The organism is Streptomyces ovatisporus, assembly GCF_042653885.1.
Classification (GTDB): Bacteria; Actinomycetota; Actinomycetes; order Streptomycetales; family Streptomycetaceae; genus Streptomyces; species Streptomyces ovatisporus.
Genome location: NZ_JBHSFH010000007.1, coordinates 638,709 through 750,120 on the forward strand (window position 1 = coordinate 638,709; position 111,412 = coordinate 750,120).

Sequence of the window (111,412 nt, forward strand, 5' to 3'; positions counted from 1 at the left end):
GGAGATCTGCCGGGAGGAGCCGGACGTGCCGCACATGCTCGCCGCGGTCGCCGAAGGGGCGGGCATCACGCTGGTCACCGAGAGTTCGGTGGCGATGCTCGACGTTCCGGGGGTGGTCCTGCGCAGACTCTCGGGCTCGCCCAGCGTCGGACTCGATCTGGCGTGGCGCCGGGACAACGTGAACACGGCGCTCCATACGTTCGTCGAGTTCGCCCGCTCCGCCGTGGCCGCCGCGGCGGCTTCCGGGCCGAGGCCCGCCCAGCCCCGGATGGGGTAGGGCCGGCCCCGTGCCGCCGCGCTCACTCCAGGGGCGAGTCCTTCACCAGCAGAGGCGTCTTCTGTGAGCGCTCGTTGATGCTGAACCTGCCGGTGACGCGCACCGAGAACGCCTGCGGCGCCTCGGTCTCGACCTCGTAGCCCATCCGGTAGACCTGCGTCAGCACCGTCTCCCCGACCCGCGCCTCCACCTCGGCGGCGGGTGCCCCGTCGCGTACCTTCACGCGCAGCTCCATGCGTTCCGAGGGTGAGCCGTGGTCGAACAGCGCGATCTGTACGCCCGTGACGTCGGGGTCCGTCAGGGCTGCCTCCTCGATCTCCTGCGGGGTGACGAGGATGCTCAGGAACTTCATCTGCGGGTCGTCGCGCCCCAGGACGCGCAGCGCGGCATCCGTACGGCCGCATGAGCAGGCGGTGAACTCGCCCCGGTCGCCTATGCGGTAGCGCAGCACGGGGTTGACGCACTCGGGGTGGAGATTGGTGACGAGTACGAGACCGTCGTCGAGCTCCACGTGCTGGTACGGCACGAGGTGGAAGGTGTCCAGGTCGCAGCCGGGCCCGTTGTGACCGATCACCCAGGTCTCGGTCGAGCCGTAGCAGCCGTACAGCTCCGCGTCGGGAAGGATGCGGCGGGTGGTTTCGAGCGCGGCGGCGCCGAACGGCTCACCGGTCCAGAGCAGTTTGCGGAACCCGGGCGAGATGCCCGCGGCCACGCAGGTCTCCAGCAGGTGCGCGATCTGACTCTGCGTCGCGTTGAGAGCCGTCGCGCCGAGACGGTGCACCATGCCCATCCACTCGGGCAGTTGACGGTCCTCGATCGCGCCCAGCGGTACGGAGACCGCTCCGGAGGAGTGGGCGAGCGCGTTGAAGAACGCGTGGGAGGAGCAGAGCCTCCCGGGGGTGTCGTAGTTGACCAGGACGTCGTCGGAGTCCAGCGGGTCCCAGACCTCCCGGATCTCCCCGATCATCTGTCCGCTCGGCACGAGGCTGAGTTTGGGCGCGGACGTGGTGCCGCCGCTGCCCAGCACCAGCGAGCCGTGACCCCGGGCACGCGCGCGGCGCACGGTGTCGGGCAGCGCCGAACGGAAGTCGTCCTTGGTGAGGACGGGGAGGTCGCCGAGGCGGGGTGCGGGCAGCGACCGGGCCTTCTCGTAGAGCGGGCCGAGCGAGGGCATGTCGTCCATGCGGGCGAGGAGTTCGCGTACACGCCCCGCGTCCAGTGGCTCGCGGCCGCTCGCCGGGGTCGGTTCTTCGGAGGCAGTGAGGGACATGCGGGAGGTCTCCCGTCGCACGTTGCCGCAAGGAGCACGGCAGGAAAGCAGGACTCCCCGAGTGCGCCACGAATCACAAGAGTTGTCCAAGAGAACTTCGCACGCCGTGAATAAGGCCGTCTTATTGCGCCAGTTCGCGGCGGTGCGGGGCCGCAGGACCGTCCGGCTCCATAACGAACGCTTCTGGCGAGGTTCGAGGTTCGTATTGGACGGCCCTCCCGCCGTGCTGCAACATTGCCACCGCTTCCGGCACTTCTGGGCGATGGATGGTTTCGCGGACCGACCAACCGCGAAAGCATCCATCTTTTCTGCGAATTGAGGGGTGGCTCGTGCTCGTCCGGGACCGTGCGGGACTGGAAATGATGCGCTGCGCTCAGGAGGAAGTGCGTTCGCTGCGGGGGAATCCCGTCCCGGACGATTTCCACGGGGGAAAGCTCGCCGCGGTCTGGGCCCGGGCGAGGAAGTCCCCCGCATTCCGCGGACTCCCCGAGTTCTCGTGGGAGAACTTCGAATCCCTTCCCGTCATGACGAAGGAGGGACTCAAGTCGGACCCCTGGCACTATGCGGTGACCGACGTCTCCGGCGCTGCCAAGTACTACGAGACCACCGGGACGACGGGGCGCGTCACCCCCACCCCCCGCCTCGCCGAGGACGTCATCTGGAACACGGTCTCCGTGGCCGAGGCGTGGCGGTCGATCCTGCGTGACGGGGACCGGGTCGCGGTGCTGCTGCCCTCGGACGTCGTACCGGTCGCAGACCTGATCGTCTCGGTCTGCGAGTACCTCGGCCTCCCCCACAGCAGGCTGTATCCGTTCGCCACGGGGATCTCGGACTGGGACCGGCTGCTCGGCTTCTGGGAGAACCTGCGGCCCACCACCCTCTTCGCCTCCCCCGGAGTCGTGCTGCAGCTGACGCGGCTGCTGAAGCAGCGGCAGCTGATGGCTCAGCACAGTTCCGCCGTGCGCGACATCATGCTTCTCGGCGAGGTCAGCACTCCCCCGCTGCGTGCCAGGCTCGGCCAGTGGTGGGACGCCACGGCACACGACGCCAGCTACGGCAGCACCGAGACCGGCACCCTCGCCGCAGCCTGTCCCCGGGGGAGGCTCCACCTGCTCACCGGCACCAACTACTTCGAGCTGGCCACCGATCAGGGCCTGGTGCCCCTGCCCGCTCACGGCAAGGGCCGGCTGGTCGTCACACCGCTCAACCTGTACGCACGGCCGATGCTCCGGCTGGACACCGGCGACGATGTCGAGATCGACACAGGGGGATGCGACTGCCCGGACCGCGCCCCGGTCGTCGTCGTATGCGGCCGCAGCAGCGAGACCATCGAGATCCACGGCGCCCGGCTGACGATCCTCGGGGTGGAGAACGCCGTGTACGGAGCGACGGAGGCCACCGGCTACCTCGTCGAGGTCGACTCCACGGGCCAGTTCGGCCGCCTGCTGCTGGAGCGCGGCATCGGCGCCGACCGGGCCGCCGAGCCCGCCGCGATAGAGGAACTGCAGCGGCTCTCGGAGAACGAACTGGGACTGCACTGGGACGCGGTCGTGTTCGTCAACTCCCTTCCCAGCACCACCAAGAGCGGTGGTTCCCAGAAGAGCTGGAAACGCTCGAACATCCGAGTGGTGGAGCCCGCCTGATGAGCATCCCGGCCCCCGCACAGAACCGCCCCGCCCCCCAGGGGCAGACAGGCACCGGCGAAGCGGACCTGTGGTGCACCTATGCCGCGACGCGCACCCTCGCCTGGCTGGGCCGTACCGGCGAGGCCGTGAACGCCGACGCGACCGCCCGCTACCTGCGCAGCAGACGCAACTCCGACGGCGGCTACGCGTGGTCGGCGGGCATGCCGTCGGACGCGTGGGCCACCTTCTACTGCACCCAGGCACTCGGCGACCTCGGCCTCCCGCTGTCCGGGCCCGAGGCCACCGCCCGGTGGCTGGACGGGACCTGGACGGGGGAGGCGTACGCGATGTCGCCGGGCCAGGCCCCGGACGTGTGGGCGACCCACTTCTCCACCCGCAGCGCCGTCCTCGTCCCGGGCGCACGGATCCCGGAGGGGAAGAAGCTGCTGGACTGGCTCGGCGGCCTGCAGCGACCGGACGGCGGACTGACCTGGAGCCCCGAGTCGAAGACCTCCGACGTACGGGCCTGCCACTACGGCGCCGCCGCCTGGTACGCGCTCGACAGCCTCTCCCCGGTGGACCTTCCGTGGGACGTGCCGGCGCTCGTCCGCTGGCTGGGCGCACAGCAGAACAACGAGGGCGCCTTCCGGTTCGCGCCCGGCGCAGAGGTCCCCTGCATGTGGGCCACGTACCGGGCCACGGCGGCGCTGAAGATCCTCGGGGCCCGGCCGCCCCGCCCTGTGGAGCCGTGGATCCGCGAACGCCGGGGCGGCTCGGGCGCGTTCGTACGGTGGGAGGGCTACGAGGTCGAGGACGTATGGGCGTCGTTCTGTGCGGTGGGCGCGCTGGAGGCGGTCGGTGCGCCGACCGCGGACATCGGTGACGCCGTCGTCGCACGGATCGGCAGGCTCGGCTGCGAGCAGGGCGGATACACCTACCGGGAACCGGAGTCGGCGGCCGACGTGCTGAGCACGGCGGCCGCGGTGCTCGCCGACGAGGAGACCTCCCCCGCCCGACCGGGGCGCACGGCCTGGCTCGAGAGCTGCCAACTCCCCAACGAGGGCGGCCTGATGTACATGCCCGCCCGCGGCAGCGAGATCCGCTGCACCCTGTGGGGGCTGACGGCCGGTGCCTTCGCCGGTGCCGGACACGAGGGCGCACGCCGGCGCGTCGCCGAGTGGCTGCGCACCGTGCAGAACCCCGACGGAGGCTTCGGCTTCTGGGAGGGGCGCGGTTCCGAACTGCTCTCCACGGCCGCCGCCGTCGGTGTCGTACGCCGGCTCGGTGCCACCGTGCCGCAGCTGCTGGACGCGTCCGCGCTGCGCGGGTTCGTGGCACGGTGCGTGCTCACGGACGGGGACGGAGCCGCGGCGATGCCCGGCACGGAGCCCACCCTCCGGCAGGGGCTCCAGGCCCTGCGGATCCGCCACGGCCTCGACGACGCCGATCCGGCTGCCCTCACCTCCCTGCTCGGCAGGCACCGGGTCCGCGGAGGCGGCTGGGCCAACAGCGGGGCCCGGCTGCCCGACCTGCTCTCCACCTACGAGGCGGTGGCGACCGCGGACCTGTACGGACTCGACGTCGACACCGCCCATCTGCGCCGGTTCGTCGAACGCGTCCAGGGCGAGGACGGCACGGCGTGGAGCCCGCTGGCCCCCTCGGGCGGCGGCCCGCTGGCCGACGCGCTCGGCGTGCTCCTGCGGCGCCGCACGGAAGGCGCTCTGCGCACGCTCCCCGACCTCGTCCTCTCCTGACCAGAAGGCCCCCATGCCCACGATCGAAGTCAGCAGCCCCGCGCTCCCCGTTCCCGCGCGCCGCAGTGTGGCGCTCAGGCTCACGCGCTGGTTCACCAGCCGTGGAGTGCCCGCCGGTCACGTGGTGGTCCGCTTCACGACCCCGGACCCCGGGACGGTCTTCAGCGGCGGGATGCCCCTCGAAGCGCTGCCCCACGACGGGGAAGGTCTGCACCACGCCTCGGTGACGGTGTGCGTCGGTCCGGAGCGCGACGAGGAGTTCCGCTCCGGACTCGCCGAGGAGATCGCCTCGGCCCTGGGGCTGACCCCGGGCACTCCCTTCCTCTACATCGAGTTCCGGGAGACCGATCCCGGCCACGTCTATCTGGGTCACCAAGGAAGGCTGCGACGGGCATCCGAAGCTCTCGCCGCCGCTGAGGGAAAGGCACACCGATGAGCAGCCGAACCGTTCCCGCCTTCGACGAGACGCTCTCCCGAGTACGGGAGGTCCTCGGCGAACTCCTCGGCGACGGCGTCAGGTCCGCCGGTCAGGACGAGGAGCTGACCCGGGCGCTCGGCGACCGCTACGACAGTCTCGCCGCGCTCGAGTGCGTCTCCAGGGTGGAGAACGCCTTCGGCATCGAGGTCGACTTCGTCGCGCACGACGTGCGCTACTCCTTCGCGACGCTCGGGCGGATCGCCGAGTTCGTCCAGGGTGAGCTGGAGGACCTGGCCGTACTGGGGAACAGCGGATGAGCACGGGCACGACCTCCCCGCCCCAACCCTGTGACAACGCTGTCCCGTTCGCCACCTCCGGGCACACGGGCGAGCCCGTGCGGTGGTGGCGGACCCGCGAACAGCTGCGTGCGGAAGTGGAGTTGCTCGTCGACACGGTGATCGGTGACGTCGGCCAGGTGGTCGCCCTCGCCCCGCCGGAGCATCTCTTCGGCCGGCTCTTCGGCGTCGAGCTGCCCCGGATGTACGGGATCGAGGTCCACTCGGCCTGGCAGGACCCCGTCGTGCCGCCGGCCTGGCGGCCGGGCGTACCCACGCTGTTCGTCTGCCTGCCGGCGAGCTGGCTTCCGCTGCGCAGCCTCGCCCCGCGCATCGCCGAACTCCCCCGCGCCGTCGCCCTCCACAGCGCCGGGCCCACCACCCCCCACACGCGGCGACTGGTGAAAGCGCTGCGGGACAGTCCGTTCGAGGCCGTGGAGCTGTTCGGGTCGACCGAGACGGGCGCCGTGGCCGCGCGGGAGATCACGCCCGGCGACGCGGAGCAAGGGCCCTGGTCGCTGCTGCCCGACGTGGTCGCCGAAGTGCCCGGGCAGCCCGGCGGGTCCTGCCGGCCGGACGAGCCCTGGGGCCCGGGCGGAGGCGGTGAACACCGGCTCACCGTCCGGTCCGGGAGGATCGCACGCCGCGACGGCGAGGACGCCCCGCCCGCCGTCTGGCAGACGGGCGACCTCGTACGGCCCGCCGGGGAGCGGCGGTTCACCTTCGTGGGCCGTGCCACGCGGCTGGTGAAGGTCAACGGACTCCGCTGCGACCTCGGACTCGTCGAGCAGGCCGTCCGGGCCGCGCTGCCCGGCCTGGACGTGGTGTGCCTGCCGACGCGGGACGCCGTACGCGGGGAACACTACGAGCTGGTCTACGCCGCCTCCGGCAGCCTGGACCCCTCCTCGCTGTGGCCGCGGCTGCGCCGCGCGCTCGGCGACGCCCCCCTGCCCCGGTCGCTGCGCCGCGTACCGCACATCCCGCGCAGCTCCACCGGCAAGCCGCAGCTGCACCTGCTCACCGGCGCGGCCGCTCCTTCCGCCGGGCCGGCAGGTGAGGGGAGTTGACGATCCCGACGGAGATCCACCGCGAACACCCCTGCCCCGTGGAGCAGTTGCTCTCCCGTACCACCCCCGGGAGCAAGCTGCTGCTGACCGGGGACGAGGAGCGGCGCATGCGGGCCGGGGCCTCTGCCCTCGCCCGAATCGCCGCGGAGCGTCCGGTGTACGGACTCACCCGGGGCTTCGGCCCGTTGGCGGAGTACGCAGCGGACGAGGACCCGCGGTCGCAGGGCCTCGCCCTGCTCGACCACCTCACCGCCGGGCAGGGCGAGCCGCTGCCCCGCGACGTCGTACGCACCATGGTCTGGCTCCGGCTGCGGGGCATGGCCAAGGGGCACTCGGCGGTCGGCGCGGGAGTGTGGCGGACGCTCGCCGCTCAGTGGAACAGCGGGCTGACCCCTGTCGTCCCGCAGGAGGGAAGCCTCAGCGCCAGCGGCGACCTGGTGCCCCTCGCACACGCGGCGCAGGCTGCCGCGGGCCGGGGCTGGGTGTGGTGCGAAACCGACGGCGGGAGCCGTCAGGTGCCGGCCGCCGAGGCGTTGGCGGCGGCGGGTCTCGATCCGGTGCGGTGGGACGCCCGCTCGGCGCTCGCCTTCGCCAACGGCTCGGGAGCGTCGCTGGCCCGCGCCATGCACAACCATGTGCGCCTCTCCGCCCTCGCCAGGGCCGTCGCCTCCGCCACCGGCCGGCTGGCCGGCCTGCTCGGCTGCAACACCGAGGCATACGCGGACGCGCTCTCGGCCGTACGGGGGCATCACGGGCAGCGGGTCGCGGCGGCGTGGATACGGGAGGAGCTGCCGGCCGTCGGCAGCGAGGCCGGCACGGGCGGCGGACCGTCCTCCCCGCCGCGCAGACTCCAGGAACCGTACTCCCTGCGGTGCGCGCCGCAGGTGATCGGTGCGGTGCTCGACCAACTCGCCGCGCAGGGCGGCATTCTGGCTGCGGAGGCCGAGGGCTGCACCGACAACCCGGTCCTCGTCGAGGACGACGTCCTGCACGGCGGCAACTTCCATGCCGCCCCCGTGGCCCTCGCCAGTGAGCAGCACGCCCTGTGCGTGCACCAGATCGCCTACCTGGCCGAGCGGCAGCTGGCGCTGGTACTCGACCCTGAGCACAACGGCGGACAGCCGCCGCTGCTGGCCGAACAGCCCGGCCGCCACAGCGGTTTCGCAGGGGTCCAGATCGCGGCCACCTCGCATCTGGGGGCCGTGCGGCAGCGGGGATATCCGGCGTCCTTCACCCCCGTCCCCACGAACCTCGGGAATCAGGACCACGTGCCGATGGCGCTGAACAGCGCGAACACGGTGGCGGAGATGCTGGAGCGGTCCTGGTGGATCGTCTCCTCGCTGTGCCTCGCCGTCACGCGGCTCACTCACCTCACGGGGGCGGCGAAGGGCCGGGGCCTGTGGCGCCGGCTGGCCGAGGAGTGGCCGGAGCTGACGCGCGACCGTCCCCTGGCCGCCGAGGTCGCCGCGGAGGCGGGACGCATCGAGGCCCACTACTCCGGCGCCGCGGAGCGCCGCGGAGCGAACGACGACGAGCAGGAGTACAGCCGGTGCCCAGCCTGACACTCGGAACCGAACGCGCCGCGGCCCAACAGCCGCAGTGGGAGGACGCCGAGGAACTCGCCCTGGCGGTCAAGGAGTTGGCATCCCGGCCGGAGCTGGTGAAGGCGAGCGACTGTCACGCTCTGCGGCGCCGTCTCGAACAGGCCGTCCACGGCGCGGCGTTCGTCGTACAGGGAGGGGACTGCGCCGAGCGCTTCGCGGACTCCTCCCTCCGGCCCGTGCTGGGCAAGGCGGACCAGCTGAGACGGCTCGGTGCTCTCGTGCAGCGGGTATCGGGACGCGAGAGCGTCCTCGTCGGAAGACTCGCGGGGCAGTACGCCAAGCCGAGGTCGAGCCCCACGGAGACCGTCGCGGGGCACGGTGAGCTGCCGGTCTACCGCGGTGACGCGGTGAACGCCCCCGAGCCGCACCCGGAGGCCCGCCGCGCCGACCCCCGCCGCCTCCTGCACGCGTACGACCACGCGCTCGAGGCCCTTCAGGCTCTCCGGCAGCCCGGAGCGGAGGTCCGCACCGGAGCCGGTGACCAGGCGGACGAGGAGAGCGCGGCGGTCTTCACCAGCCACGAGGCGCTGCTGATGGACTTCGAGCGGCCGCTGGTACGGGAGGACCGGAACGCGGGGGGCTCCTACGGTTCGTCCGCCCACATGCTGTGGATAGGCGAGCGGACCCGTCAGCTCGACGGTGCGCACGTCCACTTCGCCGAGCAGCTGAACAACCCCGTGGGGATCAAGCTGGGGCCGTCGGCCGACCCCGCCGAGGTGCGTGAACTGTGCGAACGGCTCGCGAAGGGCAGACCCGCCGGGCGTCTGACGCTCATCAGCCGGATGGGACGCGCGGCGGTGACGGAGCGGCTGCCCCGGCTCGTGGAGGCGGCCGGCCCGTACTCCGGCAGGGTGGTCTGGCTGTGCGACCCGATGCACGGAAACACCGTTCCGCACGTCTCGGGGCTCAAGAGCAGGGTGCTGGCCGACATGTCCGAGGAGATCCGGGGTTTCTTCGCCGTACTGCGCACGCACGGAGCGCACCCGGGGGGCCTGCACCTGGAGTTGACGCCCGACACCGTCACCGAGTGCGTAAACGAACGCGTCCAGCTCGACGAGCCGGACTCCCTTCCCCGGTACGAATCGGCCTGCGACCCGCGTCTGAACGCCGAGCAGGCCGAGGAGTTGGTGACTGTGGCGGCGGAACTGCTGTGACCGCCGCCCCCGTTCGGCGGGTCCCTGCCGGAACGGGGAGGTGCTGCCCGCGGCCGGCGCCTGCTACGAGTACGTGGAAGGACGGTTCCGTTCCACAGGCACCCGGAGGGCGGGACCGGAACCGGACAGCCCGATCGAGAGCAAGAGCAAGAGGAGACGTGAGATGGCACGAGTCGTGATCGTCAGCGGTGGAGGCACGGGGATCGGTCGCGCCGTGGCCCGCCGGTTCGCAGCCGAGGGCGACAAGGTGCTGCTCGTCGGGCGGCGTGCGGAGGTACTGCAACAGGCCGCCGCAGCGCTCTCCGCCGACGACACCGTCGAGGGGGAGATCCAGACCCTGGCCGCCGACCTCGGCGTGGCAGAGGAGGCCGGACGTGTGCGTGCGGAGGTAGAGCGCCGCTACGGACGGGTCGACGTGCTGGTGAACAACGCCGGCGGCAACGTGGAGATCGGCGCACCCGACGACGTACCCGGCGGACTGGAGGGAGTCGCCTGGAGCTGGACCGGAAACTTCCGGTCGAACGTGCTCACCGCCGTGCTGCTCACCGAGGCGCTCCGGGAGCAGCTCCAGGCTTCCGGTCGGAGGGTGGTGCTGCTCTCGTCGATCGCCGCGTACCGCGGGTCGGGCACGGGTTCCTACGCGGCGGCCAAAGCCGCTCTGCACCCCTACGCCTACGACCTGGCCGGCCAGTTGGGCAGCCACGGAGCGACCGTGAACGTGGTGGCGCCGGGCTACATCGAGGACACCGAGTTCTTCCGCGACCGGATGACTGAGGAGCGGCGCAAGGTGCTCATCGCCCAGACCGACACCGGCCGCGCGGGCACTCCGGACGACGTGGCCGACACCGTGCACTGGCTCTCCTCGCCCGGTGCCGGACATGTGACGGGACAGATCGTGCAGGTCAACGGCGGCGCCCGGTACGGCGCCTGACCGCAGTGGCACAGGCGTGCGGCGGGCCGCACGCCAGGAGGGAGACGCAGAGTCATGCCGGAGCAGGGCCAAGTGGCCGTCGCGGACGCCCACACCGCAGGAGGGACGATGCGAGCGCCTGAGAGTGCCGTGGCGGAGTTCGTCGACCGTAACCGCACCCATCCGGCAGGCACCCCGGTGCCGGAAGTGCCCGGGGTACTGGCCCTTCCGCTCGCCGAACGGGACGAACTGGTGCGGAAGGGCGAGCTGTCCGCGGACGAATTACGGGACACCGCCCTGCGGTGGGAGCGCGTCGCCGACCAGCGCTACCGGGCCTGCGCCGAACTGCGCGGCCCGGCAGCCGGCAGCAGAGACGCGGCCGGCCGGGGCGCGTTGCGCGTCGGCGTCAAGGACACCGTCGACGTACGGGGCTTCGCGACCCGGCTGGGACTGCGCCACTACCGGCACCACCCCCGGGAGTCGGCGGCGGTGGTCGCCTCGCTGCGTCATGCCGAGGTGAACGCCAAGGTGGTCACCACCGAGCTCAACATCGGCGTGGGCTCCGGATGCGTCAACCCGTACTTCCCGCAGTTCGATCCGGCCGGCTCCAGCACCGGGTCGGCCGTCGCCGTGGCGGCGAACATCTGCGACATCGGCCTGGGCACCGACGTGCTCGGCTCGGTGCGCTGGCCCGCGGGACGGTGCGGGGTGGTGGGCCTGCGCACCACGCACGACCCCCGCAGGCTGGCCGGGATCTTCCCGCTGAGCCCTTCCATGGACGCACCAGGGTGGGTCGCACGTACTGCCGACGACCTCGCCTTCGCCTGGCGGCACCTGGGGCTCGGTGACGAGCCGTCCGCGGGCCGGGACTCCGTGCGCGTGGGAGTACCCGAGGAGCTGTACCGGCCGGGCGTCATCGACGCGGAGATCGCCGAGGCACTCGACACGACGGGCGCGGCCCTCACCGGCACCGGGCATCAGGTGGTCTCCCGCGCCCTCGGCGAACTGTGGGACTGCCGTGCCGCGGCATGGGAGTTGTGCGCCCGTGACGCCTGGGACGCCCATCAGGTGTGGCGGGACGAGCTGGTCGACGAACTGAAGCCTTCGACACGGACCGCCCTGGAGACGGGCGCCGCAGTGAGCGACGAACGCCAGGCGGAGATCCGTGCCCGCATGGCGGGGCTGCGCGCGAACGTGGAGGCGTTCTTCACCGGGCGGTCCGTCGACGTGTGGCTGATGCCGCTGGACCCGGGGGTGCCACGCCCCAGGGGGACCGTCGTCGCCTCCTCCACGATTCCCGACGCCGACGATCCCGCCTACGAGCGTGAGGTGGGATTCACCCCGGTCGCCAGCTTCGCCGGGCTGCCCGCCGTCACACTGCCTGTCGGCCGCGGCGCGGAGCACGGTGCGCCGCTCGCCGTGCAGTTGATCGGACGGCCGGGGCACGACTTCGCGTTGATCCGTCTCGCACAGCAGCTCACCTCGGCGCTGGAGCCGATGGCTCTGCGTCCGAGCTGAGCCGCCGGCGGGGAGGCGCCGAGCCGGAGCAGAGCCGAGTCGGAGCAGCGGGAACCAGGGGCGGGCAGCTGCCGGCCCACCGATGTCAGACGAACCGGAACCGATGGGAAGAAGATGACCACTGCGGCGCCACACGCCACACCGCCAGGCTCCCAGGGCCCGCCCCGGCGCAGCTTCCTGCTGATCTACCTCGCCGTCTTCGGGGGCTACACGGGGCAGCAGATCCTCACGCCGGTCCTTCCGCCGCTGGCCCGTGAACTCTCCCTGAGCGAGTTCCAGTTCGGGGTGGTGATGAGTGCTTCCGCGGCGACGGTCGCACTCGTCAGCCCGTGGTGGGGGAGGCGGAGCGACACGCACGGGCGCAAGCCCCTGCTCGTCGTCTCGTTGTTCGGTGCGGCGGCCGGGCTCCTCGCGTTCGCCCTGTCGGCCCACTTCGGCCTCCGCGGCCTGATCGGCACGGCGCTCACCTTCGCCCTGCTGCTGTTCACGCGGGGCATCCTCTTCGGCAGTGCGCTCGCTGCTCTGCCGGTGGCGGCGCAGTCCTACGTCGCGGACGTCACCCCGGAGGAACAGACGCGCGTCAAGGGCATGGCCCGGGTGGGGGCGGCGATCGGCCTGGCACTGGTCCTCGGGCCCGGACTGGGCGGTCTGCTGGCCGACTTCGGCCTGGTCGCAGCCCTCTACCTGGCACCGGTGCTGATCTTGATGCCGGCCTTCGCGGTCTGGGCCGGGCTGCCCAGGGACTCGCGCGCCGGGGGCGGCAGGAGCAAGGCACCCAGGCTCAGCCCCCTGGACGGACGGGTGTGGCCGTTCCTGCTGGCAGGTGTCGGGATCTACCTCTCCGTCAGCATGCTGCAGATGAGCGTCGGATTCCTCCTCCAGGACCGGCTGGGCCTGACCACGAGGGAGACGGCGGAGTTCTCCGGGTACGTGCTGCTGGCCGGCGGGCTGCCCATGCTCCTGGTGCAGGGCGTCCTCATCCCGTTCCTCAAGTGGCGTCCGCTGCGGCTGCTGCGCGTGGGCGTGCCGCTGACGGGCATCGCGTTCGTGCTGATGGTCTTCGCCGACAGCCTGCCCCTCTTCTTCGCCGCCACCACGCTCTCCGGCGTGGGCCACAGCCTCGCCATCCCCGGTTACAACTCGATCCTGAGCCTCAAGGTCGGCGCGGACGAACAGGGAGGCGTCGCCGGGCTGATCAACTCCACCAACGGATTCACCCTCGTCCTCGGGCCGCTCGCCGCCACCGCCCTCTACCAGACGGGGGTGTCCCTGCCGTTCGTGTGCGGAGCGGCCGTGCTCGGTCTGCTCGCCGCTTTCCTGCTGCTGCACCCCAAGGTCCGCGACAGCCCCGGCCCCGGCGGAGAGTCACCGGATTCCGGCCCGGACGGCGCCGACGGCACCGGCCCGGACTCCGTGGAGGAGGGGCGGAAAGAAGCGCGCTGAGGCCACGCCCGGCACTTGCCGAGTGCCGGCATCGGCACAGCAGCACCACAGAGCAGCAGCACCGCAGAGCACAACAGAGCAGCAGCACCACCACCGTCCGCGCTGTGTCCGCAGCGTTCCAGCCGTGTCCGACGGCCGTCCGCGGAGCGGGAGACGGGCCCTCGGAGGAGAGCCCGCTGCTTCGCCCTGCCATCACCCATAGGGGGAGACGTATGTCCGCACCACCGTTGGAGCACCGCCCGTCCGCCGACCTCCCGGGGCGCGGCGACGACGCGAGGTTACGCCGGGACCTGGGGTTCTGGAGCCTCACCGGAGTCGCCTTCGGCGGCATGATCGGTTCAGGCTGGCTGTTCGGCGCGTACTACGCCGCCAAAGGCGCGGGCCCGGCCGCGCTGTTCTCCTGGCCGCTCGCCGGCGGCGCACTGATCCTGGTGGGCATGGTGCTCGTGCAGCTGGGCGCCACCAGGCCACGGGCCGGCGGCATGGTGCGCTGGCCCATGCAGGCCGGCGGTCCGCTCGTGGGAGCGGTGATCAGCTGGGGGGTGCTGCTGGCCGTCGCCAGCGCCCTGGCGGCCGAGTCGTCGGCGATCGTCCAGTATGCCGAGCGCTACATACCCGGCCTGTACGCGGACGACAGGCTGACGACGAAGGGCACTCTCGCCGCCGTCGGGCTGCTGGGAGCGCTGGTCCTGCTCAACTGGTTCGGGGTCGCCCTCTTCGCCAGGGTCAACATGCTGGTGACGGTGGTGAAGACGGCCGTGCCGCTCCTCACCATCGTCGCCCTGTTCCTCTCCGGTTTCCACACCGGCAACATCGAAGCGGGCGGCGGCTGGGCCCCGTACGGATGGTCGGCGATGCTCAGCGTCGTCGCCACGGCGGGGATCATCTACGCGATGAACGGCTTCGGCGCCGCCGTCGAGCTCTCCGGCGAGGCGCGGAACCCGCGCCGCGACCTGCCGCGCGCGGTCATCATGTCGATCAGCCTCGTCGTCGTGCTCTACATGCTGCTGCAACTGGTCTTCCTGCTCACCGTGCCGGAGGGCCGGCTGGGCGGGGGATGGCACGGTGTGGACTTCGCCTCCCCGTACGGCGAACTCGCGCTGACTCTCAACCTGGGCTGGCTGGCGACGGTCATCTACGCGGACGCCGTGGTCTCCCCGGCGGGCGCGGTGTCGGTGTTCGTCGCCTCGGGGGCACGGGAGACGTACGCGGCCGCCCGCAACGGGGTGCTGCCCGCTTCCATCGGCGTCGTCCACGGCCGTTCCGGGGTGCCCCGGCGGGCGATGCTGGGCAACTTCTTCCTCAGCGTGCTGTTCCTGCTGCCCTTCGGGGGCTGGCAGGACATCATCGCGGTCGTCGGCGTGCTGTCCCTGCTCAGCTACTCCGCCTGCGCCGTCGCCGCGGGGACCTTTTACGTCAGCGACGGCGACAGCGCGGAGTGGACGCTCCCGGGCCTGCGGTGGATAGCTCCCGCGGGATTCGTGGTCTCGACCGAACTGATCCACTGGGCCGGCTGGGACCATCTCAGCATCGCCCTGCCCATGGCGGCGTCCGGCATGCTGATCTTCGTCGTACGCCGCCGCTCCCGCAGCGGTCTGACTCGTGAACTCGCCCTGGGCATGTGGTTGTTGGGGTACATGGCCATGCTGTTCCTGGTGTCCTGGGCGGGCAGTTTCGGCGGCGAGGAACTGCTCGCGGCACCCTTCGACTCCCTCGTCGCCGCCGCCGCTGCGCTGGCCGTCTACCACTGGGGCGTGCGCTCCGGGGTCGGTCACCAGAGCCGGCTGAAGGGACGTCAGGCCGGCGAGGAGGAGTCCGGGCCCGCCGCAGAGCCCGTTCCGTGACGGGCACGACGCCGGACCCGGTCCGAACGGCCGGCCGCCCCGCGGGAACTGGTCCGCCGGCCGGTCCGCAGAGCGTTCAGATCAGCAAGCCGTCCCGGCCGGCCCCGTGCGAGGGGGCCGGCCGCAGGAGAGCGAGGGAGAGCAACGATGTCCGAGGAACCCCAGCAGAGTTACGTCGCGATCGTCGACACGTACCACCCGACCCGGCGCCTGATCCCGGAGTTCCGCAAGGCGGGCCACGCCTGCGTGCGCGTCCAGAGCGGCCCCGAGGTTCCCGAGGCGTTCCGCAGCGCGCTCGATCTGAGCGACTACGAGGACAACATCGTCCACGAGGGAGATCTGGAGGAGACGATTCGGGCACTGTCGGCGTACCGCCCGGTCGCCGTGGTCCCCGGCGGCGAACACGGCGTGGAGTTCGCCGACCGGCTCAGCGAGCGGATGGGCCTTGCCTCCAACGGCACCGCACTCAGCGCCGCCCGCCGCGACAAGTACACGATGATCGAGACGATCAGGGCTGCGGGAGTTCCCGGTGCCGCCCAACTCCTCGTCGAGGACGAGGAGTCCCTGCGGGAATGGCACATCGCGCTCGGCGGCCGGGCAGTGGTCAAACCGCTCAGCAGCGGCGGCGGGGACGGGGTGTTCTTCTGCGACACCCCGGAGCAGTCCGTGGCGGCCTACCGGTCGTTGCTCGGCGCCGCGCACATCTACGGGGGCCACAACGAGGGTGTCGTCGCACAGGAGTACCTCCGCGGCGGCGAGTACATGGTCGACACCGTCAGCCGGGACGGAGAACACCGGGTCTGCGACATCTGGAAGACGTCCCGGCTCTCGGCGAACGGCGTTCTCGACCTGTGCGACGCGATCCATGTGGTGCACCGTCACTCGGCGAAGGGGCGGGTGCTCGCCGAGTACGCGGAGTCGGTGCTGGACGCGCTCGGAATCCGCCACGGACCCGGGCACCTGGAGATCAAACTGACTCCCGGCGGGCCGCGTCTGATCGAGATGGGCGCGCGCATCGCGGGCGGCGAGATCCCGTACTACGCGGAACTCGCCCTCGGTGAGAGCCAGTTGGGCTGGACGGCGAAGGCCTACTGCGACCCGGAGGGTTTCCTCGCCGAGTACCGGCGGGACTACAGCGTCCAGCACTACTTCGCCTCGATCGCGATGATCTCCCCGGTGGAGGGGACCCTGCGGGGCTACAGGCACCTGGAGACGCTGGAGAACCTGGAGAGCCTCCACGAGATCCGGACCCTGGTGCCCCCGGGCTCGACGATCCGGCGCACCGTCAACGACCTGACGTATCCGCTGATCGTCAACCTCCGTCACGAGGTGGAGGAGACGGTCCTGCGGGACGCCGGTACCGTGCGCTACCTCGACGGGGAAGGCTTCTACGAACTCGCCTGAGCACACGGGGAGTTCGGAATGACGAAGGTGGGCCCGGCAGGGTGGCGGGTGCTGCTGCCGGGCGTCGCCGGACCGGCGTCGTCCCGGCGGCGTGCGCGCGGCGCCCGCGCCGCCGCCGGGGAACCCCGTGTTCAGGGGCGGACGTGCACGTCGGCATCAAGCCGCCGTCCAACATTGCCGGAACCAGGCAATGCGGCGGTCTCCCCTCCCGTGGAAAGGTGGCGCTGGCCAGGGAGATCAATGCGCAAGGGGGGTGTCGGCGGTGTTCTTCTTTCTCGCTCTCGGCATCGCGGGTGTTCTCGTCCTCGCCCTGTCGCTGGTCTTCGACGGGGTTCTGGAGGGGCTGTTCGACTCGGGCGCGGCGGCGGCGGACGGACTTCTGTCGCTGCCCGTGGTCGCGGGCTTCGTCTCGATGCTCGGCTTCGGCGGGGCACTGGTGCTGGGCACCACGGGACTCGGAGCGGGCGCTGCGAGCGCCGTGGGTGTGTGCGCCGGCGGCGTGGCCGGATGGGGCACCTGGCGGTTCAGCACGGCGCTGATGAGCGACCGGTCCGCGGCGGCGCCGCGCGGTGAGGACATGGTGGGCGTCACGGGTTCCGTGGTCACGCCGGTCCCCGCCGACGGCTACGGCGAGGTGCTGCTGTCCGTGGCGGGTCAGCCGGTGAAGCTCTCGGCGCGCAGCACCACGCCCTTGGGGCGCGACACCGAGGTCTGGGTCGACGCCGCGTTGTCGCCGACCTCCGTCTCCGTACGGCCGGTCAAGCGCTGACGGGACGGTACGCATCCGGTCCGTGGCCCGGGCCGGCGGAGCGTGCCGGCTTCCGGGCCGGGCCTGCCGTCCTGGTGGGCCCCCGTGGGGCCCCGTCGTACTCGGAACAATCGACTGCCGTCCCGGCACGGACGGCTGAGGGGGACACATCATGAGTCCAGTCGTGATCGCAGTGGCGGGAGTCGTCGTACTCCTGGTGCTTCTCGCGCTCGCCGTCGTCACGCGTTACAAAGTCGCAGGCCCGAGCGAGGCGTTCATCGTCACCGGGCGGCGCGGCAAGAAGTCCACCGACCCGGACACGGGCCGCGTCTTCACCGACAACAGCGGCCAGAAGGTCGTCGTCGGCGGCGGTGTCTTCGTGGTGCCGTTCGTGCAGCAGAAGTACACGCTGGAACTGTCCAGCAGGCACATCCCGGTCGCCGTGCGCGGCGCGGTGACGCTGCGGGGTGTGAAGGTCAACCTCGACGGCGTCGCCATCGTCAAGGTGGGCGGCAACGAGGACTCGATCCGCGCCGCCGCACAGCGTTTCCTCCAGCAGCAGAGCGGGATCGTGGGGTTCACGCAGGAAGTGCTCTCCGGCGCCCTCCGGTCGATCGTCGGACGGATGTCCGTGGAGGACATCATCCGGGACCGTGCCGCGTTCGCGGGGCAGGTGGCCGAGGAGGCGGAGGCGAGCCTGTCCGGGCAGGGGCTCGTGCTGGACGCCTTCCAGATCCAGGACATCACCTCGGAGGGCTCCTACCTGGAGGACCTCGGACGTCCCGAGGCGGCCCGCGCCAAGCAGGAGGCCGACATCGCCGAGGCGGAGGCCCGTCGTAGCGCGGAGCAGGCGCGGCTCCGGGCCGAGGAGGAGATCGCCGTCGCGCAGCGGACGTTCCAGCTGAAGCAGGCCGAGATCACGGCCGAGACCGACGAGGCGTCCGCTCGTGCCGCTGCCGCGGGCCCCCTCGCCGAGGCGGCGCGCCGCCAGGAGGTGCTCGCCGAGCAGGAGAAGGTCGCCCAGCGCCAAGCGGCCCTGACGGACCGCGAGTTGGACACGAAGGTGCGTAAGCCCGCCGACGCGGCCCGGTACCAGGCCGAGCAGGAGGCCGAGGCGCGCCGTATCTCGCAGGTCAAGGAGGCCGAGGCGGAGGCGGAGCGGGCCCGGGTGACCGGTGAGGGCATGAAGGCCCGGCGGGCCGCGCTCGCCGAGGCCGTCCGTATCGAGGGCGAGTCGGAGGCCGCGGCGATCGGCGCCAAGGGGCGGGCCGAGGCGGAGGCCATGCAGAAGAAGGCCGACGCCTTCGCCCAGTACGGCGACGCGGCTGTGCTCCAGATGCTGGTCGAGGTGCTGCCGCAGGTCGTCGGCAAGGCGTCCGAACCGCTGAGCGCCGTGGACAAGTTGACGGTGATCTCCACCGACGGGGCCAGCCGGCTCTCCCGCACCGTCGCGGACAACGTCGCCCAGGGCGTCGAGTTGCTCAACTCCACCACGGGTGTGGACCTTGCCGGGCTGCTGAAGGGCATGGCGCCCAAGCCGGCCCCGGCCGGGGACTCGGCAGGGGCGGGGAACGGCGCCGTCCCGGCACCGGAGAAGGCCGTGGCGTCCACCGACGGCAGGATCGCCGTCGGCGACTGACGAAGCAGGGGGGACAGGGGGCGACGGGCCCGGCGTTGATGCACGCACGCATCGGCGCCGGGCCCTGTTCGTGCGCCCGGGCACCCGCCGTTCCGCGCTGCCGCCGCCGCTGACGCCTTACGCCAGACGCAGCGAACTCCGCTGTGACCAGGGAATGTTGACATCCGCGGACCCTTGCATCACCCTTTCACTACTTGATTAGTGAAAGGGGGGTTGAACGGGTGCTCGAGTTCCGCATCGACCGCCGCAGCGGCGTCGCGACGTATCTCCAGATCGTTCAGCAGACCAAACAGGCAATGCGGCTCGGCCTGTTGGAGCCCGACGACAAGCTGCCCACGGCACGCGAGGTCGTGGAGGCGACTGCCGTCAACCCGAACACCGTCCTGAAGGCCTACCGCGAACTGGAGCGCGAAGGACTGGTCGAGGCCCGGCGCGGTCTCGGCACCTTCGTGCGCAGGTCGCTGGTCGGCGCGTCCTCGAGCTCGCCGCTCGGCAGGGAGCTGGCGGACTGGATGAAGCGGGTCCGCGAAGACGGACTCGACCGCGAGGGCGTAGTGGCGCTGTTCCACGCCGCACTGGACACGGAATTTCCCGAGGGGGAGCAATGAGCAAGGAGACAGCCGCACTTGAGGCTGTGGACCTGGGCATGACGTACGGGCGCAGGAGCGGGCACGTACTGCGCGGCTGTACGTTCCGGCTGCCCACCGGGAGCGTCTGTGCGCTCGTCGGCCCCAACGGCGCGGGCAAGTCGACGCTGTTCGCCGTCGCGGCCGGGCTGAGGCGACCGACCGAGGGGACGGTGCGACTGCTGGGGAGCGCCCCCGGCGAGCACCGCGAGCGCATCGCGTACGTCGCGCAGAACAAACCGCTGTACCCGCAGCTCACCGTCGCCGACACCCTCCGGCTCGGCGCCGAACTGAACCCGGACCGCTGGGACCAGACCGCCGCCGAACGCATCGCCTACGGAGGCGGGGCCGACCCCGGCGCGGCGATCCGCAAGCTCTCCGGCGGCCAGCGCACCCGGGTGGCTCTCGCCCTCGCCTTCGGCAAGCGCCCCGAACTGATGCTGCTGGACGAGCCGATGGCCGATCTGGACCCGCTCGCACGTCATCAGCTGACCGGGGCGCTCATGGCGCAGGCCGCCGAACACGGCACGACCATCGTGATGTCCTCGCACGTCGTGGCCGAGCTGGAGAGCTGCTGCGACCACGTGCTGCTGCTCGGCTCCGGAAGCATCCGGCTCGCGGGCACCTGCGACGGCATCCTCTCCGCGCACAGCCGTCTCACCGGTACGGGTACGGACTTCGCACCGCACACGGTCATCGAGGAGCGAGGCTCCGGACGAGGACGTACCGCACTCGTGCGCCCGTACGGCGAGCCGGACACCGGCGTATGGGCCGTCGAGCAGCCCAGCCTGGAGGAGATCTTCCTCGCCCACCTCCGCAATCCCGGCGCCCCCGCCCTGTTCACCGGGAGGGCCGCACCCGCACCGAGCCAGGAGGCCGCGATATGACCACCCCGACCGAGCTCGATCGCCACCAACCCGAGGGACTCGGCAGTGCGGGTGCTCCTGGTCCGCACGCGAAGCGCCGCCTTCCCGGCCCGGCCCGCTCAGTGCTCCGCGTGCACCGCACGGGGCTGCTGATATGGGCCTCGTTCCTCTCCGCACTCGCCGGAGGACTCGTCTGGCTGTACTTCACAGGGCAGCAGGCCGAGCGTTTCGACTCCGACGTCTGTCTCGCACGCGGTCACGAACCCGGCGTGCCGCGCTGCGCCGACGCGGACGGCCTCAGCGCCCCCGAGTTCTACAGCACCCTGCTCGAACTCGCCCAGACCATGATCACGTACCTGCCGTTCGCCGTCGCCGCGTACGTGGGCGGTGCGCTCGTCGCGCGGGACTTCGAGAGGGGCACGGCTGCTCTGGCCTGGACCCAGTCCGTCACACCTGCGAGGTGGCTCGCCTCCAAACTGGCCGTGCCCGGACTGCTGATCGTGGGCGCCACCGCGGTGTTGATCGTCCTCCAGCGGTGGGTGTGGAGGTCCGGACCCCAGGACCCGGTCCGCTTCTGGTGGGAGCAGGACGCCTTCCACGCCGGCGGCCCGGTCGGCCTCGCCTTCGCCGTCCTGGGACTGGCCACGGGAGCCCTGGCCGCAGTGCTGACGCGCCGGGTCCTGCCCACGATGGGCCTGTCCTTCGCGGCCCTCGCGGCGGCTCACGCCGCTCTCGGCTCCTTCAGGGACCAGTTGTGGCCGAAGGTCAGGGTGACCGGGACCGAGGCGACGGGCCTGACCGACAGGGAGGCCGAGAAGTTCGACGCAGGCATGATCACGGAGAGCGGCACGCGGGCCGGGACGTTCTGCGACGGGAAGCAGTCCTCGGAGGCCCTCCGGCAGTGCCTGGCCGAGCACGACGCCCTGGGCGTCTTCGCCGTGATCCACCCGGAGTCCCACTTCTGGCCGCTCCAGCTCGTCGAGACGGGCGTCGTGCTGGCCCTCGCCGCCGCCCTCACCGCGGCCGCCTTCCGGCTGCTGCGTTCCTCCAGCGGCCCGCAGTCCACTCCCGCCGCCGGTCTGGAGACGCCCGCATGAGCCCCGCACCGAACATCGCTCCCGGCCGGACGGGCGCGACCGAAGGGGGCGCCCGCAACCGTCCGGCCGCCCCGTCCCGCTCACGCCTGCCGCTCGGTCCCCGCGGCCTGACCTGGGTGCTGCTGCGCGTGCACCGCGGCGCCCTGGCCCTGTGGGGGATCTTCGTCACCTGCACCGCTCTCGCGTTCGTCTACCTCCACTTCCTCGGGAAGGAGGTGGAGCGGTCGCAAGCGCCCGGCTGCGGCAACGCCCGCGAAACCGCCCTGAGCTGCGGGCCGGCGGAGATGAACGCGTACGACTCCTACGGCGGCCTGCTCGAAGTCGGAGCCGGCCTCTTCACCTTCCTGCCGTTCGTCATCGCCGTGTGGGCGGGCGGTGCCCTCGTCGGCAGGGAATTCGAGCGCGACACCACGGCGATCGCCTGGACGCAGTCCGTCTCGCCAGTGCGGTGGCTGGCCACCAAGGTGGCTCTCTCCGCGCTGCTGATCACCGTGGGCACGGCCGGACTGACGGTGCTCTTCCGGTGGATATGGCTGTCGGCCGCCGACATCCGGACCCCGGTGTGGTACGAGGCCGACTCCTTCCACGCCACCGGGCCGGCCGGTCCCGCCTACGCGCTGCTGGGCCTGGCCGCGGGCGTGTTCGCCGGAGTGCTGCTGCGGCGGACGCTGCCCGCGATCGGCGCCGCCGCCGGGGCTCTCGGCCTGGTGTACTTCGTCTGCGAGGCGTACAGGTTCGACCTGTGGCCGAAGACCAGGCTGACCGGGGACAAGGCGTCCAACCTTCCGTCCGACGCCTACCAGGCCGAGCTCGGCGTGATCAAGAACAGCGGAGAGCGGGTGAACGAGCTCGTCTGCTTCGACACCGAGCTGCCCGCCGTCCTGCAGAAGTGCCTGGCCGAGCACGACGCGCAGGGCGTCGTCGCCGTGATCCACCCGGAGTCCCACTTCTGGCCGCTCCAGCTCGTCGAGACGGGCGTCGTGCTGGCCGTCGCCGCCGCCCTCACGGCGGCTGCCTTCCGGCTGGTGCGGCGCCGTACACCCTGACGCGGCCGCGGGCCTGCCCGGACGGCCCTTCGGGCACATCTCGGCCGCAACGCGTCGGTAGCGGCGCTCCGCGGGGAACGTTCACCCAAAGGCGAGAGAGGGAGGCGGGCGGCCATGGTGTGGACGGGATCCCGGCGGACGGTGCTGGTGGCGGCGGGACTGTCGCTGCTGGCGGCGGCCTGCGACTCGGAGGACCGCGACGGAGGCGGCGGCGGAGGCGGAGGCGGCGGGGAGGACGACGTGAAGCGCTCGCCCTTCACGGGCGGGCGCACGATCGGCAAGAAGGTCCTCGCCGTGAAGATCGACAACGTGCAGGCGGCGCGGCCCCACACCGGCCTGGACCAGGCCGACATCGTCTACATCGAAGAGGTCGAGGCCGGCCTGTCCCGGATACTGGCCGTCTTCGCCTCCCGCCTCCCCGCCACGCTCGGGCCCGTGCGCAGCGCCCGGGAGTCCGACCTGGAACTGCTGCGGCAGTTCGACAACCCGGTGCTGGCCTACTCGGGCGTCCAGTCCAAGCTGCAGGCCATGGTGGATTCCGCCCCGCTGATCCCCCTGCCGCCCGGCCGGCTGCCCGAGGCGTACACCCGGGGGTCCGACCGGCCCGCGCCGCACAACCTGTACCTGCGTCCCCGTAGTGCCCTGTCCGCGCCCGTCGCCGAGGACGCGGGCGCGCCCAAGGACATCGGTTTCCGCTTCGGTGCCGCCCCGGACGGGGGACGCAGGACGCGGGCCCGCAGCGTCCGCTACCAGGCCGCCCGCTTCGACTTCGCTTGGTCGGCGGAGAGACGCAGGTGGCTGGTGAGCATGGACGGGCGCCAGGCCCGTACGACCGGCGGAGCTTCGCTGGGCGCGTCCACCGTCGTCGTCCAGTACGTCGACGTCCGCGACTCCGAACTGGGCGACAGTTCGGGCGCCGTCACGCCTTACACCGAGACCGTCGGCTCGGGCCGGGCGCTCGTGCTGCGGGACGGCAAGGAGTACGAGGCGCGCTGGAACCGCCCTTCTGCCACCGGCGGCACGACCTTCACCGATTCGAAGGGGAAGCGGCTGCCGTTCGCCCGCGGGCAGGTCTGGGTGGCCCTGGCTCCCGAGGAGTGACCGGCGGCCACTCTCCTCCTCCTCAGCCGCCTCCTCCTGCGCTCGCGCGCTTGCCCGTCCGCTCGTCCGCCCGTTCGTCCGTCCGCCCGGAGGAGCGTCCCGGTGGGACGGCGAGAGTGCCTGGACGCCGGTCGGGATACCGCGATCCCCCCGAACAGGGGCCCTTACGGGACGGCACCCCGGGTGGCAGGCGTGAACAGGACGGGCAGGGACGTCAGACCGCGCGTGAAGATCCCCTCCTCCACCGGCGTGCAGCCCTCCCTCAGGCGCAACTCCGGCATGGCGTCCAGCAGTTGGCCGACGGCGACCTCGACCTCCGCCTTGGCGAGCAGTGCGCCCACGCAGAAGTGCCTGCCCAGCGCGAATGCCAGATGACCGGCTGCGGCGGAGAAGGAGGTCCGAGCGGGAAGGTCCGTGCGGAAGATGTCGAAGGAGTCGGGGTTCTCGAAGCGTGCCGCGTCCCGGTTGGCGGCGCCGATGAGGCAGTTGACGGTGGAGCCCCCCGGAATGACACCGCCGGAGACTTCCACGTCCTCGGACGTCTCTCGGATGATCATGTGGACGGGAGGGGTGTACCGCAGGGTCTCGGCGAGGGCCTGCGGGATGAGCCCGCGGTCGTCCCGCACGGCGGCGAGCTGCTCGGGATGGCGCAGCAGGTTCCCGAAGATGCCGGAGACGGCCTTGTCGGTGGTCTCCCCGCCGGCGGCGAAGAGGAGGCTGATGAAGGCCTTGATGTCCTCGTCGCTCATCCGCTCCCCGTCGATCTCGGCGGCGCACAGTGTGGAGAGCAGATCGTCGCCGGGGTTCTCGCGGCGCTCCCTGATGACGGGGATCATGTAGGCGGCGAGTTCGTCCCGCGTACGGTGACCGGCCGCCGCGACCTCCGGGTCCTGGGAGAGGTTGCTGAAGTACGCGACGATCGCCGTGTACCACGCGTGGAACCGGGGGTGTTCGGACTTGTCCAGCCCCAGCATGTCCACGATCACGTTGATGGGGAAGTGCGTGGCGAAGTCGCCGACCAGGTCGGCCGTTCCCGCGTCGCGCAGCGGCGCGATGAGTTCCCGCGCGTTGTCCTCGATGACGGGGAGGAACTTCTCCTCCAGCATCCGCCCCCGGAACGCCGGCGCCACGAGCGCCCGCCGCACGGCGTGTTCCCTGCCGCTCATCTGCACGAGGGTGCGGCCGTGCACCGGTTCGAGCTGCCAGTCGTAGTTGCGGGTCGTGAACGCCTCGCTGCGGAAGGCCTCTTGGACGTCCTCGTGCCGCGAGACGATGTAGCTGCCGGTGGCCTCGTGCCAGAGCAGCGGGAAGTCCTCCCGCAGGACGCGGTACGCGGCGTAGGGGTCGGCGCCGAACTGCGGCGACAGGATGTCGGGTGCTTCTCTGACCGATGACAAGGCGCCCCCTCGGCTCGTCAGCATCCCTCGGCGGGGCGCTGAGCGCGGCAGTCGGTGCCGCCAACGTAGGCGCGCAACGGACCGCCGATACAGGGGACTTCGCCGTCCCATGGGTGCACGGGGGGCGCGCGGAACGCGACGGCGGCTGCGTTCGCCTCCGGGGCGGTGGCCCCCGGGGTGGCTATCGCGCCACGAACGCCGTGAGGATCGCCTGCACCTCGTAGATGTCGACGCCCTTGGTGAAGGTCTTCTTCAGCGGCGTGGGGCTGCCCGACACCCAGATCTTCAACTCCGCGTCCAGGTCGAAGGTCCCGGCCGTCTCCACCGCGAAGTGCGTGATGCTGCGGTACGGAACGGAGTGGTACTCCACCTTCTTGCCGGTCACGCCCTGCTTGTCGACGAGGATCAGGCGCCGGTCGGTGAAGAGGATGGTGTCGCGGATCAGCAGGTACGCGGCGTGCACCTGCTCGCCCTGCCCCAGCAGCCGCGCGTACTCCTGCTGCGCGGATGCCGGATCGACGGTGTGCGCGTTGCCGAACAGTGCCATGGCAGCCCCCGGTTGGTGAGTGCGTCCGCGTCGCGCGTCCGCCCTTCGAACCGTAACTCACCGGCCGGAGCCGGGAACCGGCGTGGAGACGGGCGGCGTCCTGCGCGGGGCGCCCTCAGCCCACGGGCGCCGGCTCCCTTCCCGCGGCGCGGCTCCCGCCCTTCTCCGCGGGCGCTGCCGCGTTGCCCGCGTCCGAGCCCTTGCCCGCGCCCTTGAGCCCGGCCAGCGGGAACGGTGCCGGAAGCAGCAGTTCGGCGTTGCGGTCGTCTACTTCACCGCGCTGCGTCTCGTCGAGCTGGATGTCGTTGACCGCCAGCTCGCGTGCCAGCGACGCCAGCGCCCTGGGGCTGCCGAGGTCTCCTCCGCCGGAGAGCGGCGCGTCGATGTCCAGCACGGTGGTGAAGATCGCGAGCGCTTCCTCGCCCGCCGCGTCCTTCCCCGCCGCGATCTCCACGACGCGGCTCTGCACCGGCCAGTCGATGTGCGCCGCCGCGGAGACCTCCCAGAATCCGCCCGGCTTCTCGTGGTCCGCGGGCCTGGCGTGGGGCGTGATCTCGTTGCGGTGCGTGTGGCCGTTTGCCATCAGCACGACGTTCGGGAAGCGCAGCAGCAGCGCCTCCACCTCCTCACCCGTGCGGTGGCCGTCCGCGTCGTTCGTCATCGTGCGGATCGGGTGATGGCAGAAGACGACGATCAGCCTGTCCTCGACGTCCTGCTGCCGGACGGGGTCGCCCGACTCGGTGAAGTACGTGCCGCTGAACTCCTTGAGGCGCTCCTCCAGCCAGCCGAACTGGTCCTCGTCGATACCGCCGTCGGCGTTGTTCTGGATGTTGGTCAGCCCGGCGGGGTTCGTGGAGTCCAGCGTGATGTAGCGGATGGGGTCCTTCTCGGCCGCGGGGAACACGTAGTACGCCTTGTCGCTGCCCTGCTGGAAGCCGTGCCCCACGGGCAGTCCGCTGGTGCGCTGGTGCTCGTCGACGAACTCCGCGGGCGTGAGCAGACGTCGGCCGGGGTCCGCCGTGACGTCCTCGGACTCCACGCCGTCGAATACGGCCTTGATGACGTCGATGAGGTCCAAGTCCTCCATCTTGTCCGGGAGTTCAGGACCCTCGGACCACTTCGAGCCGCCCTCGGTGTGCTCCTTGATCGAGCCGACGAACGGCAGGTCGGTGTCGGTCCGGATGTTCCCCTGCACCATCACGTCGTGATTCCCGTACACGGCGTACCAGGGCATGCCCAGTCCCGTGGAGGTGAAGGCGGTGCGGGCCGCGCCCAGCGCGCCCTTGATCTGCGGGAATCCGCGCGCGCTGTACTTGTTGCCCTCCTGCGCGGGCTCTTCGGGACGCCAGTAGTGCACGTCCTTCCCGAAGACCCCTCCCGCGAGGCTTTCGTCGCGGTCGGGCGAACCCGAGTCGGCGCGTACGGACTTGCCGCCGTCGAGCAGGTCGATGTACCAACGCGTCTCGTTCAGCTGCGCGTTGTCGACCGCGTCGCCCGTCACGACCGTGAACGCCAGCGGCAGACCGGTCCTCGGTCCTTCCCCGAGTTCCTTGAGCGAGCGGCACATGGCGTCCACGAGGTGCAGCGAGAGGAACTCGTGCGGACGGTAGGCCGAAGTGAAGGGGTAGCCGGAGTCCGGATCGTCGTTGGAGCGGTCGAGGAACTCCACGCGTGAAGGCGACTGGTCGTCGATGACGTGGAGATCGCTGAGATGCCCGAACGCCACGAGGGGCTGCGGCTTCTCCGGGCGTACGGACGTGATGTCGCTGCGGAGCACGTGCTCCTCCCCGGCACCTTCGACGAGCTTCCGGAACCCGTCGGGCCCCGGCGGGCCGGGCAGGACCGTACGGTCGAGCGTCGTCCCGGCACCGGCACGCGCCCGTGCCTTGTCGGGAGAGGCCAGGTCGGCGGCGGCCACCGCCGCACGGCCCAGACCGCCGGGGTCGATGGCTGCGGCGGCGACGCCCGCCGCGGCGAACGCGAACAACTTCCTGCGTGAAACCGACACCTGGCCACCGTTCCTCAGCTCGAACTCACCGGTCACGGCGGAGACTTCGAATCCCCGGCCACACGGCGACGGATCCGTCGCGACCGACGCGCGCTCCCGGCACCCGGCCCTTCACGCCCCGGGCGATCTACGCGTCGGTAAGTTACCGGCAGTCCACCGGGACCGGGAGTTTTTGTGGCATCGGTACAGAGTCCGCTCCAAGGTCCGCTCCCACGCGTGCGCCGCGCGAACGTGGTCATACTGCCCGCAGGGGCCCCATACGGGATCGCAGTACGGGATTGCAGTACGGGACCGCAGAACACGGGATCGCAGAACACGGGATCGCGGGCCGGTGACCCGGCCGCCCGGATCCGCCGTCGACAGCGAGCGGAGGCGCAGCCTGATGAGCGGCAACCACGCCGGCGACCTGACCGAGGAGACCGTCTTCACCTGGGGCGCACCGCCCCTGAAGTTCGGCGCGGGCGCTTGCGACGAGATCGGCTTCGACCTGGCGCAGCACGGGGCCCGACGCGTACTGGTCATCACCGACCCGGGCGTCCTCGCTCTCGGCATCCCGCATCGCGTGGCCGACAGCCTGCGGCGATACGGCGTCACGGCGGAGGTCTTCGACGGGGTGCACGTCGAACCGTCGGACGCGAGCTTCGCCGCCGCCGTCGAGTACGCGGAGTCCCAGGGGTCGTGGGACGGCTTCGTGGCCGTGGGCGGAGGCTCGTCCATCGACACCGCGAAGGCCGTCAACCTGCTCACCTCGTGCCCCGGCGAGCTGATGGACTACGTCAACAAGCCGGTCGGGCGTGGCAAGGCCCCCGACCGCCCGCTGAAACCCCTGGTCGCAGTCCCCACCACAGCGGGCACGGGCGCGGAGAGCACAGCCATGTGCGTCCTGGACGTGCTGTCGATGAAGGTCAAGACCGGCATCAGCCACTGGCGGCTGCGCCCGGCGCTGGCGGTCGTCGATCCGCTGCTGACGATGAGCCTGCCGCCGGAGGTGACCGCGTCGGCCGGCATGGACATCGTCTGTCACGCCGTCGAGTCGTACACCGCCCAGTGGTACGGCCGCTTCGAGCGGCGCGCACCCGAGGAGCGGGTCACCTACTGCGGCTCCAATCCGGTGTCCGACCTGTGGTGCGAGAAGGCCATGAGCCTCATCGCGAAGTCGTTCCGCCGCGCGGTGCACGAAGGAGCCGACGACGTCCGGGCCCGCACGGACATGATCATGGCCGCGACCTTCGCGGGCATGGGATTCGGCAACGCCGGTGTGCACATCCCGCACGCCAACGGCTACCCCGTCGCCGGCATGGTCAAGGACTACCGGCCGCGCGGATACCCCCAGGACGAGGCGATGGTGCCGCACGGCCAGGCGGTCTCGCTGACGGCCCCGGAGGCGTTCCGGTTCAGCTTCCCGGCCGCCCCGGAGCGGCATCTGCGTGCGGCCCGGCTGCTGGCTCCGGACAAGGAGGAACTGGCCGATCCCGCCGAGCAGTTGCCGCAGGTCCTCATCGACCTGATGCGGGACATCGGCATCCCCAACGGCATCGGCGCCGTCGGCTACGGCGAGAGCGACGTACCGGCGCTGGTGCCCGGCACGATGAAGCAGCAGCGCCTCCTGGCGACGTGCCCCCGGCCCGTCGGCGAGGAGGAGATCACGCGCATCCTGCTCAACTCCGTGCAGAACTGGTGACGTCGGCAGGACGACGAGCCCCGTGCCCTGCCGCAACACCGCTGTGGCGGCCGATGGGTCCGAGCGCCCCGCTGAGCAGCGGGTCCCAGCGGCAGACCGCAGGTGCGGGACGCGGGATGTAGGACGCGGGACGCGGGACGCAGGAGGCCGGAGAGCCGACGGGCCGCAGTGCCGCGCGGGTCCGGAGCAGCGCGGGCCGGTCCAGAACGGGACGGGTCGGCCCGTAACAGGACAGGTCGGGCGAGGAGTACGGTCGAGGGAGAAGGTCCTGACGCCGTCCAGGTGCAGCGCGCTCCGAGCCGGGAGGCGAACATGTCGGTGGATTTTGAACGTGTGCCGGTCGAGCGGTCCGAGTTCGCCACGTCGGATCCCGGTGCGGCGGAGGTACTGAGCGCCGAGATGTACGGCGCCTTCAAGCCGCGGTACGGCCCTACGGAGGGGTTCACGTTCGACGGCCGGCGTACGGCCGCCGGCAGCATGAGCCTGGATCACGTCGTGCATTCGCGCATGAGCATCGACGTCGCACCCCTCGACTACTTGATGTTCGTCTTCGTGACGGGCGGCACCCTGAACGTCACAGCAGGCGACCTGGAGACGCGGCTGCGGATCGGCGACACCGCGGTCTTCCCCGCCGGCGTGCCCCTCTCGATGAGCTGGGACCGACTCGGCAAGGAAGTCATCTCGGTGCCGCTGAAGGCCGCCGAGCAGGCCGCAGCCGAGACCGGCGGCGGTGACGGGGTGAACTTCGTCGGGACGACCCCCGTCTCCGCCGCCATGGACCGGTTCTGGCGCTCCACGGCCGGCTTCGTCGCCCACCAGCTGGAGACGCCCGACAGTCCTCTCTCCGAGCCGCTGGTCTACGCCCAGACGCTCAATCTGCTCGGCGCCGCGGCAGTGAAGACGTTCCCGAACACCACCATGACCGCCGACTACCAGCCCGGCCCCGGCACGATCACGCCGGCGGTGCTCCGCCGCGCGGCCGAGTTCATCGACGGCAACGCCGAGAAGCCCCTCACCCTGACCGACATCGCCCGTGCCGTGTCCGTCACCCCGCGTGCGCTGCAGGACGCCTTCACCGGCCAGTACGGCACGAGTCCGCTGGGCTACCTGCGGCGCGTCCGGCTGGAGCGGGCCCGCCGCGACCTGCAGGCCGCCGACCCCTCCACGGGAGAAACCGTCGAATCCGTCGCCACCCGCTGGGGTTTCCTCAACCGCGGCAAGTTCTTCGCGTCCTACCACGAGCACTACGGCCAGCACCCCGCCCGTACGCTCCGGTCCTGACGGGTTTCTCGGGCCCGAGTGAGGAACGCCACGACGGCGGGGTGGCCCCGCCGTCCGCAGCGCCGCTGAACTGCGCGGCAACTACGGGGCGTCCGGGCACACCGGCCCGCGACGACCAGGGTGAGTACGTCTACTCATGTCGGACCTGGCACGCCGTGCCACGCTGGGTCCATGCGAATACAGGGGATGCATCAGCTGGCCGCCGGCGTTCTGACCGTCGCCGTGCCCGTGGCCACCTGGGGTCTGATCGGACGGCAGGACGAGCAGGGCGTACCGCCCTCTCAGCTCGACCGTGCCGTCCAGCCGCCGGACATCCCGGCAGGGGTGGAGACCGCGCTCGGCATCGGCGGCCTCGTGCTGGCGGTGGCGAGTGCGGCACTGCTCGTACGTGCCACACGCCGCGGTTCGTTCGACGGCCGCTGGTGGCAGGTGCTGGCGCCGCTGGTCGCGGCCGGCCTGCTGGCAGGCGCGGGCTGGCGGGTGGTGACCGCCGGGGTGATCGGAGCCAACATCGGAGCCGGTCTGATTCTCGTCGTCGGCACCCCGCTGGTGGCCGGGCTGGTCCTGTGGGCGATCGGCCGCGGGGTCTGGCTGGCACGCCCCTCCGGCGGCGGCGGTCTCGGCAGCGGTTTCACGCCGGGAAGCACGGCAGGCTCCGGCGCCTGACCGCCTGACCGCCTGACCGCCTGACCGCCTGACCGCCTGACCGCCCGACACCCTGACAGCAGGACGGCACCGGCGTGACGCGCCGCGGCAGGGACCCGGATCCGGATCCGGGCTGTACGGCAGTGGGGCGCCCAGCGCCACGGCAACCGGCCGGCGTCCGCCGTGGCGGCAGACCCCTCGGACGCCCGGCTGTGGTGCTTCGCCGCGGTTCCCCCGTCCGGTAGGGACGAGCGCATGCAGACCTTCCTGCCCTGTGCGGACTTCGTGGAAGCGGCGCTGGTCCTGGACCGCCGCCGGCTCGGCAAGCAGCGCGTCGAGGCGCTGCAGGTACTCCGCGGCCTGACCGTGCCGGGCTACGGGTGGCGCCGGCACCCCGCCGTGCGGATGTGGGCCGGGTACGAGGAGGCGCTCGTCCGCTACGGGCTGGAGGTCTGCCGGGTGTGGAGTGACCACGGCCACCAGGACAGCTGTGCGGCCTCACTCGTCGCGGATCTCACCGCGTTCCGTCCCGGCACACCAGTACGCGACCAGCCGCAGCTGCTGGCGGCCGGCGAACTGCCTCCCTGGCTGGGTGACGAAGCCTTCCACCGCAGCCACCAGTCGGCGCTGATCCGCAAGGACCCGGCCACGTACGCACCGCTCTTCCCGGGCGTCCCGGACGACCTTCCGTACGTCTGGCCGCCGTCGGACCGGACCGGTCCGCTCGCCGGCGGCTGACGGGACCGCGCCTCCCGGCCGGTCGCGCCGCGAACCCGCGAGATCCGGACGACGCGCCCTATGTCGTCAGCAGGTCGGCCAGCCTGTCGTGAACACCTTCCTTGCCCTCCGCCCGGCTCGGCGCCAGATCCGTCCGTACGCGTGAGTCCCGGGAAAGGACGTGCAACCGTCCGTGGCTGCGGGCCAGGACCAGATCGGTACTGCCTTCGGCGACCTCGGCCGACCCCTGCGTGGTGTAGTGGGTGACGGTGACCAGCGCCGACCGCTCCGCCCCGGCCAGCACGTCGTCGACGTCCCCCGCCGCGACCGGGTCCGCGGAGCGGCCGCGGGGCAGCCAGTCGATGAGCATGTCGAGTGCCTCGTCGAGCTTGTACAGACCGATCTCGTGGACGCCGAGCGCGTCGATGCGGACCGTCAGGCAGATCCGCTCGGGCTGGGGGAGCAGCAGAATCCGCCACGGCTCCCCCGTGTCCGTGCCGGTCGTGCGGGCGTCGAGCACTTTCCGGGCCCTGCGCTGGAACGCCACGACGATGCCCAGGTCTCCGCGTACCTCGACCTGCTCGCTCGTCGACCCCGCCAGCAGCAGCTGACGGGCCGCCAGCGAGCGGACGGCTTCGGCGAGCACGTCGTCAGCGGGCCGGGCCTCGAGGAAGTCCACGATCGCGTCCACGGCGGTGAGCTCGGCCACGGTGTAGGCACCGAGCTGTACCGGTCCGGTGCCGACGAGGTTCACCACGGCCGACACCAGCCCCTCGGGGACGGACGCGTCTCCGGGTTCCTGCGGCCCGGGCGAAGGGCCGTTCCGCTGGGCGCCGTTCATGCCGCTCCTCTCTCCTGCCACTCGTCCACCGCGGGCGGACCGGGGCTCTCCCGCAGAATCGCGGCGGCGCTGCGCGACGGCGTCTCCGTGATCCACACCTCGGAGTTGCCGAACAGCCCCCGCCCGGCCCTGCCGGACAGGGCCCGGCCCAGTTCGCCGACCAGGTCCTCCCGGTCCGGCGGGGGGAACCGGGCCGCCAGGTCCTGGGACACGGCGGTGACGTCGTCGTCCTCCTCGATCCGGCGCAGTGCCCGGGTCAGCGACCGCGCGACCGGGGGCGTCAGGGAGGTGGGCACTGCCAGGGCCGGTGACAGGTACATCGGGCGCCGCTCGGTCATCCGCGACAGACCCCAGGGGCCGACGTTGCTCCGGGTGATCCGGTACACCACGTAGTCCGCGAGGTGCCGGAGGTCGTTCAGGCTGGGCAGCTTGCGCTCGCCGAAGGCGGCCGGGGTCTTCTCCAGCTGTACCCAGGTGCCCTGCGCGGTGCGCCCGTGCAGCTTCTCCCGCACCACCTGACCGCGCATCCCGATGTCGGGATAGAGGTTCTTGTCGATGTCGCGGTGGTGGCTGGAGACGCGTCGGCGGCTGCCCTTGGCGGACCGCCATTCCTCGTACAGCCGGCGGTCGTCCACCAGCACATGACCGCCGCACAGCACGTCGTGCAGCTGGGGCACCTGGAGCCCGTTCCGTTCGAGATCGGCGAGGACCGCCGCCTCGTCGGCGCTGAGGCGCCTGACCGCCGCCAGCAGCCCTTTCCGGTACGCCCCTGCCCTGGCGGTGATCTCGATCATGAGCCGGACCCTGCGGCGCTGCTCCTCGGCCTGCCGGGTCCGTACGGCGTCGGAAGGCGCCTTACGTCCTCGCCCGGTGCGCGGGAACGGCACCGGTGTGTGCTTGCGCTTCACCTGGCCAGTACAGCACCGCCGGCAGCAACGCGCCCGGGCTCGGCTCCCCCGGGGGCCCGGCCGTTCCGGGGGAGGCGGCGCCGGCCCGGCGGCTCTCGGCGCGGAGCGTCGGGGACGCGCGGTCGCCCCTGTCCGTACGGCCTGTGTCGTCCGGCGGGGTGAGGGGCCGCCTCGTCGGCTCCGGCAGCAGGCCGGCTGCGGGGGCCGTTCACGGCGGGCGCCTTCGCCGCTCGCTCCCGTTAGTGTGTGAAATCAGACTTTTACCTCGATTTCGGGAGGTTCTCATGGGTTCGCAGCTCAACCCGTATCTCAGCTTCGGCGGCGACGCCCGCCAGGCGATGGAGTTCTACAAGACGGTCTTCGGCGGCACGCTGGCCCTGCACACCTTCGGCGACTTCGGCCGGAGCGGCACACCGGAGGCCGACAAGATCATGCACGGCACGCTGGAGACGCCGAGCGGCTTCACCCTGATGGGAGCCGACACCCCGCCGGGGATGGAGCACACCCCGGGCAACAACTTCTCCGTGAGCCTCAGTGGCGACGACGACACCGAACTGCGGGGCTACTGGGAGAAGTTGTCCGCCGGCGGCTCCGTGGCGGTGCCGCTGGAGAAGCAGATGTGGGGCGACGTCTTCGGCATGTGCACGGACAAGTTCGGCGTCCCCTGGATGGTCAACATCGGCGAGCCGCGGGGCTGACCGTCCGCAGGCAGGGCCCGGTCGTCGTACAGGAGGCCCGCGCCTCGGCTTGGGTTCCAGTGGTCGTCGGCCGGCAGCCGCAGCCCCCCGCGCCGCGGCTGCCCGACCGGCGTGGGTGTCAGGGCTGCTGCTTGACCTTGTCGACGACGGCGTAGTCGGTCAGCCGGATCCACTGGTCGTAGCTCTTCTTGTTGTTCAAGGTGGTGCGGATGTCCTTGTCTCCCAGGTATTCGTGACTGTCCTCGTCGAAGAGGAGCTTCTGGTCCCGGGTGAACTTGTGGTCGTACGCGACTCCGACCGCGGGACGTCCGTCGCCGTCCTCCACGCCTGCTTCGGCCTTCATCCCGGGGACCATCGCGAGGGCCTCGTAAGCGGCGGGCCGCAGGCCCTTGGGCGCGAGGGGCAGGGTGGCCAGCTCCTTCAGGGAGAACTGGATCATGAACCAGTCCTTCTTCCTGATCTCCTTGAGCGACTCCGGCTTCTTCCCGGCCCCGCCCTGTCCCGCCGCCAGGTAGCGGATCAGTCCGGCCGGGTCCGTGCCGAGCTTCTCCAGCGCTTTCCAGCCGGGAGGCGGGAACGTGGACTCGTTCTTGCCCAGCGGCTCGCTCCACGTGCCCGTGCCGCCGATCTCATCCACCCACCCCCGCTTGGAGCGGTCCACCGACTCCCAGTTCTCAGTCGTCCTGACATCGGTCCTGCCGGTCTTGCGGTCGGTCTCCCTGACGGTTTCCCTGGTGTAGATGAACTGGTCGTCCCGTGGGACGTCGATCTCCGCGCCCTTCTCCTCCTCCCGCACACGGTCCGCGGCGGCGTCGAGTGTCTTCTTCGCGCTGACCGACCGAGTGCTGGTGTCCGAGACGGAGGGCGTCGAACCGCCCTCCCCGCCACCGATGTTGCCGGCGACCACGGCGGTCGCGGTGACAGCGACCGCCGCGGCGACGGCCACCGCGGCGCCCAGCAGAGGACGCCGGTGAAGGAGCTTGCGGGAGCTGTGCCCGGTGTCGCCCGTGATCCTTATGTCGTTCAAGATTCCCCCTGACGTTCGTCGGTCCGAGGCAGTTCGGTGTGCGGTCTCCTCCTCGTCGATGGCGGCCTGCAGTTGTTCCCGGCCGGTGGTCAGCCGGTCGGGGTGGGGGCGGGGGATCTCCGCCCGCATACGCCGGAGTGCTGTCATCTCATCCACGTGTGAACTCCTCGCGTGCCGCGGTGGGGTCGGCCCCACCGAGCGCTTTCCGGACCTTCTTGCGAGCCCGGTTCAGTCGGGAGCGCACTGTCCCGATGGGGATCTCCAGCGCCTGTGCGACCTCGTCGTAGGTCAGCGACTCCCATGCGACGAGCAGGAGTACGTCCCGGTCGCCCTTGGAGAGGCGGGCCAGAGCGGCGCCGAGCTGACGGGTGACGGCGGCTGCCGCCACCCGGCTGTCGGAGCGTTCGTGGTGTCCTTCGACCACGGGGTCCACCGCGGTTCTGGCCAGGAGGCGGTACTGCATGACTTCCGAACGCCGGTGTCCGGCGATGAGGTTGCCGGCTATTCCGTACAGCCACGGGCGCGCGGCGCCTCGTGAGGGGTCGAAGCGGTCGCGGCGGCGGAAGGCGATCAGGAAGGTCTCCGCCACGACATCGTCGGCCGCGGTGTCTCCCAGGCGTCGTGCGGCGTATCTGTGAATGTCCGGTGCGTGGCGGTCGTACAGTTCGGCGAACCGCTGCGGATCGGTCTGTGACGCCTGCACCAGGACCGAGTCCTCCAGGGGGTCCGGCCGGCGCTCCACTCGGGAGGGCGCTGTCACATCGGGCTCCGTTTCGTCTCGCCTCGCCGGGCGAAACAGAGCCCGGTCACTCCCTACTCCGCACGAGTCCCCGAGCGAGTTCACGGGCAGTTCCGGGAGCGCCCTCCCGAGCACTTCCGACCTCTGCCGCGGCCCGGCCGGCGACGCGGACTCCGGTCCCGAATTCCGGTGCGCGGACGGGGCCGGGGACTTAGCATCCGCTGAAGTTCACATACTGGAGGTACGGCGGTGGACGACGTCGAGTTGCGGCACCTGCGGCGCTGCGTGGAACTGGCGGCCGAGGCCCTGGAGGCGGGCGACGAGCCGTTCGGCTCGGTGCTGGCCGCTGCGGACGGGACGGTCCTGGGCGAGGACCGCAACCGCGTCGCCCTCGGCGACCGGACCCGCCATCCCGAGTTCGAGCTGGCCCGCTGGGCCGCGGCGAACATGACCCCCGGACAGCGAGCGGCCGCGACCGTCTTCACCTCCGGTGAGCACTGCCCGATGTGCGCCGCCGCGCACGGCTGGGTCGGGCTGGGGCGCATCGTCTATGTGAGCTCTTCCAAGCAACTGGCCGGTTGGCTCGCGGAGTTGGGAGTACCGGCGCCTCCCGTGCGTACGCTCCCGATCCGGGAGATCGTCCCCGGCGTCGAGGTGGAGGGCCCGGTTCCCGACCTCGCGGAGCAGGTACGAGCGCTGCACCGCCGCTTCCACGGCGCACCTGACTGAACGGCGTCCTCGCCCCGCTCGTCGGCAGGACGGCGATGCCGACCGGCGGTGCCGACCGGGGGCGCCGACCGGGGGTGCCGACCGGGGGTGCCGAACGACCGGTGTGACCGGGGTTCTACGGGTTTCCCGGAACGGCGGAGCTCACTCTGGGAGCGTGCCCCCGGCAGCCGTAGGTTGGTGCCATGCTCGATTCAGAGGACGTCCGCCGTATCGCGCTGTCACTCCCGGAAACGGTGGAGAAGGAGGCGTGGAGCATGCCTACGTTCCGCGTCGCCGGCAAGATGTTCGTCACGGTCCCCGACGACGAGACGTCGTTCGCCGTGCGTTGCCCGAGGCACGAGCGGACCGAACTGATCGCCGCGGAGCCGGAGAAGTTCTGGGTTCCGCCGCACGAGGCAGGCACCCCATGGGTGCGCGTGCGTATCGCCGCTCTCGACGACCGGGACGAACTGCGCGACATCCTCGTCGACTCCTGGAAGCAGGCCGCTCCTGCCCGTCTGCTGGACACCTTCTCCGACCCCGGCTCCGACGAGGGGGCCGGTACGCGCTGAGCCCGGCCCCTTCCAGTACGTCCGCCCGGTACGTCCGCCGCTCGGAACCTCAAGCCCTCCCTGCGTCACCGGGTTCCCTGTCGGCACTCGCACCGTGCCGCGAACGCTCACAGCCGCAGCATCAGGCGCACCAGGCGGACCGTGACCTGGCCGAGGGACGGAGCGGCCCGGTCCAACTCGGCTGCGAGCAGGGCGCGTTCGGCCGCGGGGAGCGCCGCGCAGAGCGCCGCCGCGTCCGGTGGTGACCAGCGTGCGGCGAGTGCGCGGGCCCGGGCGCGCAGGGCCGGGTCCCGGTCCTCGACGAGCGTCAGCGCTGCGCGGAGCGGCGTCAGCCCGCGGCTGCCGGCCGTCAGGAGGCGCAGGGCGGCGCGGCGGACGTGGGCGGGGCGCTCGGCCGCCAGGCGCGTGCGGAGATCGCCGGCCGGTAGCGCGGACGCGTCCGGTTCGAGGGCCGCGACCACGCGCCGTACGACGGCGGGCGACGGATCGTCCAGCATCGGTGCGAGGCGCACGTGGTCAACCGCCCCGAGGTGGTGCAGGGCCCCGACTGCCGCTGCGCGTACGGCAGTTCGCGGGTCCTGGAGCAGCGGCCGAAGCAGTGCCGCGTCGTCCTTGCCGCCGCACTCGCCCAGCCCCGCGACGGCGCCGCTCGTCACCTCCCTGCCCTGGGAGAGCAGCGCGCGGTAGTGATGCACGGGTTCCCCGTCAGCTGTACGGACCACCCACTGCGCGCAGGCACGCACCGAGGCGGCGCGGTCGCTCAGCAGCGGCCCGGCCTTCAGGTGCCGGTGCGACCTGCACGGGTGCGACCTGCGAAGCGCGGTCACGGCGGCGGCGCGTACGCGGGTGGCGCGTGCGGCGAGGAGACGGTCGTGTACGTCCTCCGGCACCGGATTCGCGGCGAGTGCGGCAGCCGCGCACACCTCCTGGACGATCACATCGGTGTCGCGGACGGCGGCCTCGGCGAAACCCGCCGACGTCAGCCATCCGCCGTCCGCGGCCAGCCGGAACACCCACCGGCGCACCCGACGGGAGCGGTGGGTGAACGCCCGCTGCCGCAGCGCCTGTTCGCCGTCCGCGAGCCGGGCCTCCAGCAACTCCGCGGCGTACCCGCCGTGCCGGCGTGCCGACAACCGCAGCACGGTGTCCGCAACGGCCACGAGCGCCCCGCCGGAGGCTTCGGCGAGTACGTCACGAGCAGCCTCCCTGACCGGCTCTGCCCAGTCGGCGCAGCGAAGGATCACCAGCGGGAGCAACCCGTCCGGTACGCCGCTGCGCAGTGCCGCCTCCCGCACCCGCCCGTCGCCGTGGCACAGCGCCACCGACTGTGCACGTACGCGCTCCGGCGCGGTGCCGGGCTGCGGAAACCAGTCGTGCACGCGACGGACGGACAGGTCGTACCGCACCCACTCATGGGCGGGCGCATCCGGCTGCGGCTGCGTCGGTTCGTACGGCATGGTCCGGCAGGGTACGGGCACGCCGTGCGCATGCTCGAACGGGTTTTCCCGGAGCGGAGGCGCAAGGCGATGACAGACAGGCAGGGGCGGAGTGGGTCGACGCTGCTGAACCTCGCCGTGCCGGACCTGGACGAGGCTCTGGCGGAGCTCGCGGAGCGGGGCATCGAGGCGGGTGACGTGCAACCGGGCGCTCGGAAGGTGCGGTTCGCGGCTGTGCACGATCCCGACGGCAATCGCGTCACGCTGATCGAGAGCCCCGTGGCGTCGTGACGGTGGCGCCCGGGCGGGCCAGCCCGGGAGGAAGGATCTCGCGGTGACGACCAGTCACCGGACTTTGGCCCGACCGGGGTGACGGTCCCGCCCTGCCTGCGCCGGTCTGCGCCTCCTGGACCACCGGCCGCAGGCGCCGCCGGTGAATGCGCCGGGCGGAAATTCCCTACCGTGGCGGCCGGAAAGGGCGGAGACTCCTCTCATGGCCGGCATGGGGACGTTCCGCGACGCGGTCACCGCGTGGGCGGCCGGTGGGCCCGGCGGCCCGGCGCGCGAGCTGGCCGCCCGACTGCCCGTCCGGACAGCCGTCCTGCTCGAAGGGCCGAGCGACGCCGAAGCGGTCAGCGCACTGGCCGCGAGCCGCGGCCGGAACCTGGCGGCCGAAGGAGTCTGCGTCCTGCCGATGGGCGGTGCGATGAGCGTCGGGCGCTTCGCCCGCCTCCTCGGGCCGTCCGGCCTGGGCCTCCGCCTCACGGGACTGTGCGACGAGGCGGAGCGTCGCTACTACGCCCGCGGTCTGGAGCAGGCCGGTTCGGCCCACGGGTTCTTCGTCTGTGCGGCGGATCTGGAGGACGAGCTCATCCGCGCACTGGGCGTGACACGGGTGGAGGAGCTCGTCCGGGCGGAGGGCGACCTGCGTGCCCTGAAGACCTTCCTGCGCCAGCCCGCCCAGCAAGGCCGCACCTCGCAGCAGCAGCTGCGGCGCTTCCTCGGCACGAAGAAGGGGCGCAAGATCCGCTACGGCCGCGTCCTCGTCGAGGCCCTCGACCCCGACCGCATACCCGCCCCGCTCGACGGCCTGCTCACCAGTCTCTGACCGCCGGGCGACGTCCGTCCCGGCCGAGGACCCGGCTCTGCCCGGGGGAAGGACGGGCTCTGCTTCGTGCCTCCCGGGCGGCTACTGCCCCACCCGGCCGTCGATGCGTTCGCGCAGCAGATCGGCGTGCCCGCAGTGGCGGGCGTACTCCTCGATCCGGTGCACCCACAGCTCCCGGACAGCGATGCCGTCCCGACCCACCCGCGCGCCCAGGTCCGGGAATCCGGCCAGCGCCGCATCGGTTGCCGCCTGTTCGCGAGCAAGATCGGCGAATGCGTCCTCGACCAGGGCCTGTTCCGCAACCGCACCCTCGAAGTCGGCATCACCCGCTCCGTACAGCTTCGGTGCCGGGTCCCCCGGCAGAATCCAGTTGCGCCAGTCGCGCTCCACCTCGACAAGATGGCGGACCAGACCCAGCAGGGACATGGTCGACGGCGGCACCGACCTGCGCGCCAGCTGCCCGGGATCCAGCCCCTCGCACTTCATCCGCAGGGTCAGCCGATAGTTCGCCAGGAAGTCCTGGAGAGTCGCCAGCTCGCCGTCCGGGCTGGCTCCGTCGTTGTTGCGGGGATCCTCGTCGGGGTCCGCCCACATGTCGGGGTGGACGCTTGCCTGGCTCCACCGCTCGGGTGCGTCGCTCACCGTGTTCACGATCCAGAGCAGCGGCCCGGCGTGCAAGCGAATATCCAGGTGTACCGGCGGACGCGGGTGGTCTCGTCGAGGCCGGCAAGCTCGGGCGCCGGCGTATGGCGGGAAGCTTTGGTAAGTGCTAGCTTACCGTTAGTGGAGACTTACCAAGTAGACGGCGGACGTGCGCTGGAAGCCCTGGGCGATCCGACCCGGCGCACGATCTTCGAGAGCCTCGTCGCGGCCCCGAAGCCCGTGGTCGAGCTGGCCGAACTGCTGCCCGTCAGCCGCCCGGCCGTCTCCCAGCACCTGAAGGTGCTCAAGGAGGCCGGGCTGGTGACCGGCCAGGCCGAGGGCACCCGGCGGGTGTACCGCGCCCGGCCGGCCGCTGTGGCTGCGATGCGTGAGTACCTCGACCGGATGTGGGACCAGGCGCTGGCCGCCTTCGCGGCGGCGGTCGAGCAGGACACGGAAGCGGAACGAGACGCACGAGAACGCCCCGAACCCATGAAGGAACAGAAATCATGAGCGAGCCCACAAGAACGCAGGACTCCGTACGCAAGACGATCACTGTCGCGGCCGCGCCGGAACGCGCGTTCCAGGTGTTCGCCGAGCAGTTCGGCACGTGGTGGCCGCGGGAGTACCACATCGGCAAGGTGGACATGGCCGACTTCGTCATCGAGTCCAGGGCCGGCGGCCGCTGGTACGAAGTCGGAGTCGACGGCAGCGAGTGCGACACCGGAAAGGTGCTCGCATACGAGCCGCCGGACCGGCTGGTGCTGGCCTGGCACCTGGACGGCGAGTGGCAGTACGACCCGGACCCCGCCCACGCCAGCGAGGTCGAGGTGCGTTTCCTCGCCGAGGGCGAGGGCCGTACCAGGGTGGAGCTCGAGCACCGGCACTTCGAGCGCCACGGCGCCGGGGCGCCCGCGGTGCGCGGCGGTGTGGACTCCCCGCAGGGCTGGGACCACTGCCTGGCCGCCTACGCCGGACAGTTCGCCGAGTAGTGCCGTGCCCGGCCGGACGCTTGCCGCGTCCGGCCGGGCCCCGGCGGGATGCCGTGCGCTGCGCGGCACGGTGAACCGGCGCCCCCGATCGCGGCGGCCGGGGGACGCCGGTCACCGGGGAAGGTGCCACGCCGACAGGCAGGGCGTATCCCGGTCGATGTGCCTGCCGTGCCGTGCCCGCGGCCTGCCGGCCGCCACGTGCAGTTGCAGTCCCGCTGCCTCATCGCGCAGGACGGTGCCGGTGCTCGGCCGCTGCCGGGCCGCTACCCGGCCGCTACCCGGCCGCTACCCGGATGATCGAACGGACCTGATCGATGATGTCCTGCCGGTTCTGGAGGAACTCCGGGTCGGTGATCGTGCCCGTGGCCGGGTCGGTGTTCTCCGAGCCGAACTCGAGGACCGGGGTGTGCACATGGCCGCCGGGAATATCCAGATCCAGCCGGTCGCGCAGCAGCGTCGCACGGTAGGCGATCTCGTTGGACAGGTAGTCCCCGCCTCCCCCCTCACGCGCGGTGGAGCCCTCGGTCGGACCGTCCGGCCGCGTCACCGGCTCGCTCTCGCCCGCCGGGATCTCGACCACCTCCGTGTTGTCCTGCACCGGGAAGCGGCCCGTCGGGGCGGACACGATGTCCTGGTGGGGAAGCGTGGTGGTCGTCCACTGAGGCTGCGCGGGGTGGTCCGGCACGGGGACGGTCCCGGGGGCCGAGATGTTGTCGTTGTCGGGGAAGGTCCCCCGCCAGGCCCCGTTGTGGCGCTCGATGTCGAACCGGCCGGGACGTCCCTGGCTGACGGTGGCGAACAGGTCCACCTCCGGCAGATGCGGCCCCAGCGCCTGCTCGACCATTCCGTTGGTGAAGTCCGCCCAGCGCACGGGGAACACGGCCGTCTCGATCCTGACCCGGCCCGCCTTGGTGCGCACTACCGTGCCGTCGAGCGCCAGCGCACTGGCCCCGGACGGATTGCTGATCCGGATGTCCTCGTCCAGCGTGAACGGGTCGAAGCCGGTGACCAGCACTCGCTTCAGCTCTTCCTCCCTCCCGCCCGGGAAGCCGATGGCGTCGTGACCACGCGAGCTGTGCTCCAGCCGGTCACGCAGTGCCGTGCGCCGGGCGTCGGAGAGCTCGAAGCCGGGCTGCCATTGCCGCAGCGCCCCTGTCATCCCCAACCGCGCCCAGTACAGCGGGCGGTCGTCCACGCGGCTCAGGTCCCCGCCCGCCGGACCGCGTCCCTGGGCCCGTTCCACCGCGCGCTGCCACAGCCGCTGACCATGCCGCTCCACGATCTCCCGCGCCTGACGGTAGGAGTTCGCACCGCACAGAGCCCGGGTGAACCTGGAAGCCACCGAGTCGAAGCCGGAACGCCGCAGGATCTCCTCGGGTACGGGCCCCGCCGAGCGCCGCTCCTCCACGGTCAGCGGCACCGAGGCGTCAGTACACCCGGCGGGCTGCTCGGCCAGCGCGGGCGTTACGGGCAAAGCCATGCTCACGACGACTATGGCAGCAAGCTGTACGCGCAGTCTGCGCATCCGGATCTCCTCCGTTTGGCATTGTCGACCGGGACGAGGGTGAGAGGTGGGTGGAGTGACAGGCAGGTGCACGGGGCCGGACGGCCCGGGTGGTGGTGTCGTGGCCAGGAGGCCGGGGTGGCGGCGCCGTGGCCGGGAGGGGTGTCGGCAGACCGAGCCGCCGGCCTGCCTCTCCCGTGCCGGGGCAGCGGACAACGGACAACGGGCAACGGGCAGTTGCGGTCACGTGACCAGGCGGACAAGCCCACGGCGGTGGTCAGGTCAGCCGCCTGCCGGCAGGGACTTGGGCCTGCGCAGCAGCCACTGTCCGAATGTCCGGCGCTGAGGCCGTACCACCACGCGGCCGTGGACCTTCTTGCCGGCCAGCTCCACGCGCAGAATGACCGGTGTGTCAGGATCCGCCGGAGCGCGACGGTAGTCGACCTTGCTGTGGGCCAGTGTCAGGGCATCGGCATCGACCACGATGCCCGGCTTCGTGATCAGCGTCAGGGTCTTGCCGTACATCTCCATGTCGATCCGCAGGGTGTCCTGCGTGATCACTGCCTGGGTGAAGTCGAGTGTCATCTTCGACCATGTCAGGGCAAGTTCCAGCCTCCGCGGCACCACCCAGCGCCCCACGCGTCGGACCGTGCTGTGCGTCTGGTCGATCCGGAGTACGTCCTTGACCTCTGTACGAGTCGCGCCGACCGTACCCGGTACGGGCGGCAGGTCAGCGGTGAGCGTGGTCAGTTCGCCGACGGTGCGCGCCGACAGGGCGGCCTCCAGGCGCTCGTCCAGTTCGGCCGCGGTCAGCCGGCCGTCCCCCGCTGCGACGCGCAGCACGTCCACCACCCGGTCCCGGTCCGCATGAGAGGCCCGCAGCTCGGGCGGCGAGCCGTGGCCGGAGTGCTCCCCGGTGGGCGAAATCTCTCCCGGCATGCTTCCGTCCTGGTCCTGTCGAGGCGTCTCGCGTGATGCCGCCGGTGGCGCGGCCGGAAGGCCCACGCTATAGGGCGACATGGGTCCCGGCCAGGCCCGCTCAAGAGGCGAGGCGGTAGTCAGCGACGGTCCGTCACACCGGGGTTGGGGCCCAACGGGGTGCGGTGGCAGCAGGCGCCCGCCTCCGGCGTCGGAATGCTTGCCGCGCCCCGGCCGGGGCTGCCGAAAACTCGACCCGTCTCGACAAAATAAGTTTTCGGTGGGACCTTGGGGTCATGCTGGAAGTGACCGTGATCGAGGACCCCGCGGCGGCCGCCGTCTCGCTGGACCAGACCCGCGCCCGGCTGCTTGCCGAACTGGCGGCCGGCCCCGCGTCGGCGGCCATGCTGGCCGGGAAGGTCGGGCTGCCCCGGCAGAAGGTGAATTACCACCTCAGGTCGCTGGAGCGCCACGGCCTGGTCGAGCTGGCGGGCGAGCGCCGGAAGGGCAACGTCACCGAGCGGCTCATGCGGGCGACCGCTGCTTCGTACGTCATCTCGCCGCTCGCTCTCGCCGCTGTGCAGCCCGACCCGGACCGCTTCCGGGACCAGCTCTCCGCGCGCTGGCTGCTCGCGCTCGGCGCCCGGCTCGTCCGGGATGTGGGCGCGCTGATCACGGGCGCGGCGAAAGCGCGCAAACGGCTGGCGACGTACGCGCTCGACGGCGAGGTGTGCTTCGCCTCGGCCGACGAACGGGCTGCGTTCGTCCAGGAGTTGACCGCAGGAGTCGGCGCCCTGATCCGCAAGTACCACACAGCCGACGTCGGCGGCGGACGGGACCACCGGATCGTCGTTGCCGTCCACCCCGCGGCCGGACCGCGCTCTGCCGCACTCACTCGCTAGTACGACCAAGCACATTCAAGGAGCCTGCCATGTCAGAGGAATTCGAGATCGCCCGCGAGTTCGAGGTCGACGCCGAGCCGCAGCAGGTGTGGGACGCCATCACCACCGGCACCGCCGGCTGGCAGTGGCCGAGCGAGCCCGAGCCGCGCGAGGGCGGCTCCGCCGGCATGGGCCACACCGTCACGGCCTGGGATCCGCCGCACCACTTCGCTGTCCGCGCCGAGAACCTCCAGGAGATCATCCCGACCCTGGCGCTCAACCAGCTCGACCACACCATCGAACCCCGTGACGGCGGCCGGCGTGCCTGGGTGCGGTACGTGCACAGCGGCATCTTCACCGACAACTGGGACGACCAGTACGACGGCGCGAGCAAGCACACCGACTTCTACCTGCACACCCTGCGCGAATACCTCACGCACTTCGCCTCCCGCCCGGTGGCGTTCTCCACGCTCGACGGACCGGACGCCTCGACGGCGCCGGATGCCTTCGCCGCCGTAGGGCGTGCCCTCGGCCTCGCCGCCGGCACCGCCGAGGGCACGGGCGTACAGGCCCGCGGGCCCGCGGGGCAACTCCTGGACGCCGTCGTCGACTTCCTCAACCCGTACTTCATCGGACTGCGCACCGACGAGGCCCTCATCCGCTTCTTCGGACGCAACCACTGGGGCGCCCCGGTCGGCATCTCCGTGCACAACTTCGCACCGGACGCCGACGCCAAGGCGGACGAGACCGCCTGGCAGGCCTGGCTGGACGGCATCTACGCCTAGGGCACGTCGTTCGGGTCTTCGCGGGCTCGCGACGCCCGGCCCGCCCATCTGCTGCGTTGTCGGAGTCGCCCGAGTACGCCCAGTACGAGGGCGATCCTCCGCCTGGTGGCCAGGGGCGACCGTGCCGCGTTCGCCGGAAAGCGCGGTCGGAGGGACAGCCGTCGCGCATGGCGCCGTGTTCCTGGACCGGGGTCCCCGGTCCTAAGCTCGCCGGGAACCCGGCAGCGAGCTCACCAACTCGGCGGCGGAGGACGGAACATGGACTTTCAGCGTGTCGGCACAGGAGCACACACCGTGCTGGTTCTGCACGGTTGGTTCGGCTCGTCGCGGTCGTGGCAGGCGGTGCTGCCCCACCTTGATCAGGAGGCGTTCAGCTACGTGTTCCTGGACTACCGCGGCTACGGCGAGCGTCGCGGCGAGACCGGGCGGTACTCGGTCGCCGAGGCGGCGTCCGACGTGCTGACGGCGGCGGACGAACTGGGGGCGGAGCGGTTCTCGTTGCTCGGGCACTCGATGGGCGGATCCGTCATGCAACGGGTGTACGCCGACGCGCCCGAGCGGGTGCGGGCACTCGCCGGTGTGTCGCCGGTGCCCGCCGGCGGTGTGCCGTTCGACGAACAGAGCTGGCAGCTGTTCTCCAGCGCCGCCGACAGTCCCGAAAGCCGCCGCGCGATCATCGACTTCACCACAGGAAACCGGCTCACCGGCACCTGGCTGGACGCCATGGTGCGGCATTCGCTGGACAACTCGGACCGCGACGCGTTCGCCGCCTATCTGCCTGCCTGGGCACGTACCGACTTCCACACCGAGATCCAGGGCGGCGACGTGCCGGTCCTGGTGATCGCCGGGCGGCACGACCCGGCGCTGGGCCCCGAGACCATGCAGGCGACGTTCGGGGCCTGGTACCCGAACCTGGAACTCGAGACATTCCCCGACGCCGGGCACTACGCGATGGACGAGTCCCCGGTGGCTCTCATCAGCAGCGTGGAGCGCTTCCTCAGGATGCACTGATGGCCGCCCCCACACAGATCCCCGACGTGTTCGACCCCCGCGTGTTCGCACGCGGCATCCCGCACGACAGCTTCCGCCTGCTGCGCGACGACGCGCCGGTCTGCCGGCAGGACGAGCACGAAGTGCTCGACTGGCCCGCCGGACCCGGATACTGGGCCGTCACCCGCTACCACGACGTCCGCGACGTGCTGCGCGACCCCGCCGGGTACTCGTCCTGGCTCGGCGCCACCCAGATCCGCGACCCCGCCCCCGACGACCTCGACTTCATCCGGCGCATGATCCTCAACATGGACCCGCCCGAGCACAGCCGGATCCGCCGCCTCGCTGCCGCCGTGTTCACCCGGCGGCGCCTGGAAGGCTTCACCGAACAGATCACCGCACGTGCCACCGCCCTGCTGGACTCCGTTGCGGGGCACGGCAGTTGCGACCTTCCCGTCGAAGTCACCGACGACTTCCCCCTCGCCAACCTCGCCGAGCTGCTCGGCGTCCCCGCCACCGACCGCGGCCTGCTGCTGAAGTGGACCAACCGGGTCATCGGCTACCAGGACCCCGAACACGCCGAGGTCATACGCGACGCCGACGGACGGCCCGTCGACCCGCGCTCGCCCGCGATGCTGCGCGACATGTTCGACTACGCGCACGAACTCGCCCGGCACAAGCGCAGCCACCCCGCCGACGACCTGATGACCGCGCTGGCCACCGCCACCCTCGACGACGGACGCCCCCTGACCGGGGACGAGTTGGCGATGTTCTTCTTCCTCGTCGTGATCGCCGGCAACGACACCGTGCGCAGCGCCCTGCCCGGTGGTGTCCTGGCCCTCCTGGAACATCCCGATGCCTACCGGCGGCTGCGCGCCGACCCCGGCCTCGTGCCCACCGCCGTCGAGGAGATGCTGCGCTGGCACCCGCCGGTGCTCAGCTTCCGCCGCACCGCCACCCGGGACACCGAACTCGGCGGACAGCGGATCGACGAGGGGGACAAGGTCGTCGTCTACCACGCCTCCGCCCACTTCGACGAGCGCGCCTTCCCCGATCCGTACCGGTTCGACATCACCCGCACGCCCAACCACCACCTGGCCTTCGGTCAGGGCCCTCACCTGTGCCTCGGCGCGCACTTCGGCCGTCTGCAGATGCGGATCTTCTTCACCCAGCTGCTCACCCGCCTGCCGGAGCTGGAACTCGACGGTTCGCCGGTCCGCCTGAGCTCCAACTTCATCAACGGCATCACGCATCTGCCGGTGCGCTGGGCTCGGCCGCACCGCTGACCGGCGGCGGAGGAGGAGGCGAGGGACCAACGGGCGCCGGATGGACGGGGGTCCGCCGGGGTGGACCGCGTTCAGGGCTGCGGCCCGTCGAGGGGTGCCGACAACGGCTCTTCGGCCCTAGCGATGAGTTCGCGGGCCCGGAGCGGTCTTCCCAGCATTGAGCGGATCAGGCCGCTCACCGCGAGGGCGACGGAAGGTCGCCACCAGGAGGACGGCCCAGTGACCACACGTTCCGGCAGGGTGACCTGCGACCTCTCGATCTCCGTCGACGGATACTCGGCCGGGCTCAACCAGGCCGAGCAGCGCCCGTTCGGCGACGACGGCGGCGACGGCTGGGGGGACAGGCTGCACGCCTGGATGTTCGAAACCCCGGAGCAGCGGCAGGCCGAGCTCGACCGGCTGGCGGCGGCGGGCGCGTTCATCATGGGGCGCAACATGTTCGGCCCCGTACGCGGCGCGTGGGATCGGCAGTGGAAGGGCTGGTGGGGTGACGATCCGCCGTACCACGCACCGGTGTTCGTGCTCACCCACCACCCGCGCGACCCGCAGCCGATGGACGGCGGCACCACGTTCCACTTCGTCACCGACGGCATCGAATCCGCGCTGCGGCAGGCTCGCGAGGCGGCGGGGGACCGCAACGTGTCGATTCACGGGGGCGCGACCACCGTCAACCAGTACCTCGCCGCAGGCCTGATCGACGAATTGCGGCTCCACATCGTGCCGTTCACGCTCGGCGCCGGCACACGGCTGTTCGACGGTGTGCCGTCGCTGAACCTCGAGCAGGTGGAGTCGCGAGCAGCGAACTCGGTCACGCACGTGACGTATCGCGTGCTGTCCTGAGAGCAGGGGTGGTGCCACTCGCGGCTGCCGCTCAAGCTTCGAGGACACTCGTCCGAGGTTCAGGACCTCCGGTTCGACGACGACGGGGAACTGGCAGCTCGGACAAGTCGAAGGCGTCGCGAGCACGGCGACGTCGAGGTTCCGGCTGTGCCGGTCGATACCGGGGAAGGCCAGCCGGGAAATTCAGTGGATCGGTCCGGACAGGCCGTGAAACGGTCCCGGCATGCCGAGCGCGGTCGAGTTGCCAGAATCCTCCGGGTCGTTCGCGTCCTTCGACGGGACGGCCATCGGCTGCCGCCGGATCGGATCCGGGCCGCCGGTCATTATGGTTCACGGTTCCGGTGGAGGGCTGCACTCCTGGCAGCCGGTCGCCGAACAGCTCGCCGACCGGTTCGAGCTGTGGTTGCCGGCCAGGCGCGGGTACGCCCCGAGCGGGTCGGGCCGGTCGGGGAAGCGTTTCGCCGACGAAGTGGGGGATGTCGGAGCACTGATCGACAGCATCGGCCGCCCCGTGCATCTGGCCGGCATGTCCTACGGCGCCACGGTTGCCCTGCACGCCGCGGCAGCGGGGCTCCCGGTCCGCTCCCTCGTGTTGTGGGAACCGCCGCTCTATGCGGCGGGTGAGGAATTGGCCCCCGTCCTGGACGAGTTCGAGCAGCTGACCGCGCAGGGTGACCGGCGGCGGGCCGACCGGCTACTGGCGGAGAAGGTGGCGCGCGTCCCGGCCGCGCTCCTGGACCTCATGGACCAGGGTGAGCCGACCGACGTGGCTGAGCCGACCGACGACGAGCCCGCGGACGCGCCTGGTTGGTGCCGGGACCTCGCCTCGATGGCCGCCGACACGGCGGAAGTGGAGCGCTGGTCCGCCGTCACCGTGCCGACGCTCCTGATGCGGGGGGCCGACACCTGGCAGCCGATGCCGGAAACCCTCGACCGGCTCGCGACCGCACTGCCCCGCGTCACACTCACGACGTTCCCCGGGCAGACGCACTTCGCGCCGTCGGTGATCCCCGAAGCCGTAGCAGCGGAGATCGCCGACTTCCTGCCGCGTCACTGAGGCACAGGTTTGGCGTGGGCCTTCGTCATGGCGCGGGGACGGGACCGAACCCGCGCTCAGGAGCAGCGACGAAGTCGGACGGGCCCGCACCCCCTGCCCGGCTCCGTCGGTCAGTCTCCATCCGGCTTCGCCAGAATCTTGATCTGCTCGGGGGAGAGCGCCTTGTTGAAGACTTGGACGTCCTTGATGCTCCCGGGGAACCAATCGGTGGCCTTGCCGTCGGCACCACGTGCGCGGCCGATGAACAGCTTGTCGCCGGGAGTTCCGACGGCGGGAGCAGCCGCCCTGTGGGACCGCTGCTCGACCCCGTCGACGTAGAGGTGCAGCTCGTCGCCCCTGCGCACACCGACGAGGTGGGTCCAGGCCGAGATCTCGGGATGGTCGCGGGACGTCGCACCGCCGTCCCTGTCTGCGAAGGCCCAGCGGCCGTCTGTGGACGAGTAGCGCAGATAGAAGTTGCTGGTGTCGCCGACGGGCTGGCTGACAGCGGTGGCGAACGAGCTGGGCGTCCTGCTGAGGTACACCCACGCGGAGACGCTGAATTCCTTGCCCGGCCCCGTACTCACAACCCTGTCCGGGATGACGATGTCACTCCGGCCGTCGAACAACGGGGCCCCGCCGTCCCCTTCTCCCCAGAGCACCTTCCCGTACGCCACTCCGTCGTTGCCGCCGATGCTGTCGGTGGCTCGCGACCGTTCGTCGAGCGGCCAGGCCGCAATGGGATCCGGCACCTCCTCGCGTGTGAGGTAGAGGCCGGTCGGGATACCGGCGACGACGACGAGGCCGAGTGCGGATAGCAGTGCGGTGCGGCGAGTGGGGCGGCCGCGTCGCGGCTCCGGATCAGGCTCGATCGGGGGCGTGGTGTTCGCCGGGGCGTCGAGAAACTCGGCGGTGTCCCTGGTGACGGTGCCGGCGTCGGCGATCGCCTGCTCGGAGCTGCGGACGCGGTCGGCGGCGGGCAGCCAGGCCTCGTTGTCGAGGAGCGTGGAGAGTCCGCCGTCGAAGCCCGCGCGCATGAGGATGTCCCTGGGGGCGGGGCGCTGTTCGGGGGTCTTGGCCAGGCATTCGGCGATGAGACTGCGCAGGGCGGGCGGACCGACGGCTTCGAGGTCGGGTTCCGTGTAGACGGCTCGGTAGCCCATCGCGTGGGCCGGGCCCTCGCCGAAGGGATTGATGCCGGTCGCCGCGTAGGCCAGAACCGTGCCGAGGGAGAAGACATCGCTGGCCGGGGTGATCTCTGCGCCGTTGATCTGCTCGGGAGACATGAACCCCGGGGAGCCGATCATCATGCCCGTTCTGGTGATCCTGCTGGCCTCGTCGATGCGCGCGATACCGAAGTCGATGACACGCGGTCCGTCCTCGGCGAGCAGCACGTTGGAGGGCTTGAGATCGCGGTGCACAAGGCCCGCGTCGTGGATCGAGATCAGGGCTTCGGCCAGCGCCGCCGCAAGGGCCAGCACCGTCTCCGGAGGGAACGGCCCCCGGTCGGCAACGGCCTGCTGCAGTGACGGTCCGGGAACATAGCTGGTCACCAGCCACGGAGCAGGCGCGTCGGCGTCCGAATCGACCACCGGGGCGGTGTATGCCCCGCTCACCAGCCGGTTGGCGAGAACCTCCCGGCGGAACCGGGACTGGAACTCCGGCTGCTGGACCAGCTCGGGATGCACCACCTTGACCGCGACCCGCCGCCCACCCGGGGACATCCCGAGGAAGACCTGGCCCATGCCACCCGCTCCCAGGCGGCTCAATAACCGGTAATCCCCGACGGAACGTGGATCCCCCGGCTCCAAGGCCCTCACCACACAACCTCCTGGCATCGCGCGCCGCTGATCAGGCTTCCACGTCCTGACAGCACAAGTACCCTAACGCTGCCTGTATGGCTGGAATCAGGTGCCGAAGAGCTTGTCTGCTGCTCGCCAACGAGCGCTGCCCCGCTGCCTGTTCGCGGAGGTGGCCACCACGGCTACTCGCGCGGACGGGCAACGCGTACGCGGAGGCCGGGAGTTGGGGCAACGAGCAAGCCCCGGGCCGCTGGCCTGGGGCTTTGCGCCGGCGGCGTCGGCCCGGCGATGACCGCGTCGCGGTCTCGGGTGCCCGCAGCATCGAGGTCCTCGCCCGCCCGGCGTCGATCCGCGCCAACCACCCGTGAATTCGGTACAACCAGCTCCTCCCTTCGACGGTCACACCAGATACCCCCCACCCCGTCGACCGAGTGGGGGCCTCCGTGCCACGCAGCTGCCGCATCCTGACGTACGCCATCGCAACCGCAGTCGCGGCCACCGCCGGGTTCGTGTTCCCGTCCGGCGCCACCGCTGCCGCACCCCGTACCGCCACGAGCGACTTCAACGGCGACGGCTACGCGGACCTCGCCGTCGGCGTCCCGGACGGGACCGTCGGCGGCGAGGCCAAGGCCGGGTACGTGAACGTCGTCCGGGGCGGCCCGAAGGGCCTCGGCGCCCACGGAAGCATCCGTGTCACCCAGGCCACTCCCGAGATTCCCGGCACCCCGGAGGCGGGCGACCGCTTCGGCGCATCCGTGACCCTGGTGGACCTCAACGGGGACGGCATCGCGGAACTGCTCGCCGGTGTCCCCGGCGAGGATGTCATCGACCGCGGTACGGACGCGGGCATGGTCATCGCCGTCGGCGGCTCGAAGAACGGGCCTGGGCCGGGGTCGACGGTCCTCACCGGGCCGTCTCCGTCGGCTGCGTACGGCAAATCGGTCGCGGCGGCCGACCTGACCGGCGGCACCGACGGCACCGACGGCAACAAGGAGATCGTGATCGGCGGTACGGACAAGGTCGTCGCTCGTGTCATCCAGGGTGAGGACAGCATGGTGACCACCGTCCTCGCCGCCCCCATGGGCGGCCGCGCCCCCGTCCTGGACACCGGCGACTTCGACAGCGACGGCACGGCGGACCTGGCCGTCGCGTACTGGACCGCGGGCGACCCCAACACGCAGTCCCACGTGCGCCTGTGGAAGTGGGACGCCGACCGGTCCGCGATGGCCAACTTCTGGAACACGGACAACGCCGGGGTGACCGCGCTGGCCGCCGGCGACTACGACGGCGACGGCAACGACGACCTGGCGCTCGGCGAATGCCGTGAGATCGCCGACGAGAACATCGACGACCCGTGCGGCCCCGAAATGCTCGCCGAGGGGGGCGGCATCCACATCCACTACGGGAGCCCCGCGGGCGGCTCGTTCGGCAGCCGCGCCCAGACCCTCAACCAGGACACGGCGGGCGTCCCGGGCGTGGCCGAGGACGGTGACCGCTTCGGCGCAGCCCTCGCCGCCGCCGACGTCGACCGCGACGGCCGCGACGACCTGATCGCGGGCGCCCCCGGCGAGGCCATCGGAAGCAGATCGGGGGCGGGTGCCGCATGGCTGCTCCACGGCGGCGCTCAGGGCCTGCTCGACGCCAACGGCGCTGCCACGGCCGCCACTTGGAACCAGGACACGCCCCGCGTCCCGGGCGTCGCCGAGGCGGGCGACGCCTTCGGCGCGGCGGTCGACTCGGGTGACTCCAACGCCGACGGCGTACCGGATGTCACGGCCGGATCCCCCGGCGAGAACGCCTCCCTGGGCGCCGTATGGCTCCTCCCCGGCGGCTCGGCCGCCGGCTCGGCGGCCTTCTCGCCCCGCACGCTCGGTCTCCCGTACCTGTCCACGGCTCACAAGTACGGCAAGCCGCTGAGCAGCCGCTGAGTGCGTCTACGGACGTTGTGCCCACCCCCACAGCGTCGGTCCGCCCGATGGGAGAGGGGCCGACACCTCCCCGCCCGGGGCACTCGACGTACACCTCGGCAGCTGCGCGGCGCGGAAGCGCCGGCAGACCAGCTCCGCGGCGCCCGTGACTTCCTTCGTCGAGCGCGGTGGGCCAACTGCCCTGAACGGGATGCGGAGCGGGGCCAGGGCGGCCGCAACGATTTCAAGGCCGTATCCGAGAAGGGTGCCTTCTCGGTGAAGGCCGTCCGGACGTAAGTGCCACCGGCGCCGACATCACGCGACTACGCAGCAGCCCTGGCTCCCGGACCAGCGGCGAAAGGGGCCGCCACAGCTGCGCTGTCAGTCTGCTGACGTAGCCTTCCCGCCTGCTGTACGCCGCCTGGGAGGACCAAGAGAATTGACTGGCCTGTCTGCTTTCCCGCTGCCCTTTCGTGCTTCCCGTTCCATATCGTTCGCGACCCCCAGAACGCTGCGGGAACTTCAGATGATGCGGTGCAGCTCAGCCCTTCGGGCGAAGCCGGGGTGGTTCGACAAGATGAACGATGCCGACATCGTCGCCAGGTGGACGCAAGAAGCGGTCGCCCAGGGCCTCACCGAGGCGCAGGTTCGTTACGTGCTTGCCGAACTCCGGCATTACGCCGCGCTGCGGGACGGACGGACCGGCATCGAGGTGTCCGCCGTCGACGGGGTGTGGCAGTCGGACACGCTGGTCGACGAAAGGCTCAGATCCCGGCTGCGCGAGGCAGTCCGGGTTCTGGAACAGGTCCCCGAGGCAGAAAGGGACTGGCATCCCGGATCCGGCGGACAGGTGCTGAATCTGGTTCACCCCTCGCTGTTCTGCCTGGTGAGAGAGGTGAGCGGTGCGCCCGAGAGCGCTTGGCAGAACCCGGCGGACCGCTACTCGAAGTACGAGTTCTCGGAGAGATTCCAGTGGCTCCCCACGGACGTCGACGTCAGTGCCGACGGCGATGTCGCCTTCCGTTCGTACGTCAACAACGTCCACCCCGAGAACCATCGCGAACTGGCCTCCGTCCTGCCGGACTTGTTCGCGAGCCTGCGCCCGCTGCTGGAGAACGTGCTCACGGATCTGCGCCATCCGCGGCCCCTGCGGATCGAGGCGGATCCTTACGGGTGGTACGACTCGGAGCCCGAGTATCCGGACAAGTCCTCCTACGGCGATGACGGGGCATACGCAGAAGCCCTCCGCGCATGGGAAGAGGCCCATGAGGACTGGTGGCAGAACCGCCGCCCGGTCATCCCGGACGCCCCGGCCTTCACCTCGCCCGAGTTGCCCGACGAGTCCGCCCGAGTCGACCTGCGCGGCCGTCGTCTCCAGGTCATCGTCAAGCTCGCCACGATTCATCTCACCCCGGACAAGCCCGAGTACCCCGGCGGTTCCTGGCATGTCGAGGGGATGATGAACGAGCGGATCGTCTCGACCGGTATCTACTACTGGGACAGTGAGAACATCACCGAAAGCCGGCTGAGTTTCCGGGCGGCACTCGACGACCCGTACTACGAGCAGAACGACGACAACGGCCTTCGTGAGGTGTACGGCCTGGAGGACGAAGACGCACTGAACCAGGTGCTGGGATCGACATCCACCCCGGCGGGCCGCTGCCTGGCGTTCCCGAACATCATGCAACACCGCGTCGGCTCATTCCGTCTCACGGATCCCACCCGTCCGGGACATCGCAAAATCCTCGCGTTCTTCCTGGTCGACCCGTCGCAAAAGATCGTCTCGACATCCGAGGTACCACCGCAGCAACCATGGTCCGCCACGTCGACCATGACGCTTGAGCAGGCCGAGAACTACCGCGAACAACTCATGCAGGAACGCAAGTTCTTTGTCGACGAACACAACGAGCAGCTCTATGAACGAGAATTCTCCCTCTGCGAACACTGAAAACCCTCACTGATTTTCGCCTCGACGGAGCTGACCACGGGGGGACAGGGAGAAAGGGGCGCCGTTCCGCCGCAGCTCCTTCGGCCGGAAGTGGCGTCGGACCCGGGCCAAGGTCGGGATGCCGCAAGGCTTCCGCTTCTACGATCTTCGCCACACCGGTCACGCCCTGCCGACGCGGGACGCTTGAGCGTCAGCGTGAGATCGCCGCCCGGCATGGACGTCCTGGCCGAGCGGCAGGCCGTCGAGCAGCGTCGGACCGGCGAGACCGGCGACGCTACGGACTCGCAGCGGGCACGAACCCGTTCGGCAGGGCCGGAACAGCCCTCACAACAATCAAGCCCGGGGTCGCTGGCCTGGGGCCTTGTGCTGGAGCGGGTGACGGGAACCGAACCCGCGCTCCGAGCTGGGCAATCACCGTGCAACTTGGGACAGTTGGCGTTCTGACCTGCATGGAGACGCCTCTGTTCAGCTGCCGAACGGCTCCTCCCACAACCTGTGTTGGCCGGGATTTACCGCCTCTTCTGGCGCGCATCTGGTGCGGTGGTCGGGCTGCCTAACAAGGCGATTGGCGCGCGCACTTTCCCGCGAAGGATCATGCAACTGTGACGGAAGTTCTTGCCGCCCACATCCGTCAGCCTGCTCCAGCGTCCGGGGTAGAGACTGATGCTGACCCAAACGGCGAGTAACGCCGGTCTGAAGAGCATGTGCAGGCTGCTCTTACTGTTCTGGACAGCCGACCTCCGTGCGGCGAGAGGTTTCGTCTGGTATCTCACCCACCCTGACCTGCGGGACGCAAGCTTGCCTAAGGCCCAGTTGAAGGATGTGCACCTGATCAGTGTCAATCTGGAAGGGGCACACCTGGCCTGTGCCCACCCGGAGGGCGCCGAACTGGGTGGTGTGCCCAGCTCAGGGGCGCCAATATGGGCGGGGCCAATCTTGAGGAAGCTTTCCTGGTCGGTGCTCAGTTGGAACGCGCAGACCTGCCAGGCACCCATCGAGGACGCGAACTTGGACGGTGTTGACTTTTCAAGGCGTGGGGATTGAGCGCTGATCAGTTGGGCTGTCGTCGTGGTGTCGTCTTCGACGAAGCCCCCAGGTGAGTTTGCAAGCGGCCGACATATCCATGTTCGCATCGCCCAGTATATTGGGGGGCGCCGGAGGATCGCTTGTGGGGTCACGGAGAGGGACTCAGCGATGAAGTGCTAGCTAATACAGAGAAGGGGAAAGGAATCTTATGGAAAAGAGCGGCGATGGGCAAGACGCACTCGCCCGCAAAGTAATGTCCTGGCTGTCAGACCAGGGATATCCGCTCGAAATGCGAACTGCTGAAGCGTTTCGGAGTCGAGGACTTGCCGTACGCCAGTCCGAGTACTATTTCGACTCAGATTCTGGCGGCCACCGGGAGATTGATTTAGTGGCCAGGATTCCACTTCATGAAAGAGACTTCGAAGTCGACCATTCATTTCTCTGTCCTGTAATCGAGTGCAAGAGCTCCCCAGGAAAACCTTGGATAATCTTCTCGGGCGGCGAGAACATTGACGCTGTGGATTGTATCGCACAAAGATTCGTTCTGCGATCGGCGCGAACAAAATGGGAGGAATTTGCTCGAAGATTGACTTTCAATAGGGACTCCCTGCTCCACGCACCCCTGCCCCTGTTTCGTGTGGAATACGATGTGGGCTATTCGGCGGTACGCTCAAGCCTGGGGAAAAGTCGAGAAGACGTTGCATACGGTGCGATGACCAGTGTATCTAAAGCTGCCTATGCCGTGGCTAACATGCTCTCTCCCGCCCTTGCGATGCAGGTAGCGGTGCCCATAATCGTCGTGGATTCCCCTCTGTTTAAATGCACGCTCGACATGCAAGGAAACGCGCAGCTTGAGCGGATTGCGATGGGCTCTGTTGCTTGGCGCAACAAAATTGCCGACGCTTCATTATCGCATTCGATAATCCGTGTTGTTACTGAAAGTGGCCTCCCCCAATTGGTCTCTGATATTTGCTTAACTGCCGACACCTTGCGTGAGCTGCGGTGGCGCTTCTCAAGCTCCCAATGATCCGTGTCGTTGCCTTCGAGGTCGGTGATTGCTCAATCGGCGAGTTCGGCAGCCGCGTGGTCAGAGGTGGCGACCTGCTTGCCCATGCTGTGACCGTGCTTGCAAGCGGCCACTCAGTATCGCCGCACCCAAGGTTGCAGCGGAGCCTACGGCGGTACCGAGAAGGGCACTGCGCTTCCTGCGTCCATGCGTTGAGTCTCGGCCATCGATTCGCCCCTGTGACACCCGGTTTCCCGGTCCCCGGGGACTGATGCACGGGTTGGTGACAGCGTCACCAGACCCTGCATCAGCGCCAACTATGACGGTGTCCTGTCGGTACCACCCGGCTGTCCGGCGCCGGATCCTGTCCGGTGATCAAGAACGATCCCGGCACGGTCACAGCCACCAAGGGAGGCCCATCGGGGCCCGGTTGAGCCAGCTTCGTGAGCAACCCGTCTGTCGTCATCAGCCGTCATGCCTACGACGTCCGGAACAACAGCGACTTCCGCGATCCGGTCTCTGTCCATCCAGCCGTGCCCCGCCCCCGGCAACCGTCGGCCAAGGCGTTCTCGGTGACGCAGTGCCCGCCCCACTGGGGTCGTTGAGCGCTGTGTGCGCCGCTCGCATGAACGCGTTCGATGCCCTGTTGGAGATGCGGATGAGGTCAGCTGCTTCCGGCGGCGTGTGTGTACAAGGCAACTGATCCGTGTGCACTGCTTCGTTGACTTGTCGCAATGCTTGACGCACCATGTTGAGACAAGACTTGAGACATAGAGCCATGATGAAGGAAGGTTGGGCGATGACTGACCAGTCGGTGCGTCCGGCGGACTTGGAGGGGGCGGGCGCGTGGTTGGCCATGCACGGCCTGACCGACGTCCGTCCGACACCGTTGCTGGCCACGCGTCTTGCGGCCCGGCAACGTGCCCGTCTGGCCAATGCTGTCCTGCTGGCCGCGTTCATCATCGCGGTCGCCCTTATCTACACCGTCGACCGGTCCATCGGCGCTGCGGCCGGCGAGTCCGGGTCGTACGGGCATTGGTCGCTGCTGGTCTTGATGGCGGTGGTGGTGGGGTTGGTGCTGGCCCAGTCGCTGCTGTACGGGCGGGTGCGGCGGGTCGACCGGCGGGCCGGCGCGACGTTGCAGCGACGGGCGGCCCATCCGGTCCGGCCCGGCTGGCGCACCGTGCTGGGCTGGCCGCGTGCCGTGTTCGCGGTTGCCACGTTCGCGGGGGCGATGCTGCTGGCGATAGGTGCCCTGACCGTGCTGGATTCCACCACGCGGTATGGGGCACTCGTCCTGCTCATCGGGCTGTGCGGGGTCGCGGTCGTGATGGTTGTCCAACTGCGCCATGTTCTGACGCACCCGGTCGTGGCCGACGATGAGGCCTCGCTGACCACCGACTTCATCATGCGCGTCGAGGACGCCCGCGATGCCACTACACCAAGCGTGGTGTGGTGCCTTCCCGTCGCCTCGGTGCTCGATACCGTGCCCGGTTGGTGGATCCTTGCCTGGTGTCTCTTCATCGCCCTGGGCGCCATCACGCTCGCCCTGATCACCGTGTGGACCGGGCTGGCGGCACGGCGGCGCGGCACGCCACAAGCGTCCCGGTGAACCGATGATCGTCATCGACTCGGCCTCGCCCACCCCGCCGTTCGAGCAGCTCCGTGCCCAACTCGCCCGGCAGATACAGGACAACACGCTGGCCGTGGGCACCAAGCTGCCGACTATCCGCCGCTTGGCCGCGGACCTCGGCCTGGCCGTCAACACCGTCGGCCGGGCCTACCGGCAGTTGGAGGAAGCCGGGCTGATCGAGACCCGCGGACCGGCCGGCTCGTTCGTCTCCGCATCCGGCGAACAGGGACGCGAACGGGCACGCCGCGCCGCCCGCGAATACGCCGCCGTCATCGCCAGCGTCGGCATCGACACCGACGAGGCCATCCGCATCGTCCAGGCGGCAATGACCAACGGCACCGCGGCACCCTCGTCACGCCTGACCACCTCGCACCTGCCGGACGGCGAACGCGACGCTTAGAACCATGGGAACAGTCCGCACAACAAACAAGCCCCGGGCCGCTGGCCTGGGGCTTTGCGCTGGAGCGGGTGACGGGAATCGAACCCGCGCTCTGAGCTTGGGAATCACCGTGCGACTTGGGACAGTTGGCGTCCTGACCTGCACGGACGGCCTGTCTACCCGCTGGGCGCCGACTCCGCAGGTGGCCCGCGTTGACCGTGGCTTACCGCCTCTTCTGGTGCGCATCTGGTGCGGTGAACGAGAGGGAGACTCCGGGCACCGTTCCACGTGGAACGGCCCGTCCTCGGCACCGGGCAGGCACCGGGGCCAAAGGGGGCCAGCCCTCCCGTGACTCGACGCCTGAAGGCCTGTTGCGATGCACGATGCTGCCGAAGATCCAATCCAAGTAGCGATCGGGATACGGCTGGTGACTACACGTCAGTTCATGGGTAGCCTCTGAGCATGCCGGCCGCTAAGCAGTCCATCAACCCAGACGTCCTGGCCTGGGCGTTAAAGCAGGCAGGCGTGTCCAAGGACGAACTTGCGCGCGATCTAGGGGTGTCAAGCGATGTCCTAGAGCGTTGGTTCTCCCGAGATGACGCACCAGGCATGACGCAATTGAGGAAGATCTCGCGGAAGCTTCGGCGGCCTACTTCCTTCTTCTTCCTCCCTAAGGTCCCGCGCCACTCACCTACCGAGGCGGCCTTCAGGCACCCGCTAGGTTCGAAGGGAAAGCGTTCCTTAAATAGCGATGAGGTTGCCGAACTTCGCAGTGCTCAGCGACGACAGAAGATCGCAGCGTGGGCTGCAGAAAATCTTGAGGAATTAGCACCCGAGTTACCCAAGCGTGAAAAATCTGCTGAGGCCACAGCACTTCGAGTGCAACAGTGGCTCTTGTGGAATGTTGAATTCCAAGTCAAGGCGACATCGAAGAACCGCGTTACGAAGCTTATTCGGCGAAGCCTGGAGGACCAGGGCGTAATGGTTCTCCAAGTATCAATGGGCCGAGATTCATGCCGGGGTTTCTCGATCTACCACCAGCGCGTTCCGGTGATTGCCTATAACGGGAGTTCACAAACTGCCGCTGCTAGAACGTTTACTTTGCTGCACGAACTCGGCCACCTATTGGCGCATGAGCAAGCAGTTTGCGCATCACCGCAGGACGCAGAGGAGCGATGGTGCGATCGTTTTGCAGCTGCCTTCCTTCTCCCCAAATCTCATCTACGCGACTATCTCGCATTCAAGAAATATGACTACGTTGAGCATGATGATGTAGACATCGTTCGACTAATCTCTCAACGGTATAAAGCAAGTTTCCAGTGTGTCGCGCTTCGCCTCATCGATTTGGGAGTGGCAGATTGGTCGCTATACGAATCCGTCCGCAATAGCCCTCTTGAAATCGAGAAGGGAGGATTCGGAGGAGAAGCGCAAACGACTGAAATAATTCGTATGCGCGAGTACGGGCTGACCTTCCCACGCCTGGTTCTTGCGGCAAGAGACAGGGGGAAGCTTGCAGAGATCGATGCACGCAAGTATCTGAATGTAGACGGGGAACAGATGACCTCGCTGCAACACCGCCTCACTGAGGTGTGAGCTTGGAAATCTACGTTATAGATACGCATGCCGCTCTAGCCCTGCCTGAACTCTGTCGAGATGTAGAGGATCGCCACCTCTTCTTTAATACATTCACCGAGATGATCAGGGGCGGAACCTTAGCCTTCCCCGAGTTAGTGGTGAAGGATTGCCAGCAATTTGCGAGCGGCGAGTACATATACACCTGGATAAATGCGGCTGCAGGTCACAGAACTTGCAAGGCAGTCAAGAGCCACTGGCAGGAAGAGGTTCTGGGAGTATGCCCAGAGATCTTGGACCAGGACAGCGAGATGGAACAGACACCGGTCCTGGTCGCCTCGATGGCTTTGATGCTGAGCGATGATCTACTGACTGACGTTTATGTTGTTACTGAGGACAGATTAGAGGTCCCTGAGCGAAAATGCCTGGCCATGGCATGCCAGGATCTTGAACTAGAAACCATGACAGCTAGGGAATTAGCCATCAAGGCAAGTTTGGACGAGTACATCTAGCTCGGTTGTGGTAGTTCTGCCATTTCCCTGGCAGGAAATTGGAGATAGTGTCTCAATATCGAAGTTGGGACGGTTCGTGTCGAGCTCAGAATGTCCATAATGGCAGCGCAGAAAATGAGTAGCGCACGTCCGGGTTCACCTACAATTCGATCCTCTTGCTTTCCGCTCAGTCGAGCAACAGGGAAAGTTGACCCTTTTCTGAGAACGCGAGCGCGCTCGGAAGCCGTCGGCTTCTGCCATTCACCGGGAATTCTGTCTTCGGAATCTGAAGTGCTATGCAATCCCACGACTCCGATGCTGTAGCCTTGCTCAGCAGCTGGGTCCAAGAGTACTGCATTTCCAGCCATAATGCCTGGCTCTACGACGCAAATTAGTTCCGGCAACCTTGCATTGTCGTGCTTTCTTACGTGTTTGGCGACAGTAGGAGGCGTCCCCTCTGCGTGATAGGCAAGAACGAGAAGTGGTGGACACTCGCGATCTCCACACGGCTGCAGTCTCTTGATTGATTCACTCTTCTCGATGCAGTCTTCAAGCTCATCTTCTGTCAATGTAGTTTTAACCTCAATGGCAAGAAGAACACTCTCTATTGGGAAAATTGTCTGATTCGTTTGAGCCATTATGGTTGGCTGGTTTGCCGCGTCATAGATAATGATGTCCATTTGGCGTGAGTAGTTTCCCGTGGAATCGATGATCATTCCGCTCCCCGTGCCGATGGCTGAGGGTAGAAGGTTCTCCATCAATCGAACCAGCGAAAGTTCATTTTCCTTCCCCTGTTCCCCGGAGTGGCCAATCAGCCTATTAAAGGTATTCACTTCCTCCTGCAGGCGGCGCGCAACTCCGGACCAGTATTCTTCGACGATTTTGCTCATGCCCTGCCCTGTGGACGCTCGATCTCGGCTAGAGACCTAAATTCTATGCCCAACTCTTGGGGGCTCAGGAGGCAAAGGGCGGCGTAGCGGCTTTGGGCTGGAGCTGCCTTGGGGCGAGAGATCAGGGGCTCGTAAGCTTCCCGTGACTCGGGCAGTCTCCTGACCTGCCCGCAATAGCCCGAAGTGAGCCCCTGATCTTCGAGGCTCGCCCCAAGGTGGCTGCCTAAAGCCGTGGAGCCGACCGTCCCAGCCACGATGGCGCCCTCTTCTTCTGGCTTGCCACCGCGCGCGGGCCGGCGGCCGGGCCGGAGCGGGGCGGAGACATGAGCGTCGGCCCGGCGGCAAGCCGGGCCGCGCGGCGAGCGGAGCGAGCCCTTGAAGTAGCAAAGAAGGTTGTTACTCACCGCTGAGGAAGCTGAGTGTCCGGTCTCGGGAGATGCTTTACAGGTTGGCTTCGGTTGATGCTTGACACCGCTTTCCTCGGTTGGCTGTGCGCGTCTGTTGGCGTGTGCGGGGAGGCCGGGGCTTGTGCTGGTGGAGTTGAGCGTGGTCGAGCAGCGCTATCACGCGGTCATGGAGGTGGCTGCTGGTGTCCCGGTCGTCCAGGTCGCGGCGCGGTATGGGGTCTCACGGCAGTCGGTGCACACGTGGCTGCGGAAGTACCGGGAGTCGGGTCTGCCGGGGCTGGCGGACCGCTCGCACCGGCCGGCGTCGTCGCCGGGCCGGATTGCCTCCGAAGTGGAGGCGGCCGTATGTGAGTTGCGTCGGGCTCATCCTGGCTGGGGGCCGCGGCGGTTGGTGCACGAGCTGACCCGCAAGGGAGTGCAGCCGGTGCCTTCCAGGGCGACGGTGTATCGGGTGCTGGTCCGCAACGGCCTGGTGACGCCTGGAGTTTCCAAGCGGCGTCGCTCGTCGTATCGCCGGTGGGAGCGGGACGGTCCGATGCAGCTGTGGCAGATGGACATCGTCGGCGGCGTCTGGCTCGCGGACGGGACCGAGTGCAAGGTGGTTACCGGCATCGATGACCACTCCCGGTTCGTGGTGATCGCGAAGGTGCTGTCCCGGGCGACGGGCCGGGCTGTCTGCCTGGCCTTCGGCGAAGGGCTCAAGAGGTTCGGGGTGCCGGGTGAGGTGCTGACGGACAACGGGAAGCAGTTCACGGCCCGGTTCGGCTCCGGCCGTCCTGCCGAGGTGCTCTTCGACCGGATCTGCCGGGAGAACGGCATCACCCACCGGCTGACCAAGCCTCGCTCGCCCACGACGACGGGGAAGATCGAGCGTTTCCATCAGACGCTGCGACGTGAACTCCTCGACACCTGCGGCCCGTTCCCCGATATCGAGGCCGCGCAGAAGGCCGTGGACGGCTGGCTTGCCGAGTACAACCACCAGCGTCCCCACCAGTCCCTGAACATGACCGCCCCTGTTGGCCGCTTCACCGACTCCACCTCTCGGGTCGAGGAGACGGCGCTGCCGGTGAAACTGCCACCGGTTCTGGCGGCTGCCGCAGAGAGTCCAGCACCGCAGCCCGAGCCGGCACCGTCCTGGACAGCGGCTGCGGAGAAGGTGGAGACGATCGAGGTGGAGCGGGTGGTGCCCTCCTCGGGCAACCTGAGTCTGCGCGGTCAGCAGCTCTGGTTCGGCCCGGCCCTGGCCGGCACCCACGTGACGCTGCGGATCGATGTGAACCGGCTGCACATCCTCATGGGCGGTGCCCGTCACAAGACGCTGCCGTCCAAGCTGTCCAAACGCGACCTCAGGGCACTGCTGGCAAGTGGAGACGCAGTGCCTGCGGGGCCGTGGCCGGAGGAACCCGGTCCCGTCGACCAGACCAGCGGTGCGGTGGAGGTGGACCGCACCGTCAACCCGGTCGGCTACGTCGGCCTGGGCGGCGACAGGGTCAACATCGGCTGGGCCTTCACCGGCCGGCGGGTCACGCTGCGGTTGGACGGCACCCTCATGCAGGTCCTCAACAACGAACGTGTCCTGCTGGCGTCTCTGTCCTGCCCACTGCCGGCCACCCGATGCGCACGCCTGAGAGGCGCCAGGCCCGCGGGCCCGCCTCCGGTCATCCCGCCACCGGCACCGCAGATCGCCGAGCGCACCGTCAGCAGCGCAGGCGGGTTCGTCGTGGCCGGCCAACGCATCCAAGCGGGCAAAGCCTTCGCCCGCCGGATCGTCACCGCCCACCTGGACGAGGACGTCATCCGCGTCTTCCACGGCGACGACCTCATCACCACCGTCCCCCGCGTCACCACCAAGGAGGTGGTCGTCACCAACTCCGGAGAACACACACGACGCAAGATCGTCTAGGACAGACGTCAAGCATCACCTGACGCCGAACCGTCAACCCTCACCTGAGACTCGACAGCTGAGGAAGCTGAGTTGAGCCGTTGAGTGTCGCTGCGTGCATGCCGGGAGCGTCCTGCCTTGGCGGTGTGCCATCGGTAGGAAGGTGACCGGTCGGGCGGTCCAAGTGATCTGCGTGGTGCGGTGCTTGAGGGTGAGGTCCTGCGGCTCGCCTTGGCGGAGCGCTTCGAGGGCCTGCGGCTGCTCGTGGGCCTTCCAGTGCTGTGCCTGTCGGAAGGGCTCGTCGTCCAGGGCGATCGCGATCGTCATGAGGCTGATGCGGACCCAGCGGAGGGCCTGTTCCGGGCTGGTGGCATCGAATGCGCCGAGGTGGCCGCCGTTGACAGTGCATTCGCACCAGTAGCCCCGGATGAGAGGTGCCTCCGGTGATGACTGGGGGCCGGCCTTCAGCTCGGCTGTGACGGTGTGGCCGTTTTCGTCGTCACCGTAGACGTGGAGTCGTCGGGCGAGTGAGGCGACGAGGGCCAGGCCGCGGCCGTGGGTGTCGTTCTCGTCGGGGTGCTCGACGTGGGGTGTGGTCCGTGTGCCGCCGGAGTCGGTGACGGACACGGAGACCGCCTGTGGTGTGCGGGAGATCGTGAGGTTGAAGCCGTCGCCCTGATTGCCGCTGGCGCTGTGCAGTAAGGCGTTGGTGCCCAACTCGGTCACGATCAATGCCGCGTCGTCCGCGTGGTCGCTGTCGCTGAGGACGTCGCGCGTCCATCGGCGTGCGCGGCCGATCTCTTCCAAGTAACCGGGGCAGGAGAGTTCCCAGATCCGCACCGTGCTCGTATACTCGTGCATACAAGTTCCTTCGTGCTGGTGGCCGCTATGGACAGTGAGTTAGAGCTAGACGAGTTTCACGCCGTCGTGCGCACGCACGGCCGGCGGGGATGTTGCGTCGAGAGCGTCCAGGACACGGATCGCGTATGCCTCGTCGGCCAGTTCGGAGACCTCTTTGCGGGTCGCCCAGCGAAGTGCGTAGGTCTCCTCCCCCGTCGTCGGGGCCCCGTCGACCGCTTCGCAGCGGAAGACGAGCGAGACGATCAGGCCGGACATGTTCTTGTAGACGCCGGTGAGGGTCGCCGGAAGCGCGATCTTGAAGCCCGTCTCTTCGAGGACTTCGCGCTGAAGAGCGTCCGGGATGGTCTCTCCTGGTTCGAGCACGCCACCGGGCGGCTCCCACTGGCCGTTGTCACGGCGCTGGATCAGGAGAGCCCGGCCGTGAGCGTCGACGATGACTCCGGCGACGCTCACGGAATGGGGGCGCTCTACAGTGCTCACGTTCCTCGGCTTCCCTCTGCTGGCTAGGCTCTCCACCGTAGCAATGACACTCAGCTTCTCGTCTAGATATCTGAAGGAGTACACATGGCGGCTCTCCCCTCCGGCGTTCTCGGAGCGCTGGACCCGACAAGTGACCGCGCGGTGTTCCGGCAGATCGCTGACCAGCTGCGGGAAGCCATCGACAAGGGGCGGTTCAAGGAAGGCGCCAAGCTGCCGTCCGAAGCGGAGCTGACCGAGCACTTCGGGGTGTCCCGGATGACCGTCCGCAATTCGCTTTCCATCCTTCAGAGTGAAGGGCTGGTCTCCTCCGAGCACGGACGAGGGGTCTTCGTGCGGCCCCGGCCCCCGGTGCGGCGTCTGGCGTCCGACCGCTTCGCCCGGCGTCACCGTGATCAGGGGAAGTCCGCGTTCACCGTGGAGGCCGAAGCCGCGGGGAGCCGTCCCGAGGTGGACAGCCTGGAGGTGCGCGAGGAGCGCTCCACGCCGGAGATCTCCGCCCGGCTCGGCTCTGCCCGGAAGGTCCTCGCCCGCCGGCGCCGGTACCTGCTGGACGGCAAGCCGGTCGAGTTCGCCACCTCGTACCTGCCGCTCGACATCGCCCGCAACACCCCGATCGCCGAACCGAATCCGGGCCCTGGCGGCATCTACGCCCGGCTGGAAGAACTGGGGCACCGCCTGGAGCATTTCGACGAGGAGGTACGGGCCCGGATGCCGGCACCGGATGAGGTGAAGACCTTGCGCCTGGCCTCCGGTGTGCCGGTGATTCACCTGGTGCGGACCGCGTACGACACCGAGGGGCGTGCGGTGGAGGTCTGCGACACGGTGATGGCCGCTGACGCCTACGTCCTCGCTTACCAACTCCCGGCCACCTGACGGGTCTCGGAGGCTGCTGCACTGCAAGTGGGGCCTCTTCTCCGGGACTTGTACACACGCAGAGGCATACTCGTATAGACGAGTGGGCAAGCATGTGGCACAGTGGTTCGTGTTCCCAATCGAACCGGGGCTGTCACGACGCATCTTGTCTAGACGACTAGGCGTTGGTGGTCCCGGCCGTGAACTGAAGGAGAAGAGAGACCTTGAAGACCATCCGTGTGCAGACCGAAAACGCCACGATCCTGCTGACCGAGGTGCCTGAGCCGAAGGTGCGGGACCGCCAGACCGGCGAGATCGCCAAGGACGCTGTCAGTGGTGAGGCGTTGATGAAGGTCGGCGTCGTCTACATCGACGAGGGGGAGTCCTCGCTGATTCACGTGACCGTGCCGGAAAGCGGCGTCTCCGACGGGTTGGCCCTGGGGGCTCCGGTCTCGCTGCCGGGGCTGATCGCCCGGCCGTGGGACTCGGTGTTCAACGGGCAGCAGCGGCACGGCATCGCCTACCGGGCGGCGGCTGTCGCCCCTGGTGCAGTCCCGGCCGGTGTGGGGGCCTGACCTGATGTCGGAACTGATGACGATGATGGAGGTGGGTGGCCCCCTCGCCGTTGCTGGTGGCGGGGCCGCCTACCTCCGGGCCCGGCATCCGGCCGCGTACTGGTCCACGGTGGGCCTCCCGGTGTCGGTGGCCCGGCTGTTGGGCTCTTACGGGTCCGTCATGGACTCGTGCGGGCTGACCGTTCCGCCGTCCCGGCTGCGGGTGTTGGCCACGCGGGCGACGACTCGTCGTGAAGTGCGGCCGGTGCCTCCTCGCCGCGGAATGCTGCGGCCTACCTCGACGGGGATGCGGCTGCGGTTGCGGCTCGCTCCGGGGCAGGAACCGGCGGACGTGGCGGCCTCGGCCGAACGGCTCCGGCACGCCTGGGGTGTTCACGCCGTCTACGTGGACGTGGTCAAGCCCGGTGTGGTCGAACTGCGGCTCGTCGGCTTCGACGTGCTGGACCGGGTGCGGATGCCCCGTAAGGTCGGTAGCGGCTTCCTGCGGGTGCCGGTGGCTCTGCGGGAGGACGCGACAGCGTTCGTACGGGACTACCGCGCGATACCCCATCAACTCACCCTCGGCGCAACACTGTCGGGGAAGTCGATGTACCTGCGGCACCTGGTCGCCGGACTCGCCGGTCAGCCGGTGGCGCTGGTGGGGATCGACTGCAAACGCGGTGTGGAGCTGGCGCCGTTCGCTTCGCGGCTGTCGGCGCTGGCGACCGAACCGGGGGAGGCGGCCGAGCTGCTTCCGGTCCTGGTGCGGCTGATGGAGGAGCGCTACGACCTCATCAAAGCCCGGCAGGGGATAGCTCCGAGTACGCCGGATGAGGAGATCACCTCGGACGTGTGGGGGTTGCCCGAGAGCCAACGCCCGGTGCCGGTGGTGCTGTTCGTGGACGAGATCGCCGAACTCTTCCTCGTCGCCACGCGGAAGGACGAGGAGAGGCGGGACGAGATGGTCACCCAGCTCATCCGGCTCGCCCAGCTCGGCCGCGCCGCCGGCATCTACCTGGAGGTGTGCGGCCAGCGCTTCGGTGCCGAACTGGGCAAGGGCGCCACCATGCTCCGTGCCCAGCTCTCCGGCCGCGTCTGCCACCGCGTCAACGATGAGCCCTCGGCCAAGATGGCCCTCGGCGACATCGCCCCGGAAGCGGTCGAGGCCGCCTGCGCCATCGCTCCGGAACGTCCCGGCCTGGCCGTGGCCGGTGACACCTCCGGCGGCTGGTCCCGCATCCGTACGCCGTACCTGTCGCTGGCGGATGCTGCCGCCGTCTGCCAGCAAGCCGCGCACCTGGTGCCCGACGTGCCCGCGTTGGACCCGTTCCGGCCCGTCGTTCCGGCTCAGCCCGTCGAGCGGCCGATCTCGCTCGTGAAGCCCTGGCCCGTCACGGACTGACCCACACCCCGACCCGGTCGGCGTGACCGCCTCACGCCACGTCCCTACCCCTCCCATGCCTGAACACAGAAAGGAGGCTCCCTGTGCGCGCACAACTGGCCCGTGTCGATGCCGTACTCGTCCAGGCCGTCATCGCTGCCGCGCTGTCCTTCGCGCATCTGCACGACCTGGCCTCGGCTGCCGGACAGGACGGCTGGAAGGCGTGGGCCTACCCGGTCTCGGTAGACCTGCTCCTGGTCGCCGCGTGGCGGCGGCTGAGGTCCGGAAAGGACAAGGCGGCGGGCTGGTGCTGGTTCCTCATCGCCCTGGCTGCGTCGCTCGGCGCGAACGTCTCCACCGCCGGTCTCCTCGACCTGAACGACGTCCCCGACTGGCTCCGCATCCTCGTCGCCGGGTGGCCCGCACTGGCCTTCCTCGGCGGAACGCTTCTCGCCCACGGGTCGAACGAGACTGCTGCGGCTGAGAGTTCGGAGCCCGTCGTGACCGCCGAGCAGGAGCCCAACTCTCCCGCCGAGCCGGTAGCCGAGCAACCGCCAGCGCTGGGGCCCGCCAAGCCGGAGAGCACTGCTTCAACAGTCCCGGCCGCGCTCGTCGAGCACGCCCGGAAGGTCGCCGAGGCACATCAGGCCCGTACCGGCGCTCCCATCGACACCGGCACGCTCCGCGCCCGCCTCGGCGTCCCCGCGCCCCTGGCAGAACAGATCGCCGCCCAACTCACCTGACCCGACAGGAGAACTCGCCATGCCGCTCAATCGCCGCTTCCGCCGCGTGACCCGCGTCGGCCCCGTCCAGGTCGGCACCGCCTACGACAACCGCGGCCGTGAGAAGCACACCGCCGCCTGTACCGCTCCGCGCTGCGGCTTCTCCGCCGACTACGACTCGCGCGCCGCCGCCGAACTCGCCGCCCGTACGCACCGCTGCCCCGTCCGCTGAAAGGAGACCTGACCTCGTGAACGTGACTCTGCCCCTGGTCGTCGTCCTCGGCCTCATCACCTGGGGAGCCGTGAAGTTCCTCGGCGTCCGCGTCTGGCTTGTCGTCGTGATCGCCCTCTTCGGCTTCTACCTCGCAGACACCTTCCTCGCCCCCGCCATCGACAACGGCACCCGCGACGGGGTCGACGTCGTCAACGGCACCCACGACTGAACGGAGAACCAATCATGCTGCTCAAGCCCCAGCTCCCGCAGAACCCCACCGCGAATGTCGCGGGTTCAAGTCCCGTCATCCACGGTGGCCACCCGGCCGCCCCGGCGCCCGCACGCCGTTCGCTGCCCTCGGTCAGCACAGGAGCCGTTGCCACCGTGCTCCTGGGCGGCGTCGTCCTCACGGCCCTGCTCACCGCCGTCGCCGTCTCGGCCATCTCCGTCGCCGTGGCCGCCGTGGTCCTGCGCTCGCTCCTGAACTCTCAGAACCGCCGCTGAGCGGCTGCCGGGGCGGTCTCGATACCGCCAAGCATCCACCGCCCCGGCAGCCCGACCCCTTCCGACCGAAGCCGAAAGGAGAACTCCCATCATCACCCGCAAGAGCCCGACGCCACTCAAGGAACTCGGGACGCTCGCCTCAACGGGGACGCTGCCCGGTATCCTCCGCCAGCTCTCCACGCTCGGCGGCTGCACGCACCCCGTACGCCTTGCCGGCCAGCGGACCGAACACCGCGTCGACACCAGGACGGGTGAGATCGGTGCCGAACTGCACCGCCTCAACTCGGCCGAGATGCCTGCCGGTCACCTCCTGGTGCGGTGCGGCAACCGCCGTACGACCCGCTGTGCGGCCTGCGCCGAGACGTATCGCCGGGACACCTTTCACCTGATCACCGCCGGACTGCGGGGCGGCAAGGGGACGCCTGAGACGGTCACTTCGCATCCGCGCGTCTTCGCGACGTTCACTGCTCCGAGCTTCGGGCCCGTCCACAACCGGCCCACCGGGCCCGGTGGTTCAGTGCGGCCGTGCCGGTGCGGCAAGCGTCACGACCAGGGCGACGGCATCCTCGGGATGCCGCTGAATCCTGACCGCTACGACTACGAAGCCGCCGTCCTGTGGAACGCGCACGCTGGGATGCTTTGGCGGCGCTTCACCATCTACCTGCGCCGCGAGATCGCTAAGCGCGCCGGACTCACTCAGCGGGCCTTCCGGCACTTCGCCCGCGTTTCCTTCGCCAAGGTCGCCGAGTACCAGAAGCGCGGTGCCGTCCACTTCCATGCCGTGGTCCGCCTCGACGGGCCCGAGGGTGGCGACACTTCGCCCCCGGTCTGGGCGACTGCCGAGCTGCTGACCGATGCCATCGAGGCCGCTGCTCGGAAGGCGACCGTGGCCGGCCCCGTCATCGACGGCCGCGCGCACTCCTTCGCCTTCGGCAGCCAGCTCGACGTACGCACCATCCACGGCCCCGACCTCGACGGCGGCCAGGAACTCACCGACCGGGCCGTCGCTGCCTACATCGCCAAGTACGCCACCAAGGGCGCAGAGACAGCCACGGGGACGCTCGATCGCCGTCTGAGGTTCGTCGGCGAACTCGCCCAGCTCGACCTCAACCCGCACGCGGAACGCATGATCCGCACCGCCTGGGCCCTCGGTGCGCGTAAAGACCTGGCTCACCTGCGGCTGCGGGCCTGGGCGCACATGCTCGGCTTCCGCGGCCATTTCTCCACCAAGACCCGGCGCTACTCCACCACCCTCGGCGCTCTCCGTGCTGCCCGCGCCGAATGGCGCCGCCTCCAAGCCGCCATCGCACGAGGCGAGAACCATCCACAGCCCGTGGACAACGACAGGGGCCGCGAGGAAACGACGCTCGTCCTGGCGCACTGGGCCTTCGTCGGAACAGGGCTCAGCCCTGCTGAGGAATGGCTCTCGGCCTCGCTCGCCGACTCCGGAACGCCAACCGCCACCAGCACGGAAGGAGAGATCGCACGATGACGGACCGATACCTCAGCGTCGACCAGGTCGCCGAACTCCTCGGCACAACAGCCCGGTTCCCCCGCCGGCTGATCGCCGAGCGCCGCATCACCTTCGTCAAGGTCGGCCGTCACGTACGCATCCCGGAAAGCGCCCTCGCCGCGTACATCGAGGAGCGAACCGTCCAGCCGATGCGTCCGCGTCGGGCCCGAGCCCGGAAGGCGGCTGCCTGATGGGAAACAGCAAGGGGAGGCGGCGTCGCTTCGGAGCCGTTCGCCAGTACCGGTCAGGACGTTGGACGGCGAGCTATCTGGACCCGGAGGGGATGGAACGCCGTGCGCCTCAGACCTTCGAGACCAAGACCGACGCGGAAGTCTGGCTCTCCCAGGTCGAAGCCGACCTCTCCCGGGGCAACTGGCAGGACCCGGACGCCGGAGCGGTCAACTTCGAGGTGTACGCCTCGCAATGGGTGCTGGAACGCGGTTTGTCGCCGACAACGGCGGAGCTGTACCGACGACTTCTCCGGCTGCACATCCTGCCCACCTTCGGTGACCTCGACCTGGACGAGATCACGTCGCCTCGCGTCCGTACCTGGCGCACTGAGCGGCTGACGACGACGGAAGCCCCCACCACCGTCGCCAAGGCGTATCGGCTGCTGAAAGCCATCATGCAGACCGCGACCGACGATGAACTGATCCGCCGGAATCCCTGCCGTATCCGCGGGGCCGGCAAGGAGGTCGCCCCGGAACGGCCCGTCGCCACCGTGGAGCAGGTGGACGCCCTGGCGAACGCGGTCGGAGTCCGGTGGAAGCTGATGGTCTACCTCGGCGCGTACGGTCCGCTCCGTCCCGAGGAGCAAGCCGAGCTGCGGCGGCGAGACGTCGACTTGGACGCGATGACGCTCCGGATCACTCTCGCATCACCCGAGCTGACCACAGGGGAAAGGGCCACCGGGCCCACCAAGTCGGAAGCGGGCGTACGGCTCGTCGTCCTGCCGGACTTCCTGCGCACCGACCTCCGCCGGCATCTCGACTGGTTCGCGGAGAAGGGTCGGGACGGCTTGCTGTTCGTCGGTGAGAAGGGCGCCCCGTTCCGCCGTAGCTCGTTCGGCCGGAAGTGGCGTCGGGCCCGAGCCAAGGTCGGGATGCCGGAGGGCTTCCGCTTCTACGATCTTCGTCACACCGGGCACACCCTGTCGACGCAGAGCGGGGCCACGCTCAAGGACACGATGGTCCGCGCGGGCCAGTCCTCCGAGCGGGCCGCGCTGATCTATCAGCACTCGAACTCGGACCGACAGCGGGAAGTCGCCGGCGGGATCGACGCACGGGTACGCGCTGAGCGGAAGAAGGCGGCGCAGAAAGACGGCGACGCGCCTTCTGGTGCGGATCTGGTGCAAGACGCTTAGAACCATTGGAACAGTCCGCAAAACAAACAAGCCCCGGGCCTCTGGCCTGGGGCTTTGTGCTGGAGCGGGTGACGGGAATCGAACCCGCGCTCTGAGCTTGGGAAGCTCATGTTCTACCATTAAACTACACCCGCGAGTAGCCGAGAGTAACCGGCTACGACGCCGATTACTCTACCTCATCCACGACCCCCGCCGCACAGGCCGAGGGGTCTTTTTGCTGCTCCGGGACGGGGTGGGTGCCCCTCGGCGCAAGGGAGTTGGGGCGTAGCGTGAGGTGGGAGGGCCTCAGCGAAGCACTGTCGGCTTGATCCCCTAATGTGGCTTTGGTCGTCCACGTAGTTGGGGAGAGGAGAGCGATGGAGGACACCGTCGTTCAGTGTGCCGAGGGGCATGTGTTCAGTACCTCGACGTTCCCGATGCAGCACCTGGGAGAGGAACGGATCGGCCCCGGTCGGTTGCTGCGATGTCCGCGCTGTGCGCGGTTGCGGCAGGCGGTGCCCGTCTCTCCTCCCGTCCCCGTGCCACGGTCGGCGACGCCCGGGCAGGGCCGTGCGGACCGTGCGGGTCGTTCCGGCCGGCCGGAACGGGTCACGTCGCCGTCCGGCTGGAGCTCCCGGCCGTACGGGCAGTAGCACGGCTCGCCAGCCGCCAGGCGACGGATGGCCTCAGGCAGCGGACGGCCGCCGCGAAGCATCCCGTGTGCGAGGGGCCGGTCCGATTGGGCCGGCCCCTCGTGGTGCGCGTAGTCTCGGGCCGTGCTTCTCTCTGACAAGGACATCCGGGCCGAGATCGACAGCGGCCGGGTGCGGATCGAGCCGTACGACTCCGCGATGGTGCAGCCGTCCAGTATCGACGTCCGACTGGACCGCTTTTTCCGGGTGTTCGAGAATCACCGGTATCCGCACATCGACCCCGCCGTCGAGCAGGCCGACCTCACGCGGCTGATCGAGGCCCACGGCGACGAGCCGTTCATCCTGCACCCCGGGGAGTTCGTGCTCGCCTCGACGTACGAGGTCGTCACGTTGCCGGACGACATCGCCTCACGCCTCGAGGGCAAGAGCTCCCTGGGGCGGCTGGGGCTGCTGACGCATTCGACTGCGGGGTTCATCGACCCCGGCTTCTCGGGCCACGTGACGCTGGAACTCTCGAACGTGGCCACCCTGCCCATAAAGCTGTGGCCGGGCATGAAGATCGGGCAGCTGTGCATGTTCCGTCTGACGTCGCCCGCGGAGCACCCGTACGGTTCGGCGCTGCACGGCTCCCGCTACCAGGGGCAGCGCGGGCCGACGCCGTCGCGCTCGTACCTGAAGTTCCACCGTACGCAGGTCTGACGGCGCAGGCAGGGCACCGGCCGTCAGGCTCCGACCGCCGAGAGGGAGGCGCTTGGGATGAGTCGCGACGACGAGCGGGAGAACTTGACGTACGCCCTCTTCGGCCAGGCAGTACGGGAGTTGGCCCAGGCAGTGGCCGACGACTCGTACGAGCCGGACATCGTGCTGTCCATCGCGCGCGGTGGTCTGTTCGTCGCCGGGGGCCTCGGCTACGCGCTGGACGTGAAGAACCTGCATGTGATGAACGTGGAGTTCTACACCGGCGTCGGCCAGACCCTGGACATGCCCGTGATGCTTCCGCCCGTCCCGAACGTCGTCGACCTGAGCCGCAAGAAGGTGCTCATCGCGGACGACGTCGCGGACACCGGTCGCACCCTGAAACTGGTGCAGGACTTCTGCGCGGAGCACGTCGCCGAGGTGCGCAGCGCGGTGATCTACGAGAAGCCGCAGTCGGTGGTGAAGTGCGAGTACGTGTGGAAGCGCACGGACCGGTGGATCAACTTCCCGTGGAGTGTGCTGCCTCCGGTACGGAGGTCGGGCGAACCGGTCACTCCGTCGAAGGAAGCGCTCTGACCTGCAAAGTTCCACTCCGCGCCGGAGCGGGCGCAATGAGGGCCCCGGGGCTCCTCGCTTCACGCCCCGAGCCTTCACGCCCCCGAGCCTTCAGGCACCGCGGACCTCGTGCCTCGTCGACGTGCGCTGCCGCGTGGGTGACGCGATGCCCGTCGCCACGAGGATCTGCTGCCCGGACTCGGTGTTGCCGATGTGCGTGGCCATCGTCATCGCGGCGTGCGCCTCGTCGGTTCCCGCCTCGGGCGGGATGACCAGCAGGGAGAAGTGGTCCATGTCGCCGCGGGTGACGATGACCGTGTCGTCCCCGACGGGGAACCAGTCGATGTGTACGAGCCGGCCGTCCACGAAGAGCGGTTCGCCGAGACCGTCCCAGGCGTCCGCGTCGAGGCCGACGCGGTCGATGGAGCCGAGATGCTCGGTGAGGACGGCCACCAGACCCGGCAACTCGGCCTGGACGTCGCGGGAATGCGGCCACCAGGCGCCGTCGAAGAGACCGTCGCGGGAGGGTGCCGCATGCAGTCTGAGGGCCAGCAGGCCCGGTTCGACGGGGAGGTGGAGCGCGTTCAGCGCGGAGACGTCCACAGCCGGGATGTCGGGCCCTGTCACGTCTGGGAGGTTCGGTTCGACCTTCATGGTGTACCGCCCTGTCTGCCGTCCCCGGAGGTTCGCTCAGAAGGCCCCTGCCACCCACACACGCCCGTGTGGTTCGCCGGCGGGACCGATCGGGCCTGGACGCCCGGACCGTACGCGCGTACGTCGGCTGCCGGAATGTGATTTCTGCCTGTTGAGTCCCAGATTACTCCCGCTGCCCGGGCTTACGGGCCGCCCCTCAGAAGCGCCCGCTACCTGGGGAAACGACGCGTCCAGGCTTCCAGGGGCGGGCCGCCGGAGGGAGGCGTGATCTTGCCGAGGCTCTGCCAGGACCAGGACTGCAGAGCGCTCCGGGCGGGGGCGTTGTCCTGGTCGATCAAGGTGACCGCGAGGCTGATACCGGCAGGGGTCAGCAGATGCTCCTGGAGCCGGGTCGCCACGCGGGTGCGGCGGCCGGACGGCAGGACCATCAGCTCGGTCATGACGAACACCCGCCCCGCTGCCGTCAGTTCGGCCATCTCGGCCGGCAGTTCGCCGTGCAGGCCCTGCCACCACTCGTCCGTGCGGTCGGCCTGGTAGCCGTAGACGCTGCCCACCAGACGGCCCGCCGCACTGGCGATCACGAGCTCGAAGCCGGGGCGCTGGACGTGCTCGCCGAGGCGCCGCAGGTATTCCTGCCGGTCGTGGAACTCCTCGCCGGGCATCCCCCGGTATGCCTCGACGTACAGGTCGGCGACCGCCTCCCGCTCCCGGTCGGCCTGCCATCGGCTGAGCCGCCGCAGAAACACATCCGTCACGCCTACGCCCCCTCCGCGCCTCGCCCCGTGACCAGCCCCGACCGCCGGGGCGGCGTAGGCTGAAGATACTGAGAATACGTCGTCCACAGGCTTCCGAGCCGTCCTCGTCGCCGGTGAAATCCGGTCGGCCGCCGCTGCGGCCGGCAACCGCCGCCGGCCGCACGGGAGGAGCGACCGCTATGGACATCCTCGTCACTGTCGGAATCATCCTGCTGCTGATCGCGCTGACAGCGCTCATGATCCACCTGCTGAACGTGCGGCACGAGCAGAGCATCGTCACTCACCGGTACGACACGTTCCACCCCGGCAACCCGCCGGAGAGCGCGGGTGCGGACGGTGCGGGCCCGGACCACGCGGGTCCCCACACCGCCGGCCCGCACGGCGCGGGTGCGGACCGGCAGGACGACGAGGGCGGTCGACGGCGCGACAGGTAGCCGAGCAGCCGAGCCACAGCGTCAGAACTGCGGCGTCAGAACTGCGGCGTCAGAACCAACAGCGTCAGAACTGCGGCGTCAGTGCCGCGCCGTCAGAAAGTGCCGAGCTTGATCAGCACCAGCAGCGCCAGCAGCTGCACCGCGGAGGCACCGAGCGCGCGGGCCCACGGAAGATCGTGGGAACGGCTGACCATCGACGTCAGGAGAGCCCCCGCCGCGATCCATGTGACCCAGCCCAGCACCTGCGAGAAGGTGTCGGCGCCGCCGAGGAAGAGGGCGGCGAGGAGTCGCGGTGCGTCGGTGAGCGGCATGATCAGCATCGACAGGCCGACGGTGGGCGCCCACGTGCCCGTGCCTCCGAACTGGCGGGCCAGCGTATGGGTCACGGATCCGAGGATCAGCCCGAAGATCACGAAGGCGACGGCCGCCCCCAGGACGGTCGGCGCCATCGTCGAGACAGTGTTGTTGATGACCTCCTCGCGGGCGTCGCCGAGGCTGAAGGGCGCGAGAAGCCCGTAGAGCACGGTGACGATGATCGCGGGGAGCCACACGGCGTGGTCGCGCATCTGCCAGAAGGTGGCGTTGGGGCGCAGGACGATGCCGCTCAGCAGCTGCTTCCAGTGCAGCCGCGGACCGGGGGGCGGAGCGGGCCTGCCCGCGGCGTAGGGGTCGCTCCCGCCGTCGTAGGCGCCGCCCGGGGCGTAGGGGTCCGGGACGGTGAAGGAGCGGGTGTGGCCCGGGTTGTCGGTGTACGGATCGCCGACCGGGCGTCCGCCCTGGCCGTGCGGCGGGCGGCCGTACGACTGACCGCCGGAGTAGGGACCGGGGCCGAACTGCGCGCCCTGGCCGTACGGACGCTGCGAGCCGTAGGGCGGCTGCGAACCGTGCGGCTCGCCCAAGTACTCGGGTTCGCCGTGGCCGCCGGGCCGCCCGTGCGCCCACTGCTGCGGCGGGCCCTGCCCGTACGGCCCGGGGCCCGGGGGCGCCTGTCCCGGATGCCCCTGAGGTCCGCGGTTCTGCCCTTGCTGCTGCGCGTTCCGGGAGCCCCGGCCGCGTCCGATCCTGAAACCAGCCACGCCTTCGAACGTACCTTGTCCCCGCGGCGGTCAGGCCGGGCACGGGAGAATGCGGACCGCATTGTGGCCGATCCGGTACAACCCGTAGGGCTCTCCCCTAGGGCCACTGGAGCGGGGCCGGACGGTCCGTCCCCCTCAGCCGCACGGCAGGCGCACCGCCAGTGTCACCACCGCACCGCAGCCCGGTCCGGCGGGTTCGACCGTGAGCCGGTCGGTGACCAGCTTGGCGAGCCACAGGCCGCGTCCGGCGGTGGCCCCGGCGACGCCGGGCGCCAGCTCCGGGATGACGTCCTCGGAGAAACCCGGCCCGGAGTCCTCCACCTGGCACTCCAGCTCACCTTCGAGGTGACGCAGCACCAACCGCCCTGTTCCTCCGGCGTGTTCGACCGCGTTGGTGGCCACCGCATCGACGGCGACGACGAATTCACCTCTGCGTGGTTCCCCCAGGCCCGCCGCCGCGGCGCACTCCTCGACCTCGATCCGGATGCGGGGGAGGTCTCGTGAGGTGAAGTGCAGGCGGCACAGGCGCTCATTGGTCAGCATCCGTCCATCTCCCCGACGCTGAGGTTCACCGGACGGAACGAGTCCGCCCCGAGCCTGTGCGGCATGCGGGCCTGGTCGTTGACGTGGCGCCCGGCCGGGGCCGTGGTCGTGGCTCCTGCCGTGGTCGCTGCGCCGTCGTCGTCCCGCATGGTCTCCCGTGGTCTGCTGTTCGGCCCGAACGTCCGTAAAGGCCACGCCGAGCGGCTCGCGGGACCCCGGTGGCCCGCTCTGGATCTGCCGGCCTGCGGACGGACGGGGGCGGAGAACACCATCCGCCGCACGGGGACAGGGCGGTTCTCCGCCATCTCCTCGCCGCAGTCCAGCACCCGGGGTCGCCTCCTTCACCGCGCCGCTTCTGCTGTCGCTGGTCAGCGAGGCTAAGCGGCAGGGGGCTCGATGGGTATCCCCCGAAGGGGATTGACCTGTGAAGAACATTAAGTGACTGAATACGAACGGAGATTGCCGCATACGAACGGAGCTTGCCGACAAGACGACAAGCTCCGTTCGTGAGTGGCTGCCCGTCCGGGAAACACGTGACTCCGGAAGAGCCGTGTGGGAGGAGTTACTGCGCGGGTTCGGGCTCCGCCGTCTCCTCCGAGCCGCTGTCCCCGGCCGGCTCCCCGGGCGTCTTCACGGAGTCCAGCAGCAGTTGGGCGACGTCCACGACCCGCAGGTCCTCCTTCGCCTTGTTGTCGTTCTTCTTGCCGTTGACGGAGTCCGTCAGCATGACGAGGCAGAAGGGGCACGCCGTCGAGACGATGTCGGGATTCAGGGAGAGTGCTTCGTCGACGCGCTCGTTGTTGATGCGCTTGCCGATGCGCTCCTCCATCCACATGCGGGCACCGCCGGCGCCGCAGCAGAAGCCGCGTTCCTTGTGACGGTGCATCTCCTCGTTCCGCAGGCCCGGGACCTTGCCGATGATCTCGCGCGGGGGCGTGTAGACCTGGTTGTGGCGGCCCAGGTAGCACGGGTCGTGGTACGTGATCAGGCCCTCGACCGGCGTGACCGGGACCAGCCTGCCCTCGTCGACGAGGTGCTGGAGCAGCTGCGTGTGGTGGATGACCTCGTAGTGGCCGCCCAGCTGCGGGTACTCGTTCGCGAGCGTGTTGAAGCAGTGCGGGCAGGTTGCGACGATCTTCTTCTTCGACTTCTCGACCGTCACGCCTTCCGCTCCGTCTTCGTCCGGGGCGGACTCGCCGAAGGCGGCGTTGAGCGTGGCGACGTTCTCCTCGCCGAGCTGCTGGAAGAGGAACTCGTTGCCCAGCCGGCGGGGCGAGTCACCGGTGCACTTCTCGTCGCCGCCCATGATCGCGAAGTTGACTCCCGCGATGTGCAGCAGCTCGGCGAAGGCCTTCGTGGTCTTCTTGGCCCGGTCCTCCAGCGCCCCGGCGCAGCCCACCCAGTACAGGTAGTCGACCTCGGTGAGGTCCTCGACCGTCTTGCCCACGACCGGTACCTCGAAGCCGGTCGCCTCGGCGAGCTCCTTGGTCCACTCCAGGCGCTGCTTCTTCGCCAGGCCCCAGGGGTTGCCCTTCTTCTCCAGGTTCTTCAGCATCGTCCCGGCCTCGCTCGGGAACGCGCTCTCGATCATCACCTGGTAGCGGCGCATGTCGACGATGTGATCGACGTGCTCGATGTCGACGGGGCACTGTTCGACGCACGCGCCGCACGTCGTGCACGACCACAGCACGTCCGGGTCGATGACCCCGCCCAGCCCGTCCGGTGCGGCCTCCGCGGTGCCGATCAGCGGACGCTCGGCCTCGTCCAGCGCGGACTGCGGTACGTCCTTCAGCTGCTCCTCGGTCGCCTTCTCCTCGCCCTCCATGGTCTTCCCGCCGCCGGCGAGCAGGTAGGGGGCCTTGGCGTGCGCGTGGTCGCGCAGGGACATGATCAGCAGCTTGGGCGAGAGGGGCTTGCCCGTGTTCCAGGCAGGGCACTGCGACTGGCAGCGGCCGCACTCGGTGCAGGTGGAGAAGTCGAGGATGCCCTTCCAGGAGAAGTGCTCGACCTGGGAGGCGCCGAACTGCGTCTCCTCGCCGTCCTCGTCGTCGAAGACGGTCTCGAAGTCGATCTCCTTGCCGCCGGACGTCATCGGCAGCAGCCCGCCGAGGGCGGTGCCGCCGCTCGCGTTCCGCTTGAACCAGATGTTCGGGAAGGCCAGGAAACGGTGCCAGGCGACGCCCATGTTGGTGTTGAGCCCGACGACGATCATCCACACGAACGACGTGCTGATCTTGATCATCGCGACCAGGTACACCAGGTTCTGCAGCGTGCCGACGCTCAGCCCGTCGAAGGCGGCGACGAGCGGGTACGAGGCCAGGTAGGCGGCCTTGTAGCCGGTCACGCCGTGCAGGGCGCCCTCCAGGCCCCTCAGCACCAGGATGGCCACGCCGATCGTGAGGATGACGTACTCGACGAAGTAGGCCTGGCCCGCCTTCGAGCCTGCGAAGCGGGACTTGCGTCCGGCCCGGTTCGGCAGGTTCGACAGCCGGATCGCGATGAGCGTGAGGATGCCCAGCGTCGTCATCAGGCCGACGAACTCGGTGAAGATCTCGTACGGGGCCCACGTACCGATGAGCGGCAGGGCCCAGTCGGCCACGAAGAGCTGGCCGAAGGCGTGCACGAGGGTGAGGACGAGCGCGAAGAATCCGATCGCGACGAACCAGTGTGCGACGCCGACGATGCCCCACCGGTTCATGCGTGTGTGCCCGAAGAACTCACGGGCCACGGTGAGAGTGCGCTGCTGCGGATCGTCGGTGCGGGTCCCGGCGGGCACCGGCGCTCCCAGACGGACGAAGCGATAGATCTGCGCGATGGCGCGCGCGAACAGCGCGATACCGACCGCGGCCAGCACCAGCGAAACGACGATCGCGGCGAGTTGCATGGAGGCTCCTCGGACCTGCGGGCGAGCATGCGTGCGGCTGCCCGGCTCGCTCTTGCGTACTAAGCGGTAACTTATCTAGTCCGTTCGAGAGTACCCACTTTCCCGGGGGTGCTGGTACCCGGGCGCGCGGTGATCTGCGTCGCGGGGGCGCGCGGTCAGTGCGGTGTGCGGCTCGTCCCCCGGTTCGCCGTTACCCGGCCCCCTCTCCGTGCCTGTTCAGTGGTCGGGTGCGCATAAAGTCGGCATAAGAGTTGAGTCGCTTCCACTCAAGGCGTTTGACGTTCCCCCTTCCGCCGTGCACTCTTGAGTCAGCTTCACTCAAGACATCAGCTGGAGGAAACCGAAATGGCACGTGCGGTCGGCATCGACCTGGGCACGACGAACTCCGTCGTCAGTGTTCTCGAAGGCGGTGAGCCCACCGTCATCACCAACGCCGAGGGCGCCAGGACCACGCCGTCCGTCGTGGCGTTCGCGAAGAACGGCGAGGTGCTCGTCGGCGAGGTGGCCAAGCGTCAGGCCGTCACCAACGTCGACAGGACGGTCCGGTCGGTCAAGCGCCACATGGGCACCGACTGGAAGATCAACCTGGACGGCAAGGACTTCAATCCGCAGCAGATGAGCGCCTTCATCCTGCAGAAGCTGAAGCGGGACGCGGAGGCCTACCTCGGCGAGAAGGTCGAGGACGCGGTCGTCACCGTCCCGGCGTACTTCAACGACGCCGAGCGCCAGGCCACCAAGGAGGCCGGTGAGATCGCGGGCCTCAACGTGCTGCGCATCGTCAACGAGCCGACCGCCGCCGCCCTCGCCTACGGGCTCGAGAAGGAGGACCAGACGATCCTGGTCTTCGACCTCGGTGGCGGTACTTTCGACGTCTCGCTGCTGGAGATCGGCGACGGCGTCGTCGAGGTGAAGGCCACCAACGGCGACAACCACCTCGGCGGTGACGACTGGGACCAGCGCGTCGTCGACCACCTGGTCAAGCAGTTCCACTCCGGCCACGGCGTGGACCTCGGCAAGGACAAGATGGCTCTCCAGCGTCTCCGCGAGGCCGCGGAGAAGGCGAAGATCGAGCTGTCCAGCTCCACCGAGACCAACATCAACCTGCCCTACATCACGGCTTCCGCCGAGGGCCCGCTGCACCTGGACGAGAAGCTCACGCGCGCCCAGTTCCAGCAGCTCACCCAGGACCTGCTGGAGCGCTGCAAGACGCCGTTCCACAACGTCATCAAGGACGCCGGCATCCAGCTGTCCGAGATCGACCACGTCGTTCTCGTCGGCGGCTCGACCCGTATGCCCGCCGTCGCGGAGCTGGTCCGCGACCTGACCGGCGGCAAGGACGCGAACAAGGGCGTCAACCCGGACGAGGTCGTCGCCATCGGCGCCAGCCTCCAGGCCGGTGTGCTCAAGGGCGAGGTCAAGGACGTCCTGCTGCTGGACGTCACCCCGCTGTCCCTCGGCATCGAGACCAAGGGCGGCATCATGACCAAGCTGATCGAGCGGAACACCACGATCCCGACGAAGCGCTCGGAGACCTTCACCACGGCCGAGGACAACCAGCCGTCGGTGCAGATCCAGGTCTTCCAGGGCGAGCGCGAGATCGCGGCGTACAACAAGAAGCTCGGCATGTTCGAGCTGACGGGCCTGCCGCCCGCTCCGCGCAACGTCCCCCAGATCGAGGTCACCTTCGACATCGACGCGAACGGCATCATGCACGTCTCCGCGAAGGACCTCGGAACGGGCAAGGAGCAGCGGATGACCGTCACCGGCGGCTCGGCGCTGCCGAAGGAAGACATCGAGCGCATGATGCGCGATGCCGAGCAGTACGCCGACGAGGACGCCAAGCGCCGCGAGTCCGCCGAGACGCGCAACCAGGCCGAGCAGCTGGTCTACACGACGGAGAAGTTCCTCCAGGACAACGAGGAGAAGGTCCCCGGCGAGATCAAGACCGAGGTCGAGGCCGCCGTCGAGGAGCTGAAGGAGAAGCTGAAGGGCGAGGACACCGCGGCGATCCGCGAGGCCAGCGAGAAGGTCGCGGCGACCAGCCAGAAGCTGGGTCAGGCCATGTACGCCGACGCGCAGGCCGCTCAGGGTGAGGCCGGCGCGCAGGGCGGGGCCGAGGGCGCCGCGGGCGGCGGGGCCAAGGCCGACGGTGACGACGACGTCGTGGACGCCGAGATCGTGGACGACGAGCAGAAGCCGAAGGATGGTGCAGCGTGACGGAGGAGACCCCGGGCTTCGACCAGAAGTCCGACGTCCCCACCGACGCCGTACAGCCCGATGACGCTGCGGCGCAGGCCGCCGGTGCTTCCCCCGCCGACGAGGCGGGGGGCCCGGCGGACGGGGCCGGGGACGTGACCGAGACCGAGCAGGAAGGCCAGGGCGGACAGGAACCGCTCCAGGGGCAGGTCCAGGGCCAGGCCGCGGACCTGGGCCCGCAGGAGGCGGCGCTGACCGCCCAGCTGGACCAGACCCGCACGGCGCTGCACGAGCGCACGCAGGATCTGCAGCGTCTCCAGGCCGAGTTCCAGAACTACCGCCGCCGCGTCGAGCGGGACCGCGCCGCCGTCAAGGAGGTCGCTGTCGCGAACCTGCTGACGGAGCTGCTGCCCGTGCTCGACGACATCGGCCGTGCGCGGGACCATGGCGAACTCGTCGGCGGATTCAAGTCCGTCGCCGAGTCGCTGGAGATGGTCGCCGCCAAGATGGGTCTGATGCAGTTCGGCAAGGAGGGGGAGCCCTTCGACCCGACTGTGCACGAGGCGCTGATGCACTCGTACTCGCCCGACGTCACGGAGACGACGTGCGTGCAGATCCTTCAGCCCGGGTATCGCATCGGCGAGCGTACGATCCGTCCCGCCAGGGTCGGTGTCGCTGAGCCGCAGCCGGGTGCTCAGGCCCCGGCAGGCGAGGAGCCCGCCGACGAAGAGGAGAACGGTGGCCCCGAGCAGGGCTGACCACGGAAGCGAGCCGGCCATCGGCAGGGGGACCGGCCCGGACGGCGGGCCGGTCTCCGACCGGGGTACCGAGCGGGAGGAGGGACGCCGCGGATGAGTACGAAGGACTTCATCGAGAAGGACTACTACAAGGTTCTCGGCGTCCCGAAGGACGCCACCGAGGCCGAGATCAAGAAGGCCTACCGCAAGCTCGCACGCGAGAACCACCCCGACGCCAACAGGGGCGACGCCAAGGCCGAGGAGCGCTTCAAGAACGCTTCGGAGGCGTACGACGTACTGGGCGACGCCAAGCGCCGCAAGGAGTACGACGAGGCGCGCACCCTGTTCGGCAACGGCGGGATCAGGACCGGCGGGCCCGGTGGTCCCGGCGGCGCGGGCGGTTTCAACTTCGACCTGAGCGACCTCTTCGGGGGCGGCCAGCCGGGCGGTGGCCCCGGCGGTCCCGGTGGCGCCGGCGGCTTCGGCGGCGGTCTCGGTGACGTCTTCGGCGGTCTGTTCAACCGCGGCGGCGCCGGTACGCGTACGCAGCCCCGCCGGGGTCAGGACGTCGAGTCCGAGGTGACGCTCAGCTTCACCGAGGCCGTCGACGGCGCCACCGTTCCGCTGCGCATGTCGTCGTCCGCGGCGTGCAAGGCGTGCGCCGGCACGGGCGACAAGAACGGCACACCCCGGGTGTGCCCCACCTGCGTCGGGACCGGCCAGGTCTCACGCGGCGGGGGTGGCGGCTTCTCGCTGACCGACCCGTGCCTGGACTGCAAGGGCCGCGGCCTGATCGCCCAGGACCCGTGCGACACGTGCAAGGGGTCCGGCAAGGCGACGAGTTCGCGCACCATGCAGGTCCGCATCCCCGCGGGCGTCAGCGACGGGCAGCGCATCAGGCTGCGCGGCAAGGGCGCACCCGGCGAGCGGGGCGGTCCGGCCGGTGACCTCTATGTGATCGTGCACGTCGACCGGCATCCGGTCTTCGGCCGCCGCGGCGACAACCTGACGGTGACCGTGCCCGTCACCTACCCGGAGGCGGCGCTCGGCGGCGAGATCAAGGTGCCGACGCTCGGCGGTCCGCCCGTCACGCTCAAACTGCCGCCGGGAACGCCGAGCGGCCGTACGATGCGGGCACGCGGAAAGGGCGCAGTCCGCAAGGACGGGACGCGCGGCGATCTGCTGGTCACCATCGACGTATCGGTACCCAAGGATTTGAGCGACAAGGCGAAGGGCATCCTGGAGTCCTACCGCGAGGCGACGGCAGCGGAGGACCCGAGGGCCCAGCTGTTCAAGGCCGCGAAGGGAGACTGAGGTGAACGGCCGGGGCGGACGACGCAATCCTTATCAGCTGACGGACGAGTCACCGGTGTACGTCATCTCGGTGGCTGCTCAGCTCTCGGGCCTGCACCCGCAGACGCTGCGCCAGTACGACCGCCTCGGCCTCGTCTCACCGGACCGGGCGGCCGGACGTGGCCGGCGGTACTCCGCGCGGGACATCGAACTGCTGCGTCAGGTGCAGGAGTTGAGCCAGGACGAGGGCATCAACCTCGCGGGCATCAAGCGCATCATCGAACTGGAGAACCAGGTCGCCGCGCTCAAGTCCCGTGTCGTCGAACTCCAGCAGGCGGTCGAGGGCGCAGCGGCGGCCATGCGGCAGCGCGAGGCGCAGGTCCACGCCTCCTACCGGCGTGACCTGGTGCCGTACCAGGACGTGCATCCGCAGTCCGGCGCACTGGTCGTCTGGCGTCCCAAGAAGAGCCGCGACTGAGCGCACCCCCGGACCGGGACGGCCCCCTCGCGCGTGCGGCGCGCAGGGGGCTTCGGCCTGCCGGGCCCGGTGCGGTGCCCGGCGTCACGTGCGGCGCGGGCCCAGCACGCAGAACTCGTTGCCCTCCGGGTCCGCGAGGACGACCCAGGACTCCTCGCCCTGGCCCACGTCCGCGTGGCGGGCGCCGTGCGCCAGGAGGCGGGCCACCTCCGCCTCCTGGTCGTCGGGACGGAAGTCGAGATGCAGCCGGTTCTTGGAGACCTTGGCATCCGGGACGAGCACGAAGAGCAGCCCGGGGAGGCGGTCGGGAGTCTCCCGGATCTCGTATTCCTCGGCGGATTCGTCGACCACCACCCAGCCCAGCGCCTCCGCCCACCAGGAGCCCAGCGCGACGGGGTCCGCCGCGTCGATCAGAACTTGTTCCCACTCCAGGGTCATGCCGGGGAGCGTAATGCCGGACGCGGCGTCCTGACACCGGGTTTCCCCGGAGGCGGCGGTGCTGTGCAACGGCCGCCGTGCAGCCTGCCCGACACGTACGGCGGTACGGCGCGGAACATGCGGGTGTAACCCGACCGGGTGTGTGCAGTTGGCCGCAGCGGCGGGTCGGTCCGAGCGTGGGGGCATGACGTCGACGCGCGCGGCACTCGCCGCTTTCGTGACATGCACCACCGCTCTGGCCGTGATGGGGGCGGCCGGGGCGCCGACGCCCTACCCGCCGCCCTCCGAGGGGAGCCGGTGGCCGCACGGGACCGTCAAGACGGTGGGGAGGCTCGTCGCGAAGCTGTCGGGCAATCAGGTCGAGTCCTGCTCGGCCGCCGTCGTCGACTCTCCGAGCGGCAGTGTGGTGGCCACCGCCGCCCACTGCATCGCCAGCCCGGAGCGTCCGCAGAAGCCGGAGGCGGTCTACTTCCAGCCCGGTTACGAGGGGGAGGGCGGCCCGAAGGCCGTGCTCGCGAAGGGCTGGAAGGCGGAGTCGTGGCGGACGGCACCCGGCTGGAACGTGAAGAAGGAGCTGGAGACGATCCTTCCGCACGACTGGGCGTTCCTGCGGATGGAGAAGCGGGGCGGGCGCACCATCCAGGACGTCCACGGTGCGAACACCCTGAAGACGGAGCCGGTTCCGGGCGGCACCACCGCCACGCTCGGCTACCCGGTCACCTCGCCGTACGACGGGGAGACGCTCAACTACTGCGCGGGGAAGGCCCACCGCTACGGGCGCGGCGAGATCGCGGCGGCCAACGTCGGAGCCCTGGCGCTCGAGCCGTGCCGGCTGACGCAGGGCGTCAGCGGCGGTCCGTGGCTCCGGGACTTCGACAAGGCGCGGGGGGCGGGGACGCTGGTGGCGGTCACGTCGGTCGGCTCGGACGACGAGCTGCTGGGACGGCCCTACCCGAGGTCGGCGAAGACGGTGCTGAAGGAGATCGGGGGCCGCTGAGGGAACCCCGGAGCACACGGCCGCCGAGGCGGGCGCCCGTCCTGGCAGGAGGCGGCAGGAGGCGCGTCCTGGCTGCTGCGCCTCCTGCCGTGCCGCGCCGTGTCAGATGCCCCGGCCCATCGTGCGGTCCACGGCGATCTCGATCAGTACGCGCTCCGGGTTGGGCCGGGGACGGCGGCCGTAGCGCTCCTCGTAGCGGCGCTCGGCGTCCGAGACCACGTCCGCCTCCGTACGGATGCGGGCGCGGCCTTCCAGCGTCGACCAGCGTCCGCCGTCGACCTGGCAGAGCGCGACCCGCATGCCTTTCTCGCCCGCTTCGGCGATGTTGCGCACCTTCTTGCTGGTGCGGCGTGAGACGACGCGGGCCGTTGCCGTGTCCGGTTCGAAGGTGACGCTGACGGGCACCACGTGCGGGGTGCCACCGGGCCGGAGGGTCGTGAGCGTGGAGTAGTGGCGTTCGCGCCAGAAGGCCGCGAGGGCTTCGGGGACGTTGAGAGCGGGAGATGGGGACGTACTCGTCATGGGAACGAACGTAACGCGGCAATAGTTGAGTGGAATAGACTCAACTTGCTGGATGCTGAAGACTTCAGTGGAAGGCGGGACCGGCCCGGCCGGGCCGGAGCAGACGAAGCGAGACGAAGGAGGCACGCACGCAAGTGGACGCCGAGCTGACGAACAAGAGCCGTGACGCGATCAGTGGGGCGAACGACCGTGCGGTGACGGACGGACACCCCGACATCACCCCTGCCCACCTGCTCCTCGCGCTGCTCCAGGGCGAGGACAACGAGAACGTGTCCGACCTGCTCGCCGCCGCCGACGCCGATCAGGCCGCACTCCGCTCGGGCGCCGAGCGGCTGCTCGCCGCGCTCCCCAGCGTCAAGGGGTCGACGGTCGGCAAGCCGCAGCCCGACCGTCCCCTGCTGTCGGTCATCGCCGACGCCGCCCAGCGGGCCAAGGACCTCGGCGACGCGTACGTCTCCACCGAGCACCTGCTGATCGCCCTCGCCGCCAAGGGCGGGCACACGGCCGACCTGCTCCGGGACAACGGCGCCACGGACAAGAAGCTGCTGGAGGCGTTCCAGTCAGTGCGCGGAAGCCGGCGTGTGACGACGCCCGACCCGGAGGGCACGTACAAGGCACTGGAGAAGTTCGGCACCGACTTCACCGCCGCTGCCCGCGAGGGCAGGCTCGACCCCGTCATCGGGCGGGACCAGGAGATCCGGCGCGTCGTGCAGGTGCTCTCCCGGCGTACGAAGAACAACCCGGTGCTCATCGGCGAGCCCGGCGTCGGCAAGACCGCGGTCGTGGAGGGGCTCGCACAGCGGATCGTCAAGGGCGACGTGCCCGAGTCGCTGCGCGACAAGCGGCTGTGGGCGCTGGACCTGGGCGCGATGGTGGCAGGCGCGAAGTACCGCGGCGAGTTCGAGGAACGTCTGAAGACCGTGCTGTCGGAGATCAAGGAGAGCGACGGCCAGATCATCACCTTCATCGACGAGCTGCACACGGTCGTCGGTGCGGGCGCCGGCGGCGACTCCGCCATGGACGCGGGCAACATGCTCAAGCCGATGCTCGCCCGCGGCGAGCTGCGGATGGTCGGCGCCACCACGCTCGACGAGTACCGCGAGCGGATCGAGAAGGACGCCGCTCTGGAGCGCCGCTTCCAGCAGGTGCTCGTGGCGGAGCCCACGGTGGAGGACTCCATCGCGATCCTGCGCGGGCTCAAGGGCCGGTACGAGGCACACCACAAGGTTCAGATCGCGGACAGCGCTCTCGTGGCCGCCGCCGCGCTCTCCGACCGCTACATCACCTCCCGGTTCCTGCCGGACAAGGCGATCGACCTCGTCGACGAGGCCGCGTCCCGGCTGCGCATGGAGATCGACTCCTCGCCCGTCGAGATCGACGAACTCCAGCGCTCCGTCGACAGGCTGAAGATGGAGGAGATGGCCCTCGCCAACGAGACCGATCCCGGCTCCGTCGAGCGCCTGGAGCGGCTGCGTCTCGAACTGGCCGACCGCGAGGAGGAGTTGCGGGGTCTGACCGCTCGCTGGGAGAAGGAGAAGCAGGGCCTCAACCGCGTCGGTGAGCTGAAGGAGAAGCTCGACGAACTGCGTGGGCAGTCGGAACGCGCCCAGCGCGAAGGGGACTTCGAGGCGGCCTCGCAGTTGCTCTACGGCGAGATCCCCAGCCTGGAAAGGGAGTTGGAGGAGGCCTCCGCTGCCGAGGAGGAGGCCGCTTCGCAGCCCGAGCGGGAGACGATGGTCAAGGAGGAGGTCGGCAGGGACGACATCGCCGACGTCGTCGCCTCCTGGACCGGCATCCCCGCCGGGCGGCTGCTGGAGGGCGAGACGCAGAAGCTGCTGCGCATGGAGGAGGAGCTGGGCAGGCGGCTCATCGGCCAGGGCGAAGCCGTCAAGGCCGTCTCCGACGCCGTCCGGCGCACGCGGGCCGGCATCGCGGACCCCGACCGGCCCACCGGCTCCTTCCTCTTCCTCGGCCCGACCGGCGTCGGGAAGACCGAACTGGCCAAGGCCCTCGCGGAGTTCCTCTTCGACGACGAGCGGGCGATGGTCCGCATCGACATGAGCGAGTACGGCGAGAAGCACTCGGTGGCGCGGCTGGTCGGGGCTCCCCCCGGTTACGTCGGCTACGAGGAGGGCGGCCAGCTGACCGAGGCGGTGCGGCGGCGTCCGTACTCCGTCGTGCTCCTGGACGAGGTGGAGAAGGCGCACCACGAGGTCTTCGACGTGCTGCTCCAGGTCCTCGACGACGGGCGCCTCACCGACGGCCAGGGCCGCACCGTGGACTTCCGCAACGCCATCCTCGTCCTCACCTCCAACCTGGGCAGCCAGTACCTGATGGACCCTCTGGAGAAGGAGGAGGAGAAGAAGGAGAAGGTGCTCGCCACCGTACGTTCGTCCTTCCGGCCCGAGTTCCTCAACCGGCTGGACGACGTGGTCGTCTTCTCGGCCCTGAGCACGGACGAGCTGAGCCGCATCGCCGCGCTGCAGATCGACGGACTGCGGCGGCGGCTCGCGGAGCGGCGGCTGGAGCTGGAGGTCACCCCGGAGGCACTGGAGTGGCTGGCGCGGGAGGGCAACGACCCGGCGTACGGTGCACGGCCGCTGCGCCGCCTCGTGCAGACAGCGATCGGCGACCGGCTCGCCCGCGAGATCCTCTCCGGCGAGGTGCTCGACGGCGACACCGTGCGGGTGGACGCCGCGCCGGACGGCGGGGGCCTGGTGGTCGGCTCGGCGCGCGGAGTGTGAGCGAGGGCGGCGCGTGAGCCCGGACGGGGCGCGGGACACGTGCGGGGCACGGGACACGTGCGGGGCACGGGGCACGTGCGGAGGCGGCGGTGCGGGGCGTCAGCCCCCGCCGCGGCCTCCCGACCCGTCGGGGTGCGCTGCCGGTGCCGTGGACCGCCGGTACGCAGTCACTGCGGCGGGGCCGTGAGGAAGTCGTCGATCTCGCGGACGACGCGCTCGGGGGCGTCCTCCATGAGGAAGTGGCCGGCCTCGGGGACGACGACGAGATCGGCGCCGGGGATGTGGCTGCTGAGCCGCTTCGCGTACTCGAGGGGCTGCCACTGGTCCCGCTCGCCCCACATGATGCGGACGGGCATGGTCAGGCGTCCGAGCCGGTCGCTGATCTCCTCCGTGTACTTCGCGTCGTAGTGGCGCACCTGGTGCTCGAAGAAGGAGACGCGGCCCAGCGGGGACTGATGGGGTGCCAGGTATGCCTGGAGGAGCTCCGCGGTCATGAGCGACTCGTCGGCGACGGTCATCTCTAGCTGACGGGACAGCAGGTCGTTGAACGCGTCCTGCGACATGCTCATGAAGTCGTCGAGGTTCTCGTCGATGATCTTCCGCCAGGTCGAGGACGGCCACGAGTCGTAACTGACCGAGTCGATCATCATCAGTCGCCGCACCCGCTCGGGGTGGGCGAGGGCGAAGCGCTGGCCGATGGCGCCGCCGATGTCGTGCGCGACGATGTTCGCCCGGCCGATGCCCAGCTCGTCGAGCAGGTGTCCCAGGAGGTCCGTCTGGGCGGCGACCGACGTGTCGCGGTCCACGGGCCGCTCCGAGAGGCCGTATCCCAGCAGGTCGTAGGTGACGGCACGGAAGCCGGCCACCTCGATGTGCGGTACGACGTCGCGCCACTCGTAGGAGTGCGAGGGCGTGCCGTGGATGAAGACCACGGGCTCGCCCTGGCCGTGGTCCCGGTAGGCGAGGCGTACTCCGTCGACGATGAGGTTGCCGGTCAAGAGGGCCATGGTGCCTCCCTGGGGTTGCTGATGGCGCGGGGGAACACTGTTCGGCGGTCGCCGTCAGCCACCGCGCGGGGCTATACTAGGTAGACCAGTCTACCTAGTGCAATCGGGGTGCGTGATGAGTCAGGTGGAGCGGACCACGGGCGACGGGAAGCGGCGGCCGGCCCGCGAGCGTGTCCTGGCCGCCGCGGCGCGGCGCTTCTACACCGACGGGGTCACGGCGACCGGCATCGACACGATCACCGCCGAGGCCGGTGTGGCGAAGATGAGTCTGTACAACAACTTCTCGTCCAAGGCCGATCTCGTCCGGGCCTATCTGGACGCCCGGCACGAGGAATGGCTGACGCAGTACCGCTCACGCCTCCAGCGGGCCGAAAGCCCCCGCGACGGCGTACTGGCCGTCTTCGACGCCTACATCGACAGCACCGTGTCCGCCCAGGGGCACGGCTTCCGCGGATGCGGCCTGCTCAACGCCGCTGCGGAACTGCCCGACGGGAACGAGGGGCGGGCCCTGGTACGCCGTCACAAGGAGGAAGTCGAGCGCCTGATCGGCGAGCACGTCGCGGCATTGCTGCCCGGCAGTCCCGGCACCGCTCGGACCACGGCGGAGCACCTGGCCTTCCTCCTGGAGGGCGCGATGACGCGCGCCGGCCTGGAAGGTGACAGCAGCCGCCTGCGGCACGCCCGTGCCATGGCGGCGAACCTGCTGGACCAGCTCTGCGGCGGCCGCCCCGAACAGGCACCGGACTGACGCCGGCCGCGAGACCCCGCCGAACCGACGGCAGAAAGAGGGGCAATGGTTGCCGGTGGGGCTCGGGGTTGCGTGTACGGGGCGAGTGTGAGGGAGGATGGCAGGAACCGTACGAAGGGAAATCCGGTGAGCATCGACCCGTCCTCGATCCCGAATTTCGGGGGGCAGGAGCCCGACCCGCAGGAGTCCGGTCCGACCGGTCCTGTCATCCCCGACCAGGAGCTGGTCAAGCAGCTGCTGGAGCAGATGGAGCTGAAGTACGTCGTCGACGAGGAGGGAGACCTCGCGGCGCCGTGGGAAGAGTTCCGCACGTACTTCATGTTCCGGGGCGAGGAGGAGCAGCAGGTCTTCTCGGTCCGTACGTTCTACGACCGGCCCCACCCGATCGAGGACAAGCCCAAACTGCTGGAGAGCATCGACGACTGGAACCGCCGCACTCTGTGGCCGAAGGTCTACAGCCACACGCACGACGACGGCACCGTCCGTCTGATCGGTGAGGCGCAGATGCTGATCGGCACCGGCGTCTCGCTGGAGCACTTCGTCTCCAGCGTCGTCAGCTGGGTGCGTGCCTCGATCGAGTTCGACAAGTGGCTGGTCGAGCAGTTCGGCCTCGAGAAGGACGCGGAGTCCGGGGACAAGCCGGACGACGACTCGGAGTGAGCCGAGCGGCACACGCCGGCCATCCGGGCGCCGCGGGCCCACGCCGCACAGGCCACAGGCCACCGCCACGCGGGACCGCATCAGGGAGCGGGCCGGGGGAGAACCCCGGCCCGCTCCCTGATGCGTGAGGCCCTTCCGCTCAGCGCTCCGTCACGGCGAACCGGCGCAGTTCCAGCGCCGGGTTGATCTTGCGGACCGCGGCCATGCGCTCCCGGTCGGCCGTGGCGAGCGCCGTCCCGGTGCGCTCGCCGAGGGACGCGAGAACGACCCCCATCGGGTCGATGATCATGCTGTTCCCGGCTCCTGTCGGAGCGCACTGGCCGGCGGCGGCGACGTAGACCGTGTTCTCGATCGCCCGTGCCCGCAGCAGTGTCACGAAGTGGTCCTCCTTCAGCGGTCCGGGCACCCACTCGGCAGGTACCAGCACGACCTCGGCTCCCGCATCGACCAGACGGCGCGTGACCTCCGGGAAGCGCAGGTCGTAGCAGGTCTGCATGCCGAAGACGAAACCGTCGGCGGTGAACGTCGCCGGTGCTTCGACGGCGCCGGGGTGCACGACCGAGGACTCCGTGAAGCCGAAGGCGTCATAGAGGTGCATCTTGCGGTAGAGAGCGGCGATGTCGCCGTCCGGTCCCGCCGCGACCAGCGTGTTGTGGATCGTGGTCCCGTCCCGCTGCTCGTTGACGCCCGCCACCAGGTGGATGCCGAGCCGGGCGGCCAGCTCACGCAGCGCCTCGGTGCAGGGACCGTCCAGGGGCTCGGCGGAGTCGACGAACCGCCGGTCCATGGCGGGTGCGGTGTACATCGCGTACTCGGGGGCGACGACGACCCGTGCACCACGGGCTGCCGCTTCCCCGGCGAGCCCGCGCAGCACCGCCAGGTTCGCGCTCTTGTCCTCGCCCGGTGCGAACTGCGCTACGGCGATCTCGGCCATCCGTTCTCTCCCGTCCCGCTCAGTACCCCGGTCGTCGCAGGCGGGAGGCGGCCTCCCGCAGGACGTCCTCGCGTTTGCAGAAGGCGAAGCGGACGTGACTGCGGCCCGCGTCAGGGTGGTCGTAGAAGACGGCGGTGGGGACGGCGACCACGCCGCACCGTTCGGGGAGGCCGAGGCAGAAGGGGACGCCGTCCTTCTCGCCCAGGGCCGTGATGTCGGTGGTGATGAAGTACGTGCCCTGCGGCCGGAAGACGTCGAAGCCCGCCTCGGCGAGTCCGTCTGCGAGGAGGTCGCGCTTGGTGTGCAGATCCTCGCGGAAGCCGGTGAAGTAGGCGTCGGGCAGCCGCAGGGCCTCGGCGACGGCGTACTGGAAGGGACCGGCGCTCACGTACGTCAGGTACTGCTTGGCGGTGCGGACCGCCGCCACCAGGGGTGCGGACGCCGTCACCCAGCCGACCTTCCAGCCTGTGAACGAGAAGGTCTTCCCGGAGGAGGAGATGGAGACCGTGCGGTCGCGCATGCCGGGGAGGGAGATGAGCGGGATGTGCTCGCCCTCGAAGACCACGTGTTCGTAGACCTCGTCGGTGACGACGAGGAGGTCGTGCTCGACCGCCAGGGCGGCGACGGCCGTCAGCTCCTCGCGCGTGAGCACCATGCCGGTGGGGTTGTGCGGGGAGTTGAGCAGCAGCAGCCGGGTGCGCGGGGTGATCGCTTCGCGCAGGGCCTCCAGGTCGGGACGGAAGTCCGGGGCGCGGAGGGTGAGGGGGACGCGGGTGGCGCCGGCCATGGCGATCGAGGCGGCGTAGGAGTCGTAGAAGGGCTCGAAGGCGATCACTTCGTCGCCCGGCTCCAGCAGGGCGAGCATCGAGGCGGCGATGGCCTCGGTGGCGCCGGCGGTGACCAGCACCTCGGTGTCGGGGTCGAACGTCAGGCCGTAGAAGCGCTGTTGGTGCTCGGTGACGGCGGTGCGCAGCTCGGGGATGCCGGGACCGGGCGGGTACTGGTTGCCGCGTCCGTCCCGCAGTGCCTTCACGGCGGCTTCCCGTACGGATTCGGGGCCGTCGGTGTCGGGGAAGCCCTGACCCAGGTTGATCGCCCCGGTCTTCACGGCGAGGGCGGACATCTCGGCGAAGATCGTCGAGCCGAATCCCTCCAGCCTGCGGTTCAGCAGCGGCCTGTCGCTCATGTGCCCACCAACTCCTCACCCTGGGATACCGACCGTCCAGGGCTCATCCTGTCCGATCGGCCGTGTGGAGGTCACGTCCACCGACTCCGGAGGGGCAGGCGCACAGCGCTCGCCCCGGCCGGTTCCACACCACGGGGTGTGCCCCGTCCGCATCGCATGCGCGGACGGGGCACACCCCGGTGCTTCCCTCAGGGACGCTCCCAGGGGAGCGGGATCAGAGCTGGCCGCGGACCGCTCCGTCGGGGAACTCCTCGTTGTGGACGTTGACGTAGAAGAAGAACGGGTTCTGCTTGATGCCGTGGAGCTCCCACTCGGTGAGCACCTCGGCGGCGTTCTCGGGCGTCTGGTAGGCGCGGGCGCGGATGCAGCCCCCGGACGTGCCGTCCTCGTCGGGCGTGCGCAGCGTGACGGCGATCGGCCCGGTCTCGCCGGCGGGGCCGAAGTGGATGTGTGCCGCGGTGGGCGGAGCGATGTCGCGGACGCTCAGCCTGTAGCAGAGCTGGTTCCTCTTGATCTCGTACCGGAAGACGCCGCTGCCGTCCGGGTCGCCGGGGCCGGGGACTTCCTGGTCGCCGTCGAGATTGACCCGGTGCTTGCCACCGCCGGCGGGGGCGTCGGCAGCCGAGGCGCCGGCGGGGCCCGCCAGCGAGAAGAGCAGGGCGGTCGCGCCGAGGGCGGCGGCGACCGTGGTCGAGACGCGCATGGGAATGCTCCTGTCCATGGAGGCGGAACGGCCACGACGGGTCCGCTCCGGCATCGGGGATTCGGAGCTGACGGTAAGCGCATAAGCGTTCATTTGCATGCATAACGGGCATGCGGGACGGAGTCCCGCCCGTTCGGAGGCGGTTGTGTGCCGGTCAAGGGCCGGGCGCGAGCCCCGGGAACGCGAACCTCTGGACTTCCTCAACTCTGCTTTGGGGCCGAGAAGGCCGGGGCAGAAGCCCGTCACGCCGGAGACGGCGTCGATGCGCGGGCGTCCGGGAGACGCTTTGCGGACAGCTGACCGGTGCGGGAGTCCGCACCGCGGAAAGATGGGGGACCGGGCCATGAGCCTATTCGTGATCGCCATACTCGTCATCGTCGTGATCGCTGCAGTCGTGGGGCTGCTTCTCGCCGCGTCGAAGAGCGGCTCCCGCAGCCGCTCCGGCGGGAGGGCGCGTGGAGCCGGCTCCTCGGGCGCCGCCTACGGGGGCGGCTGGTGGGGCGGCGACACCGGCGGCGGGCACGGCGGTGGCTCGTCCTGCGGCGGCGGCTCGTCCTGCGGCTCCTCCTCCTCGTGCGGAGGGGGAGGCGGCGGTGGCTGCGGCGGCGGTGGCGGCGCCTGAGCCAGGTCAGCACCGCTCAGAGCGGCGTAGTTGGAGTCCCGGGTTCCGTTCCCTCGGCCGTCGTCCGGCAGTTGAACATCTGAACTGCCCGGCACTCGGGGGGATGGAAAACCGGAAGCAGGTGGCGAAAAATCTGTGGAAGCACACATTTCATGATTCGGTGATTCTGTATCACCGATAACTGGCGTGGGTTCGAGCCGGCGACGCCGACCCCGGCCCTGTCCCGAGGTGCGTGCCGGCTCACCCCTCCACCGTGTGCTTGCGGAGCCGCCGACCCATGCTCACCACCCTCTACGCCCCGTACACCGACACCCGTGCCGGCGACCTCGCCTGGGTCCTCGGCCGGGAGCCGCTTCCGGCGCTCGCCACCAGTGAGCTGCAACTCGATGGCGCCGCCGTGCAGTTACGCCTGCTCGGCGCCTCCCACCAGGTGCTGCTCGAAGCGGACGGTGGGAACTGTTCCGAGACCGTCGCCTGCATGCCGGGCAGCAGTACGCCGCTGCCACTGGGCGTCTCGAAACGCATCGGCACGTGGGAGTACGAATTCGCCGCCCGCGTCGAGAAGTTGTCGCCCGGCTCCTTCGCGGGCCGGGCGCAGGAACTGCTCGCGCTGGTCTCGGACCACCCCAACGGCCTGGCCGGGACCTTCCCCGGATCGCCGCACGCGTTCACCGCGCTGCTGGTGCGGCGCCACTCCGGGCAGGTCCACTGGCGTACGTGGCACGCGTACCCGCAGGAGTGCGCGCTGGTCTCCACCCGGACCCGGGTGGGCGCACCGCCCCGCGGGGCGGTCCCGGCCGGGGCCTCCGGCCGCGGCGTCTCCGCGCACACGGTGCTCCCGGCGGGCGTCGGCACGGCCCGACGTCCCGCGCCGGCCTGAGAGTTGAGCCGGCCCGGCGGGAGCGTCCCGCCGCCCGGCGTGCTTCTGCACGCCTCGTTGCGCGTGGTTTGCCGCACGGGCACTCGCGTGGGTGTCGGAGAGTGTTTTTCCCGTCACGTAACGTTCGCGACATGAGTGACCGCCTCCTCGATCCCGTCGGCGAAGCACGGCTGCCCGTGCCCGCCGGGCTGGGGCGCGGGCTCGTGCTGGCCTCCGTGTTCGTCTGCGCGGCCTGCGGGCTCGTCTACGAACTCGAACTCGTCGCGCTGGCTTCCTACTTGGCTGGGGACTCGGTCACTCACGCGTCCGTCGTGCTGTCCGTGATGGTCTTCGCGATGGGCCTCGGGTCGCTGCTGGCCAAGCGGCTTCGATGCCGCGCGGCGACCGGATTCGCCCTGGTGGAGGCCGTGTTGGCCCTGGTCGGTGGCGGGTCGGCGATGGCGCTCTACGCCAACTTCGCCTGGCTGGGCGGCGCTTGGGTCGCCCTCGTCGGTTTCTCCCTCGCCATCGGCGTACTGATCGGCGCCGAGATGCCGCTGCTGATGACCCTCATCCAGCGCATCCGCCGCCAGGACGCGGGCGGAGCGCTCGCCGACCTCTTCGCCGCCGACTACGTGGGCGCGCTCGTGGGCGGACTGACCTTTCCCTTCCTGCTGCTGCCGTTCTTCGGCCAGTTGACGGGCGCGCTCCTGACGGGCGTGGTCAACGCCTCCGCGGGCGGGGTCGTCGTGCTGTGGCTCTTCCGGCACGACGTGGGCGTCCGCATGCGCTGGGGACTCCTCGCCGTCAACGGGGCCGTGATCGTGCTGCTCATCGCCGGTACGGCATTCGTCGGCGCCTTCGAGCGCGAGGCGCGCCGTGCCGTGTACGGGGAGGACCTGCGGGTCGCCGTACGGACGGGCACCCAGGAGGCCGTACTGACCGGTGACACCGATCCGACGGCGCACCGGCGCGGCGGCCGGCCCCTGCAGTTGTTCCTCGACGGACGCCTGCGCGTGTGCTCCGCGGACGGCAACCGCTACCACTCCGCGCTCGTCGGGCCGGCCATGACGGATGGTCCGAACGCCCGGGTGCTCCTCCTCGGCGGGGGCGACGGGCTGGCTCTGCGTGAAGTGCTGCGCCACAAAGGCGTGGAGGAAGTGACGGTCGCCCAAGTGGACCCGGTCGTCGTGAGGTTGGCGCGCACGGACCCCGGACTGCGGAGACTCAACGAGGGTGCCTTCGACGACCCGCGGGTACGGGTGCGCCGCGGCGACGCTTTCGCCCGCCTGCGCGAGCACGCACGAGGGGCTCCGGGCGGCGGCTCCGCCGCCTACGACGTCGTCGTCTCCGACCTGCCGGAACCAGGCGCGTCCGTCGACGCGAAGCTGTATTCGCAGGAGTTCTACGGACTCGTCCGCCGGGCTCTGACCCCCCGCGGACGTCTCGCGGTCCACGCGGGCACGGCGGCCGCGCATCCGGAGACGTACTGGACGGTGGAGGCCACCCTCCGCTCGGCGGGCCTCCGCACCTCCCCGTACGCCGTCGAAGCCCCCCGCGACTGGGGCTTCGTACTGGCGCGGCGTGCTCCTGCCGGGCACCCGGGGGTGCCGGGGTCACGGACCGTCAGCACGCTGACGGGCGCCGCGGATCCGCCGCTTCTGCGTGTGCCGCGTGGACGTATGGCCGGACTGCCGCCCTCGACGCTGACCCGCCCGCGCTACCCGTGACGCTCACCGCGCGGCGCCCGAATGGTACGGGAGGGTACGGCGCGCGGAGATATGCGACCGACCGGTCACATGTACGGGGTGTGGTGGGTAGGCTCCGGCCCATGGAGCACGAGGTGAACGTTCCGTTTTCCGTCGGTTCGGTACGGGCGGCTCTCGCCGAGCCCGAGCGCGTCGCGCGCTGCGTGCCCGGACTGCAGGCCGACACCCCTGACGGCAGCGGCGCCACCGACGCCGGCGGCGCCAAGCGTGCGGGCAGGACGGAGGGACGGCTGCGCGTCCGGATCGGCAACTCCACGATCACCTACCGCGGCAGCCTGACGGTCACCCCGAAGGGCGAGGAGTTCGCCGTCGAGGGCAGCGGAACCGAGGCACGCGGCAGCGGTTCGGTGCGGCTGAAGCTCACTGTCGTACCGCGGCGGCCGAAGGAGGGCGAAGGCACCCGCCTCGTCTTCACCGGGACGGTCAAGGGCGACGGCCGCATCGAGGAACTCGACCCGAAAGCGGTCACGTCCGCCGGGCAGCGGCTGCTGGAGCGGTTCGGCAAGGCGCTCGCCGAGAGCATCGGGCAGGACGAGCCGCAGGCGCTGGACTCGCCGGACGCCCCCGCTGCGGAAGCCGCCACCTCCCAGGCGGGCGGCATCGGCGAGCCGGACGACAACGAGCGCGTCATCCCCGGCATCCCAGGCCCGGCACCCGACGCCTCGGAAGCCGCCAACGGCGGCGGCGCCGAGGCCGGCACGAACGGCGACGACGGCGGGGCCGGCACCTCCGGGGAGAAGTCCGAGGACGACGCCGCCACCGGCAAACCGGCCGCCACGGACGGTCCGGAGCGCGGCGGCGTGTTCGGGACGGAGGTGCCGCCGTCGTCCCTGGACCCGCTCCACGACGAGGAGTCCGACGAGGACGCCGGCGAGGAGACCGACGTGACAGCGGCGGAGGCGAAGGCGGCGGCCGAGGCGGAGGCCGCGCACGCCCGCCGCACGATGATCGGGCGCAGCGCCGAGGAGGTCGACCACGCGCCGCCGCGCGGTCGCTACGCTCCCGTCCCCGTGCCCGAACCCATCGCCAATTCGGCGGCCGTACGCTGGGTGGCACCGGCCGCAGCGGCTGTCGTCGCCGGGGCCGTCTTCATCGGCCGGGCCCTGCGCCGGCGGCGCTGACGCGGCAGCCGCTCGCGGTTCCGTCGCCGTCGTGTGTCACGCCCGCGGCCTGGCCAGGTCGCACAGTCAGACGAACCGCCGAGGTTTAGGGTCGCGTCATGACTCATACCGCCACCACTGACGCAGACGTCACGCTCCGCGCGGGCAACGCCGAGCTGACGGTAGAACCGCACCGGGGCTGCCGCCTCGCGTCGCTGACGGTCAGCGGTACGGAACTGCTCCGGCAGGGCAAGAGGTACGGCTCGTTCGTGATGGTCCCGTGGTGCGGGCGTACGGAGCACGGCCGCTTCCGCAGCGGTGGCGAGCTCTACCAACTGCCCCTGGACAGCGGTCCGCACGCGATCCACGGCACCGTGCGCGAAGGCGTATGGAAGACCGCGCGGCAGGACGAACGCTCTGCGGCCTTCACCTGCGAACTGTCCGACCCGTGGCCCTGGGAGGGCCTGGTGACCCAGGTCGTCGAGCTCTCCGAGAGGGGCGACTCGCTCACGCTCACCCTGGGCGTGGAGACGGCCGACGGCAGCTTCCCCGCGCAGGCGGGCTGGCACCCCTGGTTCCTGCGCAATCTCGGCGGCAACAGCGGTGACGTACGCATCGACTTCACCCCCGAGTGGCAGGAGGAGCGGGGCGTCGACCATCTGCCCACCGGCAAGCGCGTCCAGCCGAAGCCCGGCCCCTGGGACGACTGCTTCGGCATGCCGCAGGGCGTCGACGTGACGCTGACCTGGCCGAAGAAGCTGGAACTGAAGATCGCCAGCCGCGCGGAGTGGGTCGTCGTCTACGACGAGCAGCCGGACGCCGTCTGCGTCGAACCCCAGACGGGGCCGCCCAACGGGCTCAACACGCACCCTCACCTGGTGACGCCCATCCAGCCGCTGGAGGTCTCCACGACCTGGAGCTGGCAGCCGGCGCGGTAGCCGTGGCCGGGCGGTTGCACGCGGGGCCTGCCGTGGCGACGCGGCCCCGGCCGCTTAGGCTCGTGAGGCATGAGCACTGCATCCTCCTCCCCCGGAGCGTCCCCCCTCGCCTCCCCCACCGGTGCGCGTGAGGCGCTGCTTCAGCAGATCAAGGACAAGGCCGTCGTGCACGGCAAGGTCACGCTCTCCTCCGGGCAGGAGGCGGACTTCTACATCGACCTGAGGCGCATCACCCTCGACGGTGAGGCCGCACCGCTGGCCGGTCAGGTCATGCTGGACCTCACCGCCGAGCTCGACTTCGACGCCGTCGGCGGCCTGACTCTGGGCGCCGATCCGGTGGCCTCGGCGATGCTGCACGCGGCGGCGGCCCGTGGGCGCCGCCTGGACGCGTTCGTCGTGCGGAAGGCCGGAAAGGCACACGGCCTGCAGCGCCGTATCGAGGGGCCGGACATCGGCGGACGGCGGGTGCTGATCGTCGAGGACACCTCGACCACCGGCGGTTCGCCGCTGACCGCTGTCGAGGCGGCCCGGGAGGCGGGCGCGGAGGTCGTCGCGGTGGCGACGATCGTGGAACGGGGTGCCGCTGCGGCGATCGGGCAGGAGGGCCTGCCGTATCTGTACGCCTACGGACTGACCGACCTCGAACTGGCCTGAACACCCGGTCCGTGCACTGCAACAACCGGGCGGGCGCGGGGTGTTGGGGCTGGTTCCACGTGAAACCACCGGCACCGGAGCCCGCCGTGCCGGTGGGCCTTCGTGCACTCGTGAACCACACGCCGGAGCACCGGCGGCCGTCTGGGAGGATGGGGAGCGACGATGACGTCGTTCCGTTGACCACCGCTGGACCAGAGCCGATCACGTACCCCAAGGAGCGGACAGATGCCCATCGCGACCCCTGAGGTCTACAACGAGATGTTCGACCGGGCGAAGGCCGGCAAGTTCGCCTACCCCGCCATCAACGTCACCTCGACGCAGACCCTGCACGCGGCGCTCCGTGGTTTCGCCGAGGCGGAGAGCGACGGCATCGTCCAGATCTCCACCGGCGGCGCGGAGTTCCTGGGCGGGCAGTACAGCAAGGACATGGTCAGCGGTGCCGTGGCGCTGGCCGAGTTCGCGCACATCGTCGCCAAGAAGTACCCGGTCAACATCGCGCTGCACACCGACCACTGCCCGAAGAACAAGCTGGACGGCTACGTGCGTCCGCTGCTCGCCGTCTCCAAGGAGCGCGTGGCCGCCGGGCAGAACCCGCTCTTCCAGTCCCACATGTGGGACGGCTCGGCCGAGACGCTCAAGGACAACCTGGAGATCGGCGAGGAACTCCTCGCGGAGGCCGCGGCGGCGAAGATCATCCTCGAGGTCGAGATCACCCCGACCGGCGGCGAGGAGGACGGCGTCAGCCACGAGATCAACGACGACCTGTACACCACCGTCGACGACGCGCTGCGTACCGCCGAGGCCCTCGGCCTGGGCGAGAAGGGCCGCTACCTGCTGGCCGCCTCGTTCGGCAACGTGCACGGCGTCTACAAGCCCGGCAACGTCGTGCTCCGCCCGGAGCTGCTGAAGGACCTGCAGGACGGCGTCGGCGCCAAGTTCGGCAAGCAGAGCCCGTTCGACTTCGTCTTCCACGGCGGTTCCGGCTCCACGGACACCGAGATCGCCACCGCGCTCGAGAACGGCGTGGTGAAGATGAACCTCGACACCGACACGCAGTACGCCTTCTCGCGCCCCGTCGCGGACCACATGTTCCGCAACTACGACGGCGTCCTGAAGGTCGACGGCGAGGTCGGCGACAAGAAGACCTACGACCCCCGCAGCTGGGGCAAGGCCGCCGAGAAGGGCATGGCCGAGCGCGTGCAGAAGGCGTGCGCGAACCTGCGCTCGACCGGTACCCGGCTGAAGTAGGCCTGCCCCAGGAGGCAGACCAGCAGGCAGAGCAGCAGGCCAGGGCCGGACCACCCGCACCGCCGGACGTGTCCGGCCCTCCCGCTGTCCGCGGTCTGTCTCCGTACGGCAGCTGTGCCCCCTCACCACAAGGCAGACTGGAAAGCATGAGCATCCACGAGAACCTGCTCGGGGGCCCGCCCCCGACCCACCTGCCCGACGACCCGGAGCCGCGCGAGCTGCTGGCCTCCGGGACGGCGCCCGTGGAGGTCGCTGCGAAGTACCCCACGTCCTCGCTGGCCTGGGCGCTGCTCGCGGACGACGCCTTCGAGGCGGGACGCGTCGTCGAGTCGTACGCCTATGCGCGTACCGGCTACCACCGCGGCCTGGACGCGCTGCGCCGCAGCGGCTGGAAGGGCCACGGCCCCGTGCCGTTCGAGCACGAGCCGAACCGCGGCTTCCTGCGTGCGCTGCACGCTCTCGCGCGGGCCGCGCACGCGATCGGCGAACAGGAGGAGTACGAGCGCTGCTCGGCCTTCCTGAAGGAGAGCTCGCCCACCGCGGCGGCGACCCTCTCCTGAGACCCGGCCGGGTCCGGAGCCGGAGACGGCCTGCCGGGTGCCCCTTCCTGGAGGCGTTCCCTCCGGGGAGCTCTTCCGGAAGGGGGCGTGGGCATATGACAACGGCGCTGACCAGCTGCCCTTGTCCCGGCGGGCCGCCTACCGGATGATGTTCGCAGGCCCGTAGGACCGCGTCCGGCGGGCGGGCCTGAGGGGACCGGGGCTCCATTGCCTACAGATAAGGAGCGGACCGCTACCCGGACACCACGTTGAGGAGACAGCGATGTCCCACGCCGTCGATGATCCCGAGGCCGGCACGCAGGCCCCCCATCTGGACTTCCAGGGCACGACTCCGTACGAGGACTACGTGCAGGCCGACGTCCTCACCCACCTCCAGCATCCGCTCTCCGACGACCCGGGCGAGATGGCCTTCCTCGTCACCACGCAGGTCATGGAGCTGTGGTTCACGCTCATCGTCCACGAATGGCAGACGGCCGCGCAGTGCCTCCGGCAGGACGACCTGCCGGGTGCGATGGCCGCGCTGAAGCGGTCCACGTACGAGCTGTCGTCGCTGAACGCCTCATGGGAGCCGCTGGCGCATCTGACGCCCGCCCAGTTCAACTCCTACCGCTCCGCACTCGGTGAGGGCTCCGGATTCCAGTCGGCCATGTACCGGCGGATGGAGTTCCTGCTGGGCGAGAAGTCGGCTTCGATGCTCGTACCGCACCGCGGTGCGCCCCGCGTGCACGCCGAGCTGGAGAAGGCGCTGCACGAACCGAGCCTCTACGACGAGGTGTTGCGGTTCCTCGCGCGGCGCGGAGAGGCGATCCCCGGCGACGTCCTGAAGCGGGACGTGTCGAAGGTGTACCAGCCGGACGCCCAGGTGGAGACCGTATGGGCCGACGCCTACGCTCAGCAGCCCGACGGCGAAGTGGTGCGGCTCGGCGAGGCGCTGACCGAGGTCGCCGAACTCGTGTGGCGATGGCGCAACGACCACCTGGTGGCCACCAGGCGCGCGATGGGTTCCAAGGTCGGCACGGGCGGTTCGGCCGGTGTGGCGTGGCTGGAGAAGCGTGCCGCGAAGAACGTGTTCCCCGAGCTGTGGACGGCCCGCAGCCGTGTCTGAGCAGCCGGACACCACGGAGTTCGACGCCGCTGAACTCGACGCCGCGGCTCTCGACGCCGCCGACGAACTCGCCGCCTGCAGGAAGAACTTCCTCCTGGACGACGGCACCGTCTACCTCGACGGCAACTCCCTCGGCGCGCTGCCACGTTCGGTGCCGGCGCGTCTCGCCGACGTCGTGGAGCGGGAGTGGGGCAGCCTGCTCATCCGCTCCTGGTCCGAGTCGGGGTGGTGGGACGCGCCGGAGCGGACGGGCGACCGCATCGCCCCCCTCGTCGGTGCCGCCGAAGGCCAGGTGGTGGTGGGCGACTCCACCAGCGTCAACGTCTTCAAGGCCGTGGTCGCCGCGGTGCGCATCGCACGGGAGGAGACCGCCGCCGGGCGGCCCGCCCGCACCGAGATCCTGGTGGACGCGGCCACGTTCCCGACCGACGGCTACGTCGCCGCGTCCGCGGCGCGTATGACGGGCGCAGCCGTACGGGCCGTGCCGGCCGCCGAGATGGCAGCGGCCGCCGGCCCGACGACCGCTGCGGCCCTGGTCAACCATGTCGACTACCGCACGGGGGAGTTGCACGATCTGGCAGCCGCCACAGCCGGAGTGCACCGCGCGGGGGGCCGCATCGTGTGGGACGTGTGCCACAGCGCGGGGGCGTTGCCCGTCGAACTGGACGCGTCCGGCGCGGACTTCGCGGTGGGCTGCACGTACAAGTACCTCAACGGGGGGCCCGGTGCGCCCGCGTTTCTGTACGTGCGGCGGGAGTTGCAGCCGCGCTTCGACTCCCCGCTGCCGGGCTGGACTTCCCACAGGGACCCCTTCGCCATGGCGTCCGGATACGAGCCGGCCGAGGGGGCGGCACGAGGCCGGGTGGGCACGCCCGACATCCTCTCCATGCTTGCCCTGGAGGAGGCGTTGGGGGTCTGGGACGGGGTCGGCATGGAAGCCGTACGCCGCAAGAGCCTCGCCCTGACGGACTTCTTCATGGCGCGGGTACGTGCTCATGTGCCGGAGGGCAGGCTCACCTCGCTCACCCCCGAGGCCCACGAACGGCGGGGCAGCCAGGTCTCGTTGCTGTGCGAGGGAGAGCTGGAAGCGGAGGCGGAGCGGGTGATGGCCGCGCTCCACGAGCGCGGCGTCGTCGGCGACTTCCGGCGCCCCGGTGTGCTGCGCTTCGGATTCACGCCGCTCTACACGTCGTTCGCCGACGCCGAGCGTGCCGCGGCCGCGCTCGGTGACGCCGTACGGGCGGTCGAAAGTGAGCGCTGAGCGGGTGGACGGGTGAGCAGCGCAGAAGAGCGGGCGCTGCTGTCGCTGAGGCCGGTGCCGCCGGAACGGACCGTTGCGTACGGCGAACACCCTTCCCAGGTGGTCGACTTCTACGGGACGGACGCCCGGGGGCCGCGCGTCACGGTGCTGCACGGCGGCTTCTGGCGCGAGGCGTACGACAGGAGCCATCTCTCGCCGTTCGCCGCCGCATTGGCGGAGCGCGGTTCGAGAGTGGAACTGGTCGAGTACCGGCGCACGGGCGGCGGTGGCGGGTGGCCCGTCACGGCACAGGACGTGGCCGCCGCGCTGGAGATGCTGGGCCCGCCGGCCGTGCTGCTGGGGCATTCGGCCGGCGGCCAGCTCGCGCTGTGGGCGGCCTCGGAGCGGGACCGCGCGGCAGACCGCGTGGTCGTGGTCTCCCCCGTCGCCGATCTGGAACGTGCTCACGGACTGCGGCTCAGCAACGGCGCGGTGAGTGAATTCCTCGGCGGTGCGGCGGAGTTGCCGGGCCGGCTGCCGGAAGCCGACCCGATGCGGCTGCTGCCGCGGGTGCCGGTCGAGATCCTGCACGGCACGGCCGACGACGTCGTACCGCTGGAGCTGTCACGTCGCTACGCGAACGACTGGGGCACGCGTCTGAACCTGCTGCCGGGGGTCGGCCACTACGCCCCGTTCGTGCCGGGAACACCCGCGTTCGGAGTGCTGTCGGACGCGGTGACGCGGTGACGCGGTGAGCCGGTGAGCCGGTGAGCCGGTGCTTCGGTGGACGGACCGGACCGGCGGCTCAGCCGAGCATGCGGAAGTCCGCGAAGTCGAACCCGGGGGAGACCACGCAGCTGACCAGCGTCTCGCCGTCCCTGTCCACCGGGCGGGCGCGCTGCCAGACGCCCGGCGGCACAACTGCCTGGGGTGTGTGGCCACTTGGTACGTCGGGGCCGAGCGTCAGCGTCGTGGGCCCGTCGCCCGGCGCCTCCCCGTCGCCGCCGAGCTGCAGGTGCAGCGGCGATCCGGCGTGCCACAGCCAGATCTCCGCGGAACGTACGACGTGCCAGCGTGACTCCTCCCCGGGACCGAGCAGGAAGTAGATGGCGGTCGCACTCGCCCGTTCGCCGTCGTAGCCCTCCGGGTTCAGCGGGACGCCGCTGCGCCACGTCTCGCGGAACCAGCCGCCTTCGGGATGCGGCCGGAGACCGAGGGAGTCGATGAGGGAGGGGCTTGCTGCCATGGCGGCACCGTCCTTCGTCGGGGGGACATGCGTGGGCGCCGGTGCATGATCCTGGCGTCCGTGACCGCATGCTGCCACGAAACTCCGTTGACCCGGGCAACAGCCGAGGAGAGGCTGGGCGGGCGCCGGAGAGACCGTCAAGGGGGACCTGTCGATCGTCCGAGCTGTACCGGCGCAGGCCGGCACAGCAGGTCCAGGTGGTCTCTCGCGCCGATGAGCGCGTGCTGCCTCCCCGCGCCTCGCCCGTGACGACGGGAGTGCTCAGCGGGCTTCGGAGGGGCGCGGCGCAGCGGGGTGGAAGACCCCGTTGTTCTCTCATTCAGTGGACGCCGGTCCTGGCCGTCGTCCACGACCGACTGAACCTGGGAGCAATCAGATGCTGGAAGAGAAGGTCAACGCTCAGCTGACGGACAGCGGGCTGGTGGAGTCCTGCGGCGGTGAGGTCCTGCAGGGCAGCGACCCGGTGCTCGCGACCCCCGCCGTCGTCGTGGGCGTCACGCCCGCCGCCGCGGCTGCCGTCGCCGCCGCGGAGGTGGCCGGCGGATAACCTTCCGCACATCCGGCCGCGCAACGGCCGGAGCCGTTCCGGCCGGACGGCCGAAGGGCCGGCGCGTCCTCGCGACGCGCCGGCCCTGTGCGCTCGAAGCGGCCCCTGCCCGCGGCCATTTGAGTGCGGGAACGGCGGACTCCTTGTTCAGAGGAAGGAGTTGATCTGAATCGTCTCGTCCCGGCCCGGTCCGACCCCGATCGCGGAGATCGGTGCACCGGACATCTCCTCGAGCGACTTGACGTAGTTCTGCGCGTTCTTCGGCAGGTCGCTGAAGGACTTCGCCCGGGTGATGTCCTCGGACCAGCCCGGCAGGTATTCGTACACCGGCTTGGCGTGGTGGAAGTCGCTCTGGCTCTGGGGGAGTTCGTCGACGCGTTCGCCGTCGACCTCGTAGCCGACGCAGACGGGGATGCGCTCCCACCCGGTCAGCACGTCGAGCTTGGTGAGGAAGAAGTCGGTGAGGCCGTTGACGCGGGTCGCGTAGCGGGCGATGACGGCGTCGAACCAGCCGCAGCGGCGGTCGCGGCCTGTGGTGACGCCACGTTCGCCGCCGATGGTGCGCAGCGCCTCGCCGTCGGCGTCGAGCAGTTCGGTCGGGAAGGGGCCGGCGCCGACGCGGGTCGTGTACGCCTTCAGGATGCCGATGACGCGGTTGATCTTCGTCGGGCCGACGCCCGCTCCCGTACAGGCGCCGCCCGCAGTGGGGTTGGAGGAGGTGACGAAGGGATATGTGCCGTGGTCGACGTCGAGCAGTGTGCCCTGCCCGCCCTCGAAGAGGACGACCTTGCCTTCGTCGACGGCGTTGTTGAGTATCAGCGTCGTGTCGGCGACGTAGCCCCGCAGTTCCTCGGCGTAACCGAGGAGCTCGTCCACGATCTGTTCGGTGCGGATGGCGCGCCGGTTGTAGAGCTTGGCGAGCACCTGGTTCTTGAAGTCGAGGGCCGCCTCGACCTTCTGGGTCAGGATCGACTCGTCGAAGAGGTCCTGGACGCGGATGCCCACTCGGTTGATCTTGTCGGCGTAGGCCGGGCCGATGCCGCGGCCCGTCGTGCCGATCTTCCGCTTGCCGAGGAACCGTTCCGTCACCTTGTCGACCTCGGTGTGGTACGGCGTGATCAGGTGGGCGTTGCCGCTGAGCAGCAGTTTGGAGGTGTCGACGCCGCGCTCGTTCAGTCCGCTCAGCTCGGAGAGCAGGACCGACGGGTCGACGACGACGCCGTTGCCGATGACGGGGGTGCACCCCGGGGAGAGGATGCCGGAAGGGAGGAGGTGCAGCGCGTACTTCTGGTCGCCCACGACGACCGTGTGGCCGGCGTTGTTGCCGCCCTGGTAGCGCACCACGTAGTCCACCGAGCCCCCGAGAAGGTCGGTGGCTTTCCCTTTGCCTTCGTCACCCCACTGAGCACCGAGCAGCACGAGTGCGGGCACAGGCGTACACCCCTTCCGGGCGGGGCATGTCCCACGTGCGTGGCGGTATTGCCATCGCAAGAGCCGCGGACCGGTGCCCCAGATAGAGGAAGCCCCTGGCGCAACAGCGACAGGGGCTCTTGCACCGAGAGGTTACCTGAGAGAGGAACAAGGTGTCGGCTCCAGACCCCACGGGGACCTCGCAGCTCCCGCTGCTCGTGGTCATCGACCCTGCCGCCCGGCTGTGGGACGGAGAGTCCGTACGCATCGCGCGTGACGTGCTGAGCGCGGGTGCGCCGGGTGTGAAGGTGTGCCTGCCCGAGAGTCCGGAGGAGACGGAACGGGCGCTCGTCCGCCGGGGCAGCCGGCGTCCCGTGGTGGTGGGGGACGACACAGCTCTGCTCCGGGCCGTCCGACTGCTCCATCGCGAAAGGGAGTTGAGCGATGTGGCGCTGTCGGTGGTGCCGGTGGGCGCGGAGGAGCGGGTGCGGCTGGCCTGCGGTCTGGGAGTACCGCCCGACGCGGTCACGGCGGCCCGTACGGTCCTGGACGGTGCCCCGCACCGGCTCGGGCTGCTGACGGACGACAGCGGCGGCGTCGTACTGGGCGACCTGCGCATCCCGGACAGACCGGCCGGGCGCCGGCGTTCCGAGCCGGACGGGCAGGAGCAGCGGGCCGGCGGGGAGCGTGCGGGGGAGCGTGCAGGGCAGGACGCACCGACGCCGAGTCTTCAGGGCCTCTCCGGTCTCGCGGGGCTGTCGCGTACGCGCCGTTCGCTCTCGCGCTCCGTGCGGGCGGTGCGCGCCGGCCGCGGTATGCGCGGTGACGTCCCCGTGCCGCCGCAGCGGCTGCGGGTCGAGGCCGACGGCGTGCTGCTCGCCGACCTCGACGAGCCGGTCAGGGAGGTCTCCGTCAAGCCTGCCGCGGGGACGCACACCGGACTCGCGCAGGTGACGGTACGGCCGCAGGCGGAGGGCCGCTCCGGCCCGGTACTGGTGAAGGCGAGGGCGGTGACGGTGTCGGGGCCGGACTTCCACTACCGCGCCGACGCTCTGGTGGGAGGTCCCGTCAGGGTCCGTACGTGGACGGCGCTGGCGCAGGCGTGGAGTCTCATGCTGCCGGCGTGAGCCGACCGCGGTCCGGGGCCCGCGTCCGGAGGGGAGCTCGCGTCCGGGCGGCGACGGGCCCCGTCTAACCTGAACGGGCCCATTATCCGACCAGCGGAGGAACGTTCTCGTGGCCGACGAAGAATCAGCACGCAAGACTTTCGACAGGTTCGACCGTGACGGCGACGGGTTCGTCACCGCCGTGGAGTTCCAGCAGGCCATGGTGGAACTGGGCGACCGCGACTACACGGTCGGGCTGGCCGAGGCGATCCTCAAGACCCGTGACGCCGACACGGACGGCGTCCTCACGTTCGAGGAGTTCTACAGCCGGGCCAAGGACGTCTGACCGGCTCGTCCCCTCACCCGTCCCGGGACGCCTCCTGTGCGTCCCGGGACGCGCGGTGCGCCCGCCAGCGGTCCAGCATGCTCCCCAGCTCCCCCCGCATGAACAGCAGGAAGTCGTGGGTGTCGCGCACCCGTCTGCCCGCCGGGGTGTCCGGGCCGAGGGTCTCCTCGCCGGCGCGCAGGGTGTTCGTCCAGCGGCCCAGGATCTGGTCCCGGTCGAGGAGCGCCTCGTACCAGATGTCCTCGTGCACGCGGTAGCGCTCCCGCCGGGAGCCGGGTTCGCGCTCGCGGCTGAGCATGTGGACCTGGGCGAGATAGCGGACCGCGCCCGAGACCGCCGCCGGGCTGATGCGGAGCCGCTCCGCGAGCTGCGCCGAGCTGAGTGATCCCTCGTCGGAACTGAGCAGGCAGGCGAAGACCCGGGAGGCCATGCGCTGCATGCCTGCTTCGGTCATGTCGGCGGCGAAGCGC

Annotated in this window: 112 protein-coding genes, 1 tRNA gene and 2 pseudogenes (2 of these 115 only partly in view); 83 read left to right on the plus strand and 32 right to left on the minus strand. The window is 70.1% G+C overall.

Features of this window, described 5'->3' with window-relative positions; all coding sequences use genetic code 11:
* Positions 1-277, plus strand: the 3' portion of a protein-coding gene (locus ACFPA8_RS16585; RefSeq protein WP_386449042.1) for a LysR substrate-binding domain-containing protein. 650 nt of this gene lie to the left of the window's left edge; 277 of the gene's 927 nt are visible here — the last part of the coding sequence; its start codon lies beyond the left edge, outside the window; the stop codon is at positions 275-277.
* Positions 278-299: 22 nt separating this feature from the next.
* Here the strand turns inward: ACFPA8_RS16585 and ACFPA8_RS16590 are convergent, their stop codons facing one another.
* Positions 300-1,547 carry an AMP-binding protein gene (locus tag ACFPA8_RS16590; RefSeq protein ID WP_386449045.1) on the minus strand — a complete coding sequence of 416 codons (1,248 nt, stop codon included), beginning with the start codon at positions 1,545-1,547 and terminating at the stop codon, positions 300-302.
* Between the two features lie 329 nt (positions 1,548-1,876).
* Here ACFPA8_RS16590 and ACFPA8_RS16595 point away from each other — a divergent pair, with 329 nt between their 5' ends.
* The 19 genes from ACFPA8_RS16595 (at position 1,877) to ACFPA8_RS16685 (ending at position 23,746) form a co-directional block, all read left to right on the plus strand.
* Positions 1,877-3,190 (plus strand): phenylacetate--CoA ligase family protein, encoded by a 1,314-nt coding sequence (locus ACFPA8_RS16595; RefSeq protein ID WP_386449048.1) that lies wholly within the window; start codon positions 1,877-1,879, stop codon positions 3,188-3,190.
* The gene (locus ACFPA8_RS16600) at positions 3,190-4,926 is read left to right on the plus strand and encodes a prenyltransferase/squalene oxidase repeat-containing protein (protein WP_386449051.1); all 1,737 of its coding nucleotides are present in this window, start codon (positions 3,190-3,192) and stop codon (positions 4,924-4,926) included. Before ACFPA8_RS16595 ends, ACFPA8_RS16600 begins: the two co-directional genes overlap by 1 nt.
* Positions 4,927-4,939: 13 nt before the next feature.
* On the plus strand, positions 4,940-5,362 hold the full coding sequence (locus tag ACFPA8_RS16605; protein WP_386449054.1) for a hypothetical protein: 423 nt from the start codon (positions 4,940-4,942) through the stop codon (positions 5,360-5,362).
* Complete coding sequence (locus tag ACFPA8_RS16610) at positions 5,359-5,661, plus strand: acyl carrier protein (RefSeq protein WP_386449057.1); 303 nt, start codon at positions 5,359-5,361, stop codon at positions 5,659-5,661. Before ACFPA8_RS16605 ends, ACFPA8_RS16610 begins: the two co-directional genes overlap by 4 nt.
* A complete protein-coding gene (locus ACFPA8_RS16615; protein ID WP_386449060.1) occupies positions 5,658-6,746 on the plus strand; it encodes an acyl-CoA synthetase family protein in 1,089 nt (362 codons plus the stop codon). The genes ACFPA8_RS16610 and ACFPA8_RS16615 overlap by 4 nt, the downstream gene beginning before the upstream one ends.
* The gene (locus tag ACFPA8_RS16620) at positions 6,743-8,308 is read left to right on the plus strand and encodes an aromatic amino acid lyase (RefSeq protein WP_386449063.1); all 1,566 of its coding nucleotides are present in this window, start codon (positions 6,743-6,745) and stop codon (positions 8,306-8,308) included. Before ACFPA8_RS16615 ends, ACFPA8_RS16620 begins: the two co-directional genes overlap by 4 nt.
* Positions 8,296-9,504 (plus strand): 3-deoxy-7-phosphoheptulonate synthase, encoded by a 1,209-nt coding sequence (locus ACFPA8_RS16625; RefSeq protein WP_386449066.1) that lies wholly within the window; start codon positions 8,296-8,298, stop codon positions 9,502-9,504. Before ACFPA8_RS16620 ends, ACFPA8_RS16625 begins: the two co-directional genes overlap by 13 nt.
* A gap of 163 nt (positions 9,505-9,667) precedes the next feature.
* Positions 9,668-10,435, plus strand: coding sequence for an SDR family NAD(P)-dependent oxidoreductase (locus ACFPA8_RS16630; protein ID WP_386449069.1), 768 nt, complete (start codon positions 9,668-9,670; stop codon positions 10,433-10,435).
* A 54-nt stretch (positions 10,436-10,489) separates the two neighbouring features.
* Positions 10,490-11,932 carry an amidase gene (locus ACFPA8_RS16635; RefSeq protein ID WP_386449072.1) on the plus strand — a complete coding sequence of 481 codons (1,443 nt, stop codon included), beginning with the start codon at positions 10,490-10,492 and terminating at the stop codon, positions 11,930-11,932.
* Positions 11,933-12,046: 114 nt separating this feature from the next.
* A complete protein-coding gene (locus ACFPA8_RS16640) occupies positions 12,047-13,375 on the plus strand; it encodes an MFS transporter (protein WP_386449074.1) in 1,329 nt (442 codons plus the stop codon).
* A 212-nt stretch (positions 13,376-13,587) separates the two neighbouring features.
* Entirely contained in the window at positions 13,588-15,219 is a 1,632-nt protein-coding gene (locus ACFPA8_RS16645) for an APC family permease (protein ID WP_386449077.1), read from the plus strand.
* A gap of 147 nt (positions 15,220-15,366) precedes the next feature.
* Complete coding sequence (locus ACFPA8_RS16650; protein WP_386449079.1) at positions 15,367-16,623, plus strand: ATP-grasp domain-containing protein; 1,257 nt, start codon at positions 15,367-15,369, stop codon at positions 16,621-16,623.
* A gap of 262 nt (positions 16,624-16,885) precedes the next feature.
* Positions 16,886-17,392, plus strand: a complete 507-nt coding sequence (locus ACFPA8_RS16655; protein ID WP_386449082.1) for a hypothetical protein — start codon at positions 16,886-16,888, stop codon at positions 17,390-17,392.
* A 151-nt stretch (positions 17,393-17,543) separates the two neighbouring features.
* Entirely contained in the window at positions 17,544-19,010 is a 1,467-nt protein-coding gene (locus ACFPA8_RS16660) for a flotillin family protein (RefSeq protein ID WP_386449085.1), read from the plus strand.
* A 221-nt stretch (positions 19,011-19,231) separates the two neighbouring features.
* Positions 19,232-19,618 (plus strand): GntR family transcriptional regulator, encoded by a 387-nt coding sequence (locus tag ACFPA8_RS16665; protein ID WP_386449087.1) that lies wholly within the window; start codon positions 19,232-19,234, stop codon positions 19,616-19,618.
* Complete coding sequence (locus tag ACFPA8_RS16670) at positions 19,615-20,523, plus strand: ABC transporter ATP-binding protein (protein WP_386449090.1); 909 nt, start codon at positions 19,615-19,617, stop codon at positions 20,521-20,523. Before ACFPA8_RS16665 ends, ACFPA8_RS16670 begins: the two co-directional genes overlap by 4 nt.
* Positions 20,520-21,599, plus strand: coding sequence for an ABC transporter permease (locus tag ACFPA8_RS16675; protein WP_386449093.1), 1,080 nt, complete (start codon positions 20,520-20,522; stop codon positions 21,597-21,599). The genes ACFPA8_RS16670 and ACFPA8_RS16675 overlap by 4 nt, the downstream gene beginning before the upstream one ends.
* Positions 21,596-22,645, plus strand: coding sequence for an ABC transporter permease (locus ACFPA8_RS16680; RefSeq protein ID WP_386449096.1), 1,050 nt, complete (start codon positions 21,596-21,598; stop codon positions 22,643-22,645). The genes ACFPA8_RS16675 and ACFPA8_RS16680 overlap by 4 nt, the downstream gene beginning before the upstream one ends.
* Positions 22,646-22,759: 114 nt before the next feature.
* Positions 22,760-23,746: a DUF3048 domain-containing protein gene (locus ACFPA8_RS16685; RefSeq protein WP_386449099.1), complete on the plus strand. Its 987-nt coding sequence runs from the start codon at positions 22,760-22,762 to the stop codon at positions 23,744-23,746.
* Positions 23,747-23,910: 164 nt separating this feature from the next.
* Here the strand turns inward: ACFPA8_RS16685 and ACFPA8_RS16690 are convergent, their stop codons facing one another.
* The 3 genes from ACFPA8_RS16690 to ACFPA8_RS16700 form a co-directional block, all read right to left on the minus strand.
* Positions 23,911-25,143: a cytochrome P450 gene (locus ACFPA8_RS16690; RefSeq protein WP_386449102.1), complete on the minus strand. Its 1,233-nt coding sequence runs from the start codon at positions 25,141-25,143 to the stop codon at positions 23,911-23,913.
* Positions 25,144-25,324: 181 nt separating this feature from the next.
* Positions 25,325-25,690 carry a PH domain-containing protein gene (locus ACFPA8_RS16695; RefSeq protein WP_386449105.1) on the minus strand — a complete coding sequence of 122 codons (366 nt, stop codon included), beginning with the start codon at positions 25,688-25,690 and terminating at the stop codon, positions 25,325-25,327.
* Between the two features lie 115 nt (positions 25,691-25,805).
* Positions 25,806-27,698, minus strand: coding sequence for a TIGR03767 family metallophosphoesterase (locus ACFPA8_RS16700; RefSeq protein ID WP_386449109.1), 1,893 nt, complete (start codon positions 27,696-27,698; stop codon positions 25,806-25,808).
* Positions 27,699-28,080: 382 nt separating this feature from the next.
* On the opposite strand from ACFPA8_RS16700, the gene ACFPA8_RS16705 reads away from it, so the two are divergent.
* From ACFPA8_RS16705 to ACFPA8_RS16720, 4 genes are all read left to right on the plus strand, one after another.
* Positions 28,081-29,379 (plus strand): hydroxyacid-oxoacid transhydrogenase, encoded by a 1,299-nt coding sequence (locus ACFPA8_RS16705; RefSeq protein ID WP_386449112.1) that lies wholly within the window; start codon positions 28,081-28,083, stop codon positions 29,377-29,379.
* 312 nt (positions 29,380-29,691) lie between these two features.
* Positions 29,692-30,660, plus strand: coding sequence for a helix-turn-helix domain-containing protein (locus ACFPA8_RS16710; RefSeq protein WP_386449115.1), 969 nt, complete (start codon positions 29,692-29,694; stop codon positions 30,658-30,660).
* Between the two features lie 171 nt (positions 30,661-30,831).
* On the plus strand, positions 30,832-31,326 hold the full coding sequence (locus ACFPA8_RS16715; protein WP_386449118.1) for a hypothetical protein: 495 nt from the start codon (positions 30,832-30,834) through the stop codon (positions 31,324-31,326).
* A gap of 234 nt (positions 31,327-31,560) precedes the next feature.
* Positions 31,561-32,043, plus strand: coding sequence for an MSMEG_6728 family protein (locus ACFPA8_RS16720; protein WP_386449121.1), 483 nt, complete (start codon positions 31,561-31,563; stop codon positions 32,041-32,043).
* A gap of 58 nt (positions 32,044-32,101) precedes the next feature.
* On the opposite strand, the gene ACFPA8_RS16725 is transcribed toward ACFPA8_RS16720, so the two are convergent.
* Both ACFPA8_RS16725 and ACFPA8_RS16730 read right to left on the minus strand, forming a co-directional pair.
* Complete coding sequence (locus ACFPA8_RS16725; RefSeq protein WP_386449123.1) at positions 32,102-32,863, minus strand: hypothetical protein; 762 nt, start codon at positions 32,861-32,863, stop codon at positions 32,102-32,104.
* Complete coding sequence (locus tag ACFPA8_RS16730) at positions 32,860-33,771, minus strand: hypothetical protein (protein ID WP_386449125.1); 912 nt, start codon at positions 33,769-33,771, stop codon at positions 32,860-32,862. Before ACFPA8_RS16730 ends, ACFPA8_RS16725 begins: the two co-directional genes overlap by 4 nt.
* Before the next feature lie 284 nt (positions 33,772-34,055).
* Between ACFPA8_RS16730 and ACFPA8_RS16735 the strand changes: the two genes are divergently transcribed.
* Complete coding sequence (locus ACFPA8_RS16735; protein ID WP_386449128.1) at positions 34,056-34,469, plus strand: VOC family protein; 414 nt, start codon at positions 34,056-34,058, stop codon at positions 34,467-34,469.
* Positions 34,470-34,587: 118 nt separating this feature from the next.
* On the opposite strand, the gene ACFPA8_RS16740 is transcribed toward ACFPA8_RS16735, so the two are convergent.
* Positions 34,588-35,643, minus strand: a complete 1,056-nt coding sequence (locus ACFPA8_RS16740) for a CU044_5270 family protein (RefSeq protein ID WP_386449511.1) — start codon at positions 35,641-35,643, stop codon at positions 34,588-34,590.
* A 1-nt stretch (position 35,644) separates the two neighbouring features.
* Positions 35,645-36,256 carry an RNA polymerase sigma factor gene (locus tag ACFPA8_RS16745; RefSeq protein ID WP_386449131.1) on the minus strand — a complete coding sequence of 204 codons (612 nt, stop codon included), beginning with the start codon at positions 36,254-36,256 and terminating at the stop codon, positions 35,645-35,647.
* 228 nt (positions 36,257-36,484) lie between these two features.
* Here ACFPA8_RS16745 and ACFPA8_RS16750 point away from each other — a divergent pair, with 228 nt between their 5' ends.
* Positions 36,485-36,964, plus strand: a complete 480-nt coding sequence (locus ACFPA8_RS16750; protein ID WP_386449134.1) for a nucleoside deaminase — start codon at positions 36,485-36,487, stop codon at positions 36,962-36,964.
* Between the two features lie 182 nt (positions 36,965-37,146).
* Positions 37,147-37,515 (plus strand): MmcQ/YjbR family DNA-binding protein, encoded by a 369-nt coding sequence (locus ACFPA8_RS16755; protein ID WP_386449136.1) that lies wholly within the window; start codon positions 37,147-37,149, stop codon positions 37,513-37,515.
* Between the two features lie 107 nt (positions 37,516-37,622).
* Here ACFPA8_RS16755 and ACFPA8_RS16760 read toward each other — a convergent pair whose 3' ends face one another.
* Positions 37,623-38,972 carry a HEAT repeat domain-containing protein gene (locus ACFPA8_RS16760; RefSeq protein ID WP_386449139.1) on the minus strand — a complete coding sequence of 450 codons (1,350 nt, stop codon included), beginning with the start codon at positions 38,970-38,972 and terminating at the stop codon, positions 37,623-37,625.
* Positions 38,973-39,041: 69 nt separating this feature from the next.
* Here ACFPA8_RS16760 and ACFPA8_RS16765 point away from each other — a divergent pair, with 69 nt between their 5' ends.
* A complete protein-coding gene (locus tag ACFPA8_RS16765; protein WP_386449141.1) occupies positions 39,042-39,242 on the plus strand; it encodes a VOC family protein in 201 nt (66 codons plus the stop codon).
* A gap of 202 nt (positions 39,243-39,444) precedes the next feature.
* A complete protein-coding gene (locus ACFPA8_RS16770; protein WP_386449144.1) occupies positions 39,445-40,059 on the plus strand; it encodes a TOPRIM nucleotidyl transferase/hydrolase domain-containing protein in 615 nt (204 codons plus the stop codon).
* 81 nt (positions 40,060-40,140) lie between these two features.
* Here the strand turns inward: ACFPA8_RS16770 and ACFPA8_RS16775 are convergent, their stop codons facing one another.
* Positions 40,141-40,653: a DinB family protein gene (locus tag ACFPA8_RS16775; RefSeq protein WP_386449513.1), complete on the minus strand. Its 513-nt coding sequence runs from the start codon at positions 40,651-40,653 to the stop codon at positions 40,141-40,143.
* A gap of 189 nt (positions 40,654-40,842) precedes the next feature.
* Between ACFPA8_RS16775 and ACFPA8_RS16780 the strand changes: the two genes are divergently transcribed.
* Together ACFPA8_RS16780 and ACFPA8_RS16785 are read left to right on the plus strand one after the other, a co-directional pair.
* Complete coding sequence (locus ACFPA8_RS16780; protein ID WP_386449147.1) at positions 40,843-41,214, plus strand: ArsR/SmtB family transcription factor; 372 nt, start codon at positions 40,843-40,845, stop codon at positions 41,212-41,214.
* Positions 41,211-41,693 (plus strand): SRPBCC family protein, encoded by a 483-nt coding sequence (locus ACFPA8_RS16785; protein ID WP_386449150.1) that lies wholly within the window; start codon positions 41,211-41,213, stop codon positions 41,691-41,693. Before ACFPA8_RS16780 ends, ACFPA8_RS16785 begins: the two co-directional genes overlap by 4 nt.
* 274 nt (positions 41,694-41,967) lie before the next feature.
* Here the strand turns inward: ACFPA8_RS16785 and ACFPA8_RS16790 are convergent, their stop codons facing one another.
* Both ACFPA8_RS16790 and ACFPA8_RS16795 read right to left on the minus strand, forming a co-directional pair.
* Entirely contained in the window at positions 41,968-43,218 is a 1,251-nt protein-coding gene (locus ACFPA8_RS16790; protein WP_386449153.1) for a pyroglutamyl-peptidase I, read from the minus strand.
* 261 nt (positions 43,219-43,479) lie between these two features.
* On the minus strand, positions 43,480-44,136 hold the full coding sequence (locus ACFPA8_RS16795; RefSeq protein WP_386449156.1) for a DUF1707 SHOCT-like domain-containing protein: 657 nt from the start codon (positions 44,134-44,136) through the stop codon (positions 43,480-43,482).
* A 275-nt stretch (positions 44,137-44,411) separates the two neighbouring features.
* On the opposite strand from ACFPA8_RS16795, the gene ACFPA8_RS16800 reads away from it, so the two are divergent.
* The 6 genes from ACFPA8_RS16800 (at position 44,412) to ACFPA8_RS16825 (ending at position 49,954) form a co-directional block, all read left to right on the plus strand.
* A complete protein-coding gene (locus tag ACFPA8_RS16800) occupies positions 44,412-45,017 on the plus strand; it encodes an ArsR/SmtB family transcription factor (protein ID WP_386449159.1) in 606 nt (201 codons plus the stop codon).
* Between the two features lie 29 nt (positions 45,018-45,046).
* Positions 45,047-45,781, plus strand: coding sequence for an SRPBCC family protein (locus ACFPA8_RS16805; RefSeq protein ID WP_386449162.1), 735 nt, complete (start codon positions 45,047-45,049; stop codon positions 45,779-45,781).
* Between the two features lie 258 nt (positions 45,782-46,039).
* Positions 46,040-46,792, plus strand: coding sequence for an alpha/beta fold hydrolase (locus ACFPA8_RS16810; protein ID WP_386449165.1), 753 nt, complete (start codon positions 46,040-46,042; stop codon positions 46,790-46,792).
* Entirely contained in the window at positions 46,792-48,057 is a 1,266-nt protein-coding gene (locus tag ACFPA8_RS16815; protein WP_386449168.1) for a cytochrome P450, read from the plus strand. Before ACFPA8_RS16810 ends, ACFPA8_RS16815 begins: the two co-directional genes overlap by 1 nt.
* A gap of 219 nt (positions 48,058-48,276) precedes the next feature.
* Entirely contained in the window at positions 48,277-48,897 is a 621-nt protein-coding gene (locus tag ACFPA8_RS16820) for a dihydrofolate reductase family protein (RefSeq protein ID WP_386449171.1), read from the plus strand.
* A gap of 223 nt (positions 48,898-49,120) precedes the next feature.
* Positions 49,121-49,954, plus strand: coding sequence for an alpha/beta fold hydrolase (locus tag ACFPA8_RS16825; protein ID WP_386449173.1), 834 nt, complete (start codon positions 49,121-49,123; stop codon positions 49,952-49,954).
* Between the two features lie 110 nt (positions 49,955-50,064).
* Here ACFPA8_RS16825 and ACFPA8_RS16830 read toward each other — a convergent pair whose 3' ends face one another.
* Positions 50,065-51,771, minus strand: a complete 1,707-nt coding sequence (locus ACFPA8_RS16830; protein WP_386449176.1) for a protein kinase domain-containing protein — start codon at positions 51,769-51,771, stop codon at positions 50,065-50,067.
* 407 nt (positions 51,772-52,178) lie between these two features.
* Here ACFPA8_RS16830 and ACFPA8_RS16835 point away from each other — a divergent pair, with 407 nt between their 5' ends.
* The 10 genes and pseudogenes from ACFPA8_RS16835 (at position 52,179) to ACFPA8_RS16880 (ending at position 61,718) form a co-directional block, all read left to right on the plus strand.
* Positions 52,179-53,663, plus strand: a complete 1,485-nt coding sequence (locus ACFPA8_RS16835) for an FG-GAP repeat protein (protein WP_386449179.1) — start codon at positions 52,179-52,181, stop codon at positions 53,661-53,663.
* A gap of 418 nt (positions 53,664-54,081) precedes the next feature.
* Positions 54,082-55,590 carry a DUF4246 domain-containing protein gene (locus tag ACFPA8_RS16840; protein ID WP_386449182.1) on the plus strand — a complete coding sequence of 503 codons (1,509 nt, stop codon included), beginning with the start codon at positions 54,082-54,084 and terminating at the stop codon, positions 55,588-55,590.
* Positions 55,591-55,639: 49 nt separating this feature from the next.
* A pseudogene (locus tag ACFPA8_RS16845) lies at positions 55,640-55,768 on the plus strand (tyrosine-type recombinase/integrase); the annotation flags it as partial.
* 524 nt (positions 55,769-56,292) lie between these two features.
* Positions 56,293-56,439, plus strand: a pseudogene (locus tag ACFPA8_RS16850) (hypothetical protein); the annotation flags it as partial.
* Positions 56,440-56,453: 14 nt separating this feature from the next.
* Entirely contained in the window at positions 56,454-56,612 is a 159-nt protein-coding gene (locus ACFPA8_RS16855) for a pentapeptide repeat-containing protein (RefSeq protein ID WP_386449515.1), read from the plus strand.
* A 212-nt stretch (positions 56,613-56,824) separates the two neighbouring features.
* The gene (locus ACFPA8_RS16860; RefSeq protein WP_386449185.1) at positions 56,825-57,643 is read left to right on the plus strand and encodes a hypothetical protein; all 819 of its coding nucleotides are present in this window, start codon (positions 56,825-56,827) and stop codon (positions 57,641-57,643) included.
* 778 nt (positions 57,644-58,421) lie between these two features.
* Entirely contained in the window at positions 58,422-59,234 is an 813-nt protein-coding gene (locus tag ACFPA8_RS16865; protein ID WP_386449188.1) for a hypothetical protein, read from the plus strand.
* A gap of 4 nt (positions 59,235-59,238) precedes the next feature.
* On the plus strand, positions 59,239-59,655 hold the full coding sequence (locus tag ACFPA8_RS16870; protein ID WP_386449191.1) for a GntR family transcriptional regulator: 417 nt from the start codon (positions 59,239-59,241) through the stop codon (positions 59,653-59,655).
* Between the two features lie 441 nt (positions 59,656-60,096).
* Entirely contained in the window at positions 60,097-61,227 is a 1,131-nt protein-coding gene (locus tag ACFPA8_RS16875) for an ImmA/IrrE family metallo-endopeptidase (RefSeq protein WP_386449193.1), read from the plus strand.
* 2 nt (positions 61,228-61,229) lie between these two features.
* On the plus strand, positions 61,230-61,718 hold the full coding sequence (locus ACFPA8_RS16880; protein ID WP_386449196.1) for a hypothetical protein: 489 nt from the start codon (positions 61,230-61,232) through the stop codon (positions 61,716-61,718).
* Here ACFPA8_RS16880 and ACFPA8_RS16885 read toward each other — a convergent pair.
* A complete protein-coding gene (locus ACFPA8_RS16885; protein ID WP_386449199.1) occupies positions 61,715-62,587 on the minus strand; it encodes a DUF6602 domain-containing protein in 873 nt (290 codons plus the stop codon). The genes ACFPA8_RS16880 and ACFPA8_RS16885 overlap by 4 nt on opposite strands.
* A gap of 540 nt (positions 62,588-63,127) precedes the next feature.
* Here ACFPA8_RS16885 and ACFPA8_RS16890 point away from each other — a divergent pair.
* The gene (locus ACFPA8_RS16890; protein WP_386449517.1) at positions 63,128-64,897 is read left to right on the plus strand and encodes an IS481 family transposase; all 1,770 of its coding nucleotides are present in this window, start codon (positions 63,128-63,130) and stop codon (positions 64,895-64,897) included.
* Positions 64,898-64,930: 33 nt separating this feature from the next.
* Here the strand turns inward: ACFPA8_RS16890 and ACFPA8_RS16895 are convergent, their stop codons facing one another.
* Together ACFPA8_RS16895 and ACFPA8_RS16900 are read right to left on the minus strand one after the other, a co-directional pair.
* Positions 64,931-65,737, minus strand: a complete 807-nt coding sequence (locus ACFPA8_RS16895) for an ATP-binding protein (protein ID WP_386449202.1) — start codon at positions 65,735-65,737, stop codon at positions 64,931-64,933.
* Positions 65,738-65,782: 45 nt separating this feature from the next.
* Complete coding sequence (locus tag ACFPA8_RS16900; RefSeq protein WP_386449519.1) at positions 65,783-66,190, minus strand: NUDIX hydrolase; 408 nt, start codon at positions 66,188-66,190, stop codon at positions 65,783-65,785.
* Between the two features lie 111 nt (positions 66,191-66,301).
* Between ACFPA8_RS16900 and ACFPA8_RS16905 the strand changes: the two genes are divergently transcribed.
* The 10 genes from ACFPA8_RS16905 to ACFPA8_RS16950 all read left to right on the plus strand — a co-directional run bounded on the left by ACFPA8_RS16905 (position 66,302) and on the right by ACFPA8_RS16950 (position 73,320).
* A complete protein-coding gene (locus ACFPA8_RS16905) occupies positions 66,302-67,090 on the plus strand; it encodes a GntR family transcriptional regulator (RefSeq protein WP_386449205.1) in 789 nt (262 codons plus the stop codon).
* 203 nt (positions 67,091-67,293) lie between these two features.
* Positions 67,294-67,644 carry an SCO3933 family regulatory protein gene (locus ACFPA8_RS16910; RefSeq protein WP_386449207.1) on the plus strand — a complete coding sequence of 117 codons (351 nt, stop codon included), beginning with the start codon at positions 67,294-67,296 and terminating at the stop codon, positions 67,642-67,644.
* A 4-nt stretch (positions 67,645-67,648) separates the two neighbouring features.
* On the plus strand, positions 67,649-69,025 hold the full coding sequence (locus ACFPA8_RS16915) for an FtsK/SpoIIIE domain-containing protein (protein ID WP_386449208.1): 1,377 nt from the start codon (positions 67,649-67,651) through the stop codon (positions 69,023-69,025).
* Between the two features lie 83 nt (positions 69,026-69,108).
* The gene (locus ACFPA8_RS16920) at positions 69,109-69,747 is read left to right on the plus strand and encodes a DUF2637 domain-containing protein (RefSeq protein ID WP_386449210.1); all 639 of its coding nucleotides are present in this window, start codon (positions 69,109-69,111) and stop codon (positions 69,745-69,747) included.
* Positions 69,748-69,766: 19 nt separating this feature from the next.
* Positions 69,767-69,958 (plus strand): mobile element transfer protein, encoded by a 192-nt coding sequence (locus ACFPA8_RS16925; RefSeq protein WP_028433703.1) that lies wholly within the window; start codon positions 69,767-69,769, stop codon positions 69,956-69,958.
* Between the two features lie 16 nt (positions 69,959-69,974).
* On the plus strand, positions 69,975-70,169 hold the full coding sequence (locus tag ACFPA8_RS16930) for a hypothetical protein (RefSeq protein WP_070012796.1): 195 nt from the start codon (positions 69,975-69,977) through the stop codon (positions 70,167-70,169).
* 17 nt (positions 70,170-70,186) lie between these two features.
* A complete protein-coding gene (locus ACFPA8_RS16935) occupies positions 70,187-70,444 on the plus strand; it encodes a SpdD protein (RefSeq protein WP_386449520.1) in 258 nt (85 codons plus the stop codon).
* Between the two features lie 151 nt (positions 70,445-70,595).
* On the plus strand, positions 70,596-71,936 hold the full coding sequence (locus ACFPA8_RS16940) for a replication initiator (protein ID WP_386449522.1): 1,341 nt from the start codon (positions 70,596-70,598) through the stop codon (positions 71,934-71,936).
* Entirely contained in the window at positions 71,933-72,148 is a 216-nt protein-coding gene (locus ACFPA8_RS16945) for a helix-turn-helix domain-containing protein (protein WP_028433701.1), read from the plus strand. Before ACFPA8_RS16940 ends, ACFPA8_RS16945 begins: the two co-directional genes overlap by 4 nt.
* Complete coding sequence (locus ACFPA8_RS16950) at positions 72,148-73,320, plus strand: tyrosine-type recombinase/integrase (RefSeq protein ID WP_386449213.1); 1,173 nt, start codon at positions 72,148-72,150, stop codon at positions 73,318-73,320. The genes ACFPA8_RS16945 and ACFPA8_RS16950 overlap by 1 nt, the downstream gene beginning before the upstream one ends.
* A 60-nt stretch (positions 73,321-73,380) precedes the next feature.
* Here the strand turns inward: ACFPA8_RS16950 and ACFPA8_RS16955 are convergent.
* Positions 73,381-73,454 (minus strand) — tRNA-Gly (locus ACFPA8_RS16955).
* A 621-nt stretch (positions 73,455-74,075) separates the two neighbouring features.
* Here ACFPA8_RS16955 and dcd point away from each other — a divergent pair.
* Complete coding sequence (gene dcd, locus ACFPA8_RS16960; RefSeq protein WP_386449215.1) at positions 74,076-74,651, plus strand: dCTP deaminase; 576 nt, start codon at positions 74,076-74,078, stop codon at positions 74,649-74,651.
* A 57-nt stretch (positions 74,652-74,708) separates the two neighbouring features.
* On the plus strand, positions 74,709-75,224 hold the full coding sequence (locus ACFPA8_RS16965; protein WP_386449217.1) for a phosphoribosyltransferase: 516 nt from the start codon (positions 74,709-74,711) through the stop codon (positions 75,222-75,224).
* Between the two features lie 90 nt (positions 75,225-75,314).
* Here ACFPA8_RS16965 and ACFPA8_RS16970 read toward each other — a convergent pair whose 3' ends face one another.
* Both ACFPA8_RS16970 and ACFPA8_RS16975 read right to left on the minus strand, forming a co-directional pair.
* Positions 75,315-75,830: a DUF5994 family protein gene (locus ACFPA8_RS16970; RefSeq protein WP_386449219.1), complete on the minus strand. Its 516-nt coding sequence runs from the start codon at positions 75,828-75,830 to the stop codon at positions 75,315-75,317.
* A gap of 236 nt (positions 75,831-76,066) precedes the next feature.
* Entirely contained in the window at positions 76,067-76,612 is a 546-nt protein-coding gene (locus ACFPA8_RS16975; RefSeq protein ID WP_386449221.1) for a hypothetical protein, read from the minus strand.
* Between the two features lie 179 nt (positions 76,613-76,791).
* Between ACFPA8_RS16975 and ACFPA8_RS16980 the strand changes: the two genes are divergently transcribed.
* On the plus strand, positions 76,792-77,046 hold the full coding sequence (locus tag ACFPA8_RS16980; RefSeq protein ID WP_386449223.1) for a hypothetical protein: 255 nt from the start codon (positions 76,792-76,794) through the stop codon (positions 77,044-77,046).
* A gap of 92 nt (positions 77,047-77,138) precedes the next feature.
* Here the strand turns inward: ACFPA8_RS16980 and ACFPA8_RS16985 are convergent, their stop codons facing one another.
* The 4 genes from ACFPA8_RS16985 to ACFPA8_RS17000 form a co-directional block, all read right to left on the minus strand.
* Positions 77,139-78,122, minus strand: coding sequence for a Yip1 family protein (locus ACFPA8_RS16985; RefSeq protein WP_386449225.1), 984 nt, complete (start codon positions 78,120-78,122; stop codon positions 77,139-77,141).
* Positions 78,123-78,257: 135 nt separating this feature from the next.
* Positions 78,258-78,665, minus strand: a complete 408-nt coding sequence (locus ACFPA8_RS16990; protein ID WP_386449226.1) for an ATP-binding protein — start codon at positions 78,663-78,665, stop codon at positions 78,258-78,260.
* Positions 78,659-78,814 (minus strand): hypothetical protein, encoded by a 156-nt coding sequence (locus ACFPA8_RS16995; protein ID WP_386449227.1) that lies wholly within the window; start codon positions 78,812-78,814, stop codon positions 78,659-78,661. The genes ACFPA8_RS16990 and ACFPA8_RS16995 overlap by 7 nt, the downstream gene beginning before the upstream one ends.
* A gap of 413 nt (positions 78,815-79,227) precedes the next feature.
* The gene (locus ACFPA8_RS17000) at positions 79,228-81,549 is read right to left on the minus strand and encodes a (Fe-S)-binding protein (RefSeq protein ID WP_386449228.1); all 2,322 of its coding nucleotides are present in this window, start codon (positions 81,547-81,549) and stop codon (positions 79,228-79,230) included.
* Between the two features lie 345 nt (positions 81,550-81,894).
* On the opposite strand from ACFPA8_RS17000, the gene dnaK reads away from it, so the two are divergent.
* From dnaK to ACFPA8_RS17020, 4 genes are all read left to right on the plus strand, one after another.
* Positions 81,895-83,766: a molecular chaperone DnaK gene (dnaK, locus tag ACFPA8_RS17005; RefSeq protein ID WP_386449230.1), complete on the plus strand. Its 1,872-nt coding sequence runs from the start codon at positions 81,895-81,897 to the stop codon at positions 83,764-83,766.
* Positions 83,763-84,503, plus strand: coding sequence for a nucleotide exchange factor GrpE (gene grpE, locus ACFPA8_RS17010; RefSeq protein WP_386449232.1), 741 nt, complete (start codon positions 83,763-83,765; stop codon positions 84,501-84,503). The genes dnaK and grpE overlap by 4 nt, the downstream gene beginning before the upstream one ends.
* A 93-nt stretch (positions 84,504-84,596) precedes the next feature.
* Positions 84,597-85,796: a molecular chaperone DnaJ gene (dnaJ, locus tag ACFPA8_RS17015; RefSeq protein ID WP_386449234.1), complete on the plus strand. Its 1,200-nt coding sequence runs from the start codon at positions 84,597-84,599 to the stop codon at positions 85,794-85,796.
* Position 85,797: 1 nt separating this feature from the next.
* Complete coding sequence (locus ACFPA8_RS17020) at positions 85,798-86,253, plus strand: heat shock protein transcriptional repressor HspR (protein ID WP_386449236.1); 456 nt, start codon at positions 85,798-85,800, stop codon at positions 86,251-86,253.
* 84 nt (positions 86,254-86,337) lie between these two features.
* Here ACFPA8_RS17020 and ACFPA8_RS17025 read toward each other — a convergent pair whose 3' ends face one another.
* A complete protein-coding gene (locus ACFPA8_RS17025) occupies positions 86,338-86,691 on the minus strand; it encodes a VOC family protein (protein WP_386449238.1) in 354 nt (117 codons plus the stop codon).
* A 184-nt stretch (positions 86,692-86,875) separates the two neighbouring features.
* Between ACFPA8_RS17025 and ACFPA8_RS17030 the strand changes: the two genes are divergently transcribed.
* On the plus strand, positions 86,876-87,688 hold the full coding sequence (locus tag ACFPA8_RS17030; RefSeq protein WP_386449240.1) for a trypsin-like serine peptidase: 813 nt from the start codon (positions 86,876-86,878) through the stop codon (positions 87,686-87,688).
* A 102-nt stretch (positions 87,689-87,790) separates the two neighbouring features.
* On the opposite strand, the gene ACFPA8_RS17035 is transcribed toward ACFPA8_RS17030, so the two are convergent.
* Entirely contained in the window at positions 87,791-88,210 is a 420-nt protein-coding gene (locus ACFPA8_RS17035) for a pyridoxamine 5'-phosphate oxidase family protein (protein ID WP_386449242.1), read from the minus strand.
* A 134-nt stretch (positions 88,211-88,344) separates the two neighbouring features.
* Between ACFPA8_RS17035 and clpB the strand changes: the two genes are divergently transcribed.
* The gene (gene clpB, locus ACFPA8_RS17040; protein ID WP_386449244.1) at positions 88,345-90,954 is read left to right on the plus strand and encodes an ATP-dependent chaperone ClpB; all 2,610 of its coding nucleotides are present in this window, start codon (positions 88,345-88,347) and stop codon (positions 90,952-90,954) included.
* Between the two features lie 167 nt (positions 90,955-91,121).
* Here the strand turns inward: clpB and ACFPA8_RS17045 are convergent, their stop codons facing one another.
* Entirely contained in the window at positions 91,122-91,961 is an 840-nt protein-coding gene (locus ACFPA8_RS17045) for an alpha/beta fold hydrolase (protein ID WP_386449246.1), read from the minus strand.
* Positions 91,962-92,076: 115 nt separating this feature from the next.
* On the opposite strand from ACFPA8_RS17045, the gene ACFPA8_RS17050 reads away from it, so the two are divergent.
* On the plus strand, positions 92,077-92,709 hold the full coding sequence (locus ACFPA8_RS17050; protein WP_386449248.1) for a TetR/AcrR family transcriptional regulator: 633 nt from the start codon (positions 92,077-92,079) through the stop codon (positions 92,707-92,709).
* A gap of 126 nt (positions 92,710-92,835) precedes the next feature.
* Entirely contained in the window at positions 92,836-93,369 is a 534-nt protein-coding gene (locus tag ACFPA8_RS17055; RefSeq protein ID WP_386449250.1) for a type III secretion system chaperone family protein, read from the plus strand.
* A 139-nt stretch (positions 93,370-93,508) separates the two neighbouring features.
* On the opposite strand, the gene ACFPA8_RS17060 is transcribed toward ACFPA8_RS17055, so the two are convergent.
* The 3 genes from ACFPA8_RS17060 to ACFPA8_RS17070 form a co-directional block, all read right to left on the minus strand.
* On the minus strand, positions 93,509-94,303 hold the full coding sequence (locus tag ACFPA8_RS17060; RefSeq protein ID WP_386449252.1) for a carbon-nitrogen hydrolase family protein: 795 nt from the start codon (positions 94,301-94,303) through the stop codon (positions 93,509-93,511).
* Between the two features lie 19 nt (positions 94,304-94,322).
* A complete protein-coding gene (locus tag ACFPA8_RS17065) occupies positions 94,323-95,489 on the minus strand; it encodes a pyridoxal phosphate-dependent aminotransferase (RefSeq protein ID WP_386449254.1) in 1,167 nt (388 codons plus the stop codon).
* A 214-nt stretch (positions 95,490-95,703) separates the two neighbouring features.
* Positions 95,704-96,192 carry a CHRD domain-containing protein gene (locus ACFPA8_RS17070; protein WP_386449256.1) on the minus strand — a complete coding sequence of 163 codons (489 nt, stop codon included), beginning with the start codon at positions 96,190-96,192 and terminating at the stop codon, positions 95,704-95,706.
* Between the two features lie 343 nt (positions 96,193-96,535).
* Between ACFPA8_RS17070 and ACFPA8_RS17075 the strand changes: the two genes are divergently transcribed.
* From ACFPA8_RS17075 to ACFPA8_RS17125, 11 genes are all read left to right on the plus strand, one after another.
* Positions 96,536-96,814, plus strand: coding sequence for a hypothetical protein (locus ACFPA8_RS17075; protein WP_386449258.1), 279 nt, complete (start codon positions 96,536-96,538; stop codon positions 96,812-96,814).
* Positions 96,815-97,091: 277 nt separating this feature from the next.
* A complete protein-coding gene (locus tag ACFPA8_RS17080; RefSeq protein WP_386449260.1) occupies positions 97,092-97,694 on the plus strand; it encodes a DUF2617 family protein in 603 nt (200 codons plus the stop codon).
* 131 nt (positions 97,695-97,825) lie between these two features.
* Entirely contained in the window at positions 97,826-99,403 is a 1,578-nt protein-coding gene (locus ACFPA8_RS17085; RefSeq protein ID WP_386449262.1) for a polyamine aminopropyltransferase, read from the plus strand.
* 113 nt (positions 99,404-99,516) lie between these two features.
* Positions 99,517-100,563 carry an SRPBCC family protein gene (locus ACFPA8_RS17090; protein WP_386449264.1) on the plus strand — a complete coding sequence of 349 codons (1,047 nt, stop codon included), beginning with the start codon at positions 99,517-99,519 and terminating at the stop codon, positions 100,561-100,563.
* Between the two features lie 98 nt (positions 100,564-100,661).
* Complete coding sequence (locus tag ACFPA8_RS17095) at positions 100,662-101,480, plus strand: aldose epimerase family protein (RefSeq protein ID WP_386449266.1); 819 nt, start codon at positions 100,662-100,664, stop codon at positions 101,478-101,480.
* Positions 101,481-101,549: 69 nt separating this feature from the next.
* Positions 101,550-102,134 carry an orotate phosphoribosyltransferase gene (pyrE, locus tag ACFPA8_RS17100; RefSeq protein WP_386449268.1) on the plus strand — a complete coding sequence of 195 codons (585 nt, stop codon included), beginning with the start codon at positions 101,550-101,552 and terminating at the stop codon, positions 102,132-102,134.
* Positions 102,135-102,359: 225 nt separating this feature from the next.
* Positions 102,360-103,382, plus strand: a complete 1,023-nt coding sequence (gene fbaA / locus ACFPA8_RS17105; RefSeq protein ID WP_386449270.1) for a class II fructose-bisphosphate aldolase — start codon at positions 102,360-102,362, stop codon at positions 103,380-103,382.
* 146 nt (positions 103,383-103,528) lie between these two features.
* On the plus strand, positions 103,529-103,942 hold the full coding sequence (locus ACFPA8_RS17110; protein ID WP_386449272.1) for a DUF3151 domain-containing protein: 414 nt from the start codon (positions 103,529-103,531) through the stop codon (positions 103,940-103,942).
* 262 nt (positions 103,943-104,204) lie between these two features.
* A complete protein-coding gene (locus ACFPA8_RS17115) occupies positions 104,205-105,047 on the plus strand; it encodes a tryptophan 2,3-dioxygenase family protein (protein ID WP_386449274.1) in 843 nt (280 codons plus the stop codon).
* Positions 105,040-106,308 carry a kynureninase gene (kynU, locus tag ACFPA8_RS17120; protein WP_386449276.1) on the plus strand — a complete coding sequence of 423 codons (1,269 nt, stop codon included), beginning with the start codon at positions 105,040-105,042 and terminating at the stop codon, positions 106,306-106,308. The genes ACFPA8_RS17115 and kynU overlap by 8 nt, the downstream gene beginning before the upstream one ends.
* A 12-nt stretch (positions 106,309-106,320) precedes the next feature.
* A complete protein-coding gene (locus ACFPA8_RS17125; protein WP_386449278.1) occupies positions 106,321-107,034 on the plus strand; it encodes an alpha/beta hydrolase family protein in 714 nt (237 codons plus the stop codon).
* A gap of 58 nt (positions 107,035-107,092) precedes the next feature.
* On the opposite strand, the gene ACFPA8_RS17130 is transcribed toward ACFPA8_RS17125, so the two are convergent.
* On the minus strand, positions 107,093-107,533 hold the full coding sequence (locus tag ACFPA8_RS17130; RefSeq protein ID WP_386449280.1) for a cupin domain-containing protein: 441 nt from the start codon (positions 107,531-107,533) through the stop codon (positions 107,093-107,095).
* Between the two features lie 376 nt (positions 107,534-107,909).
* Between ACFPA8_RS17130 and ACFPA8_RS17135 the strand changes: the two genes are divergently transcribed.
* Positions 107,910-108,080 (plus strand): hypothetical protein, encoded by a 171-nt coding sequence (locus ACFPA8_RS17135; RefSeq protein WP_386449282.1) that lies wholly within the window; start codon positions 107,910-107,912, stop codon positions 108,078-108,080.
* Between the two features lie 147 nt (positions 108,081-108,227).
* Here the strand turns inward: ACFPA8_RS17135 and ACFPA8_RS17140 are convergent, their stop codons facing one another.
* On the minus strand, positions 108,228-109,511 hold the full coding sequence (locus ACFPA8_RS17140; RefSeq protein ID WP_386449284.1) for an adenylosuccinate synthase: 1,284 nt from the start codon (positions 109,509-109,511) through the stop codon (positions 108,228-108,230).
* Between the two features lie 152 nt (positions 109,512-109,663).
* Here ACFPA8_RS17140 and ACFPA8_RS17145 point away from each other — a divergent pair, with 152 nt between their 5' ends.
* Together ACFPA8_RS17145 and ACFPA8_RS17150 are read left to right on the plus strand one after the other, a co-directional pair.
* The gene (locus ACFPA8_RS17145) at positions 109,664-110,617 is read left to right on the plus strand and encodes a diacylglycerol kinase (RefSeq protein ID WP_386449286.1); all 954 of its coding nucleotides are present in this window, start codon (positions 109,664-109,666) and stop codon (positions 110,615-110,617) included.
* Between the two features lie 109 nt (positions 110,618-110,726).
* Positions 110,727-110,942, plus strand: a complete 216-nt coding sequence (locus tag ACFPA8_RS17150) for an EF-hand domain-containing protein (protein WP_386449288.1) — start codon at positions 110,727-110,729, stop codon at positions 110,940-110,942.
* A 13-nt stretch (positions 110,943-110,955) separates the two neighbouring features.
* Here ACFPA8_RS17150 and ACFPA8_RS17155 read toward each other — a convergent pair whose 3' ends face one another.
* Positions 110,956-111,412: the 3' portion of a GbsR/MarR family transcriptional regulator gene (locus ACFPA8_RS17155; RefSeq protein ID WP_386449290.1), read on the minus strand. Its footprint extends 125 nt past the window's final position; the window shows 457 of its 582 coding nt (coding positions 126-582); its start codon lies off the right edge, out of view; the stop codon is at positions 110,956-110,958.

Bases quoted from the DNA above. Each gene is read 5' to 3' on its own strand.
- ACFPA8_RS16590 (WP_386449045.1), bottom strand. From the start codon at position 1,547: ATGTCCCTCACTGCCTCCGAAGAACCGACCCCGGCGAGCGGCCGCGAG.
- ACFPA8_RS16600 (WP_386449051.1), top strand. From the start codon at position 3,190: ATGAGCATCCCGGCCCCCGCACAGAACCGCCCCGCCCCCCAGGGGCAG.
- ACFPA8_RS16605 (WP_386449054.1), top strand. From the start codon at position 4,940: ATGCCCACGATCGAAGTCAGCAGCCCCGCGCTCCCCGTTCCCGCGCGC.
- ACFPA8_RS16610 (WP_386449057.1), top strand. From the start codon at position 5,359: ATGAGCAGCCGAACCGTTCCCGCCTTCGACGAGACGCTCTCCCGAGTA.
- ACFPA8_RS16615 (WP_386449060.1), top strand. From the start codon at position 5,658: ATGAGCACGGGCACGACCTCCCCGCCCCAACCCTGTGACAACGCTGTC.
- ACFPA8_RS16630 (WP_386449069.1), top strand. From the start codon at position 9,668: ATGGCACGAGTCGTGATCGTCAGCGGTGGAGGCACGGGGATCGGTCGC.
- ACFPA8_RS16635 (WP_386449072.1), top strand. From the start codon at position 10,490: ATGCCGGAGCAGGGCCAAGTGGCCGTCGCGGACGCCCACACCGCAGGA.
- ACFPA8_RS16640 (WP_386449074.1), top strand. From the start codon at position 12,047: ATGACCACTGCGGCGCCACACGCCACACCGCCAGGCTCCCAGGGCCCG.
- ACFPA8_RS16645 (WP_386449077.1), top strand. From the start codon at position 13,588: ATGTCCGCACCACCGTTGGAGCACCGCCCGTCCGCCGACCTCCCGGGG.
- ACFPA8_RS16650 (WP_386449079.1), top strand. From the start codon at position 15,367: ATGTCCGAGGAACCCCAGCAGAGTTACGTCGCGATCGTCGACACGTAC.
- ACFPA8_RS16660 (WP_386449085.1), top strand. From the start codon at position 17,544: ATGAGTCCAGTCGTGATCGCAGTGGCGGGAGTCGTCGTACTCCTGGTG.
- ACFPA8_RS16670 (WP_386449090.1), top strand. From the start codon at position 19,615: ATGAGCAAGGAGACAGCCGCACTTGAGGCTGTGGACCTGGGCATGACG.
- ACFPA8_RS16675 (WP_386449093.1), top strand. From the start codon at position 20,520: ATGACCACCCCGACCGAGCTCGATCGCCACCAACCCGAGGGACTCGGC.
- ACFPA8_RS16680 (WP_386449096.1), top strand. From the start codon at position 21,596: ATGAGCCCCGCACCGAACATCGCTCCCGGCCGGACGGGCGCGACCGAA.
- ACFPA8_RS16685 (WP_386449099.1), top strand. From the start codon at position 22,760: ATGGTGTGGACGGGATCCCGGCGGACGGTGCTGGTGGCGGCGGGACTG.
- ACFPA8_RS16695 (WP_386449105.1), bottom strand. From the start codon at position 25,690: ATGGCACTGTTCGGCAACGCGCACACCGTCGATCCGGCATCCGCGCAG.
- ACFPA8_RS16705 (WP_386449112.1), top strand. From the start codon at position 28,081: ATGAGCGGCAACCACGCCGGCGACCTGACCGAGGAGACCGTCTTCACC.
- ACFPA8_RS16710 (WP_386449115.1), top strand. From the start codon at position 29,692: ATGTCGGTGGATTTTGAACGTGTGCCGGTCGAGCGGTCCGAGTTCGCC.
- ACFPA8_RS16715 (WP_386449118.1), top strand. From the start codon at position 30,832: ATGCGAATACAGGGGATGCATCAGCTGGCCGCCGGCGTTCTGACCGTC.
- ACFPA8_RS16720 (WP_386449121.1), top strand. From the start codon at position 31,561: ATGCAGACCTTCCTGCCCTGTGCGGACTTCGTGGAAGCGGCGCTGGTC.
- ACFPA8_RS16725 (WP_386449123.1), bottom strand. From the start codon at position 32,863: ATGAACGGCGCCCAGCGGAACGGCCCTTCGCCCGGGCCGCAGGAACCC.
- ACFPA8_RS16735 (WP_386449128.1), top strand. From the start codon at position 34,056: ATGGGTTCGCAGCTCAACCCGTATCTCAGCTTCGGCGGCGACGCCCGC.
- ACFPA8_RS16740 (WP_386449511.1), bottom strand. From the start codon at position 35,643: ATGACAGCACTCCGGCGTATGCGGGCGGAGATCCCCCGCCCCCACCCC.
- ACFPA8_RS16755 (WP_386449136.1), top strand. From the start codon at position 37,147: ATGCTCGATTCAGAGGACGTCCGCCGTATCGCGCTGTCACTCCCGGAA.
- ACFPA8_RS16760 (WP_386449139.1), bottom strand. From the start codon at position 38,972: ATGCCGTACGAACCGACGCAGCCGCAGCCGGATGCGCCCGCCCATGAG.
- ACFPA8_RS16765 (WP_386449141.1), top strand. From the start codon at position 39,042: ATGACAGACAGGCAGGGGCGGAGTGGGTCGACGCTGCTGAACCTCGCC.
- ACFPA8_RS16770 (WP_386449144.1), top strand. From the start codon at position 39,445: ATGGCCGGCATGGGGACGTTCCGCGACGCGGTCACCGCGTGGGCGGCC.
- ACFPA8_RS16775 (WP_386449513.1), bottom strand. From the start codon at position 40,653: ATGTGGGCGGACCCCGACGAGGATCCCCGCAACAACGACGGAGCCAGC.
- ACFPA8_RS16785 (WP_386449150.1), top strand. From the start codon at position 41,211: ATGAGCGAGCCCACAAGAACGCAGGACTCCGTACGCAAGACGATCACT.
- ACFPA8_RS16790 (WP_386449153.1), bottom strand. From the start codon at position 43,218: ATGCGCAGACTGCGCGTACAGCTTGCTGCCATAGTCGTCGTGAGCATG.
- ACFPA8_RS16795 (WP_386449156.1), bottom strand. From the start codon at position 44,136: ATGCCGGGAGAGATTTCGCCCACCGGGGAGCACTCCGGCCACGGCTCG.
- ACFPA8_RS16800 (WP_386449159.1), top strand. From the start codon at position 44,412: ATGCTGGAAGTGACCGTGATCGAGGACCCCGCGGCGGCCGCCGTCTCG.
- ACFPA8_RS16805 (WP_386449162.1), top strand. From the start codon at position 45,047: ATGTCAGAGGAATTCGAGATCGCCCGCGAGTTCGAGGTCGACGCCGAG.
- ACFPA8_RS16810 (WP_386449165.1), top strand. From the start codon at position 46,040: ATGGACTTTCAGCGTGTCGGCACAGGAGCACACACCGTGCTGGTTCTG.
- ACFPA8_RS16815 (WP_386449168.1), top strand. From the start codon at position 46,792: ATGGCCGCCCCCACACAGATCCCCGACGTGTTCGACCCCCGCGTGTTC.
- ACFPA8_RS16825 (WP_386449173.1), top strand. From the start codon at position 49,121: ATGCCGAGCGCGGTCGAGTTGCCAGAATCCTCCGGGTCGTTCGCGTCC.
- ACFPA8_RS16830 (WP_386449176.1), bottom strand. From the start codon at position 51,771: ATGCCAGGAGGTTGTGTGGTGAGGGCCTTGGAGCCGGGGGATCCACGT.
- ACFPA8_RS16860 (WP_386449185.1), top strand. From the start codon at position 56,825: ATGGAAAAGAGCGGCGATGGGCAAGACGCACTCGCCCGCAAAGTAATG.
- ACFPA8_RS16865 (WP_386449188.1), top strand. From the start codon at position 58,422: ATGACTGACCAGTCGGTGCGTCCGGCGGACTTGGAGGGGGCGGGCGCG.
- ACFPA8_RS16870 (WP_386449191.1), top strand. From the start codon at position 59,239: ATGATCGTCATCGACTCGGCCTCGCCCACCCCGCCGTTCGAGCAGCTC.
- ACFPA8_RS16875 (WP_386449193.1), top strand. From the start codon at position 60,097: ATGCCGGCCGCTAAGCAGTCCATCAACCCAGACGTCCTGGCCTGGGCG.
- ACFPA8_RS16885 (WP_386449199.1), bottom strand. From the start codon at position 62,587: ATGAGCAAAATCGTCGAAGAATACTGGTCCGGAGTTGCGCGCCGCCTG.
- ACFPA8_RS16895 (WP_386449202.1), bottom strand. From the start codon at position 65,737: ATGCACGAGTATACGAGCACGGTGCGGATCTGGGAACTCTCCTGCCCC.
- ACFPA8_RS16905 (WP_386449205.1), top strand. From the start codon at position 66,302: ATGGCGGCTCTCCCCTCCGGCGTTCTCGGAGCGCTGGACCCGACAAGT.
- ACFPA8_RS16915 (WP_386449208.1), top strand. From the start codon at position 67,649: ATGTCGGAACTGATGACGATGATGGAGGTGGGTGGCCCCCTCGCCGTT.
- ACFPA8_RS16925 (WP_028433703.1), top strand. From the start codon at position 69,767: ATGCCGCTCAATCGCCGCTTCCGCCGCGTGACCCGCGTCGGCCCCGTC.
- ACFPA8_RS16945 (WP_028433701.1), top strand. From the start codon at position 71,933: ATGACGGACCGATACCTCAGCGTCGACCAGGTCGCCGAACTCCTCGGC.
- ACFPA8_RS16950 (WP_386449213.1), top strand. From the start codon at position 72,148: ATGGGAAACAGCAAGGGGAGGCGGCGTCGCTTCGGAGCCGTTCGCCAG.
- ACFPA8_RS16965 (WP_386449217.1), top strand. From the start codon at position 74,709: ATGAGTCGCGACGACGAGCGGGAGAACTTGACGTACGCCCTCTTCGGC.
- ACFPA8_RS16980 (WP_386449223.1), top strand. From the start codon at position 76,792: ATGGACATCCTCGTCACTGTCGGAATCATCCTGCTGCTGATCGCGCTG.
- ACFPA8_RS16990 (WP_386449226.1), bottom strand. From the start codon at position 78,665: ATGCTGACCAATGAGCGCCTGTGCCGCCTGCACTTCACCTCACGAGAC.
- ACFPA8_RS16995 (WP_386449227.1), bottom strand. From the start codon at position 78,814: ATGCGGGACGACGACGGCGCAGCGACCACGGCAGGAGCCACGACCACG.
- ACFPA8_RS17000 (WP_386449228.1), bottom strand. From the start codon at position 81,549: ATGCAACTCGCCGCGATCGTCGTTTCGCTGGTGCTGGCCGCGGTCGGT.
- dnaK (WP_386449230.1), top strand. From the start codon at position 81,895: ATGGCACGTGCGGTCGGCATCGACCTGGGCACGACGAACTCCGTCGTC.
- dnaJ (WP_386449234.1), top strand. From the start codon at position 84,597: ATGAGTACGAAGGACTTCATCGAGAAGGACTACTACAAGGTTCTCGGC.
- ACFPA8_RS17025 (WP_386449238.1), bottom strand. From the start codon at position 86,691: ATGACCCTGGAGTGGGAACAAGTTCTGATCGACGCGGCGGACCCCGTC.
- ACFPA8_RS17030 (WP_386449240.1), top strand. From the start codon at position 86,876: ATGACGTCGACGCGCGCGGCACTCGCCGCTTTCGTGACATGCACCACC.
- ACFPA8_RS17035 (WP_386449242.1), bottom strand. From the start codon at position 88,210: ATGACGAGTACGTCCCCATCTCCCGCTCTCAACGTCCCCGAAGCCCTC.
- ACFPA8_RS17045 (WP_386449246.1), bottom strand. From the start codon at position 91,961: ATGGCCCTCTTGACCGGCAACCTCATCGTCGACGGAGTACGCCTCGCC.
- ACFPA8_RS17050 (WP_386449248.1), top strand. From the start codon at position 92,077: ATGAGTCAGGTGGAGCGGACCACGGGCGACGGGAAGCGGCGGCCGGCC.
- ACFPA8_RS17060 (WP_386449252.1), bottom strand. From the start codon at position 94,303: ATGGCCGAGATCGCCGTAGCGCAGTTCGCACCGGGCGAGGACAAGAGC.
- ACFPA8_RS17065 (WP_386449254.1), bottom strand. From the start codon at position 95,489: ATGAGCGACAGGCCGCTGCTGAACCGCAGGCTGGAGGGATTCGGCTCG.
- ACFPA8_RS17070 (WP_386449256.1), bottom strand. From the start codon at position 96,192: ATGCGCGTCTCGACCACGGTCGCCGCCGCCCTCGGCGCGACCGCCCTG.
- ACFPA8_RS17075 (WP_386449258.1), top strand. From the start codon at position 96,536: ATGAGCCTATTCGTGATCGCCATACTCGTCATCGTCGTGATCGCTGCA.
- ACFPA8_RS17080 (WP_386449260.1), top strand. From the start codon at position 97,092: ATGCTCACCACCCTCTACGCCCCGTACACCGACACCCGTGCCGGCGAC.
- ACFPA8_RS17085 (WP_386449262.1), top strand. From the start codon at position 97,826: ATGAGTGACCGCCTCCTCGATCCCGTCGGCGAAGCACGGCTGCCCGTG.
- ACFPA8_RS17095 (WP_386449266.1), top strand. From the start codon at position 100,662: ATGACTCATACCGCCACCACTGACGCAGACGTCACGCTCCGCGCGGGC.
- pyrE (WP_386449268.1), top strand. From the start codon at position 101,550: ATGAGCACTGCATCCTCCTCCCCCGGAGCGTCCCCCCTCGCCTCCCCC.
- fbaA (WP_386449270.1), top strand. From the start codon at position 102,360: ATGCCCATCGCGACCCCTGAGGTCTACAACGAGATGTTCGACCGGGCG.
- ACFPA8_RS17110 (WP_386449272.1), top strand. From the start codon at position 103,529: ATGAGCATCCACGAGAACCTGCTCGGGGGCCCGCCCCCGACCCACCTG.
- ACFPA8_RS17115 (WP_386449274.1), top strand. From the start codon at position 104,205: ATGTCCCACGCCGTCGATGATCCCGAGGCCGGCACGCAGGCCCCCCAT.
- ACFPA8_RS17130 (WP_386449280.1), bottom strand. From the start codon at position 107,533: ATGGCAGCAAGCCCCTCCCTCATCGACTCCCTCGGTCTCCGGCCGCAT.
- ACFPA8_RS17135 (WP_386449282.1), top strand. From the start codon at position 107,910: ATGCTGGAAGAGAAGGTCAACGCTCAGCTGACGGACAGCGGGCTGGTG.